Raw genomic sequence first — 94,488 nt, 5'->3', positions numbered from 1 at the left:
CTACTCGCTACTTCTGGTGGTGGCTGGACCGGTGTCGGCGGGTGAGGTAGATGAAGCTGGCACCGGCGAGGATGAGCAGGGTGGCGGTGGTGAGCAGGCTGGGCAGGCTGGCCCCGGTGATGGGTAGGTCGGGGTCGGTCGGGTCTGTGGGGTCGGTCGGCTCAGTGACGGCGACGGTGACGGGTTCGGACTGACTGTTGGGGCAGAGGCTGGTGGTGCTGGTGTAGTGGGCGGTGATGGTGTGGGTGCCGGCGGGGAGCCGGGTGGTGTAGGTGGCGGTGCTGTTGCTGTCCAGGCGCACGGTGGCGAGGTCGGTGTTGTTGTTGCGGAAGGTGATGCTGCCGGTCGCGGGCCCGGGGTCGCAGGTGACGGTGGCGGTGAGGGTGACGTCCTGATCCGTGGTCGGGTCCGGCGGCGAGACCTGCAGGCCCGTGGTGGAGGTCGCCTGGAGCGTGGGCAGGGCCAGGCTGTGGTTGCTGCCGACGGCGGCGGTGGTCAGGGTGCTGCCGGTGGGCAGGTTGACCGCGATGGGGGTGTTGCTGCTGCTGGCGATGCTGGGGTCGGGGGTGTCGTCGGTCTCGGCACCGAGCTGACCGAAGGAGTTGTCGCCCCAGGCGAGGGCGGTTTCGGCGTTGGTTGTCGCCACGGTGTGGTTGCTGTTGCTGGCGGCGATGGCGGTGAGTGTGGTGTCGGTGGGCAGGGTGACCTCGACCGGGGTGCCGCTGCTGGTGTTGTTCCCGTTGCCCAGCTGCCCCTGGGAGTTGTTCCCCCAGGCGGCGGCGGTGCCGTTGCCGAGTAACGCCACACTGTGGCGGTTGCCGGCGGCGACGGCGGTGACCTCGGTGCCTGGTATCAGGGCGACGTTGACCGGCGCCAGGGCGTCGTCGTTGGTCCCGTCCCCGAGCTGGCCCTGGGAGTTGTCTCCCCAGGCGAGGGCGGCGTTGTCGGAGGTTAACGCAAGGCTGTGGGCGGCGCCGCCGGCGATCGCGGTGAGCGTGGTGCCCGATGCCAGGGCGACGTTGCTCGGTTTGTTGGTGCTGTTGGTGCTCTCGTCCCCGAGCTGGCCCTGGGAGTTGTCCCCCCAGGCGAAGGCGCTGCCAGTGTCGGTCAGCGACAGGCTGTGGCTGTCGCCGGCGGCGATGGCGGTGGCCGTGGTGTCCGCGGGCAGGCCGACGGTGACGGGTGTGCTGGTGCTGTCGGTGCTCCCGTCGCCGAGCTGGCCGGAGGAGTTGCCGCCCCAGGCGAAGACGGTGCCACTGGAGGTCAACGCCAGACTGTGGACGTTGCCGGCGGCGATGGCGGTAACGTCGGTTCCGGCGGGTAGGGCTACCGCGACGGGGGTGTTGCTGCTGTTCGTGGTGCCGTCGCCGAGCTGGCCGGAGGAGTTCTCGCCCCAGGCGAGCAGGGTGCCGGTGTTGGTCAACGCCAGGCTGTGGGCGCCGCCGCCGGCGATGGCGGTGACCAGGGTGCCCGCGGGGAGGCTGACCTCGACCGGGACGGTGCTGTTGTCGTTGGTCCCGTTACCCAACTGTCCCTTGTCGCCCTCGCCCCAGGACAGGGCGGTGTCCGTCACGGCAGCGGCCGTCGGTGGCTTGTTCTGCGCGAACGCGGATGACACGACGACCGCCTGGGTGACCGTCACGGCCAGCGCGAGGGAGAGCCAGCCGGCGGCGGTGCGTCCCGTCTGTTGCCCTTCAACGCCTCGGCCGAGCCGTTGACCGATTCCTTGCATCGTGCATACCTCCAGCCGACGAATGACTGCTAATAGGGCAGAAGCCGCCATTAGCCACCCATACCCTGTGTAGGTAGAGATGCCTCTACCGCCAGGATCAACGCGTACCGGGCGTTAAGGGTGTCGGTCTGGGTAAAAGGACGATTGACGCGGCTTCCGCGCCGTGGGTCAGCGCTGGCGGCGGTGGCCGGAAAACGGCGGCACCCCGGAGGGGCCGCGCTCAGCGGCGGGCTCAGAAGAGCGTCAGTGGCTGCGCCGGAGCCGGTCGGGGTAGCGGCTCGAGCGCGGGGACGCGGGTGCGCACCTCGTCGTGGAAGCGGCGGGCGAGCACCGGGGCGTCGGCGTTGTCTGGGGTGTGGACGAAGAAGGTGGGCGAGCGGCCCTCGTGGAGCCAGTCGGCGACGGTGTCGACCCAGTGCTGCCAGCCCGCACCGGTCTGGTCGGGATCGTCCCGGCCGAGGTAACGGACGATCGGCCGGTCGGTCAGCGCCGCCGTGCGGAGTGGCATCCGTGGCTTCTTCGTCCAGGCATCCCGCTCCGCGTCGCTGGTTGGTGGGTAGGCAAAGAATGTGGTGGTGTCGAAGGGAATCCACTCGGTGTCGGTGGCGGCAAGCGTTCGCACCAACCTCTGGGTCGCGTGGGAGTCGACGAAGAACGCGGGATGGCGCACCTCGACCGCGTACCGGTGGGTCGGGGGAAGACGCTGCAGGAAGCGGGCGAGGGCAGCCACGTCGCCAGGGGTGAAAGAACCCGGCAGCTGGATCCAGAGGGCCTGCGCCCGGGGACCCAAGGGTTCGATCGCGTCGAGGAAGGCATGCAGCGGTGCGTCGACATCATCGAGCCGGCGCTCGTGCGTGACAACTCGGGGTAGCTTGAGCACGAACCCGAAACTCGGGTCGGTCTGCTGTGCCCAGGAGGAGACTGTCTCCCGGGAGGGGGTCGCGTAGAAGGTGGTGTTCCCTTCCACGGCCGTGCACCATCCGGCGTAGTGCCGCAGGCGTTCGGGTGCGGGTAGGGGGTGGGCCACCAGGCGCCCCTGCCACGCCTTGTGCGTCCACATCGCGCATCCCACCTGGAGTCGCACGCGGTATCCCTTTCGCCGAAACGCCGACAGCTGGGCTCGGCCCCGCTGGGCCCACGAGGCTGACGTACCGGCACCGGTCGCTGCGTCACGCGGGGCGGGCGGTGGGGTCGGGGCGACGCTCGCCGCCCGCGACCCCACCAGCCGGAGGCGAGCTGGTCAGTCTGGGGTGGGGAAGCCGTACCGGGCGGCGTGCTCCGGATCGGCCGGGTCGATCTGACGGACGCCGGAGTCGGCGAGGCGCTTGTTGACCTCGTCCAGCCGCTCCCGCACGAGCCGGGCCTCCTCCTCGGTGACCCGACCCCGGTGCGGTCGACCCGCGTGCTCGATCGTGCTGTAGTCGACCTTCTCGGCGGCGCGGCGTGTCTTCGGCGGACGAACCCGCTCGGCGGTCCGCAGTAGCTGCGCCATCGGTGTGTCGGTGGCCATCGCATCGAACTCGCTGGCGGTCAGGACGACCCGGCGTGGCTCGCCCCCGCCGTGGCTGTCGTGGATCTCAACGATCGCGACATCCAGGGCCGCGTCGTCGATGTTCTCCACCTCGGCGGGGGTGGCGTCCAACTGTACGGGCCCGGCAACCAGGTCCGGGTGCTCCAGGATGACCACCCGGGTGGCCTCGTCGTCGGGCTGGAGCACCCGGCCGCTGAAGTCAGAGACGCGGATCGTCTTCTTGCCCATGCGCGGAACTTCTCCTGTCGTAGGCCGGTCTGGAGGACCAGCAGACGTTACCCGACAGGTGTGCGAATGCCGGCGTCGGCTCGCCGGTGGTGCGTTGCTCCCCCGCGACGCCCTGGGTGGACCCGAGGGCTGGTCAGTGGGGGTTGGAGTAGCGGGTGGGTCGGCGGTTCAGCTCAACCCAGGTGAGCAGCGGCGAGGCGCGGTTGCCGCGGTGCGGTGGCTGGGCCGGGAAATGCTCCGCGGCAACCCAGGCGGTCGGCCAGAGTGCGCTGGAGTCATAGTGGCGGCGGTTCTGCGGCTGGTTCGGCATGACCCCACCATTTCAGGTAATGGTGTACGTCTATTGAATAAAGTGGTAACAATCGATGGGCTTAGGCGGTTCCCGGAAGGGGTAGCCGGACCTCGAACCGACACCCACCGGTGGTGTTGCGGACCTGTACCCGGCCGCCGTGCGCCTCGACCAATCCGCGTACGATCGCCAGTCCCAGCCCCCCGGAGCTGGTTGGTTCCCCAGCGCTGGTCGATCCCCCGGTGCTGGGGCAGGGGGTGCGGGCCCGCTCGCCGCGGAAGGCGACCTCGAAGACGCGGGGCAAGTCCTCCTCCGGGATGCCGCCGCAGGTGTCCGCGACCGCCAGCCAGGCGCAGTCGGTATCCGCCCCGGCCTCGACCCGGACGGTCCCCTCCGACGGCGTGTAGCGGACGGCATTGAGCAGGAGGTTCCCCACCACCCGGGCCAGCTCGGGCTCACTGGCCAGTACGGTGGGCCAGCCCGAGTCGGGTGCCAGCAGGCGCACCCGGCAGGCGGCCGCCAGCGGTGCGGCGCTGGCGACGGCGTCCGACACGACATCGCCCAGGGGTACCGCCGACAGGGTTAGGCGCAGGGCGCCGGCGTTGATCCGGGAGAGCTCGAAGAGATCGTCCACCAGCCGGGTCATCCGATCGGTCTCCACCCGGATCCGGCGGTGGTACTCGCTCACCGACGCGGGATCGTTGACCACCCGGTCCTCCAGCGCCTCCGCCATCGCCCGCAGCCCGGCCAACGGGGTTCGCAGGTCGTGCGAAACCCAGGCGACGAGGTCCCGCCGACCCTGTTCGATCTGGCGTTCACGCTGCCGGGCCTGGTCCGCCCAGACCGCGGCGGCGGCCAGGCGGCGCCCGAAGAGCCAGCCGACCGTGAGGCTCACCAGAGCCGCCGCCGCCACCGTGATCAGCACCACGTTCCGGTCATGCGGGGAGAGGAACATCTGGTCGGCGACCACGGCCACCGCGGCCACCATCGCGGTCACCGTGACGACCAGCAGGGTGACGATGTGTACTGTCACCGAGCGTTCGCGCAGCAGGCGCAGGGTGAGCGCGCCGGCCGCGCCGACGCAGAGCGCTGGACCGAGCGCGAACGCGAAGATCAGCGCCAGGTCACCCATCGGTCGGCTCATATCGGTAGCCGACGCCCCAGACCGTTACGATTCGGCGGGGGTTGGCCGGATCGGCCTCCACCTTTTCCCGTAGCCGGCGAACATGGACGGTCACCGTCGACTGGTCGCCGAAGTTCCAGCCCCACACCCGCTCCAGCAGCTCGGCCCGGCCCAACGCCCGGGCGGGGTGTCGCATCAGGTACGCCAGCAGGTCGAACTCGCGCACGGTGAGGGTGAGTTCGTGGCCGTGCAGCCGGGCCACGCGGGGGCCGGTCTCGACCACGAGCGCGTCGTCGCGGAGCACGGTGGCCGGTGCTGTCCGCGGCGCATCGCTGCGCCGCAGCACCGACCCGACGCGTAGCACCAACTCCCGGGGCGAGAACGGCTTGCCGAGGTAGTCATCCGCACCAAGCTGCAGGCCGAGGACACGGTCAGCCTCGTCGCCGCGCGCGGTGAGCATGATGATCGGCACCCCGCCCGGCTTGGCCCGCAGCCGCCGGCACACCTCCAAGCCGTCGAGCCCGGGCAGCATCAGATCCAGCACCACCAGGTCCGGCGGTTCGGCGGCGACCGCGGCAAGCGCCGAGTCGCCATCGCCGACGTGCCGCACCTGGTAGCCGGCGTGTACCAGGTAGCGACAGACCACGTCACTGACTGTTCGGTCGTCGTCCACGACCAGTACCCGTTGTGTCACCGGGCCTCCCTCGTCGTGCCCAGCGTAGCCGTGACGATCAGCTTAAGATCTTGCGAGGCGGTTACAGTCGTCGCCAGCGACGGTGGCCCGTGACCCGTGGGGCACCCCAGACGCTGTGCGTACGGCGCGCGACGCGCAGACCTCGGAGGAGGGTGATGGGCAGCCGGCGGCTCCACCTGCACCTGACCACCTGGCTGGGGCAGTGGCCGGCTGGTCCGGGTCGGCACGTGGTCGCCGCCCGGCGTCGGGCCCAGCCCGCCTGGGACGGTCGGCTCCGGCCGGCGATCGCCGTCTCCGCCGGGGAGCACCAGGTGCTCTCCGTGGCGCCGGAGCGGGTCGCCGCCGTCCGGGAACTGGCCCAGGGCTCGTCCCGGCGGCTCCTCGCCGGCCTGCCGGCGGCTGTCGGTCACCCCGACTGGGTGGTGCACGACGACGTGTTTCGGTGGACCGAGGACCCCGCACCGCTGCCGGAGGTCGGTGAGTGGATCCCGCCGACCTCGCCCGGCCTGCCGCCCTGGCTCCGGCTGTTCGACCGGCCGGTGCTGGTGGTACGCGATGCCCGCGGCCGCTACCAGGCCGGGGTCGGCGTCAAGTGGCATGACGCGTACGGCGGGGAGCTGGCGGTGGGCACCGTCCCGGCAGCCCGGGGGCGGGGGTTGGCCCGTCGGCTCGTCGCCCAGGCGGCGCGCAGTGTCCTCGCCGGGGGGGCGGTACCGACGTACCTGCACAGCCGGCGAAACGCGGCGTCGGCCCGGGTGGCCGAGGCGGCCGGGTTCCCCGACCGGGGCTGGCGGTCGTTCGGGGTCTACCCGGGCTGAATTTCGCGCGCGACCGCACCAGGACAGAGACGAGGCGGCGGCCGGCTCGTGCCGCCGCGAGTGGGGAGGGCGCGGACCGGAGCTCCCGGGCCGGAACCCCGGTCCGCGTCCTTCCCCCAGGCCCCCGCTGGCCGCCCGAGGGCGGATCGCCGGATGCAGCTGTAACGCTACGTATTTGGCGGCGGGTAGGCAAGGGCGATCCGAGGTGTTGGTGTGTCGAAAACTGGACTTTGACCTGCGGTAAGAGGTGCACGACCGGCTGTAGCGGGCGGTAACGGAGCGTACTAGGTGTGTTCGGTGGGTCAGCCCGAGGAACTCGGCGGCGGCGCGGCCGTTGGCGTGGCTGGCGCCGTACGTGGTGACGAAGGCGCGTACCCCCGATGGCCGCCACGACCCGGGCCAGCTATCTCGACCACCACCACCGGGTGCCGGCGGCGACCACCGCCGCGAACGGCGGTAGGTCCCGCCGGCGGAGGAGCGTCAGCGGGGCATCGATCGTGGGTGGTTCGTGGTGGGAGTCCACGACCGTGGCGCCGTGGCCGGGGAAGTGCGTGGCGCAGGCGGCCATCCGGTCCGGGTCGCGACCGAAGGAGCGGGTGCCGATCACCGGGTTCTCGTCGGCGCTGTTCACATCAACGGCCGGGGCGAGGTTGACGGTGATGCCGAGGGTGGCCAACTCCGTCCCGATGGCCTCGTGGGCACGTCGGGTCAGCGCCCCGTCGCCGATCGCCCCGAGTGCGGCGTTGCCGGGGTACGGGCTTGCGGTCGTGTGCGCGAGGCGGGTGACGTCTCCGCTCTCCCCACTGTGGTGGGACCGGGCCCGGATAGGCGGCGAGCAGGGTGCCCAGCGCGAGGCGGCGAACACCTGGCCGACCCCATGTGCTCTCCTGTCTCCCTGTCGATACGGTCGATTACCCGCTCCGTTGGTGGTCGTTACGCTACGGTTACCTCTTTCGTCGTTGCGTGTGGCTGGTTATGAAATCTCGAGGACTGGCATGACTATGACCCGGCTCCCCGGCACCCCCCGCCTGTTACGAGCGCTCAATGACCGCGCGGCGCTGGAGCTGCTGCTGGAGCAGGGCCCGCTGACCCGAGCGCGGCTGGGCGAACTGACCGGTCTGTCCAAGGTGACCGCATCCCAGTTGGTCGAGCGGCTCGAGGAGCGGGGGCTGGTCGCCCGGGTCGGTGAGCAGGCGGGCGGGCGGGGTCCGAACGCCCAGCTGTACGCCGTCCGGCCGGGCAGCGCCCACGTGGTGGGGGTGGACTTCGGGGCCGCGCGGGTGGTCGCCGCCTGTGCGGACATCACCGGGACGGTGGTCGGCCGCTCGGTGCAGTCAACCGTCGATACCGACGACCCGGTCAGCGTGGTGCACAACGCGGTCGTAACGGCCGCGAACAGCGCCGAGGCGCCGCTGTCGACCGTACGCCGGGTCGTCCTGGGCGCCCCCGGTCTCGTCGACCCGACCAGTGGTGACATCACCTTCGCGTTCAATCTGCCGCGGTGGCACGCCGGCGTGCTCGGCGCGCTTCGGGACGACCTGCGCACCCCCGTGGTCTTCGAGAACGACGTCAACCTGGTGGCGATGGCCGAGGCACGGTCGGGAGCGGCGCAGGGCGTGGCGGACTTCGTCCTGGCCTGGGTGGATGCCGGAATCGGTCTGGCGATCGTCATCGGCGGGCGGCTGCACCACGGCAGCACCGGTGCCGCCGGGGAGATCGGCTGGCTGCCGGTGCCCGGGGTGCCGATCCCGCGTGCCGCTGCCCTTCGCACGGAGCCCGCGTTCCAGCAGCTCGTCGGCGGGGAGGCGGTTCGCGCGCTCGCCCGGGAGCACGGGTATCCCGACGATACGGCGGCCGGTGGGGTCTCCGCCGCGGTCGCTGCCGGCGCGACAGGTGCCCCGATGCTGGACGAGCTGGCCCGCCGGCTCGCGCTCGGCGTGACGAGTACCTGTGTGGTGTTGGATCCGCCGCTGGTGGTCCTGGCTGGTGCGGTCGGCCGGGCCGGCGGGGCGGCGTTGGCCGAGAGAGTGCAGCGGGAGGTGGCGGCGATCGCTCTGGTGCGGCCGCGGGTGGTGTCGACCGGGCTGACCGAGGAGCCGATTCTGCGCGGCGCGCTGCACACCGCCCTGGAGGCGGCTCGGGACGAGGTGTTCGGTTCGACGACGAGCTGAGCGGCGGGACGGTGGGGTTGGCCGACGCTTCGACGGTGACCGCGCTTCGCTCCGGTAGCTCCTTCGGGGGCCCGGGTGTGGCTCACCGGTGCGTGGTTGGATGGAGCCGTGACTGGTGCCCTGATCCCCGGCCCCTCCGGTGCCGCCGCCGCCCCCGCCTCCGTGGACGCGGATCTGGTGGTCAGCCTCGACGGTGTGACCGTGCGCCGCGCCGGTGCGGCCCTGCTGCACGACCTTGACTGGCAGGTCGAGTTGGACGAGCGCTGGGTGGTGCTCGGTCCCAACGGTGCCGGCAAGACCACATTGCTCAACCTGGCCGGCGCTCGACTGCACCCGAGCGCCGGGCTCGCCCATGTGTTGGGCGAGCAGCTCGGTCGTACCGACCTGACCGAGCTGCGGACGCGGATCGGGCTCTCCACCGCAGCCCTCGCTGAGCGCATCCCCACCGAGGAACGGGTCGTGGACGTGGTGGTGACCGCGTCCTGGTCCGTGGTGGGTCGTTGGCGAGAGGAGTACGACAGCGGCGACGAGTCCCGGGCCCGAGCCCTGCTCGGCCAGCTCGGCGTCGGAGACCTCGCCGACCGCCGGTACGGCAGCCTCTCCGAGGGTGAGCGTAAGCGGGTACAGATCGCCCGGGCGCTGATGACCGACCCGGAGCTGTTGCTGCTCGACGAGCCCGCCGCCGGGCTTGACCTGGGGGGCCGCGAAGGGCTGGTGGCCCGGCTCGCGGAGTTGGCGTCGGACCCGGATGCCCCGGCGTTGGTGCTGGTCACCCACCATGTGGAGGAGATCCCGCCCGGCTTCACCCACGCGCTGCTGCTGCGCGACGGGGACGTGGTGGCGCAGGGCCTGCTGACTGATGTCCTCACCGGGGACAATCTCAGCAAGACGTTCGGGCTGCACCTGGTGGTGGAGCGACACGGCGACCGCTACACCGCCCGTGCCGGTTGAGGCGCGGCGTGGCTCGCGTCAGGCCGTGACCGGGTAGGGAATCCACAGCCCCAACCCGTACCATCGGAGGTGCTCAATGCCACAGACCCGGGTGGTCGTCCTGGGTAGCGCCAACATGGACCTCGTGGCGACCGCTGCGGCGCTGCCTCGACCGGGGGAGACGCTGCTCGGCGCGGACTTCGTCATGGTTCCGGGTGGCAAGGGCGCCAACCAGGCCATCGCGGCAGCGCGGGCCGGCGCGGCCTGCACGTTCCTCGGCGCCATCGGCTCCGACGCTTTCGGCGTCACCCTGCGTGCGCGCATCACCGCGGCGGGAGTGGACACCGGTCAGCTGCGGGTCATGTACGGCGCCTCCGGGGTCGCCCTGGTGATGGTGAACGTCGAGGGAGAGAACGCCATCGTGGTCAGTCCCGGCGCCAATGCCACGATGACTGGGCTGACCGAGCCGGAACTGACCGCCGTACGGGAAGCGGATGTGCTGGTCGCCCAGTTGGAGATCCCGGTGGAGACCGTTACCGAGGCGGCGGTGGCGGCGCGTGCGGCCGGGACTCGCGTGGTGCTCAACGCCGCGCCCGCCCGGACCGTGCCGCCGGAGCTCTTCGCCGCCACCGACGTGTTGGTGGTCAATGAGAGCGAGGCGCAGACGTTCACCGGCCACGGTCGGGACAAGCCAGAGGCCCTGCTGGAGCTGACGCCCCGGGCGGTGCTCACCCTCGGCGTCTCCGGCGCCTGGTACGGCGACCGGGATGGCGGTCGGGCGTACGTGCCGGCGGTGCCGGTCGAGACCGTTGACTCGACGGCGGCCGGGGACGCGTTCTCGGCCGCGCTCGCGGTTGGCTGGGGGGAGGGGCGCGACCTGGTGGACGCGGCGCGGTGGGCGACGGGCGCCGGCGCCGCGTGTGTTCGGCGGCTCGGCGCTTCGGTGGCGTTGCCCCGCCGGGACGAGATCGACGAGCTGTACCGGCCGGGCTGACTCTTGCGCACCGCGGCCCAGGGCGGGTGGTGGCGGTGGCAGCCTGGGCGGGATGCTCTGGTCGCCAGGTCACCGGTCGTAGGTCTGCTGTTCGACAGCGCGCTGCACGGCGCGGTAGATCTGGCCGAACCGGAGGGCGTCCGGCGTGCGCAGGAGCAGTAGCTCGCGGCCCTGTGCCTGCACCCACAGCTCGTGTACGCGGTTTCCCCGCTCGTAGGAGCGGTCGAGCCAGCCGAGCGGGATCTCCAGGAAGGGCGCCACGGCCAGCGCGAGTAGCAGGCACCCGGCGAGGGTGAGCAGCACCGGCAGCCAGCCTCGCTCCGGCGCCGACCAGACCAGCGAGAGTGCGCAGACCACCGCCGCCAGGGGCGGCAACGACAACAGCAGCACCAGGACACTGCGGCTGAGTAGCCGCCCGCGGACGGCGAGGGTGGTTCGCCCCTTCGTGTGCCAGACGTACCTGATCTCGGCTATCGGCACCCGGAGCCCGCCCGACCGGATCGCCTCGGAGGTCACCTGCACCGCGTCGTCCCGGTAATAGAGGGTCATCATTAACTCTAACCGGGGGGTCGGTGGGTGCGGGTCGGTCCGATCGGGCCGGCGTCCGGCGCTACTCCGGCACCGGGGCCGCTATGGGCTGGTGGCGCGGGAGCGGTCCGATCTCGCCGCCGGGTGCGGTGGTCGGGGAGCTGGCTGGCTGGCTTCGATGGCGCGCTGCAGGGCTCGGTAGATCTGCCCGAACCGCAGCGCGTCCGCGGTCGCCAGCAGCAGCATCGGCCGGCCCTGCCACCGGATCCAGATCTCCCGCCGGCGGCTGCCCCGGGCGTACGAGCGGTCCAGGTGTTCGAAGAGGAAGTCGGCGACCGGCCCGACCGCGAGCCCGACCAGCACCGAGGCGCCGATGATGGCGATGGTGATGGTGGGGGAGCGGCCGAGCCAGAGCGCCAGCACGATGCCCGCCACCGCCGCGACCAGCGGAACGGCCAGGGCCGCGCCGATCGCGCCGCGGCCGGCCAACACGCGCCAGGAGCGGCTGCCGCGGTGGTGCCACGCGGCGCTGATCTCGGCCAGGGGGAAGGTCTGGTCCATCACCTGCACAGTTGTGGAGGTGATCCGTATCGATTTGTCGTCGTAATGCGTGACCATCTCGGAACTCCCGGTGCCAGGGCTGGCGCCAGACTACGGCCCCAGCGGCGGGGCCGTAAGGTTGGCACGCTACTTCGACGAGGAAGTGAGGGACAGCGTGGGCGAGTTCGTGCGGCTGGAGATCAAGGACGGGATCGGCACCATTCGACTGGAGCGGCCGCCGATGAATGCGCTGAACACCCAGGTGCAGGAGGAGTTGCGCGCCGCGGCGACCCAGGCGGGTGGCGACCCGGCCGTCCGCGCGGTCATCGTGTACGGCGGGGATCGGGTCTTCGCCGCCGGCGCGGACATCAAGGAGATGGCCGATATGTCCTACGTGGACATGGCCGAGCGGGCGGTCGCGCTCTCCAGCGCGCTGGGGGCGATCGCCCAGATCCCCAAGCCGGTGGTCGCCGCGATCACCGGGTACGCCCTCGGCGGCGGCTGCGAGCTGGCCCTCGCCTGTGACTGGCGGGTGGTGGCCGAGGACGCCAAGCTCGGCCAGCCGGAGATCAAGCTCGGCGTCATTCCCGGCGCCGGTGGCACCCAGCGCCTGGCCCGCCTGGTCGGCCCGGCCCGTGCCAAGGATCTGATCATGTCGGGCCGGATGGTGGACGCGCCGGAGGCGCTCCGGATTGGGCTGGCCGACCGGGTGGCCCCCGCCGCCGGGGTCTACGCGGCTGCGGTGGCCCTGGTGCAGCCGTACCTGACCGGGCCGGTGCAGGCCCTGCGCGCGGCGAAGCTGGCGGTCGACGGTGGCCTGGAGATGGATCTGACCTCCGGTCTGGCCTGGGAGAGCCAGCTCTTCGCGGCGCTGTTCGCCACCGACGACCGGCGGGAGGGCATGGCGGCCTTCGTGGCGAAGCGCAAGCCGGACTTCACCGGACGTTGATCCGAGGCGTTCCCATTCCGGCTACCGCTGGGTAGCGTATGCCCGGACCTTCCGCGGGCAGGGGAGCTGGTCATGTCGGAGCGGATCGAGGGGCACGGCGGGGCGCTCGCGCTGGCGGCGCTGCGGGCACACGGGGTGCGGGAGATGTTCACCCTCTCCGGTGGGCACGTCTTCCCGCTCTACGACGCCGCGCACCAGCTCGGGTTTCCGATCTATGACGTCCGGCACGAGCAGTCGGCGGTCTTCGCCGCCGAGGCGGTCGCGAAGCTGCAGCGCCGCCCCGGCCTCGCCGTACTGACTGCCGGACCGGGCGTCACCAACGGCATCTCCGGGCTGACCAGCTCCTTGTTCAACGCATCACCGATCCTGGTGCTCGGTGGGCGAGCACCACAGTTTCGGTGGGGGGCGGGTAGCCTTCAGGAGCTGGATCACCTGCCGTTGGTCACCCCGGTGACGAAGCACGCCGAGACGGTGTGGCGCCCCGAGGACATCCCGCACGTGGTGAGTGGCGCGTTGACCACGGCGCTCACCCCGCATCGTGGCCCGGTCTTTGTGGACCTCCCCCTGGAGGTGGCCTTCGCGGTGGCCGACGCCGAGCTGCCCGCCGTCGCTCCGATCGCCCCGATCGAGGCGGACCCGGCGGAGGTGGCGAAGGCCGCCGACCTGATCGCCCACGGTCAGCGCCCCGTGCTCATCGCCGGCTCCGACGTCTACGCCGGCGCTGCTGTTGACGCGCTGCGCGCGGCGGCCGAGGCCCTCTCGGTGCCGGTCTTCGCCAACGGCATGGGCCGGGGCGCGCTACCGCCGGAGCACCCGCTCGCCTTTGCCAAGTCTCGCCGGGTGGCGTTGCAGCAGGCCGACGTGGTGGTCGTCGTCGGCACACCGCTGGACTTCCGGCTCAACTTCGGCGACTTCGGCGCCGCGGCGGTGGTGCACGTCGTGGACGCGCCGGGTCAGCGTGCCGGGCACCGCCAGCCGGCCGCCGCACCCGCCGGCGACCTGCGACTGATCCTGTCCGCCTTCGCCGACCACCCCGGCGACCGCACCGACCACACGGAGTGGGTCGCCGAGTTGCGTGCCGCCGAGGATGCTGCCCGTACCCGTGACGCCGCGGAGATGGCCGCGGAGACCGACCCGATCCGGCCCGCCCGGGTCTACGGCGAGCTGCGCCGGGTACTGGCCCGGGACGCGATCACCATTGGCGACGGTGGCGACTTCGTCTCGTACGCGGGTCGGTACCTGGAGCCCGCCCAGCCCGGTACCTGGCTCGACCCCGGTCCGTACGGCTGCCTCGGCACCGGGATGGGCTACGCCATGGGTGCTCGGGTTACCCACCCCGACCGGCAGATCTGCGTACTGATGGGGGACGGTGCGGCCGGCTTCTCCCTGCTGGACGTGGAGTCGTTGGTCCGCCAGCGATTGCCGGTGGTGATCGTCGTCGGTAACAACGGCATCTGGGGGCTGGAGAAGCATCCGATGCGGGCACTGTACGGCTACGACGTGGCCGCCGACCTCCAGCCGGAGCTCCGTTACGACCAGGTGGTCCAGGCGTTGGGTGGTGCGGGCGAGACCGTGACGAAGGCCGCCGACCTGGGGGCGGCGCTGCGGCGGGCCTTCGCGGCCGGGGTGCCGTATCTGGTCAACGTGGTGACCGACCCGGGGGACGCGTATCCCCGGTCGTCGAGTCTCGCCTGAGGCGGGTCAGGCGTCCGGTCGCTTCTGCTCGCCGTCCCGGCGACGAAGATCGTCCTCGCGGCGGCGCAGGTCCTCCTCCCAACGGCGGAAGAGCTCCCGGTCGGCCTGGCTCTGGGTGCGTTCCTCGACCGAGCGGAGAAACTCGGGGTCGTCGTCCGGGGCGATCGGGCGGCGCCGGCGCCCGGCGAGACCGTTGCCGACCGGCCGTCCGGCCCCGGGCTGACCGACTCTGGACTCGCGGCCGGCGACGAACCAGGCGATCGAGCCGACCAGCGGGAAGAAGAGGATGACCAGCACCCAGGCGATCCGGGGCAGGGCGCGGATGTCGCCCTCCTCGGCCGAGAGGCAGCTGATCAACGCGACGACGGCGAGGACGACCTGAGCGAGGAAGAGGAGAACGTACAGCCGAGCCATGACACCATCATGACGTACCCGTGGTTGTTGCCACACCCCACGGCGGGCGCGACATTTACACTCCGTGATCATGGAGCAGCGGTTGACGGCCGAGGAGCGGCTGACCCTCAAGACGGGCGCCTTCGGCGCGGTCGTCCTCGTGTCAAATGTGGAGCCCGGTGTGCTGGCACTGGTCCGGGAGAGCTTCGCCGCCTCCGCCGCGCTGGCTGACTCCAGTGGGGTGGTCAAGGCGGTGCTGACCAGTGGTCCCCTGCCCCGGCTGCCGCGCGATTCGGAGCTCGAGATCGAGTCTGTGGTGCTTCCGGCGTTGACCCGGGCGGTGGCGATCCTGCGGGAGAAGTCTCCGCAGGACGTGCGGACCTACCGGGAGGTGGTGTTGGCCGCCGCCGACCAGGCGGCCGGGGCGCACCGGGGGGTCACCCCGCAGGAGACAGCGATGATCGAGCGCATCCGGGGTGCGTTGGTGGAGCCGGCCTGAGCCACGCTCGGTGAGCTGTGTCACCATACGGGCTCCAGAGCTGGAAGCTACTTGTGGGTAACATGGTGTCGTGGGCAACCGCACAGCGTCCGCGGTTGACCGCGCGTTGAGTTACGCGGGAGGCTGCGCCCCAGACCGGGCGAGCGAATCGCACCACATACAGGAGGGTCGTCGAAGCGCGATGAATATCGTCGTACTCGTCAAGCAGGTGCCCGATTCGGGCGCGGACCGCAACCTGCGTACTGACGACAACACCGTCGACCGCGGTTCGGCGAACAACGTCATCAACGAGATGGACGAGTACGCCATCGAGGAGGCGTTGAAGATCAAGGAGGCGCACGGCGGCGAGGTCACCATCCTGACCATGGGGCCCGACCAGGCGACCGAGTCGATCCGCAAGGCGCTCTCCATGGGGCCGGACAAGGCCGTACACGTCCTGGACGACGCCCTGGCCGGGTCCTGCGCGGTGGCCACCTCCAAGGTGCTCGGCGCCGCGCTCGGGCAGCTGAACGCCGATCTGGTGCTCTGCGGTGCCGAGTCCACCGACGGCCGGGTCCAGGTCCTGCCGCACATGATCGCCGAGCGGCTCGGCATCGCCGCGCTGACCGGCGCTCGGAAGCTCACCGTTGACGGCGGCACGCTCACCATCGAGCGGCAGACCGAGGAGGGCTACGAGGTGGTCACCGCCGAAACCCCCGCGGTGGTCTCCGTCTGGGACACCATCAACGAGCCGCGCTACCCCTCCTTCAAGGGCATCATGGCCGCCAAGAAGAAGCCGGTGCAGACCCTGCCCCTGGGTGACCTCGGTGTCGCCCCGGCCGAGGTGGGCCACGCCGGCGCGACCAGCGCCGTGCTGGAGCACAGCAAGCGACCGCCGCGCTCCAGCGGCACGAAGGTCACCGACGAGGGCGCCGGCGGCACGCAGCTGGTCGAGTTCCTCGCCACCGAGAAGTTCGTGTGAGAGCAGGTCTGGACATGTCTGAGGTTCTCGTCGTCGTCGAAGCCACCCGGGAGTTCGGCGTCAAGAAGGTCACCCTGGAGATGCTCACCCTCGCCCGTGGCCTGGGTACGCCGAGCGCGGTCGTGCTCGGCGGCCCCGGCGCAGCCGAGGCGCTGAGCGCGAAGCTGGGTGAGTACGGGGCAGCGAAGATCTACGCCGCCGAGAGTGCGGAGATCGACGGCCACCTGGTCTCGCCCAAGGCCACCGTCCTGGCCGAGTTGGTGACGCGGGTACAGCCCGCCGCGGTGCTGCTCGCCTCCGCTCAGGAGGGCAAGGAGATCGCCGCTCGCCTCGCGGTGAAGCTCGATAACGGCATCCTGACCGACGTGGTCGGGCTGGACGCCGACGGCACCGCGACGCAGGTTGTCTTCGCCGGCTCCACCATCGTGAAGTCCAAGGTCACCCGTGGCCTGCCGCTGGTTACCGTTCGGCCGAACTCGATCACCCCGGAACCGGCCGCGGCCACCCCGGCCGTCGAGCAGCTCACCGTCTCGGTTTCGGCCGCCGACAAACTGGCCCGGGTCGTCAACCGGGTCGCCGAGCAGAAGGGCAGCCGTCCGGAGCTGACCGAGGCGTCGGTCGTCGTCTCCGGTGGCCGTGGGGTCGGCACCGCCGACAACTTCAAGCTCGTCGAGGAGTTGGCGGACCTGCTCGGTGGCGCCGTCGGCGCTTCCCGCGCCGCCGTTGACTCGGGCTACTACCCGCACCAGTTCCAGGTGGGCCAGACCGGCAAGACGGTCTCCCCGCAGCTCTACATCGCGCTCGGAATCTCCGGCGCGATCCAGCACCGGGCCGGCATGCAGACCTCAAAGACGATCGTCGCGGTCAACAAGGACGGTGAGGCGCCGATCTTTGAGCTCGCCGACTTCGGCGTGGTGGGTGACCTGTTCAAGGTCGTACCGCAGACCGCCGAGGAGATTCGCAAGCGCCGGTGAGCTGACTCGCCAGACCCGACCACAACCGTACGGTCGCCGCGTCAACCTGCGAGGATGGCCTGCGTGCCCCGCACGCACCCCGCCGAGGCAGGGAACGAGGAGCGCGGATGCCGAGGACGCCCGACCGGGGCCACCACGCGTTGGCCCTGCACGAGGTCGTGCTGCTGCTCGAGACCGACACCGAGCGCGGCCTGGGGGACGCGGCAGCGGCCGACCGTCGGGAGCGCTTCGGGGCCAACGTCCTGCCGGCCGCCACCCGCGGCGGCCTGCTCCGCCGGCTGCTCCGCCAGTTCCAGAACCCCCTCGTATACGTGTTGGTGGGCGCCGGCCTGGTCACCCTGCTGCTCGCCGAGTACGTCGACTCGGTCGTGATCTTCGGTGTGGTCCTGGTCAACGCCCTGGTCGGGTTCCTGCAGGAGTCCAAGGCCGAGGCCGCGCTGGACGCGTTGCGGTCGATGGTGCGGACCGAGACCCGGGTGGTCCGGGATGGTCAACCACGTCGGGTGCCGTCGGCGGAGGTCGTCCCCGGCGACCTGGTGCTGGTCGAGGCGGGGGAGAAGGTCCCCGCCGATCTGCGCCTGGCCCGCGCCGACGAGGTCAGGGTCGACGAGTCGACCCTGACCGGTGAGTCGCAGCCCGTCCGCAAGGACGAGGTCGCCGTCGCGGACGAGACTCCGGTGGCCGACCGCCGGAACATGCTCTACTCCGGCACGCTCGTCACCGGCGGCTCGGCGGCCGGACTGGTCATGGCCACCGGGGCCGAGACGGAGCTGGGTCGGATCCACCGCCTGGTCGGTAGCGCCCAGGTGCTGGACACCCCGCTGACGGCCAAGCTGGCCCGCTTCAGCCGGCTGCTCACCGTCGTGATTCTCGTGCTCGCCGGGGTGGCCTTCGGGGTCGGCATCCTGCGGGGGGAGAGCGGCAGCGAGATGTTCACCGCCGCCGTGGCGTTGGCGGTCGGGGCCATCCCCGAGGGGCTGCCCGCGGCGGTGACGATCACACTGGCGATCGGGGTTGGGCGGATGGCCCGCCGGCAGGCGGTGATCCGGCGGCTGCCGGCGGTGGAGACGCTGGGCAGCACGACGGTGATCTGCACCGACAAGACCGGCACCCTGACCGAGAACCAGATGACGGTGCGGATGCTCTGGACGGTCGCCGGCCGGCACGAGGTCACCGGCAGCGGATACCAACCAGCCGGTGAGATCCGGGGTCCCGACGGCGAGCCCGTCCGGATCTCCGGTGACGGGGCGCTGCGCTGGTCGCTGCTCGCCGGGGTGGCCTGCAACGACGCCCGGTTGGTCGAGCGGGACGAGGGGTACGTGGTGCTCGGCGACCCGACCGAGGGCGCGATGTTGGTGGTGGCGGCCAAGGCCGACCTGTGGGCTGCGGCTGTGGCCGACGAGCTACCCCGGGTCGCGTCGGTTCCGTTCACCTCGGAGCGGCAGTTCATGGCGACCCTGCACGACACCCGCGACGGCGGACGGGTGGTGCTGGTCAAGGGCGCGGTCGAGCGGCTGGTGGAGTGGAGCGTCGCGGCGCTGGACGAGCAGGGGCGATCGGTGCCGCTGGACCGGGACGAGGTGCTGGGCGCCGCCGGCGCGCTCGCCGGCGAGGGGCTACGGGTGCTGGCCACGGCGCAGCTGCGGATGGCCGGTGACGCCGAGTTGGCAGTGCAGGAGTTGCCCGGCAACCTGGTCTTCACCGGCCTGCACGCCATGTTTGATCCGCCCCGGGCCGCGGTCGCTGACGCGATCTCCGCCAGCCAGCGAGCCGGCATCGCGGTGAAGATGATCACCGGTGATCATCGGAGCACCGCGTGCGCCATCGCCGGTCGCCTCGGGCTACTGGCCGCGGAGCCGGGGTCCGGCGCGGTGCTCTCCGGCGCCGACCTCGCGCGGCTCTCGCCCGCCGACGGCCCGGCAGCGGTGGACCGGGCGGCAGTCTTCGCCCGGGTGTCGCCGGAGCAGAAGCTGCGGCTGGTGGAGGCGTTGCAGGCCGATGGACAGGTGGTCGCCATGACCGGGGACGGCGTCAACGACGCGCCGGCCCTGCGGCAGGCCGACATCGGGGTGGCGATGGGACGCAGCGGCACCGAGGTGGCCAAGGAGGCGTCGGACATCATCCTCACCGACGACGACTTCACCACGATCGAGGCGGCCGTCGAGGAGGGGCGGGGCGTCTTCGCCAACCTCACCAAGTTCATCACCTGGACGTTGCCCACCAACGCGGCGGAGGGAATGCTGGTCCTCGTCGCCATCGTGCTCGGCACCGCGCTGCCCATCCTGCCCAGCCAGATCCTCTGGATCAACATGACCTCGGCGGTGCTGCTCGGCCTGACGCTCGCGTTCGAGCCGAAGGAGGAGGGGATCATGTCCCGGCCGCCTCGGGATCCGGCCCAGCCGCTGCTGACCAGCGCTTTGGTGATGCGGATTCTGCTCGTTTCCGCCCTGGTCGTGGCGGGCGCCTGGTGGGTGTTCGAGTGGGAGTTGAGCGGCGGCGCGGAGCTGGCGCAGGCCCGTACCGCGGCGGTGAACCTCGTCGTCGCCGTGCAGATCTTCTATCTGTTCAGCTGTCGATCGTTGCGCCACTCGGCGTGGCGGCTGGGGCTGTTCACCAATCGCTGGCTGATCGGTGGGGTCCTGCTCCAGGCGCTCGGCCAAGTGGCGCTCACCTACCTGCCGGTGTTTAACACACTGTTCCGGACGGCGCCCATCGGCCCCGGGACATGGCTGCGGATCCTGGGGGTCGCCCTCGTGGCCGGTGCCGTCGTGGCGCTCGACAAGCGGTTCGGCTGGTTCGGCCGCCGGCTCGGTTGAGCTGCCGCGGCTCGCCCACCCGGTGCGGCGCGGTTCTTCCCGGAGGCCCTCCGGCTTCCGGTTGACCCCGATCCGGTCGTTAGGCTGAACCTGATGGCTTATTTGGATCATGCGGCGACCACTCCGATGCTCGACGTGGCGTTGGAGGCGTACGTCGCCACCGCGCGCGAGGTCGGCAACGCCTCCGCCCTGCACGGGGCGGGCCGGCAGGCCCGCCGCCGGGTGGAGGAGTCGCGCGAGCGGGTGGCCGCCGCGCTGGGTGCTCGCCCCGCCGAAGTGATCTTCACGGGGGGTGGCACCGAGAGCGACAACCTCGCGGTCAAGGGCATCTTCTGGGCCCGCCGGTCCACCGATCCCCGGCGGACGCGGGTGGTGTCCAGTGCGGTCGAGCACCACGCGGTGCTCGACGCCGTCGACTGGCTGGCCGCGCAGGAGGGCGCCGAGGTGAGCTGGCTTCCGGTCGACGCCCTCGGCCGGGTCACCCCGCAGCGGCTGCGCGCCGAGTTGGCCGCCGCCGCCGACCAGGTGGCGATGATCACGACGATGTGGGCCAGCAACGAGGTGGGTACGGTCCAGCCGGTTGCCGAGTTGGCCGCGGTGGCCGCCGAGCACGGGGTGCCGCTGCACACCGACGCGATCCAGGCCGTCGGTCAGGTGGCGGTGGACTTCGCCGCCAGTGGCGTCTCGGCGCTCACCGTGACGGGGCACAAGCTCGGCGGGCCGGCCGGGGTGGGTGCCCTGGTGCTCGCCCGGGACGTCGCGGTGACCCCGCTGCTGCACGGCGGCGGCCAGGAGCGGGACGTCCGCTCGGGGACCTTGGACACGGCCGGAATCGTCGCGTTCGCGGTCGCCCTGGAGACGGCGGTCCGGCACCAGCAGGAGTGCGCGGCCCGGCTCGCCGCCCTCCGGGACGACCTCGTGGCGCGGGTGCGGCAGGCGGTGCCGGAGGCGGTGCTCAACGGCGACCCGAACGATCGCCTGCCCGGCAACGCCCACTTCTCCTTTCCGGGCTGTGAGGGCGATGCGCTGCTGCTCCTGCTCGACGCGCAGGGCATCGCCTGCTCCACCGGCTCGGCGTGCTCGGCGGGGGTTGCCCAGCCGAGCCATGTGCTGCTTGCGATGGGCGCCGACAGCGCCCGTGCCCGCTCCTCGCTGCGCTTCACGCTCGGCCACACCAGTACGCCGGAGGAGGTTGACGCGCTGATCGCAGCTCTGCCGGAGGCGGTCGACCGGGCCCGGCGTGCCGGTAGCCTCCGCGCTACGCGCTGATTCCGTCGTCGCACGGCGGCAGCGGTTCGCTCGGTAGGCATCGCCCCGGGAGAGCGGGGCGCGCTGGGTTTGGGGGCGGCGGCTGGGGTGGTTACGCTCGTCCGGGCACCACCGCGGTGCCCGACGGTGTTGTGGGAAGGTGGTCGGGGTGCGGGTGCTGGCGGCGATGTCGGGCGGCGTGGACTCCGCGGTCGCGGCGGCGCGGGCCGCCGAGGCCGGGCATGACGTGACCGGGGTGCATCTGGCGTTGGCCCGCAACCCGCAGACCTATCGCACCGGCGCCCGGGGCTGCTGCACGCTGGAGGACTCCCGGGACGCCCGGCGGGCCGCCGATGTGCTCGGCATCCCGTTCTATGTGTGGGACATGGCCGAGCGGTTCCAGGCTGACGTGGTGGACGACTTCGTCGCCGAGTACGCGGCCGGCCGTACCCCGAATCCCTGCCTTCGCTGCAACGAGAAGATCAAGTTTGCCGCGGTGCTGGACCGGGCCGTGGCCCTGGGTTTCGACGCCGTGGTCACCGGCCACCACGCGCGGCTCGGCGCCGACGGTTTGCTACGCCGAAGCGTCGATCTCGCCAAGGACCAGTCCTACGTGCTCGGCGTGCTCACCCGCGAGCAGCTAAGCCGGTCGATGTTCCCGCTGGGGGATTCGACGAAGACGCAGGTCCGAGCGGAGGCAACCCGGCGCGGTCTGGCGGTGGCCGACAAGCCGGACTCGCACGACATCTGCTTCGTCGCCGACGGGGACACCCGTGGTTTCCTCGCCCAGCGGCTCGGTGCGACGCCCGGCGATGTCGTCGACGCCGCCACCGGCGAGGTGGTGGGCCAGCACACCGGGGCGTACGCCTACACCGTCGGGCAGCGGCGTGGGCTGCACCTGGACCGCCCGGCCGCGGACGGTCGTCCCCGCTACGTCCTGTCGATCACCCCGAAGACCAACACGGTGACGGTGGGCCCGGCCGAGGCGTTGGCGGTGTCCCAGGTGCAGGCGGCGCGTCCGGTGTGGATCGCCGGGCCCCGGCCGGCTGCTCCGGTCGAGTGCGAGGTGCAGCTGCGTGCGCACGGCAACGTGGTGCCCGCGACCGTGGCGGTGACCGGCGACGGGCTGCGGGCCGAGCTGCATCAGCCGGTCCGCGGGGTGGCGGCCGGCCAGGCGATCGTGGCCTACCGTCCGGACCCGGCGGGCGACATCGTGCTCGGCTCCGCCACCATCGCGGCCTGACCGACCGGGTGGCCCGGCGGGTGGTGGTCCGTGAATCGGATAGTCTTCGACCGTGAGTGATCAGCCGTGGCCGTGGCCCGCGGGTGCGGCGACCGGTGTCGGGTCGCTCCCCGGCACCGACATCGCGGAGGCCCAGCGGATCGCCCTCGGTGAGCTGCCCCTCCTTCCCCACCTGCCCGAGTTGCCCGCCCGTGGCCCGGGCGCGGAGCTGATCGGCCGGACCGCCGGGCTACTGGTGGAGCTACCGGTTGAGCTCTACGCCGCCCGGTGGCGCGTCGCCCCCCGCCCCGGTCGGGACCGACGCCGGGCCCGGGACCTGATGGAGCGGGATCTGGACCAACTCGCCGCGCAGGCCGAGGCGTACGCCGGGCCGGTCAAGGTCCAGGTCGCTGGGCCGCTGACGCTCGCCGCGGCGGTGGAGCTGCCGCTGGGCGGCCGGTTGGTACGCGATCCCGGCGCGATGCGGGACCTGGCCGGCTCCCTGGCCGAGGGGGTGCGGGAGCATGTCGCTGCCGTCGCGCGTCGGCTACCGCGGGCCTCGGTGCTGCTGCAGCTCGATGAGCCGTCGTTGCCGGCGGTGCTCGCCGGGCGGGTGCCGACCGAGAGCGGGTTCGGGGCGTACCAGCCGGTGGAACCGGGCCGAGCCCGCAGCCTGCTGCGCGAGGTCATCGCCGCCGCCGGCGTACCGGTCGTGGTGCACTGCTGCGCACCGGACGTGCCGCTGGAGCTGATTCGGGAGGTCGGCGCGGTCGGTGTGGCCCTCGATCTCGACCTGGTCACCGACCTGGATCCGGTGGGCGAGGCGATCGACGCCGGGCTGGGCCTCCTGGCCGGTGCCGTGCCCACCCGACCGTCCGCAGCCGGCGACGCACCGACCTCGGCGCAGGTCGCCGAGCGGGTCCGCCGGCTCTGGGACCGCCTCGGGTTCCCCCGTCGGCAGCTCGCGCCGCAGGTTGTCATCACGCCGGCCTGTGGGTTGGCGAACGCCACCGGGGGGCACACTCGAGCGGTCCTCGCCGCCTGCCAGGACGCGGGACGGCGGTTGAGCGAGCAGGGGTGAGCGCGCGGGCCGCGGGTGCTGCCCGCGTCGGGTGACCGCGCCCGCCGGTAGCTCGGCGGCCGTCGTGGCCGGGGCTACGGCCAGCACGGCCTCGTCATTGCTGGCGCGGGCCGGTGTCCGGCGTAATGTCTCACCGCCCCGATACGGTTTCCCGGGGTAGTGGGAAGAATGGGAGGTCAGGGCGATGTCCGAGGATGCCATCGGCCAGCAGGTTCCTGCGGAGCAGGAGGCGGCGGCCGGCGCGGAGCCGACCTCGGCGGCGCGCGAGCGGCATGCGACGCTCAGCCGGGAGCTGACCGAGCACCAATACCGCTACTACGTGCTCGACGCGCCGACCATCTCCGACGCGGCCTTCGACGAGCAGCTGCGGGAGCTGGCGGCACTGGAGGCGGAGTTCCCGGCCCTGCGCACGCCGGACTCGCCGACGCAGCGGGTGGGGGGCGCCTTCTCCACCGACTTCACCCCGGTGGCGCACGCCGAGCGGATGATGTCGCTCGACAACGCCTTCTCCGACGAGGAGCTGGCGGCCTGGGCCGAGCGGGTCGAGCGGGATGCCGGTGGGCCGGTTCCCTACCTCTGCGAGCTGAAGGTGGACGGCCTCGCCATCAATCTGACCTACGAGCAGGGGCGCCTGGTCCGGGCGGCCACCCGGGGGGACGGCCGCACCGGCGAGGACGTGACGGCGAATGTTCGCAGCATTCGGGACGTGCCGGGGGAGCTGACGCCGTCCGCCGAGTTTCCGGAATTCCCCGCTCTCCTCGAGGTCCGCGGTGAGATCTACTTCCCGGTCGCCGGCTTCGCGGATCTGAACGCCGGGCTGGTCGAGCAGGGGCGGGCGCCCTTCGCCAACCCGCGCAACGCAGCCGCCGGCAGCCTGCGGCAGAAGGATCCACGGGTCACCGCGTCCCGGCCGCTGCGGCTGGTCGTGCACGGCTTCGGGGCCCGCCGGGACTGGGCGCCGAGCACCCAGTCCGAGTCGTACGCGGCGTTGCGGGCCTGGGGCCTGCCCACCAGCGATCGGTGGCGGGTGGTGCCGGGGCTGGCCGGTGTCGCGGAGTACATCGCGCACTACGCCGCGCACCGGCACGACGTCGAGCACGAGATTGATGGCGTGGTGGTGAAGGTTGACCCGGTGGCGATTCAGGGCCGGTTGGGTTCGACAAGCCGGGCGCCGCGTTGGGCCATCGCCTTCAAATACCCGCCGGAGGAGGTCAACACCCGGCTGCTCGACATCGACGTGAACGTCGGGCGCACCGGCCGGGTCACTCCCTTCGCGGTCCTGGAGCCGGTCCGGGTGGCCGGGTCGACGGTGGCGCTGGCCACCCTGCACAACGCCCGCGAGGTGGAGCGCAAGGGGGTGCTGATCGGCGACACGGTGGTGATCCGTAAGGCCGGGGACGTGATCCCCGAGGTGCTCGGCCCGGTGGTCGAGCTGCGCCCACCGCAGGCTCGGCCGTTCGTGATGCCGAGCAGGTGCCCGTGCTGCGACACTCCGCTGGCTCCGGCGAAGGAGGGCGACATCGACATCCGTTGCCCCAACACGCGTAGCTGTCCGGCCCAGCTTCGAGAGCGGGTCTTCCACCTCGCTGGGCGGGGGGCCTTCGACATCGAGGTCCTGGGCTACAAGGGGGCCGCCGCGTTGCTCGACGCCCAGATCATCACCGACGAGGGCGATCTGTTCACCCTCGACACCGCGCAGTTGGCGCAGTCCCCGTTCTTCGTCAACAAGGACGGCAGCCTCGGCAGTAACGCGGTCAAGCTGCTGGAGAACCTGACCGTGGCCAAGGAGCGCGAGCTCTGGCGGGTGCTGGTGGCGCTCTCCATCCGGCACGTCGGTCCCACCGCGGCGCAGGCCCTGGCCCGGCACTTCCGCTCGGTCGAGGCGATTGACCAGGCCGGGGAGGAGGAGCTGTCGGCGGTTGACGGAGTCGGGCCGACCATCGCGGCGAGCGTTCGGGAGTGGTTCGCCGTGGGCTGGCACCGCGAGGTGGTGCGCAAGTGGGCCGAGGCCGGAGTGCGGATGGCGGAGGAGGCCGTCGAGCAGGGGCCGCGCCCGCTGGAGGGGGTGACCGTGGTGGTGACCGGGACCCTCGCCGGCTTCTCCCGGGATCAGGCGGCCGAGGCGATCAAGTCGCGTGGCGGCAAGGTCACCGGCTCGGTCTCGAAGAAGACGGCCTTTGTGGTGGTCGGTGACAACCCTGGGACAAAGGCGGAGAAGGCGGCGAGCCTGAAGGTGCCGGTGCTGGACGAGGAGGGCTTCCAGGTGTTGCTCGACGCCGGCCCCGAGGCTGCTCAGGCGGTGGCCCGGATCGAGGGCTGACCGGCGGTAGTGGCGCGTATACCAACTTAATTACGACTACGACCGATTCGTGACTGTCGTACGGGGAATTCTGGCTCCTGGGGCGTTTCATGGGGGACACGGCGTACGCATGGGTGCGCCGACCCTGACCCGCGGGAGGTGTGATGGCGACGGCCGACCCGCGCAACTTCGTCCCACCGGGACGGAGCGCGCCGTTCTTCGCCTTCGTGGCGGTGGTCCTCGCCGTGGCCACGCTGACGTCGGCGGGTCCCTTGCTGGCCCTTCCCGACCAGGTGCTCGGGCTTCCCGCGGCGTTCTGGACCATGGCGGTGCTGGCGGTCGCCGGGGACGCCCGCCCGTTCGACCCGCCGGGGCGGCGGCAGTCGTCGGCGGTCTTCGCGTCCACCTGCTTCACCTTCGCCATCCTGCTCGGCTGGGGGCTGGGCCCGGCGGTCGCCGTGCAGGCGGTGGCGGTCGTGGTGTCCGGGGTCCGGATGGGGCACGCCAGCTGGCGAATCGCCTTCAACGCCGGCCAGTGCGCCTGTGCCCTCGCCGCCGCCCATGTTCTCATCGGCCTCGGCCCGGGCGACCTCTTCGGCGGCGGACAGCTGAGCTGGACCGACGTGGCCGCGATCGGCGGCGCGACGCTCGCCTGGTTCGTGGTCAACCACGGGCTGGTCAACTCGGCGGTGTGGCTGCGCTTCGGGGCGCGTTGGCGGCAGGGGATGGGTTTCGAGCTGCTCTCCACCGGGTCGCTGCTGCTGCTTGCGCCGGTGGTGGTCACCGCGGCCCAGGCGAGTGCAGCGCTGGTCCCGCTGGTGTTGGCGCCGCTGTTCGCGGTCTACCAGATGGCCCGGCTCAGCAGTGAGCAGCAGCAGCTGGCCGCCCTCGACCCCCTCACCGGCCTGGCCAACCGGAAGGCGCTGGTGGCCGAGGTCGGCGAGCAACTCCACCGGCACGCGGAGCGGGCCGCGGATGGTGCGGCGCCGGCCCGACTGGCGCTGCTGCTGCTCGATCTGGACCGGTTCAAGCACGTCAACGACGCCCTTGGGCACGCTGTCGGCGATCGCCTGCTGGTCGAGGTGAGTGCCCGGCTGACCGAGGTCGCCGGCGGGGATCTGGTGGCCCGGCTCGGCGGGGACGAGTTCGCCATCGTGCTGACCGGGCTGACCGATGTCGCCGAGGCACGCGATCGGGCCGACCGGGTGGTGGCCGCGTTGGCCGAGCCGGTCACCCTGGACGGGCTGCCGCTGGATGTCGGCGGGTCGATCGGGGTCGCGCTCTTCCCCGACCACGGCGAGGACTTCACCACCCTGATGCGCCACGCCGACGTGGCGATGTACGACGCGAAGCAGCGCAACGACACGGTCGCCGTCTACGTGGCCGAGTCCGACCACAACACGGCCGAGCGACTGGGTCTCCTCGCCGACCTGCGTCGGGTTCTCGCCTCCGGTCTGCTCCCGGAGGCGGAGGGCGGCGGGGCGGACCCGGGGCGTAACGGTTCGGCCTTCCCGGTGCTCGGCGGTGACGGCGCGGTGTCGCCCCGCACGGGCGGGCCGAACCCGGGCCGGTGGCAGTGGTGGGGCCGACGGCAGGGCGTACACCTGGTCCACTCCGACGAGCTGATCCAGCGGATCGTCACCGCGGCCGACCCGATTCGCCGCCGTACCACCGTCGGCCCGGCCGGTCCGCCGGCCCCCGCTGGGACCGTTGATCCGCTCGCCGCGGCCACCGACGGAGCCGGGGGGCCGCCTCGGGCAGCGGTGGTGCATGGAGGCGGGCTGGCTGACCCGGGCGGTGCGGGTGAGATCACCATGTACTACCAGCCGCAGGTCGCCATCGCGACCGGGGAGGTGGTCGGGGTCGAGGCGCTGCTGCGCTGGCGCCACCCCCGGCGCGGGATGGTCGACCCGGAGGAGCTGATCCGGGTGGCCGAGCAGAGCGCGGTGATGCGCCTGCTCACCTTCCGGGTCATCGACGACGTGGTGACACAGTTGGCGCGGTGGCAGGCGGCGGGGGTGGTCCTCCGGGCCGCCCTGAACGTCAGCGTCCGGGACCTGCACACCGGGGAGATCGCCGACCGGATCGCAGAGCGGCTCGCCCGGCACGGCGTACCGCCGCAGCGCCTCCAGTTGGAGATCACCGAGGGGGCGCTGATGGCCGACCCGCGGCGGGTGCTCGCCACCATCACCCGGCTGCACCGACTCGGCGTGGGGATCGCCCTGGACGACTTCGGCACCGGCTTCTCCTCCCTGCAACACCTGCGGCGGCTACCGCTGTCCGAGGTGAAGGTGGATCGCTCCTTCGTGCTCGGGATGACCGAGGACGCCGACGACGCGGCGATCGTTACCTCGGTGGTCGAGTTGGCCCGGGCGCTCGGGCTACGGGCGGTGGCCGAGGGGGTGGAGGACGAGCGGACCTGGCGGATGTTGCACGCGATTGGCTGCGACGCCGCACAGGGCTGGTTCTATGCCCGGCCGATGCCGGCGGAGGAGCTTGTCGCCTGGCTGGCCCGGCATCGTCCGGTCCGCCCGACGGCGGCCCCGGAGGCCGCCGTCCGGCAGCACCCGGCCCGTTGACCCTCAACCCACCTGCCGGCCGTGCCGTCGAGGGGGGAGTCGAGGCAGCGGCGCCGGAAGGGAGCAATAGACTCGCTGCGGTCACCGCGGGTAGCGCAGCACACCCGCGGTGGGCGCGGACAGATCAGCAGGACAGCCACGAAGGGGGCACCGATGGCCGCCATCTCCCGCGAGGAGGTCGCGCACCTGGCGCGACTGTCGCGGCTCGCCGTGACCGAGGAGGAGCTGGCTACCCTCGCCGGCCAACTCGACGTGATCCTCCAGGCAGTTGCCCAGGTCGGTGAGGTCACCGCGGCGGACATCCCGCCGACGTCGCACTCCGTGCCGCTGACCAACGTGCTGCGCGACGACGTGGTGGCGTCGTGCCTGACGCCCCAGGAGGCGCTGTCGGGCGCGCCCGACGCCGCTGAGCAGCGGTTCCGCGTACCGCGGATTCTGGACGAGGATGTGGCTTCATGACCGACCTGACCAGCTTCTCCGCCGCTGAACTCGCCGGCCTGGTGGCGCGGGGCGAGTCCTCGGCGGTCGAGGTCACCCAGGCGCACCTGGACCGGATCTCGGCCGTTGACGACCGGGTGCACGCCTTCCTGCACGTCGACACGGAGGGCGCCCTCGACGCGGCCCGCGACGTGGATTCGCGCCGCGCCGCCGGCGAGCCGCTCGGCCCGCTGGCCGGTGTGCCGGTGGCGGTCAAGGATGTGCTCACCACGAAGGGCGTACCGACCACGGCCGGGTCGAAGATCCTGGCCGACTGGCGCCCGCCCTACGACTCCACGATCGTGCGCCGGCTGCGGGCGGCCGGTACGGTGATGTTGGGCAAGACCAACATGGACGAGTTCGCGATGGGCTCCTCCACCGAGTACTCGGCCTTCGGGCCGACCCACAATCCGTGGGACCTGAGCCGGATCCCGGGCGGCTCCGGCGGCGGCAGCTCGGCCGCGCTGGCCGCGTACGAGACACCGCTGTCGATCGGGTCGGACACCGGCGGCTCGATCCGTCAGCCCGGGGCGGTCACCGGCACCGTCGGCGTCAAGCCCACCTACGGGGGGACCTCCCGGTACGGCCTGGTGGCCTTCTCGTCCTCGCTGGACACCCCCGGCCCCTGTGCCCGAACGGTGCTGGATGCCGCGCTGCTGCACGAGGCGATCGGTGGCCACGACCCGCTCGACTCGACCTCCATCCCCGCGCCGGTGCCGGACGTGGTGGCCGCCGCCCGGCTCGGTGCCAGCGGCGACCTGACCGGGGTTCGGCTGGGCGTGGTCCGGGAGTTCGCCGGGGAGGGAGCCGAGCCGGGCGTGCTGGCGGCCTTCCGGGCGGCGGTGGAGACGCTCACCAAACTGGGTGCCGAGGTCGTGGAGGTCTCCTGCCCGCACTTCCAGTACGCGCTGCCGGCCTACTACCTGATCGCCCCGAGCGAGTGCTCGTCGAACCTGGCGCGCTTCGACGGTGTCCGGTTCGGTCTGCGGGTCGGTGACGACGGTACCCGGTCGCTCGAGGAGGTCATGTCGGCGACCCGGGAGGCCGGTTTCGGCCCGGAGGTCAAGCGCCGGGTCATGCTCGGCACGTATGCCCTCTCGTCGGGCTACTACGACGCGTACTACGGTCAGGCGCAGAAGGTGCGCACCCTGATCAGCCGGGACTTCACCACCGCCTTCGACCAGGTCGACGCCCTGATCTCGCCGACGACGCCGTTCGTCGCGTTCCCGGTCGGGGCCCGCACCGCCGACCCGTACCAGATGTACCTGGCCGACCTGTTCACCATTCCGAGCAACCTGTACGGCGGGCCGGGCATCTCGGTGCCCTGTGGCCTCGCCGACGGGCTCCCGGTCGGCCTGCAGGTCATGGCACCGACGATGGCTGACGACCGGATGTACCGGGTCGCGGCCGCGCTGGAGAGCGCCGTCGGCCCGTTCACCCCACCGGCACTGTGAGGCAGGAGCACCGATGACGACGACACTGCCCGCGTACGACGAGGTCGTCGCGCGCTACGAACCGGTGATCGGCCTGGAGACCCACGTCGAGTTGGGCACGAACACCAAGATGTTCTGTGGCTGCCCGACCGACTTCGGCGGGGCACCGAACACCCGGGTCTGCCCGGTCTGCCTGGGGCTGCCCGGCTCGCTTCCGGTGGCCAACCGGGCGGCCGTGGAGGCGACCATCCGGATCGGGCTCGCGCTGAACTGCTCGATCGCGCAGTGGTGCCGGTTTGCCCGGAAGAACTACTACTACCCGGACATGCCGAAGAACTACCAGATCAGCCAGTACGACGAGCCGCTCTGCGTGGACGGCTACCTGGATGTCGAGGTGAACGGCGAACCGGTGCGGATCAGCATCGAACGGGTGCACATGGAGGAGGACACCGGCAAGACCCTGCACGTGGGCGGGGCCACCGGCCGCATCCACGGTGCGACCGAGTCGCTGGTCGACTACAACCGCGCCGGTATCCCGCTGGTCGAGATCGTCACCAAGCCGATCCCCGGCGCCGGCGCGATGGCGCCGGAGGTGGCCCGGGCGTACGTCACCGAGCTGCGCGACGTCCTCCGGTCGCTCGGCGTCTCCGACGTACGGATGGAGGAGGGGTCGCTGCGCTGCGACGTCAACACCTCCCTGAACCTTCCGGGTGAGCAGTGGGGCACCCGTACCGAGACAAAGAACGTCAACTCGCTGCGGTCGGTGGAGCGCGCGGTGCGCTCCGAGATCATCCGGCAGGCGTCGGTGCTTACCGCGGGCGGCCGGATCACCCAGGAGACCCGGCACTTCCACGAGGACACCGGGGACACCACCTCCGGCCGTTCCAAGGAGACCGCGACCGACTACCGGTACTTCCCGGAGCCGGACCTGGTGCCGGTCGCGCCAGATCCGGCCTGGGTGGCCGAGTTGAAGGCCGCGTTGCCGGAGTTGCCGCGGGTGCACCGGCGTCGGCTGCAGCAGGAGTGGGGCCTGTCCGACCTGGACATGCAGTCGATCCTGAACGCTGGCGCGGTCGAGCTGATCGAGGCGACCATCGCGGCGGGCGCCACCCCGACCGCCGCTCGCAAGTGGTGGCTGGGCGAGCTGTCCCGCCGGGCCAACGAGACCGGGGTGGAGCTGGCCGACATCGGCGCCACCCCGAAGCAGGTCGCCGAGTTGCAGGGCCTGGTTGACGCCGGCAAGCTCACCGACAAGCTGGCCCGTACGGTGCTGGAGCACGTGGTCGCGGGCGAGGGTTCGCCGGCCAAGATCATGGCTGACCGCAAGCTGGAGGTGGTCTCCGACACCGGCGCGCTGACGGCGGCGGTGGACGAGGCGATCAGCGCCAACCCCGCCATCGCCGACAAGGTCCGCGGCGGCAAGGTGGCCGCGGCCGGTGCCCTGGTCGGCGCGGTGATGAAGACCACCCGTGGCCAGGCTGACGCCAAGACCGTGCGTGAACTGATCCTGGAGCGCCTCGGCGTCCAGGGCTGACGTGCGAGGAAGGGCCCGCCGGCTGGGTGCCGGCGGGCCCTTCCTGCCCACCCCTCGGAGGGCGCCAACGGCGGCGCCCGGATGGAGTCCCCCCGTGAACCAGCACGACCTCGAGGTCCTCGACGAGATCCAACGCCGGGTGTTGTGGCTCGCCACCCGGATCGTGGACGCGGCCAACCACGACCGGGACACCGGCGACGGCGTGAAGGTCGGCGGGCACCAGGCGTCCAGCGCATCGCTGGTCACCGCGATGACGGCGCTGTGGTTCGCGCACCTCGACGCCGAGGACCGGGTCGCGGTGAAGCCGCACGCCTCCCCGGTGTTCCACGCCATCCAGTACCTGCTCGGCAACCTGGACCGGTCGTACCTGACCCGGCTGCGTGCCCGCGGTGGCCTCCAGTCGTACCCGTCCCGGACGAAGGACCCGGACGAGGTCGACTTCTCCACCGGCTCGGTGGGCCTGGGTGCGGCGGCGCCGCTCTTCGCGGCAGTTACCCGCCGCTACGTGGACGCGCACTTCGGTGCCCGTCCCCGGTCCCGGTTCGTCGCCCTCATCGGCGACGCCGAACTGGACGAGGGCAACATCTGGGAGGCGGTCGCCGATCCGGCCACCACCGGACTGGGCAACGTGATGTGGCTGGTCGACTTCAACCGCCAGTCGCTGGATCGGGTCGTACCGGGCATCCGGATCGACCAGTGGCGGGGCCAGTTCGAGGCGGCGGGCTGGCACGTCGTGGAGGTCAAGTACGGTCGCCGGCTCGCTGCCGCGTACGCCCGTCCGGGTGGGGCGGAGTTGCGGGACTGGATCGACCGGATGCCGAACGAGCAGTACCAGTCGCTCTTCGGCCTCGTCGGGCCGCTGCTGCGCAAGCAGTTCCTCGACGGCGCGCCGGCGGGAATCGCGGAGTTCATCGCCGACATCCCCGACGACGAGCTGGGTCCGCTCGTCACCGACCTCGGCGGGCACGACCTGGCGGCGATGCTGGAGGCCTACGCCCAGTGCGACGCGGTCACCGACCGGCCCAGCGTGGTCTTCGCGTACACGGTGAAGGGCTGGGGGCTGCCGATCGCCGGCAACCCCCGGAACCACTCGGCGCTGCTCACCACGGCGCAGGTGGACGCGTTGCGGGCCGCGCACGGCCGCACCCGGGACACCGAGTGGGACCGCCTCGACCCGGCGTCGCCGGCCGGTGTCCGGGCCGGTGCGCGGCGGGAGGCGCTGTCCCGGGCACCACGCACGCGGGAGCTGGGCGTCAGCGTTCCGGAGACGACCCGGGTACGCGCGAACAAGCCGGTCTCCACCCAGGAGGTCTTCGGTCGGGTCCTGGTTGACCTGGCCCGTGACCCGCAGGTCGGGCGTTATCTCGTCACCACCGCACCGGATGTGGCCACCTCGACCAACCTGGCCGGGTTCATCAACCGGGCCGGTGTCTTCGCGCCCACCTCGCAGCGCGAATGGTCCGAGGACCGGTTGCTGCGGTGGACGGAGAGCCCGGCCGGCCAGCACATCGAGCTGGGTATCTCGGAGATGAACCTGTTCCTGCTGCTCGGCCAGCTCGGCCTGGCCTGGGACCACTCCGGGCAGCCGCTGCTGCCGGTCGGGACCGTCTACGACCCGTTCGTGCTGCGGGGCCTGGACGCCTTCCTCCACGGCACCTACTCCGGCGCCCGGTTCGTGGTCGCGGGCACCCCCTCGGGAGTCACCCTGGCGCCGGAGGGGGGCGCACACCAGTCGACGCTCACCGCCAGCGTCGGATTGGAGCTGCCCGGGGTCACCTTCGTCGAGCCCGCCTACGCCACCACCCTGGACTGGCTGCTCTGTGACGCGTTGGGGCAGATCGCCGGGGGTACGGCGCCGGCCACGACCGCCGCGCCCGAGGAGGACGGCGGATACTACTTCCGACTCAGTACCCGCCCGGTTGACCAGGCTCCGTTCGCGGCTGCCCGGAGCCGGATCGGCGACGCGGTGCTGCGTCGGCAGGTGCTCGCCGGCGCCTACCGGCTGGTTGACGCCCACCAGGCGTACCCGCAGCTCGCCGACGCCCCGGTCGTGCAGCTCGCCGCCTCCGGTGCGGTCCTGCCCGAGGTGCTCGCCGCCGCGGCCGAGCTGGCCGAGGAGGGGATCGCCGCGCACGTCGTGGACGTCACCAGCCTGGACCGCCTCTACCGGGCCTGGCAGCGCACCCTGCGCCAGGGGGTCCGTACCGCCACCGTGCCGAGCGTTCCGGGCGCGCTCCGGTCGGCCTTCGTCGACCGGGTGCCGGTGGTCACCGTGCACGACGCGGCGTCGCACGCGATGGCGTGGCTCGGCTCGGCGGTCGGGGCCCCGGCGGTGCCTCTCGGCGTGGACGAGTTCGGTCAGTCCGGCAGCGTCGCCGAGCTGTACGAGCTTCACGACCTGCTGCCGGGCAGCATCGTGAACGCCGCCCTCGCCGCGCTCTCCCTGCGCTGACCGATCGCTGACCGTCGGCTCGTCCGGCGGCTCGGTCAGCGGGTCGGAGTGGGGGTGACCGGGGCGGGGGCCCCGGCCTTCGGGTCCTCCACGATGTGCCGTTCGAGGTTCACCTGGGCTTGGCCGGTGCCGCCGACAGTGATGTCGTCGTACGCCTGGAGCAGCTTCTCCTCGTCGAAGTAGAGGACGGTCATCGACAGCGGGGTGGGCTCCTCGCCCTCCAGACCGCGCAGTCCGGCGCCACCGGTCGAGCCCTGCACCATCAGCAGGGTGGGGGTGTGGTCCGGCTGTTGGGGCAGCCGGTACACCTCGCGGTTGTGGGTGTGTCCGGCGAGTACCAGCGGCGTGGTGCCGGAGAGGGGGCCCGCCGAGGCGGGGTCGTGCACCAGCGCCAGGTCCACCGGCTGCGGTGCGCTACGAGCGGTGGCCGCCAACTGGTCACCGACGCCGATGAGCTGGTCGGCTGTCTCCCCGGTCAGGTTGCTGCCCGCCGGTGAGGTGCTCTTGTCCGGCGTGAAGCGCGGGTCCCCGATGCCGGCGATGGTCAGCCCGGCGACGACGGTGGTCGCGTTGTCCAACACGATGGCGTTGCGCTGCTGGGCCACCGCTGCGGTCGTACCCCCCGAGTCGTGGTTGCCGCGGATGTAGACGTAGGGCTTGCGGAGGAGGCCGATCGAGTCGACGTAGTTCGCCTCCGGCTCGCTGCCCCAGTCGGTGATGTCACCGGTGTCGACCACGACGTCGATCCCGAACTGCTCCACCACGGTCTGGATGACCTGCCAGGCGGCCGGGTTCAGGTGCAGGTCGGAGATGTGCAGCACCCGCGTGGTCCCGGGCTGCGGCTCGAACACCGGCAGCTCCGAGACGGTGGCGTAGAGCTGGCTGACGTTGCCGACCAGGCGCTGGAGCTGCTCGGCGTAGCGGGTGTAGTCGCTGGCGATCCGGCGGGCGTCACCGACGAGTGCCGGCGCGTTGACCAGCAGCCCCTCGTAGCGGGGCTCTTCGATCGACTGCGGGCGCAGGGTGGCCGCCGCGGTGCCCAGGCTGCCGGTGACGATCACGAGCGCAAGCGCTCCCGCCCAGGCCGTACGGCGGGTGTCGCGAAACACCAGGAGAGCCAGCAGCAGGGTGACCAGCACCGTCGCGGCGACGGTACGGACACCGAGGCGCAGGATGCCCTCACGGACGTCGTCCACGGCGGTCTGGCTCGCCCGGTCGAGGCTCTCCGGGTCGTGCAGCAGTGCCTCGGTGCGGTCCTGGTCGAGAGCGCCGAACTGCACGGTCAGCTTGGCCGGGCCGTCGTGGCTGTCGAGCAGCAGCGCGCCGAGCGGCGGTATGTCGATGGTGGTGCCGCCGTGCAGCGTCGGGGTTACCGTCAGATCCGCCTGAAACGGTCCGACCTCGGTGCTGACCCGGCCGCCGGCCAGGGTGCCGATCAACACCCCGGTCACGGCTATGGCGAGCACGGCCAGGGTCATCCCGATGGCGCGCAGCGCCCGCCAGCGGGTCGAACGGCCGTCGGCTGGCCGGTGCCGCAGCCGGAACCGTCGGCTCCAGCCCGTCCCTGGCGGCTGGCCGCCTCGGCTGTCCTGCTGCTCGTTCTCCTGACCGTCCATGCTGAAATTCTGACTCGCTCAGTCGAAAGGCTCGGGAAATCTGGGCCGGGTGTTGCCAGATGCCCCACTTATCTGACCTAGCTACCAGCTCGACCCGAGCTTGCTGTCGGATTTGTCCGGATTTGTCGTCGGCTCACCGGCGACATCGCGGTGAACTTTGTCCCGTTCTTGCGGTCAGCTTCGTCCGGCTTCGCCGTCCGCGAACACCAGGCGCAGGAGGCGATCGTCCTCCGCCACCGGAGCTCCGCGCCCGTCGTGGTTCGAGGTGCTCACCCAGAGCGAGCCGTCCGGTGCCGCGGCCACTGCCCGCAATCGGCCGTACCGGTTGGTGAGCAGGTCACGCGGTTGGCCGAGGAGCGTTCCGGTAGCGGTCAACTCGATCAGCCAGACTCGCTGTCCGCGGAGGCAGGCCGTCGCGAGGAACTGCTCGGTCCGAGCCAGCCCGGAACAGGAGGCGTCCGCTGGCGGCCACCAGACGATCGGGTCGACGTATCGGCTGTCGTCGGAGCGACCCTCGACCTCCGGCCAGCCGTAGTTGCCTCCCCGCTCGATCTCGTTGATCTCGTCCCAGGTGTTCTGGCCGAACTCGACGGCGTACATCCGGCCGTCGGCGGCCCAGGTGAAGCCCTGCACGTTGCGGTGGCCCAGCGACCAGACGGGCGAGTCGGGAAAGGGGTTGTCCGGTGCGGGCTCGCCGTCGGTGGTGATCCGCAATATTTTTCCACCGAGCCGGTTGCCATCCTGCGCCTGCTCCCGGTCGCCGGCGTCGCCGGTGCTGGCGTAGAGCTGCCCGTCCGGGCCGAAGGCGAGGCCACCGCCGTTGTGGGTGCGCGCCTTCGGGATGCCGGTCAGGATCGGGTGCGGCGGCTCCCCGAGGGTGAGCCGGGCGATGCGGTTGTCCTGTTCGGCGGTGTAGTAGACGAAGACCGTCTGGTCCCGTTGGTAGTCCGGGGAGACGGCGATCCCCATCAGCCCACCCTCGCCACCCGCCGTCACCTCGGCAAGGGTCTGGACCACGGTCACCCGCAGCCCGCCGGGGTCGGACTCGGGCCCGACCTGGAGGATCCGGCCGGAGTCCCGCTCGGTCACCAGCGCGCCCCCGTCCGGGAGGAAGGCGATGCCCCACGGGACCCGTAGGCCCTTCGCCAACACGGTGGCCACCACCTCCGGCCCGGTGCTCCCCAGGCCGGTGCTGGTCGGGGTGGGGAAAGTGGGGGGTTCGCCGGCCGGATCGGGCCCGGGCTCGCCGAAGCTGCAGCCGGTGGTGATCAGCAGCGCCACGCACGACGCCGCGAGGGTAGCCCGAAAGCGGCGGCTGCGCAGGTGCACGGGACGGGCGCTCACCGGGACCAGGGTAGCGGCCGGTGGGCCGGCGTGGGCCCCGGAAAAGGACGGGCCGGCCCGAGGCTCTATCGTCGGCGGGTGTGAAGGTGTGGATCCCCCATGAGCACGGCACGTCCCTCCTCGGTGACCTGCCGGCGGGTGTCACGGTGGAGGTGGCGGAGCCGGGCCGGCTCCCGTCCCCGGTGACCGACGTCCGGTTCTGGGTCCCACCGTTCCTGGCCGAGGCGGAGACCGCCGACCTGTTGCGGGAGCTGCCGGATCTGGAAGTGGTGCAGCTGTTGACCGCCGGTGCGGACGCGTGGGTCGGCCGGATGCCGCCGGGCGTGACGCTCTGTGATGCGCGGGGAGTGCACGACCAAGCCACCTCGGAGTGGGTCGTCGCCGCGATCCTGGCGCACCTGCGCTCCTTTCCCGCGCTGGTCCGGGCACAGAGCCGTCGGGAGTGGGCATACCGCGAGGTGGCACCGACCGACGAACTGGCCGGCAAGCGGGTGCTGATCGTCGGCGCCGGCTCGATCGGCACGGCGGTCCAGGCACGCCTCGCCCCATTCGAGGTGGGCCTCACCCTGGTGGCCCGAACCGCGCGGTCCGGCGTGCACGCCGTCGCGGAACTGCCCCGGCTGCTGCCGGAGGCGGATGTGGTGGTGCTGCTGGTGCCGCTGACCGAGCAGACCCGCGGGCTGGTTGACGAGGGCTTTCTCGCGGCGATGCGCGACGGTGCCCTGTTGGTCAACGCGGCGCGGGGGCCGGTGGCGCAGACCGAGGCACTCGTCGCCGAGTTGGGCACCGGCCGGATCTCGGCCGTGCTGGACGTCACCGACCCGGAGCCGCTGCCCGCCGACAATCCGTTGTGGGCGATGCCGAACGTGCTGCTCACCCCGCATGTCGCGGGCTCGGTTCAGGGCCTGCTCCCGCGGGCGTACGAGCTGGTGGGCGAGCAGATTCGCCGCTTCGCCGCGGGCGAGTCGCCCACCAACGTGGTGGTGGAGGGCTACTGAGTCGACCGGCCGGCCGGGCCGGGTGCGGGCCGCTCGGTGACCGCGACGAGCCGGGGCAGGTCGTCCCGGCGGATGGCGGTCAGCGTGACCGCCCGGCCGTCGGTGAGCCGAGCGACCGCCCGGCCAGCTGGGTCCGCGCCCAACTCGACGATCTGGTCCCAGCGGATTCGGTACTGGCCGGCGAGCGCCCGCAGGCACAGCCCCTGTGCGGTGACGTCGGTGCCGGCCCGCCAGGCCCATCCGCCGAGGAGGAGCGGTACGAGGAGCACCGGCAACAGGTACCACCGGGCGGCGGCCAGGGGCAGGGCGCCGAGGAAGGCGACCACCGCGGCTACCAGCAGGGCCTGGTTGTGCCGGAATCGGAGGGTGTCGGAGCTGCTCACCCTGTGATGATCCCACCTGTTCCCCAGCGGTGTCGGGACGGGGCGGTCCCGTGCGCCGCGGTGGTGGCACGGTTGATCACCGCAGGAGTGCGGGGCTCCGACCCGCCGCGGAGGCGGCGGGTCGGAGCCCCGCGTGGGTGCCGGTTCAGGCTGGGCAGTCGGGAACGTTGCCGACGCAGTTGTTGGGCCGGTTCTTGATGACGATGGTGCCGGTGGCGGTGTTCAGGTCAACGGTCCCACCGTCGTTGACGATGCCGCCGCCGTCGACCGTGGCGATGTTCTTCACCACCTGCGTGTTGAACAGCGTCACCATGCCCCCGGAGTTGTAGATGCCGCCGCCCTCCTCGGCCTGGTTGCCGATGACCTTCGTGTTGCGCATCACCAGCACGCTGAAGTTGTACACGCCGCCGCCGAAGTTCGAGAGGGCGGTGTTGCCCTGGATGAGGCCATCCTCGACCACAGCGGTGGAGTCGGGGCCGACGAACAGGCCGCCGGCAAACCCGGAGGAAGCGGTATTATTGGTAATTTTCACCCGCTTCAAGGTGAGTTGTCCGTCAACCTGGATCCCCGCGAAATTGCTCGAGCGGTTGCCGGTGATCGTGCTGTCGACGACTGTGCCGATCCCGTCGTTGAGGATCAGCAGGCCGCCGGCTCCCCCGGAGTTGTTGTCGGCGATCAGGCTGTGCCGGATCGTCACGACGGCGGAGGAACCGATGCTCAACACACCGCCCACGGCGCCTGCGGTATTTGCCTTCACCGCTGCTTTCTCCAGAGTCACCTGCCCCCCGGAGTTGGCGATACCGCCCCCGGTGGCGATGGCGGTATTACGACTCACGGTGGTGTGTCGCACGGTGGTGACGCCGGCGCTGTAAATACCGCCGCCGTCTCCGTTGGCGATATTGCGGGTGATGGTGCTGTGGTTGGTGGTGAGCGCCCCGCCGGTGTTGACGAGGATTGCGCCGCCGTCGCTGTCGGTGTGTCCGCCGGTGATGGTGAGGTGGTTGAGGGTGAGGTCGCCGCCGACGTCGACGGTGAGGATTCTGAACTGTTCGACCGCTGCGGCGCGTTCGATGACGGTGTGCTTGCCGCCGTTGAGGGTGATGGGGGCGGTGATGGCGGGGAGGCCGGCATCGTCGATGAGGGCGGTGAGTAGGTAGGTGCACGTGCTGGCGAGGTCGAGGGTGGCGCCGCCGCGGGCGTTGGCGAGGGTGATCGCGGCGATTAGCTTGTCGGTGTCGCAGGGGACCGGGACGCCCTTCGTGTCCTTACCTCTGCCGTCGTGGGCGCCCCTGTCGCCCTTGGCTCGTTCGTCGTGGTTGTCGCTTCCGGTGGAGGGGGCGTCCGGGTGTTTCCCGGGGCGGTCGTCGCTACTGCTGATGGCGCGGCTGACCGCGTCCCCGATCGGGGTGACGGTGATGCCGGCGGTGGTGAGGGTCAGGCCGGTCACCCCGGCCAGCCCGACGGCCCACCAGCGCCGCCGTGACCTCGCCCGGTGCCCGCCAGGGCGGTCCGGTTCGGGTATCTGGATGTGTTCCTGCTGGTTCATCGCGGTGTCGGTGTCCTTCCCCCGTGAACGACGAGGAGTCATCACCCGGTGGTGGCTGACCGGGTGGGTTCCCTCGGCTACCGAGCGGGCGGTAGCAGCCACCCGGACAGTAAACCGACAAACAGAGCAAGCGAACATGAACCCGAAAAACATGCCCAAAACAGATAAAGCTCCACAGCGTCGGGGCGGGTGGCTGAGGCCGGCGGTGTGCCGGGGTAGCCGCTGTCGCTCCCCGGGGCGGTCGACCGCCCCGGTCGGTCCTGCCGGTCTCATCCAGGTCTGGTCGATGCGGCGGGCGCGACCCGCCCGGCGCGGGCCTGGGAGAGGTCTCGGGCTGTTGGCGTCGAACGTGGCGTGGGGTGTGACGTTGGGTTTGCGCCTGTGTGCGGTGTGAAGCCAGTCAAGAAAGGGTGTTACGTAAAGTGTTTGATCGGCTGCTGAGTGGTTCAGCTTAAGGCTAATTAAGGTAATTCTAGGGCAGGTCTATAGGTAGATTTGGGTGAATGTTGGTGAGTGGGCGGTAGAGTCAACTATCGGTGCGGCGGAGGTGAGTTCCGGCTTTTCCGCCGCGGCATTGCCAACCGGCAGACGAGGAGGACGACGTGACGATTCAGAGGGTCGTAAGACTGGTCGCTGTTGTTGTAATCGCCGTGACGGGGTTCGCGAATCCAACCGATCCAGGGGTGGAGCGGCAAGACAAGACCTCCGCCACCAACGGTGAATCGCGGGTTTCGCCCGCCGAACCGTGTCGATGTCCGTAAGGGCGTCCGGGTCGACAACCAGGTCAGCCCCGTCCGCCCGGTAGGCGGAGGGTCGGCTGACGTTCCCGGGCCGGCTTGGGGCGGTCCGCGAGGCCGCGCCCCGAATTCCGGCTACTCGGGGACGCGGCGGTAGGCGCCGTCGCTGGCGGAGGTCGCCATGACGGCGTACGCGCGCAGCGCCGCCGAGACGGGGCGCTGCCGCTCCGCCGGCGTGTACGGCCGGTCTCGTTTCTCCTGCGCGACCCGGCGGGCGTCCAACACCTCGGCCGGTACGGTGAGCTCGACTGTGCGGTTCGGGATGTCGATGACGATCTCGTCGCCCGATTCGACCAGGGCGATCAGCCCGCCGGCGGCCGCCTCCGGGGAGACGTGGCCGACCGACAACCCGGAGGTGCCGCCGGAGAACCGGCCGTCGGTGAGCAGCGCGCAGGCCCGCCCCAGCCCCCGGCCCTTGAGGAACGAGGTGGGGTAGAGCATCTCCTGCATACCGGGTCCGCCCCGGGGGCCCTCGTAGCGGATCACCACCACGTCCCCTGCGGTGATCTCCTTGGCCAGGATGGCGGTGACCGCGTCGTCCTGGGACTCGTAGACCCGGGCCGGGCCGCGGAAGGTGAGGCACTCCTCGGGCACCCCGGCGGTCTTCACCACGCAGCCCTCTGGTGCCAGGTTGCCGTGCAGGATGGCCAGTCCCCCGTCCGCGGTGTAGGCGTGGGCCCGGTCCCGGACGCACCCGCTGACCGCATCGGTATCCAACGTGGACCAGCGGTTGGTGGTGGAGAACGGCTCGGTGGTGCGCACCCCGCCCGGCGCGGCGTGGAACAGCTCGATCGCCTTCGGTGTCGCGGCGCCGCCGCGAATGTCCCAGTCGGCGAGCCAGCGCTCCAGCGAGGGGGAGTGCACCGCGTGGACCTCCCGGTGGAGTAGACCGGCCCGGTCCAGCTCGCCGAGGATAGCCGGGATTCCGCCGGCCCGGTGGACGTCCTCCATGTGGTAGTTGGGGGAGTTCGGTGCGACCTTGGCCAGGCAGGGCACCCGCCGGGAGATGGCGTCGATGTCCCGCACCCCGAAGTCCAGCTCGGCCTCGCGGGCGGCGGCGAGTAGGTGCAGGATGGTGTTCGTCGAACCACCCATCGCGACGTCGAGAGCGACCGCGTTGTCGAAGGCGGCACGGTTGGCGACCGCGCGGGGCAGCACCGTGGCGTCGTCTCCGTCGTACCAGCGCTTGGCGATCTCGACGACGGTACGGCCGGCCTCGACGAAGAGGGACCGGCGGGCGGCGTGGGTCGCGAGTGTTGACCCGTTGCCGGGCAGGGCCAGGCCGATCGCCTCGGTGAGGCAGTTCATCGAGTTGGCGGTGAACATTCCGGAGCAGGAGCCGCAGGTGGGGCAGGCCGAGCGTTCGATCTGGTCGAGTTGGTCGTCGGTGACCGCCTCGTTGGATGCGGCGACCATGGCGTCGACCAGGTCGATCTTGGAGTGCACGACCCCTTCGATCGCGACTGTCTTACCGGCCTCCATCGGACCGCCGGAGACGAAGACGGTCGGGATGTTCAGCCGCAGGGCGGCCAGCAGCATCCCGGGAGTGATCTTGTCGCAGTTGGAGATGCAGACCAGGGCGTCGGCGCAGTGCGCGTTGACCATGTACTCCACGGCGTCGGCGATCAACTCCCGGCTGGGCAGCGAGTAGAGCATGCCGCCATGGCCCATCGCGATGCCGTCGTCCACGGCGATGGTGTTGAACTCCCGGCCCACCCCGCCCGCCTCGGCTACCGCGTCGGCCACCAGGCCACCGAGCTCCTTGAGGTGGACATGACCCGGTACGAACTGGGTGAAGCTGTTGGCGATGGCGACGATCGGTTTGCCGAAGTCGTCGTCGGTCATCCCGGTGGCCCGCCACAGGGCTCGGGCGCCGGCCATCGTCCGACCGTGGGTGGAGGTCCTCGACCGCAGCTCAGGCATGCGTACCAGTCTGACACCGTCTCGGTTCGGTCGGCACCCGCGCGGGACGTGTCCCAACAGATGCACACCCGGCCCCCCGCTCCGGGCGTGGATCCGGCAGAGTTGGGCTGTGCTGACACCCCCGGGCCAGCTTCGCACCGCCGTGCTGAGCGGGCTCATCCACAAGCCGGCCGTCACCCGGGTGGTGGGCGCTGCCCGTCGGCTATCGGCGCCCCGGGCCGCGGCGTTCCTCCTCCTCGCCGTGGCCGCCGTCATCGGCCTGGTCGCGGTCACGGCCGGGGCGTTGGTGGGGCTGACGGCGGCTGGGCAGCCCGAGCCGAGCCCCTCGACCGGCTGGGCCGAGCTGGTCGCCCTGGCCACGGTGACCAGTGGGCTGCTCTTCGGGGCCGGGCTGCTCCGGCTGCCGGGCATGGCCCCCAGCATCGGGGTCGCCACCCGGCTGTCGTTGGACGGGTTGATCATCGCCACCGCGCTCTGGTTCGTGGGCTGGGTGCTCCTCGCTGAGCCGACCCGCCTGCTCGGATCGGCCCCGGTGGTCGGTGTGCCGATCCTGCTCGCCACAGTCAGCGCAGCGTTGATCGTGGGCCTCGCCACCGTCGTGGTGTTCCGGGTCTCGTCTCCGCGACGGCGGCTCGCCGCGCTCGCCAGCGGTTCCGCCGCGACGACCCTCGGTGGGCTCGGCATCGCCACCGGGTTGTCCCGGGCGGAGGTGGGGTGGGCGCTCGGTGGCGCGACGGTGGCCGTGGCCGGCCTGCTGACCGTGGCGCTGGTGCTGCGCGGGTTCGATCGCCCCTGCGAGTCGGACATCGACCCGACCCGGCGCGAGGGTGAGCATGCTGTCCTGCCGATCCTGGTGATGGCGGGCGCGGCGACGTACCACTTCCTCCAGGACGGCCGTTTCGACCCGAGCGGCGTGGCCGCCATCAGTGTCGCGGGCTTCGTCCTGGTTGCCCGGCAGTCCCTGACCCTGCACGATGTCCGTCGGTACGCCCGCCGGCTGGTCGAGGGGGAGGCGCACTTCCGGGAGTTGGCCCACACCGACGCCCTGACCGGCCTGGCGAACCGGCGGGGGCTGCTGCGGGCTCTGCACCGCTGCGCGGAGCGGGGCACCCAGTGCGACCTGCTCCTGCTCGACCTGGATGGGTTCAAGAACGTCAACGATGTGCGCGGTCACGACGCGGGGGACGCCGTCCTGGCCGAGGTGGGCCGGCGGCTGCGCGGCCCCCTGCGCCCCGGCGATCTGGCGGCCCGGCTCGGCGGGGACGAGTTCGCTGTCCTGCTGCCCGGCCCGCCGGCCGCCACCGACCCGATCGGGGAGCGGCTGCTCGGGGCGTTGGCGGCCGCGTACGAGCTGCCCGAGGGGCCGGTCTTCCTCTCGGCGAGCATCGGCATCGCCGGTTGGGCCCGCCAAACCGATGTCGAGCTGCTGCTGCGCCACGCCGACCTGGCCCTGCGTTACGCCAAGCAGCGCGGCAAGAATCGGATCGAGCGGTACGACGTCGCCTACGACCGGCTGTTGAGCCGGCGGACCACGCTCGAGCACGAGCTGCGGGGCGCGATCGAACGCGACGAGCTACGACTGGTGTTCCAGCCGGTGGCGTCGCTGCCGTCGGTACGTCCAGTCGGCGCCGAGGCCCTGCTCCGGTGGCGCCATCCGGAGTTGGGTGCGGTCCGGCCGGATGAGTTCATCCCGCTCGCCGAGGAGTGCGGCATGATTGCCAAGCTGGGGGCGTGGGTGCTGGACCAGGCCTGCTACCAGCTCTCCCGTTGGCTCGCCGACGGGCACGACGTCTGGGTGTCGGTCAACGTCTCGCCTCGAGAGCTACACGCCCCGGCCTACGTCGGTCAGGTCGCCGACGCGCTGCGCGTACACCGGGTTCCGCCGCAGCGTCTGGTGCTGGAGGTCACCGAGCACGCCGTCGCCACCGACGTGGACGAGCTGATTCGGCGGTTGACCGCGTTGCGTCGTACCGGGGTTCGGATCGCGTTGGACGATTTCGGTGCCGGCTACTCCTCCCTCGGCCAGCTTCGTCGGCTGCCGCTCGACATCCTCAAGATCGACCACAGTCTTGTCGCCGGACATAAGCCGGTTCGTCCGGTTGACGCCGACGGCCCGGCGTTCGCCCCGATGGTCGACATCGTCATGCGCCTGGGGCATCAGCTGGGTCTTGGGGTTATCGCCGAGGGTGTGACGACGCCGACCGAGTTGGCCGAAGTGGTTGCCGCAGGCTGCCACTTCGGTCAGGGCGCTCTTCTCGGCTGGGGGGTGCCGGCCGAGCACCTGGAGGCGATGTTGGAGGCCGCCACCTCGTCGCACGCCCCACCGATCGCCGGTTCGGTGCCGCCCGTGCCGGCCTCCGGTCCACCGCCGCCCCGGCGGCTGCCGCCCCTGCCCGTGCCCGGGCAACCGGTGCCGGAGTAGCCCGGGTCGGAGCGGGACGGGTCGGAGCGGGACCGCGTCGGGGTGCCAGTGTCTCGGGCGACAGATTCGGCAGGTCCGTTAACCAAAATATGGGACTTGTTGACTCATTGCTTGAGAGGCGTCATGCTGGTTCGCATGTCGTCGTACCGGTCGCTGCGAGTACTTACCTGAGCGCACTCTCCCACTGAGAGTGCGCTGGCCCCGTGCATCCCGCACGCGGGCTTTTTTGTTGCCGTCAGATCCGCCGGGCGCTCCGCCGGCGTTCCACCGCAGAACCCACCGCACCCTCCAGCCGAAGGCCTGAACCGCCATGACGAGACCCACACCCGAGACCCTCGCCAACTCCGCCCGGCGGGCCCGCGCGGCCGTTGAGCCGCCCCGCGACGTTGACCGGCCCCGCCCGGCGGCCACCCCGACCGTCCCGGCGGTACGCACCCCCGTCCCCGCCCCCGCCCCCGCCCAGGTCTCCGGTGCCGGCTCCCTCGTGCGATCCCTCGAAGCGCTTGGCGTCGAGGTCATCTTCGGTATTCCCGGTGGCGCGATCCTGCCGGCGTACGACCCGTTGTACGACTCCACGGTCCGGCACATTCTGGTCCGGCACGAGCAGGGCGCCGGGCACGCGGCCGCCGGGTACGCGCAGGCGACCGGGCGGGTCGGCGTCTGCGTCGCCACCTCCGGGCCCGGTGCGACCAATCTGGTGACGCCGATCGCCGACGCGTACATGGATTCGGTGCCGCTGGTGGCGATCACCGGCCAGGTCGCCCGGCCGTCGATCGGGACGGATGCCTTCCAGGAGGCGGACATCCAGGGCATCACGCTGCCGATCACCAAGCACAACTTCCTGGTCCAGAACGCCGAGGAGCTGCCCCGGGTGCTCGCCGAGGCGTTCCACCTCGCCGCGACCGGCCGGCCCGGCCCGGTTCTGGTCGACATCCCCAAGGATGTCCTCCAGGCATCAACCGTCTTCGCCTGGCCGCCGACGCTCGACCTGCCCGGCTATCGGCCGACGCTGCATCCGCATGGAAAGCAGATCCGGGAGGCGGCCCGGCTGATGGCCATCGCCCGCCGGCCGGTGCTCTACGTCGGTGGCGGGGTGCTCAAGGCCGGCGCGACCGACGGGCTGCGCCAGCTCGCCGAGCTGACCGGGATTCCGGTGGTCACCACTCTGATGGCGCTCGGTGCCTTCCCCGACTCACACCCGCAGCACCTGGGCATGCCCGGTATGCACGGGACGGTCGCCGCGGTCTACGGGCTGCAGAAGGCGGATCTGATCATCGCGCTGGGGGCGAGATTCGACGACCGGGTGACCGGCCAGCTGGACTCGTTCGCTCCCGACGCGGCCGTGGTGCACGCCGACATCGACCCGGCCGAGATCGGCAAGAACCGGCACGCGGACGTGCCGATTGTGGGCGATGCCCGACACGTCATCGACGAACTGGTCGGCGCGGTCACCGTCGAGCAGTCGGCCGGTCAGCGGCCTGACCTCGACGACTGGTGGTCCCAGCTGCAGGAGCTGCGCACGCGTTACCCGCTGGGGTACGACGACCCGGCCGACGGCACGCTCTCTCCGCAGTACGTGCTCCGCCGGCTCGGCGAGATCGTCGGCCCGGAGGCGGTGTACGTGGCAGGCGTGGGCCAGCACCAGATGTGGGCTTCCCAGTTCATTTCGTATGAGAAGCCACGTACCTGGTTGAATTCCGGCGGCCTCGGCACCATGGGGTACGCGGTGCCGGCGGCGATGGGGGCCAAGGTTGGTCGGCCGGAGACGGTGGTCTGGGGGATTGACGGCGACGGTTGCTTCCAGATGACCAGTCAGGAGCTGGCGACCTGTGCGCTGGAGGGTATTCCGGTCAAGATCGCTGTGATCAACAACGGTAATCTCGGCATGGTGCGGCAGTGGCAGGCCCTCTTCTACGGGGAGCGCTACTCCAACACCGAACTCGGTACCCACAAGCATCGCATTCCGGACTTCGTCAAGCTCGCCGAGGCGCTCGGCTGCGTCGGGCTGCGCTGTGAGACAGCGGAGGACGTCGACCAGACGATCGAGACCGCGATGTCCATCAACGACGCCCCGGTGGTCATCGACTTCGTGGTCGGCAAGGACGCCATGGTGTGGCCGATGGTCGCCGCCGGCACCAGCAACGACGAGATCATGTTCGCCCGCGGTGTCCGGCCGGTCTTCGACGAGGACGAGGTGTAGTCATGGCCCACCACACCGGGCGCCGTGGGGGTCGGGAGAACCAGACGAGGAAGGCACGACTGTGACCATGCATACGCTCTCCGTGCTCGTGGAGAACAAGCCCGGCGTCCTGGCCCGGGTCTCCGGGCTCTTCTCCCGGCGCGGCTTCAACATCGGCAGTCTGGCCGTCGGGGAGACCGAGAATCCGGACGTCTCCCGGATCACCATCGTGGTCAACGCCGACTCCTCTCCGCTGGAGCAGGTCACCAAGCAGCTCAACAAGCTGGTGAACATAATCAAGATCGTTGAGCTGGACCCCCAGGTGTCGGTGGCCCGGGAGCTGCTGCTGGTCAAGGTCCGCGCGGACCGCAGCGCCCGTGGGCAGGTACTGGAGACGGTGAACCTGTTCCGCGCCCGGGTCGTTGACGTCGCCCCGGAAACGCTGACCATCGAAGCGACCGGCACCCCGGACAAGCTGGCCGCACTGCTCCGGGACCTCGAGGCCTTCGGCATCAAGGAGATGGTGCAGTCCGGCACGGTCGCCATCGGCCGCGGGTCCCGCTCCATCACCGCCGGCCCGGCGCTTCGGGCCGCCTGATCCGTACCCACCAGATCTCCGATCGGCCGCCGGGCGCGGCCGCACGAAAGGAAAAACCATGAGCGTTGAGGTGTTCTACGACGACGACGCCGACCTGGGTCTGATTCAGGGCCGTACGGTCGCCGTGATCGGGTACGGCAGCCAGGGCCACGCCCACGCGCTGTCGCTGCGTGACTCCGGTGTTGCGGTGGTGATCGGTCTGCCCGCCGAATCGAAGAGCCGCCCGAAGGCGGAGGAGCAGGGACTGCGGGTGCAGACTCCGGCCGAGGCGGCGGCCGAGGCCGACATCATCATGATTCTCGCGCCGGACACCGCCCAGCGTGCCCTCTACACCGACTCGATCGCGCCGCACCTTACCGCCGGCAAGGCGCTCCTGTTCGGGCACGGATTCAACATCCGGTACGGGCTGATCACGCCGCCGGCCGATGTGGACGTGGCGATGATCGCCCCGAAGGGCCCCGGCCACCTGGTCCGCCGGCAGTACGTCGACGGCAAGGGCGTTCCCTGCCTGGTCGCCGTCGAGCAGGACGCCAGCGGCAGCGCGTTCGGTCTGGCCCTGGCGTACGCCAAGGCCATTGGTGGCACCCGGGCCGGCGCGATCAAAACCACCTTCACCGAGGAGACCGAGACCGACCTCTTCGGCGAGCAGGCGGTGCTCTGCGGCGGTGCCGCGGCGCTGGTGCAGACCGGCTTCGAGGTGCTCACCGAGGCCGGCTACGCCCCCGAGGTGGCCTACTTCGAGTGCCTGCACGAGCTGAAGCTCATCGTGGACCTCATGTACGAGGGCGGCATCGCTCGGATGCGGTACAGCATCTCGGACACGGCCGAGTACGGCGACCTCTCCCGTGGCCCCCGCGTCATTGACTCCCGGGTCAAGGAGCGGATGCGCGCGATCCTGGGTGAGATTCAGTCCGGTGAGTTCGCCCGGGAGTGGGTTGCCGAGGACGAGGCCGGCCGCCCCAACTTCGCCAAGTGGCGGGCGGAGGGCGCCGCACATCCGATTGAGGAGACCGGCGGCAAGCTGCGCGCCATGATGAGCTGGGTTGACCGGCCCATCACCGAGACCGCCTGATCCAGCGGCTCCCGGACACCCTGGCGCGAGGGTTTCCGGGGACCGCGGACGCCCGTGACCTGACGCTCTCCCTCCCCGGCGTGGGGTCACGGGCGTCCGGCGGTTGCGCTTGCGGCGCCGCCGGTGGAGGCGTACCCCGGCCGTGCCGGGCGGTCGCTGTGAGGGCACTCACCCTGATCGCCGGAGCGCCGATTAGCCCCCTACGATCCCTGTTGGGTGCGCAGCCGCACCTGACGGCCATGGCCGGACTGCCGGCGGGGTGCAGTGCTGCTCCCGCCGCCCGGCCGACCGCTATAGACGACATTTAGAGGACCAATGAATCCTGTCGTACTGATCGCCGAAGAACTCGCCCCCGCCGCCATCGAGGTGCTCGCCCACGACTTCGATGTCCGGCACGTGGATGGCACCGACCGCCCGGCCCTGCTCTCGGCGCTCTCCGAGGCTGACGCGGTCCTTGTCCGCAGTGCGACCCGTATCGACGCCGAGGCGATTGCCGCGGCACCACGACTCAAGGTGATCGCCCGGGCGGGTGTCGGCTTGGACAACGTCGAGGTGCCGGCGGCCACCAGCCGCGGCGTCATGGTCGTCAACGCCCCGACCTCCAACATCGTCTCCGCGGCGGAGCAGGCGGTCGCCCTCCTGCTCGCAGTCGCGCGGAACACCGCCAGCGCCAGCACGGCGCTGAAGGTGGGGGAGTGGAAGCGGTCGAAGTACACCGGGGTGGAGGTACAGGGCAAGACCGTCGGGGTGGTCGGGCTCGGACGCATTGGTGTCCTCTTCGCGCAGCGGATCGCTGCATTCGGCACTCGGCTGATCGCCTACGACCCCTACATCCAGCCGGCGCGGGCGGCGCAGCTCGGCGTCCGCCTCGTCGGCCTGGATGAGCTGCTGCGCCAGAGCGACTTCATCTCCATCCACCTGCCGAAGACGTCGGAGACAGTGGGCCTGATCGGGGAGAAGGAGCTGGCGATCGTCAAGCCCGGGGTGCGCATCGTCAACGCCGCCCGGGGTGGCCTCGTGGACGAGCAGGCTCTCGCGGACGCCATCGCGGAGGGACGGGTGGCCGGGGCCGGCGTTGACGTGTACGCCAAGGAGCCCTGCACCTCGTCACCGCTGTTCGCCTTCGACAACGTGGTGGCGACCCCGCACCTGGGCGCCTCCACGCACGAGGCGCAGGACAAGGCGGGCCTCGCCGTGGCCCGGAGCGTGAAGCTGGCGTTGCAGGGTGAGTTCGTGCCGGATGCGGTGAACGTGCAGACCGGCGGCGTGGTCGCCGAGGATGTCCGGCCGCTGCTGCCGCTGGTCGAGAAGCTCGGCCGGGCCTTCACCGCGGTCGCCGGCGGTATCGCCGCGAGCGTGACCGTTGACGTGCGGGGCGAGGTGGTCAGCAACGACGTCTCGGTGCTCAAGCTCGCGGCGACCAAGGGGCTCTTCAGCTCGGTGGTGGAGGAGCAGGTCACCTACGTCAACGCCCCGCACCTGGCGGCCGAGCGAGGGGTCGAGGTGTCGCTGGTGACCAGGCCCGAGACGGCCGAGGAGGCGCTGCTGGTCACGATCCGTGGCGCCCTGCCGGACGGCCGGACGGTGAGTGTCTCCGGCACCAGCGTCGCCGGCGTCCGGGACGTCAACAAGCTGACCGAGGTGGACGGCTTCGACGTGGAGATCGGGGCGGAGGGCATTCTCGTCTTCCTCCGTTACGTTGACCGGCCCGGGGTGGTCGGTGCGGTCGGCACGCTCCTCGGCGAGGCCGGTGTCAACATCGCCGCGATGCAGGTGGCCCGTCGGGAGGCCGGCGGGGAGACGTTGATGACCCTCACCGTTGACCAGGCGCTCGGCGCCGATCTGCTCACCTCGGTCGCCGAATCGGTCGGTGCGACCGCGGCCAGCGCTGCCGACCTGCGGGAGGAGTGACCGCGAGCCACGGAGGGCTCGGCCCGCCCCGGTGCGGGCCCTTCGTGGCGTAGGCGGTCCTGGGGCGGTCAGCCGTCGGTGTGGTGAGGCGGTGGATAGACCGAGCCGTCCTGGACATCAAAGAGCATCAGCTGATGTTCGCCGGCCAGCCGTTCGATGTCCAGCAGTACCTGGTCCGCGCAGGTGGGATGTAGGTTCAGCTCGACGTGGTCGCCGGCGGTGTGTAGGGGCGTCCTCGCCCAGGGGGTCTCCGCCCGGCCTGCCTGCTCCGGGTACGCGGCGGTGATCGCCCGATAGAATCTGACGACCCGGGGGTCGGGCTGGCGATCGGTGTGCCGGCCTGCTCGGCACCGCCGGACGGCGGTACGTACGTCCTCGGGCGTCGCCCCGGGTGGCAGAGCCCACACGCTCAGATCGAAACTCACGGCGGACAGCGTGCCAGTTGTCGTTCGCCATGTCGAAGTCGCCCTACCCAGCCAGCTCACACTCCTGTCAGGAGGGTCTGCAGTGGATCCTCTTGCGTGGAGTTATGTCAATTCGCTAGCGTACCGATGCGGTTACTGGCTGAGTCCGTGATGTGGGCCCGTCTTCGGGTGGCGAGGTTGACGTCCGGCCCTGGCTGGTCCGCACCCCTCGGATGCGCGAGCCACGCGCAATCGTCGCTGACCGGCCCTCACGGTAGTTGCCGAGACTGTGGGGGCCGATCGTGAGCCCCAGCGGGGCGGTGTCGCGACGGGCGCCGGTCAGCGGCGGTGGGCGTGGAGGACTCGGTAGTCCGTCTCACTGTGGAACCAGGACAATCCGGCTGGCCCCGCCGCGTAGAGCGCGGTGGCGTAGGCGTCGGCGATGGCGAGGTCCGGCCCGACGACGGTGGCGGCGATGAACTGGTCGGCGGGCTCCCCGGTGTGCGGATCCACCACGTGCCCCCGTCGTCCGGTGACCCCGGAGGTACCGATCCCCCCGGCGGTCATCTCCAACACCAGCGGTGCTTGGCGTCGGTTGGTGGGGTGGTGTACGGCGACCCGCCACGGTCCCCCGTGCGCGGCGTGCCCACGTACGACGAGGTCAGCGCCGGTGAGTACGGCGTAGTCGTGGACGCCCGCGGCTCGTAGCCGGGCGGCGGCCTGTTCTACCGCCCACCCGCCGAGGAGTCCTCCGGGGTCGAAGCCGCCGGGCACTGCCCAGGCGTCGAACCAACCGTCGGTCGCGGCCCGCATCGCGGTGCAACGGTTGACCAGGTCGGTCAGCGGCGGGTAGGACTCGGGGCTGATCTCCCCCCGCCGTAACCGTGATACCAGGCTTTCCGGTCGGTTTGGTCCGTAGGCCAGGTCGATTGCGCGTAGCTCCGCGACCGCGTCCCGGAGTGCCGCGCCGACGCCCCGGCGGCCAAGCCAGTCGGGTGCGTTGAACAGCAACGTGTACTCGGCGGTGGTGGTCCGGACGGTGTGCGTGACAGCGATTCGTTCCCCGGTCGCCGGACCCGCTCCGCCGACCCGTCGTTGCTGCCCACCGAGGCGAAGGTCCGGACGTGGCTGCGGGCGGAGTCGCGACGAGCCGCTCCAGCGGCTGCGTTGCTGTTCATCGATCCTCATTCTCATCCCGCCTCCCGGCCGACGGCTTCGTTGCGTCGCGGCGTTGGTTGGTCCCTGGCCTGTGGCCCGTGCCCCCGCTGTCGACCAGGATAGGCAGCGGAGATCACCGCTGAATGAATGTCACCTGGAAGCCTCCTGTACATCCGATTTCCCGAATGGTGGAAGGTGTGTACCGTTTTTCGGGACTGGGCGTACCCTCGGAGCCGAGCGAGCGAGGCAAGGGAGTCGACGTGGCACGAATCGCGGTGGTCGCTGGGGACGGAATCGGTCCCGAGGTGGTCGCGCAGGCCCGCAAGGTCATCGATGCGGTGGTCCCGAACGTGCAGGCCACCGAGTACGACCTGGGTGCCGCGCGTTACCACCGCACCGGCGAGGTGCTGCCCGACTCGGTCCTTGCGGAACTGGCTGGGCACGACGCCATCCTGCTGGGTGCGGTCGGTGACCCGAGCGTCCCGCCCGGCGTGCTGGAGCGGGGTCTGCTGCTGCGGCTGCGGTTCGCCTTCGACCAGTACGTCAACCTGCGCCCGGCCCGGCTCTGGGCCGGCACGAGCGGTCCCCTCGGTGGCATCAAGCCCGGCGAGGTCGACCTGGTGGTGGTTCGCGAAGGCACCGAAGGGCTGTACGCCGGCGCCGGCGGCGCACTGCACCGCGGTACCGCGGCCGAGATCGCCACCGAGGAGAGCCTGAACACCCGGCACGGGGTCGAGCGGGTGATCCGAGACGCGTTCCACCGGGCGGAACGGCGGGAGCGGCGCAAGGTCACCCTTGTGCACAAGACCAACGTGCTCACCCACGCCGGCTCGCTCTGGGCCCGTGCCTTCGCGGACGTCGCCGCCGAGCACCCGGACGTGACCACCGAATACCAGCATGTTGACGCCGCCGCGATGTTCCTGGTGACCCAGCCCCAGCGGTACGACGTGCTGGTCACCGACAACCTCTTCGGTGACATCCTCACCGACATCGCCGCCGCCGTCACCGGCGGAATCGGGCTCGCGGCCAGCGGCAGTATCAACCCGGATCGCGCGTACCCGTCGATGTTCGAGCCGGTGCACGGCTCCGCGCCGGACATCGCCGGTCGCGGTCTGGCCGACCCGGTGGCAGCGGTACTCTCCGCCGCGCTCCTGCTCGACCAACTCGGGCACGCCGAGCCGGCGTCCCGGATCACCGCCGCCGTGGCGGCAGAGCTGGCCGGGCGGGTGCCGGGCGTGCCGGTCCGCACCGCGGAGGTCGGCGACCGGCTGGCCGGCCACGCGGCCGGCTGAACCGTGAGCCGCCGCCGCGGCCCGCAGGACCGTGAGCCGCCGGGGTGGCCCGCAGTCAGTCACGCTGGGTAGGCGGTCAACAACCCGGTTAACACCCGTGGGTAGCCGGGGGCGAGCCATCCGTGCGGCGGTCCCTGCGGCCCGGGTGCCAGTCGGAGCGGGCCGCGCCGGATGCCGCTACCCGCTGAACGACCGTTCGGGGTAAGTTTGCTCGCACCAGCTCGGCACGCGGGTCCGCATGCCGTCATCATCCATTCCAGGGAGGCCAGTGCGATGAGCGGTGGTGACAAGCTCGAGTTCGAGATCCGTCCGAATTCTGCGCCGGTATCCGCGGCGGACCGGGGCGCGCTGCTGGCCAACCCCGGCTTCGGGCGGGTCTTCACCGACCACATGGTTACTATCCGCTACGCCGCCGGGAAGGGCTGGTACGACGCCCGGGTCGAGGCACGGGCACCGATCCCGATGGACCCGGCCGCCGCGGTCCTGCACTACGCCCAGGAAATCTTCGAGGGCATGAAGGCGTACCGCACCGCCAGCGGCGGCGTGACGATGTTCCGGCCGTACGCCAACGCCGCCCGGTTCGCCGCGTCCGCCCGGCGGATGGCGATGCCCGCCCTCCCCGAGCAGGCCTTCGTCGACTCGCTGCACCGGCTGATCGAGGTGGACCGGGACTGGATACCCGAGGGGGAGGACGGCAGCCTCTACCTGCGGCCGTTCATGTTCGCCAGCGAGGTCTTCCTCGGTGTGCGGCCCGCCAACGAATACCTCTACGCGGTGATCGCGTCCCCGGTCGGTGCGTACTTCTCCGGTGGGGTCAAGCCGGTGACCGTCTGGGCCTCGCCGGACTACACCCGGGCCGCGCCCGGGGGCACCGGCGCGGCCAAGTGTGGCGGCAACTACGCCAGCTCGTTGGTGGCCCAGGCAGAGGCGATCGAGCACGGCTGCGACCAGGTCGTCTTCCTGGACGCGGTGGAGCGCCGTTTCGTTGAGGAACTGGGCGGGATGAACCTGTTCTTCGTCTATGACGACGGCTCTCTGGTCACCCCACCGTTGACCGGGACCATCCTGCCCGGCATCACCCGGGAGTCGGTGCTCGCGCTCGCTGCCGCCGCCGGTCACCGGGTGGCGGAGCAGCCGATTGCTTTCGCCGACTGGCAGGCCGACGCGGCGAGCGGTCGACTGCGCGAGGTCTTCGCCTGCGGCACGGCTGCGGTGATCAATCCGGTCGGCGTGGTCCGCTCTCCCGATGGTGAGTTCCGGATCGGTGGCGGTGAACCCGGACCGGTCACCATGGCTCTGCGCCAGCAACTCGTCGACATCCAGCGGGGCAAGGCCACGGATCCGCAGAACTGGGTCCACCACGTGCTGTGAGAGTTGCGGCTACTCCAGCAGGTGGTTGCGGAGCGCGGCCACCTGGGCGTCGGTGACGCCCGCGTGGCGCAGGTAGCCCTCGACCGTGCCGTAGCGGTCGCGCAGCTCGGCGAGGAACAGCAACATCGCCTCCTCGGGGCAGCGCAGCGGCGGCAGCGACGGGTGCAACGTCTTGCCCGTCGTGGCGAACCAGGCCTGGAAACGCTCGCCGCCTGCGGTGCTCAACGCGTAGTCGGCGGCGATGTCAGCGTCGGAGACGCCCAGTACGGCCAGGGTGAGACCGCAGACGATGCCGGTTCGGTCCTTACCGGCGACGCAGTGCACCAGGAGTGGGGCGTTGGTCTCGTCCGCGATCAGCCCGATCGCGGCGGCCAGGCCGGCGGTGCCGGTCGAGGCCAGGTCGGCGTACCGGTCGGCGAGGTAGCGGGCGAGGTCGGCACCGGGTTGGTACGGGTTTTCGGCCCAGTCGGCGTGCTCCGGGTGGATGTGCCGCCAGGTCAGCCCCGCGAAGTCCGGGATCCGGCCATCCCGGTCCACCTCGTACGGCCGGCGTAGGTCGAGCACGGTGCGGACGCCGAACGCGGCGAACGCCGTCCGGTCGGCGCCGGCCAGCCGGTGCGGGGTGTCCGAGCGGAAGAGCCGGCCACTTCGGACAACGCGCCCGTCGTGGCCGGCGGGCCCGCCGACATCGCGAAAGTTGAACAGACTGTCGAATCGAGTTACGTCAAGGGGATCCACGCTGACACGGTAGCGGTATGACCCGGCGCCGGTGGTCCTACCGATCATCGTTCGCGCGCGGTGCCCGGTGGGATGGCGGCGTACGTGTCGCCGTAGTAGCCACCGAGCCGGTCCCGGTAGGCCGGATCGGTGTCCGCGGTCTCGTCGTACTCCGGCGCGGCCCTGATCTGGTCTTTGCTCCGGTCAATATGGACCTTCCGGGTGTTGTGGTCAACGTGGTTGACGGTGCCGGCGGGGAGCATGACCCGGCGACCGAAGAACCACGGGCCGGTGTCCACCACGAGGTAGCTGGAGTTGACCGCGGAGCTGGCCTGGTCCACCTTCCCGATTCCACCGTCGCTCGCCTCGACGTGGTAGCCCGCCAGGTCGATGTCGGTGGGCGTTTCGGCGCGGTATCGCCACGGGTCGAAAGCGCTGCCGGGCGGGCCGTCGGGGGTGCTGCTCGGACCGCCGGTGCCGAGCGGGCTCGGCGTCGGGCGGGCCGGATGTGGGTCGCGCCGTGCCATGGCGTCTCCTTCCACCCCTGGGCGGTCCGGTCGGCGTCGGGCCTTCGCGGGGTGGTACCCGGTGTCGAGCCGGGTACACCGCCACCACCGCCGCCACGCTGACCGGGGCGGGGGAGGGCTGCCCCGCGGAACCAGCTGGGGAAGGCCGTTCGTGCGCGGTGTGTCGTTCGTGTGGGTCGACATCGACGATCTCCGAAAGTCGTCCCGGAATGCGGATTCGGCCGGCCCGACGGGCCCACGGCTGGCAGAGTGAGGTTCGTGAACCGTACCGTCCGCATTATTGGCAACTAGCGCGCCGGCCTCCCGTCCGCCGAGCGCGCAGACCTCCCACGTTCGTGGGGGGTCTTTTTGTTGCCGCAGAGAGGATTCCTCATGACCTTCCAGGTCTACGACACGACCTTGCGCGACGGCGCCCAGCGCGAGGGGCTCAGCTATTCGGTGGCCGACAAACTCGCGGTGGCCCGGCTCCTCGACGAGTTCGGGGTGGGCTTCATCGAGGGCGGGTGGCCGGGCGCGGTACCGAAGGACACCGAGTTCTTCCGCCGGGCCCGTACCGAACTCGACCTGCGTCACGCGGTGCTGGTGGCGTTCGGCGCCACCCGGCGCGCCGGCCGGCAGGTTGACGACGACCCGCAGGTGCGCAACCTGCTCGCCGCCGAGACCCCCGCGGTCACGCTGGTCGCCAAGGCCGATCTGCGGCACGTGCAGCGGGCACTGCGTACCTCTGCCGACGAGAACCTGGCGATGGTCCACGACACCGTGACGCACCTGGTGGCGCAGGGGCGGCGGGTCTTCGTCGACGGGGAGCACTTCTTCGACGGCTACCGCGACGACCCCGGGTTCACCTCGTCGGTGGTGGAGGCCGCACTCGGCGCCGGCGCCGAGCGGTTCGTGCTCTGTGACACCAACGGTGGCATGCTCCCCTCCCAGGTCACCGCCGTGATCGTCGACCTCACCGCCCGGCTCGGGGTGGCGGCCGAGCAGCTCGGCATCCACACCCAGGACGACACCGCCTGCGCGGTCGCCAACACCATCGCCGCGGTGGAGGCGGGCGTGCGGCACGTGCAGGGCACCGCCAACGGGTACGGCGAGCGACCCGGCAACGCCGACCTCTTCGCCGTGGTGGCGAACCTGCAACTCAAGCTCGGTCTGCCGGTCCTACCCGAGGGCTGTCTGGAGCAGATGGTGCGGGTGTCCCGCGGCATCGCCGAACTCGCCACCATCGTCCCCGACGACCATCAGGCGTACGTCGGGGCGGCGGCCTTCGCCCACAAGGCGGGGCTGCACGCGAGTGCGATCAAGGTGGATCCGTTGTTCTACAACCACGTGGACCCGCAGCTGGTGGGGAACGGGATGCGCATCCTCGTCACCGAGATGGCCGGCCGGGCCAGCATCGAACTCAAGAGCCGGGAGTTGGGCCTCGAGCTGGCCGACCACCCGGAGACGCTGGACCGGGTCGCCAAGCGGGTCAAGGAACTGGAGGCCGAGGGCTGGTCGTTCGAGGCCGCCGACGCCTCGTTCGAGCTGCTGGTCCGCTCCGAGCTGCCGGACGCGGCGCCGCCCCGACCATTCACGCTTGAGTCCTACCGGATTCTGGTCGAGCACCGTGAGGACGGCGCGGTGGTCTCCGAGGCGACCGTCAAGGTCCGGGTACGCGGCGAGCGGGTGATCGCCACCGCGGAGGGCAACGGCCCGGTCAACGCGCTCGACGAGGCGCTGCGCACTGGTCTGGTCACGCACTACCCCGAGCTGCGCGACTTTGAGTTGGCCGACTACAAGGTGGGGATTCTGGCGGGCAGTCACGGCACCGGGGCGGTGACCCGGGTGCTGGTGGAGACGTCGGACCGTGCCGGTCGGGACTGGACCACGGTGGGCGTGCACCCCAACGTGGTGGAGGCGAGCTGGGACGCGCTGGTCGACTCCCTGACCTACGGGCTGGACCAGGCCCGGGGCGGACGGTCCGGGTTCAACCGGCCGGCGGGAGACGAAGGTCGGTGAAGACCGCGCGGTGGTCGCTGCCCGGGATCCCGTACACCGTGGTGGACCGGACCGCGATCCGCCGGTCCACCAGTACGTGGTCGATGGTGACCGGTGGAATCAGGTCCCCGTCGTACGGCCCCCACGTGCCGGTGAGCCCGGTCCCGGCAGCGTCCGCCGCGTCCACGTACCCGGTGTCCAGCAGGGCGCGCAGCGGGGCGTGGTCGAGGGTGGCGTTGAAGTCCCCGGCGAGGATGCGGAGCTGTCCGTCCGGGGTGGCGGGGGGCTGGGCGGCGAGGTCCCGGCGCCAGTTTCCGACCTGGTCGAGCGCGTACGGGGCGGAGGGGTGCACCGACTCGACCTGGACCGGCGGTGCCGCCGGGACGAGGACGGTTCCGTAGGCCTGGCGGAAGCCCCAGCCGTTGCTGCTGTGCCGGACGCCGCCCGCGCGGATCGGGTAGCGCGCGTACAGCCCGGAGCCGGGGGTCCCCTCAATGGGGTGTAGTTCCCGGTATGGCAGGAGCTGGTCGAGCCCGAGGCGGTCCAACTCGGCCGCGATCGTCGGGGTGAACTCCTGCACGGCCAAGACCTCCACCGAGTGCCGTCGGACGAGGTCAACCAGCGCCTCGGCGTCGGCGGAGCCGGCCAGCAGGTTGGCGGTCAGTAGCCGTACCGGCGGGCCGGTGACGGCTGGCGGGGTGGACGGGAACGTCCGCGGTGCCACCACGGCGACCAGCGCCACGGTCGTCACCGCCGCCACCACCGCCGGCCGCCAGCGGCGCAACGCGAGGAGCAGGATCAGGGGCAGCAGGCTGGCCGCGGCGGCGTACGGGGTGAAGGCCAGTAGCTGGACGAGGGGCCCGTGGTCGAGGCCGAGCAGGCGGACGGCCGCCCAGGCGACACCCGGTGTTACGGCCAGCCAACTGGCCACGGTCAAAGCTGTCGGCCGCCGAAAGGGGGTACCTGTTTCCGCCACGACCGCAGCCTAGGGCACGCCGGCCCGCCCAACCCGGCGCCGAAGCTGCCGAAGGCCTTCAGCGTTCCATTGGTTTTTGTCCAGTATCGAGGGGAATCGTCGCTAGTGGGATATCCAGTGCGGTAAGTCCGACGTTTGCTGACGGTTGGCGCGGGAAGCAAGCACCGTGACGGACATCTCGGACACCCTGGCCCCCGAGCCCAGCTCGGTCGATCCCGACACAGCTGGCACCGAGCTACGACAGACTCTCGCCGAGGTCCGGCGCGTGATCGTTGGGCAGGACCAGCTCGTGGAACGCCTACTCACCGCGCTCGTCGCCGACGGACACTGCCTCCTGGAAGGGGTACCCGGCGTCGCGAAAACACTTGCCGCGCAGACCCTCGCCACCGTCGTCGGCGGCAGCTTCTCCCGCATTCAGTTCACTCCCGACCTGGTTCCCTCCGACATCGTCGGCACCCGCGTCTACCGGGCATCCCGGGAGACGTTCGATGTCGAGCTGGGTCCGGTCATGGCCAACCTGGTCCTCGCCGACGAGATCAATCGCGCTCCGGCGAAGGTGCAGTCCGCGCTGCTGGAGGCGATGGCCGAACGCCAGGTCTCGATCGGCGGGCGGAGCTGGGAGGTCCCGGCGCCGTTTCTGGTGTTGGCCACCCAGAACCCGATCGAGTCCGAGGGGGTGTACCAGCTGCCGGAGGCGCAGCGAGACCGGTTCCTGATGAAGGTGACGGTGGACTACCCGAGCGACGCCGACGAACTCGCCATCCTCTACCGGATGAGCAGCGACCGGCCGACGCCCCAGCCGGTACTCGACCCGCAACGGCTGCTCGACCTCCAGGCCCGGGCGAGCCGGGTCTTCGTGCACCACGCGCTTGCCGAGTACGTGGTCCGGCTGATCCTGGCCACCCGGGACCCGGTCCGGTTCGGCCTGCCCGACGTCGCCCCGCTGCTCGCCTACGGGGCGAGTCCCCGCGCCACCCTTGGCCTGGTCGCCGCCGCCCGAGCCCAGGCCCTGCTGCGCGGCCGGGAGTACGTGCTGCCCGAAGACGTCCGCGAGTTGGCGCCCGATGTGCTCGCCCACCGGCTGGTCCTCTCCTTCGACGCGGTCGCCGACGGGGTGTCGGCCGAGTCGGTCATCCGGCGGCTGGTCAACGCGGTACCGCCGCCTCGGGTCGCCGGGGTGACCGAGGCCGCGCCCCACCTGGCGGCGGCGTGAGGTGGCGCGGGCGGCCCGCTGGCCCGGTGCCGCCGGACCCCGGCCTGGCCGACCTGGCCGGGGACCGGCGGCTCCGCCGGCTCGAGCTGGCGGTGACCCGGCGGCTCGACGGCCTGCTGCACGGCCAGTACCAGGGACTGCTCCCCGGGCCGGGCAGCGAACCGGCCGGCAGTCGGGAGTACCGGCCCGGTGAGGACGAGGTCCGCCGGATGGACTGGGCGGTGACCGCGCGGACCACCGTGCCGCACGTGCGTCAGCTCGACGCCGACCGGGAACTCACCACCTGGCTCCTGGTAGACGCCAGCGTCAGCATGGAGTACGGCACGGCCGAGTTGGACAAGCGGGAACTCGCGGTAGCCGCCGTCGCGGCGGTGGGCTTCCTCACCGCCGGGGTGGGTAACCGGCTCGGCGCGTCGGTGCTCACCCCGACCGGGCTCCGCCGCCACGCCCCCGGCAGCGGCCGTACCCATCTCTTCGGGCTGCTTCGCACGTTGTTGGCTGCTCCCCGGCACGGCGGGTACGACCAGGACACCGCGCCGCTCGCGCCCCCCGACCTGGCCACCGCGCTGGACGGTGTCCGCCGGGTAGCCACCCGGCGCGGGCTCGTGGTGGTGATCTCGGACTTCCTGGACGGCCTGCCCGAATCGCCCGGGCAGCCCGCTCCCTGGGAACAGCTCCTGCGGCGGCTCGCCGTTCGGCACCAGGTGCTCGCGGTGGAGGTGACCGACCCGCGGGAGTGGGAGCTGCCCGACGTTGGCCTGGTCACCCTGGTTGACCCGGAGAGCGGCCGGCGGCGTGAGATCTGGACCGGCGACCCTCGGCTGCGCCAGCGGTACGCCGCGGCGGCCGCCGCCCAGCGCGATCAGGTACGCCAGGCGCTCCGCCGGTGCGGTGCGGCGCACCTGCCGCTACGGACCGACCGGGACTGGGTCGCCGACATCGTGCGGCACGTGCACCAACAACGCCGGCTGGCGACCGTCCCGGTCCCGGCCGGGAGGGGAGGTCGCGGGTGATCTGGCTCTCGCCGACCCGGCTGTGGCTGCTGCTCGCCGTGCTCGGACTGGCCGCCGGCTACGCCCTGCTACAGCGCCGCCGAAGCCGGTACGCGGTGCGGTTCACGAACCTGCGGCTGTTGGACCGGGTGGCACCACAGCGACCGGCCTGGCGCCGGCACGTGCCAGCCGGGCTCTTCCTGGCGATGCTGGCGTTGCTGGTGGTCGGCTTCGCTCGGCCCACCGCCGAGGTGCGGGTTCCCCGGGAACGGGCGACCGTGATGGTGGCGGTGGATGTCTCCACCTCCATGCTCGCCGGGGACGTGGAGCCGGACCGGCTCACCGCCGCCAAGGAGTCGGCCCGTCGCTTCGTGGACGGTCTCCCCGACGAGTTCAACGTGGGTCTGGTCGCCTTCGCTGGCAGCGCCGCTGTCCTGGTGCCGCCCGACACCGACCGGGAGGCGCTGGACGAGGGGATCGATCGGCTGGTCGAGGGGGCGACGGGGGTGCAGGGCACCGCGATCGGAGAAGCGATCAACACCTCGCTCGGAGCGGTGAAGGCGCTGGACGGTGAGGCGGCGACGGACCCGCCGCCGGCTCGAGTCGTGCTGCTCTCCGACGGGGCCAACACCTCCGGGATGGACCCGATGGAGGCGGCGGCCGACGCGGTGGAGATGGAGGTGCCCGTGCACACCATCGCCTTCGGCACCGCCTCCGGCTATGTGGACCGGGGCGGTCGGCCGATCCAGGTACCGGTGGACGGGCAGACCCTCGACGCCGTCGCCCGGGAGACCGGCGGACAGTTCCACGAGGCGGTCAGCGTCGAGGAGTTGCGCGCGGTATACGACGACATCGGCAGTTCGGTGGGGTACCGCACCAAGCGACAGGACGTCTCAGCCCGGTTCATCGGGCTCAGCCTGGTCTTCGCGCTGGGAGCGGCGGCCGGCTCAATGCGTTGGTTCTCCCGCCTGCCCTGAGCCCGCGGGTGGCTGGGTGCAGGTGGCCGATCGACACGAGGAGCGTACGTATGGCAGTGCAGAGCGGGCTGGGCGAACCGCGTGGCCCCTGGTTCATCTCGCCCGAGCTGGGCCCGGACGGGCGGCCGCGGCCAGGCGAGTCCGGATTGGCCCGGGCGGGCGGGGTGCGTCGCTGGCAGCACCGACTGCTGCTCGGGTTGGCGCTGGTGGCCATCTCCAGTGTCTCCGGCGCCGCGGCCGGTGGTTTGGTGGCGAGCCAGGACGGGCCGCCCGGGGCAGCTTCCGCCTCGGCTGCGCCGGTGCCGGCGGAGCTGGTGACCGCCGCCGAGCAGACCGTCCCGGGGGTGGTCTCGGTGCTGGCCGCTGGCGCCGATGGCGCCTCCGCGACCGGCTCCGGTTTCGCGGTTGACGACCAGCAGCACATCATCACCAACGATCACATCCTGGCGAAGGGGGGAAGCGGTTCGGTGACGGTGGAGTTGCCGGACGGGCGACGGTTCGCCGCCGAGGTGGCGGGCCGGGAGCCCCGCAGTGACCTCGCGGTGCTGCGGATACCGTCGTCCGCGGGGCTGACGGCGTTGCCGCTGGCCAAGCCGGGGACGACCCGGGTCGGTGAGCCGGTGCTGGCAGTGGGCTCGCCCCTCGGCCTCGCCGGCACGGTGACCGCCGGCATCGTGAGCGCCGTGGACCGGCAGGTGCGCCTCGGCGACAACCGGCACACGGCGGTGCAGACCGATGCCTCGATCAACCCGGGGAACTCCGGCGGGCCGCTGGTGAACGCGCGCGGTGAGGTGGTCGGAGTGAACACGGCGATCGCCACGATCGACGGCAACGGCTCGATCGGGATCGGTTTCGCCATCCCCATCGATCAGGTTCAGCAGACCGCCGACACGATCATCGGTAAGGGGGGCTGAGGTCTGCGGGGCCGGCCCGGAACGACTCCGCCTGCCCCGGGTACCCGCCTGCCCGGTGCGCCCCGGGGCCCAGGCGCTAGCCTCGGAGCGTGGACAGTGGGCTGCGGGTGCACGATCGGTGGGTAGTGCCTGAGGCCGAGCTGCGGGAACGCTTCTCCCGGTCGTCCGGGCCCGGTGGTCAGGGGGTCAACACGACCGACTCGCGGGTGGAGCTGAGCTTCGATCTGGCCGCCTCACCGGGGCTACCGGAGCCGCTGCGCGCCCGGGCCCTCGACCGCCTCGCCGGGCGACTCGTCAACGGCGTCCTCACCGTGACCGCCAGCGAGCACCGCGCCCAACTCGCCAACCGGGAGGCCGCCCGGGAACGGATGGCCGCGCTGCTCCGCGCGGCGATCGCACCGCCGCCGAAGCGTCGTCGCCCGACCCGGCCCTCCCGCGCCGCCAAGGAGCGGCGCCTGGCCGAGAAGAAGCGGCGGTCCCAGCGCAAGCGGGACCGCCGCGTCGACGGCGACTGATCGGATCAGTCTGATCGGCCAGCGGGTGGCAATGATTCGGCGGCGCCGGTCACCGGCGCCGTCAGGTGCCGGGTGAAGAACCGGACCGCGCTGTCCAACTCGTGTGCGGGGAGCCGGTCACCGTGCCGGCCCGGATTGGCATGCAGGGTCTTCTCGGCGGAGCCGAACGCGTCGAAGAGGGCCACACTCTGCTCGCGAGACACCAGCTCGTCGTCCCACTGGACCAGAAACTCGATCGGTACGGTGATCTGTGCGGCGGCTTCGCGGAGCGCCGGGGCCGTGGCTCCACCCAGGCCGAGGACCGCCGCGCGGACCCGGGGCTCGGCGGCGACGAACGGCACGCCGAGCCCGCAGCCCAGCGAGATGCCCCAGTAGCCGACGGGTCCGCATTCGAGTGGTCCAGCACGGCCTGCCACTCCCCGACGGTCTGGTTGGCGACCCGGGCATGGAAGGCGGTGAGCAGTGGGGCCAGCTCTGCCCCGGACTCGGCGCGGGTCCGGATCTCGGTGGCCATGCGCTGGCGGTTAAGTTAGGACATCTGTCACTACGTGTCGCACCGGTCAATCGCGTCCAGTAGCCGGGTGCGCAGCCGGGCGGCCCGTTCGGCGAAACCCCGCTGGGCGGCCGCGTACTCCACCCGCCCCGGTGGCGTCTCGACCTCGACCGGGGGGTAGCCCAGGGCAGCCAGGTCGTACGGCGAGGCGCGCATGTCGAGGGTGCGGATCTGTCCCGCCAGCGCGAAGCACTCCGCCACCAACTCGGACGGCACCAGCGGGGAGAGTTTGTACGCCCACTTGTAGAGATCCATGTTGGCGTGCAGACAGCCGGGCTGCTCCAGGTCGTGCTGGCTGTCCCGGGTCGGCTGGAGGAGGTTCAGCGGCCGGGCCGGCGCGGTGAAGAAGCGGTACGCGTCGAAGTGGCTGCACCGCACTCCCCGCTCCTCGACGACCGTGGCGACCTGCGCCGGGCTCATCCGCAGTGGCCAGGCGTTGTGCCGGACCTCGTCCTGGGTCTGCCGGTAGACCATCGCCCACTCGTGCATGCCGAAGCAGCCGAACTGCGCCGGTCGGCCGGCCGTGGCCGCCAACAGGGTCCGGATCCAGGTGATCGAATCGGCCCGTCGGGCGCGTACCGCCGGGGTGTCGAGGGTGGCACCGGCGGCGCTGGCGCGGTAGTCCGGCCCGAAGTCGGCCGGGTCCGCGTCGCGCAGCACCACCCCCGCGCCGGGATGCCAGCGGCGGAGCCGGGCCGGTCGGTACGAGTAGTAGGTGAAGAGGAAGTCCTGCACCGGATGCTTCTCGCCCCGGCGGCGGCGGGCCAGGTGGGGGGCCAGCCACCCGTCGATCCGTTCCTGGTGCGCCCGGCGTCGGGCCTGCCAGGTCGCCGGGTCGAGCACGGTGCCGGTTGCGGGGAGGGCGGCTGTCACCTGCCCAGGGTACGACCGTCCCCGCTGTTGGGCCCGGGTGTGTCTCCCGCGGTGCGGCCGCACTGCACGCTGCTGCTACCGGGCCGGGCTGCGCTTACGAAGCCGGATGCTGGGGCGGCGAGGTTGCTGCTGCCGCGCGCCACGGATAGTGTTTGGTCAAACGTCCAAGGCGATCGCCCAAGGGGGTCATCGTGGGTGAGACCAACATCGAACGGGGCCGGAACGCGCGAGCACGCCTGTTGGCGGCCGCCCGGGAGCTGATCGGCGAGCTCGGTTGGAACGCCGTCAGTACCCGGACGCTGGCCGAGCGGGCTGGCGTCCGTTCCGGGCTGGTGCACTACCACTTCGACTCGCTCCAGGCGCTGCTGCGTCACGCCGCTCTGGCTGAGGTCCGGCGGATGCTCGACGACACCAGGGCGCTCCTTGCCGGGACCGCGAGCCCGAGCGACGGCATCGAGCGGATGCTGCTCGACCTCGACCAGTACAACGGTGCTGATTCGGCCTCGCTGCTGTTCGTCGAGACCTACCTCGCCGCCACCCGCGACCCCGAACTGCGCCAGGGGATGAGTGCCCTGGTCGCCGATTTTCGTAGCTCGCTGTCCGAAGAGCTCACCCGCTGCGGACACCCCAGGCCGCGCGCCGCCGCGAGCATGGTATTGGCGCTCTTCGACGGTTTCGTCCTGCACAAGGGCCTCGACCCGGGCCTGTCCGCGGAGCATGTCGCTCCGCTTCTGCGCCGAATCACCAACACCGAAGAGAATGGAGAACAGCGATGAAAGCCCTCATCTGCGGTGCCGGTATCGCCGGGCTGGCCCTCGCCCACCGGCTGCACCACCACGGTGGGGAGGTTCAGATCGTCGACCATGCTCCGGGGCCGCGCGAACAGGGTTATATGATCGACTTCTTTGGCCCGGGGCACGAGGCGCTGACGGCGATGGGTCTGCGGCCGAACCTTCGACGGGTCGCCAGTTCGGTCGAATCCTTCCGCTACATCGACTCCCGTGGCCGGACGACTGTCCGCGTCGACCACACGTTCTTCGCCCGGGCTCTGGACGGCAAATACGCCAGCATCATGCGGCCTGCCCTCGAACGCATGCTCCGTGAATCGCTCAACGACCAGGTCGACATCCGCTATGGCGTCACGATCGACCGGATCAGCGGTGACCGGGCAGAGCTCTCCGACGGCACTGCTGTCGAGGCGGACGTGATCGTGGGCGCCGACGGCATCCACTCCCACGTCCGCTCGCTCGTCTTCGGCCCCGAGCGCAACTGTCTTCGTTACCTCGGCATGCACACTGCGGCGTACGTCTTCGAGGACCCCGTGGTGTTCGCACAGGTTCGGGGCCAGTTCGTGATCACCGAGACCCTCAACCGTCAGCTGGGCCTCTACGGGCTCGATGACGGGCGGGTCGCGGTGTTCACCGTGCACCGTACGGACGACGCCCGTCTACCCGAGGACCCGCGTGCGACGCTCCGTCGTACCTACACCGGCATGGGCGACCTGGTGGAGCGGGCCGTAGCCAACTGTCCTCCGCCGGATGCGGTCTACTACGACCAGGTCGCCCAGGTCGACGCCGCGCGTTGGGTCGATGGGCGGGTCGCGCTGGTCGGTGACGCCGCGTACGCGGTGTCCCTGGTCGCCGGGCAGGGTGCCTCACTGGGGATCGCCGGGGCGTACCTGCTGGCCGAACGGCTGCATGCCGCCGGGTCTGTCCAGGAGGGACTGGCCGACTACGAGCGTCGCTGGCGGCCGGTCATCCGCACCACGCAGCAGGCGGCCCGAGATCGGGTCACCGAGTGGTTCCTGCCGACGTCGTCGGTCAAGCTGCTGGCTCGGCGCTGGGGATTCCGGGCGATGCGCGTGCCGGGCCTCGATCGACTTTTGGCCGGCAGGCTGTTCCCGAAAGATCACCGGAACATTGCCGAACTCGCGAGGTAGGAACTGCGGGTTCCGAAGTGAGGCGGATATCGGTCCTCCGGGTGCCAACCTTCTATGCTCGGTCGGTGGTGCGGAACGAGGGGGAACGAAAATGGTAGCGCCAGCAGACTACGTGGAAATAATTCGGCAACGGCTGGTGGTCGACGGGTGTGCGGTGACTGATGAGCGCCTGGGTGCTGACTCCGTGATGGTGGGCTACCGGGCTCAGTTTCGGGCCTTGACCCGGATTCACTTTTTCACGGTCGTCACGAGGAGGGGGCAGGTTGTCGAGGGAGATCTGCGGTCCTTCGTCAACAACGCGGTAGGGCTGGGACTGGAACGAAAAGGCCGCTGGCTCGGTGTGCAGACAGGCGTCATTGTGCTGCCTGTGCTCGTGACCGAGGCGGCGGATCCCGCCGCGACAGCGCTGACCCAGAAGGCATACCGGCTCAAGCGGTCCGGCTTCGCGGTCATGACCCAGCCCACCATCGTGGACGTCAAGGCGGGCAGGGTCTGGACCTTCCGGGGTACCCGGATCTGGGGTTTCGTCTACAACTCGTTGATCCAAAAGAAATACGAGGCGTACCTGCCGGAGCCGTCGGCCGCGGCCAACTGACGACTTCGAGGGTCGATGGAAGTCACCCTCACGATAGATCGAATTTGATCATGGAAGACGTCTACGGTGGTTCCGTGGCACGTCCCCGCACGCCGACGACAAGACCCGATGCGGGTCGGGGCGAGGCGAAGGCGTGCCGATCGCGGTCTGGGAGGTCGGAGGCGACCTTCCTCCGGACAGATCTCGGGGACCGTTATGACCAGATCCTCGCTCTGCTGCGTGCCCGCGGGCTGCGGTTCCGTGCCGGCTCGCGATGGCGGGAGGCGACGAAGACCCAGGTCCATCGCATCGGCGAGGCGACCGTCGCCTGACTGGCGAGACGCCTCGACGATCCGTCACTCCCGCGAAAGGCCCATCGTCATGACCGCTGCACGGATGCTCACCGGAGACCGCCCCACCGGAAAACTGCACCTCGGCCACTACGTCGGCAGCATCGCCAACCGAGTGCAGCTGCACCGGCGCTACGAGAGCTTCTTCATCATCGCCGATCTGCACATGCTGACCACCAAGAACACCCGGGACGACATCGCGCGGGCCACCCAGAACGCCCGGGACATGGTCCTCGACTCCCTCGCCGCCGGGATCGACCCCGACCTCGCCACGTTCTACCTCCAGTCGGCGATCCAGGAGGTCGGAGACCTCAACACTCTCTTCCAGAACCTGGTCAGCGTGCCGCGCCTGGAACGAGTGCCCTCCCTCAAGGAGATGGCCCGTGACGCCGGGAAGGACGAGATGCCGTACGGCCTGCTCGGCTACCCGGTGCTGCAGGCCGCCGACATCCTTTGCGTCAAGGCGAACGTGGTGCCCGTCGGCAAGGACAACGCCGCGCACGTCGAGGTCACCAGGGAGATCGCCCGCCGCTTCAACCATCTCTACGGCGAGGTCTTCCCCGTCCCCGACCTGGTCAGCGCCGAGACGCCCACCCTGGTCGGCACCGACGGCCGGGCCAAGATGAGCAAGAGCCGCGGCAACGCCATCGCCCTCTCCGACGAGCCGGCCGAGGTTCGCCGCAAGGTCATGGGCATGTATACCGACCCGAACCGGGTACGCGCGGACGTGCCGGGCACGGTCGAGGGGAACCCGGTGTTCCAGTACCACGACGTTTTCAATCCGAACCGGGCGGAGGTCGATGACCTCAAGGGCCGGTATCGCGGAGGCACGGTCGGCGATGTCGAGGTCAAGGAGAAGCTGGCGACCGCGTTGAACGCCTTCCTCGACCCCATGCGCGAGCGGCGCGCCCGCTACGAGGCGGACCGGGGTCGAGTCGACGAACTGATCGTGGAGGGCACGGAACGCGCCCGGCAGGCGGTGCAGCAGACCGTCTTCGAGGCGCGCAAGGCGATGGGCCTCACCGGCGTCTACACCCAGCTGCGCCGTAAGGCCGAGCGGTCCCGTAAACCCGCGGCCACGGTCGCGTAGCAGGTCAGGGCACGTCCACCCGAACTCCGGCGGAGAACACCCCACTGCGTAGCTCGAGTTGGGTCGGCGGCTGCTGGCCGTGCACGCTGAAGATCAGCGGGAGGACCATTCGGCTGCCGGCGGCCAGTGGCTTGGCGAACACGTCCCGGCCCTGGTTCGCCCGGCGGGTCGCCTGCTCGTCGGTACCGACGAAATTGCCGTTGGCGAGGTACGCCCGCTGGAGGGGGCCGTACCAGGTCTGCTGTTCCGGGGTGCGGTTCTGGACCCCGACCGTCGCCGCGCAGGTGTGCCTCGTCGAGGTTGGTTGGCAGCTGATCCGGTAGACGGTGAACTCGAACGCCGCCTCGCGGAGCGGCTCCCCGATCGCCCCGGCGGCTCCGGTGCCGAGCCAGGCGCCGCTGGTGGGATGGGAGTCGGTGTCGACGGCAGTAGCCTTCCGGGTGGCCGTCCAGGTCGCCGCGCCCACGGTGGAAGCCAGCAACACCGCGGCGACCGGGACGAGCAGCCAGGTCGAGGGCCGGCGGCGGCGCGCCGGAGTGGTCGGTGCCGCCGGTCGCGGATAGACGGTCCCGCGTCCCCTTTGGTGTGGCGGTGGGAGCTGGGTTCGGTGTCGCCGTCGCTGCCAGGCCCACCAGCCGCCGACAGCGAACGCGGCGAGTCCACCGAGGCCGGTGAGGAGGGCCGCCGGCCGCTGCCACACCGGTGGTTCCGGTTCGGCCGCCGCCGGCGTTGAGGCGGACTGCCAGGTCGCGGTCGCACAGTCGTACGGGCGCTCGCCGCCAGCGGCGAACGCGCAGGCGGGCGCGGTCAGGGGCGTATCCGGTGGCGCGGAGAGCTTGGTGTTGAGCGTGGTGGTGCTCCGGGCGGGCAGCCGCAGGTCCCAGGTGACCTCTGTTCCGGCGGTGCCGCCGTGGTGGCTGGGTCGGCCGCCGTCGGTGATCGAGGTCGCCGAGGTGCCCGGCGGAAGCTCCTGCCGGACGGTGGTGGTGATCGGCCGGTCTCCGTCGTTGCGGATCTGGATCCGGTAGCTCGGCGCGGCGGTATTCTCCGATGCGACCTCTACGGTGACCGGCGGTTTCGGTGGTGGGGCCGCGGCCTGGGTAGGGCTCGGCAGCGCCGGCGGCGCAGACGGTCGGCCCGGCTCCGCGGAGGCCTCGGCGGACGGCTGGCCGGCGGGCGCCGTGGCTGCCGCGGGTGGGGCCGGCGGTCGGGTGGCCGGCGGCTGTGCGGCGGCCGGGCCGGGTAGAGCCGGCACGGCGGCGAGGATGCCGAGGCAGTAGACGAACACTGCGAGGGCCCCGTGGTGTCGTGTCGATGCAGGCATACGAACGAACCTCCGGAGCCGACGTTAGGGCGGTGTCACGCCGGGCGGTAGGAAGTGGCGAAGCCGGCCCCGGTCGGGTGGTGATGGCGTAGGCTGCGCGGCGCGCCACGCGGCATCCGACCTGCGGCTGCACCCCCGCACCTGGCCGGGGATAGATTGGCCCGGTGCGTATCGCTCGTTTCGCTCATACCAAGGGAATGTCGTTCGGAGTCGTCGAGGGGGAGCCGGAGGCGGGTCCGCAGGGGCTGACCGTCGCTGAGGTCGAGGGCCATCCGTTCGGACGGATCACCTTCTCCGGTGCCCGGTGGGCTCTCTCCGATGTCCGTCTGCTCTCGCCGATCCTGCCGAGCAAGGTTGTCTGCGTCGGCCGTAACTACGCCGAGCACGCGGCGGAGCACGGCGCCGAGGTGCCCCAGGAGCCGTTGCTCTTTCTCAAGCCGTCCACCTCGGTGATCGGGCCGCGGGACGCGATCCGGCTGCCGGCGCTGTCGAAGCAGGTCGAGCATGAGGCCGAGTTGGCCGTGGTGATTGGGGCGCCCGGAGCCCGGCGGGCCGACCGGGCCGCCGCTGCCCGTGCGGTCTTCGGCTACACCTGCGCCAACGATGTCACGGCGCGGGACCTGCAGCGGGCGGACGGGCAGTGGACCCGGGCCAAGGGCTTCGACTCGTTCTGCCCGATCGGTCCCTGGATCACCACCGGTCTCGACGTCGCCGACCTGGAAATCCGGTGTGAGGTGGGTCGCGATCCGGAGGAGATGGAGGTCCGCCAGCTGGGCCGGACCCGGGACATGGTCTTCGACGTGCCGGCCCTGGTGTCGTACGTCTCACATGTGATGACGTTGCTTCCCGGTGACGTGATCCTGACCGGCACACCGGCCGGGGTTAGTCCGCTCGTGGATGGGGATACGGTCACCGTGCGGATCGAGGGGGTCGGTGAGCTGACCAACCCGGTGCTGCCCGCCAGCTGATCCGATGCGAGGTTTCCGCTGCTCAAGGGCGTTCTGTCGGGGGCGATTTGGCCCCACGGCGGGAGGAGGGTAATGTTTGTGCCCGGCGCTGCGAGGCGCCGATGGGGTATGGGGTAATTGGCAGCCCGACTGATTCTGGTTCAGTTAGTCTAGGTTCGAGTCCTGGTACCCCAGCGCTGTCTCGGCTCGGTTGAGTCGTGACCGCTGGATTCCAGCGGAGGTTCCGCCTCCGGTGGAATGCTTCCCACCCGTTGGGTGGGAAGCATGAGGTTCTGGCCCCGTCGTCTAGCGGCCCAGGACGCCGCCCTCTCAAGGCGGTAGCGCCGGTTCGAATCCGGTCGGGGCTACAGAAGCGGTGTGAGCCCGTCCCGTTGTCGGGGCGGGCTTTTCCGTTCTCCGGACCGGGTCCCCCGTTCACTCCCGGACGGGGTGTGCCCCCAGACCGGGTCAGCCCCGCATCGGGGTGGTGACCGCCGTCGGTGGGCTGCCCGCCCGAGGTGACTGCCCCCGGCGAGAGTGGTTCGGCCGGTGCCGGTAGACTATCTTCGTACCGCTCAGCTGAGTGGTCGTTGGGGAAATTTCCTGGCCCCGTCGTCTAGCGGCCCAGGACGCCGCCCTCTCAAGGCGGTAGCGCCGGTTCGAATCCGGTCGGGGCTACTCATCTCCAACAGGCCCGTCTCGCCCTGGCGAGACGGGCCTGTTGGGTTCGGTCACCAGGGCGGTGGGCTACAGGCCGGAGAGCCGCTGGCCGGCTCGGACGACCGCCATCGCATGACGTTCGCCGGGACGGCGGCCGAGCCGTTCGATGGGACCGCTGACGCTGACGGCGGCGATGACCCGTCCGGTGCGATCCCGGATCGGAGCGGAGACGCTCGCCACCCCCGCTTCCCGTTCCGCCACGCTCTGCGCCCAGCCGCGGCGCCGGACCTCGGCGAGCGCTCGGCCGGTGAACTTCGAGCGCGGCAGGAGCGGCATGACCGCCTCCGGTGGCTCCCAGGCCAGCAGGATCTGCGCCGCGGAGCCGGCGATCATGGGTAGCACCGAGCCGACCGGCACGGTGTCCCGTAGGCCGCTGGCCCGCTCGGCGGCGGCTACGCAGACCCGCTCGTCGGCCCGGCGCAGGTAGAGCTGCGCGCTCTCCCCGGTGGCGTCCCGGAGCGCGCAGAGCAGGGGCTCGGCCGCGGTCAGCAGCACGTCGGGCGCGGCGTTGGCCAGCTCCCCCAGGCGAGGACCGGGGCGCCACCGTCCCTGTGTGTCGCGTACCAGCATTCGGTGGATCTCCAATGCCTGGGCCAACCGGTGTGCTGTTGCCCGGGGCAGCTTCGTGCGTTCAACGAGTTCGGCCAGGCTGGCGCCGTCCACGCAGGCGGCCAGGATGACCACCGCCTTGTCGAGAACGCCGACACCGCTCATACTGTGTCCCACAAACCGAAACCTACCTCCCAGAATTTAGGATGTCCAGATGGTGGGAGTCACTCCTGAGCCGAGGACCCTGGCCGAGAAGGTCTGGGCCTCGCACGTCGTCCGATCCGCCGAGGGCGAGCCCGACCTGCTCTTCATCGACCTGCACCTGCTCCACGAGGTGACCAGCCCGCAAGCCTTCGACGGGCTGCGCCTCGCCGGCCGCCAAGTCCGGCGCACTGACCTGACGATCGCGACCGAGGATCACAACACCCCCACCGGGTACGCCGACCCGTCGTACCGGTTCCGGCGCGGTGACCTGTTGACGATCGCCGACGCCACCTCTCGGACGCAGATCGAGACGCTGCGCCGCAACTGTGCCGAGTTCGGTGTGCGGCTGCATCCGTTGGGTGATCAGAATCAGGGGATCGTCCACGTCATCGGCCCGCAGCTGGGCCTGACCCAACCCGGGATGACGATCGTCTGCGGTGACTCGCACACCGCCACCCACGGCGCCTTCGGCGCGTTGGCCTTCGGTATCGGCACCAGCGAGGTCGAGCACGTGCTCGCCACCCAGACGCTGCCGCAGGCCCGACCGAAGACGATGGCGGTGAACGTCGTCGGTGAACTCGGGCCGGGTGTTACCGCGAAGGACCTGGTGCTCGCACTGATCGCCCAGGTCGGTACGGGCGGTGGCCGCGGGCATGTCGTGGAGTACCGGGGCGAGGCGATCCGGAAGCTGTCCATGGAGGGGCGGATGACCGTCGCCAACATGTCGATCGAGTGGGGTGCCAAGGCCGGGTTGATCGCCCCGGACGAGACGACGTTCGACTACCTCAGGGGGCGGCCGAACGCCCCCTCCGGCGCTGACTGGGAGGCGGCGGTCGCGTACTGGCGGACGCTACCCACCGACGCGGGCGCGACGTTTGACTCCGAGGTAACCCTGGATGCGAGCCGAGTCACGCCGTTCGTGACCTGGGGCACCAACCCGGGACAGGGCGCGTCGCTGGACGCGCGGGTGCCGAATCCGGAGGAGTTCGCCACCGAGCCGGAGCGGGCCGCCGCTCGTCGAGCCCTGGAGTACATGGACCTCGCTGTGGGCACTCCGCTGCGGGACCTCACCGTTGACGTGGTCTTCGTCGGCTCCTGCACCAACGGCCGGATTGAGGACCTGCGGGTGGCTGCCGACGTGCTGCGCGGGCGCCGGGTGGCCCCGGGTGTGCGGATGCTCGTCGTACCGGGCTCCGCCGCGGTACGGGCGGGTGCCGAGGCGGAAGGGCTGGACAAGGTCTTCACCGAGGCAGGTGCTGAGTGGCGCTTCGCGGGCTGCTCGATGTGTCTGGGGATGAACCCGGACACGCTCCGCCCGGGCCAGCGCGCCGCCTCCACCTCGAACCGTAACTTCGAGGGCCGCCAGGGCCGGGGTGGACGTACCCACCTGGTCTCCCCGCCGGTCGCCGCCGCCACCGCGGTGGCGGGCCGGCTGGCGGCTCCCGCCGATCTGTAGCAAGGGATACCGCTGATGGAGAAGTTCACCATCCACACCGGCACTGCCGTGCCACTGCGTTTCTCTAATGTGGATACCGATCAGATTATCCCCGCCGTGCACCTGAAGCGGGTAACGCGAACGGGTTTCGCGGATGCGTTGTTCAGTGCCTGGCGGGAGGATCAGGCGTTCGTCCTCAACAATGAATCATATTCTGGTGCCTCGATTCTCGTTGCTGGCCCCGAGTTCGGCACCGGCTCTTCCCGCGAACATGCCGTCTGGGCCTTGCGGGACTGGGGGTTCCGGGCCGTGCTGTCCCCGCGCTTCGGGGACATCTTCCGGGGTAACGCGCTCAAGGGAGGGCTGCTGCCGGTTGAGTTGGAATTGGACGTGGTCGAAGAGATCTGGGGTCGCGTCGAGGCTGATCCCAGCACGCCGATCACCGTCGACCTCGCTGCCCGCCAGGTCCAGGTCGCGGATGCGACCTGGGCGTTCCCGCTGGACGAGTTCAGCCGCTGGCGGCTGATGGAGGGCTTGGACGACATTGGACTCACGCTTCGGCACGAACCCCTGATCGGTGCCTTCGAGGCAGCGCGGCGGCCGTTCCTACCGACCATCACATAGCTGCCCGTCCCGCCCCGCGAGGGAAAAGTCGCCCCCACCGGCGTCGCTGGTGGGGGCGAATCTGTTGCGACACAAGGGCCTTTTTCTGTCGAATGTTTGTGTAGCGCCAGCGCAGGGCATAACGTGCGCGCAGAATGGCTCGCGTCGAGTCAGTTGCACAATCGGGAGGAAGTCGTGAACAAGGCCGAGCTTATCGAGACGCTCGCCGTTCGCCTGGGGGACCGGAAGACGGCGACGGCCGCGCTCGACGCGGTCCTCACTGAGGTCCAGGCGGCGGTTACCAAGGGTGAGAAGGTATCGATCACCGGCTTCGGAGCGTTCGAGAAGCGTGTCCGGGGAGCCCGAACAGCGCGCAATCCACGGACCGGCGAGGCGGTGAAGGTCAAGAAGACCTCCGTCCCGACGTTCCGCCCGGGTACCGGGTTCAAGGAGATGGTGGCCAGCGGCAAGGTGCCGAAGGCCACAGCGGCGAAGAAGAGCACCGCCGCCAAGGCGGCCGGGGCCAGGACCACTGGTGCCGCGGCCAAGAAGACCACCGCGGCGAAGGCCACCGCCGCCAAGAAGACGACCGCCGCGAAGGCCACCGTGGCCAAGAAGACCACCGCGGCGAAGAAGACGACCGCGGCCAAGGCCACCGGGGCGAAGAAGACCGCGGCGAAGAAGACCACCGCGGCCAAGGCCGCTCCGGCGAAGCGCACCACCGCGACGAAGGCCACCACGGCGCGGAAGTCCGCGACGAAGAAGGCGGTGCCGGCCACGAAGGCCACGGCGGCCCGGAAGAGTGCGGCGGCCACGAAGGCCACCGCGCGGAAGGCACCGGCGAAGCGGGCGACCACGCGCTGATCCGGCACCGTCGGGGGCGGCCACCAGCACGGTGGGCGCCCCCGACGCGCTACAGGGGGTCGGGGGCGAGGAGAGTCGCGCCGGAGAAGGCGAGCAGCCAGCCGCCCCCGGGCTGGGTGGTGAAGTCCGCACGGCGGCCGGAGAGGCGCTCCAGCGCCCCCGAAACCATCGAGCCCTGGCAACACACCACGGCCGGCGTACCGGCCGTGCCGAAGGCGGCCAGGCAGGCGGCAGCGGCCAACGCGCACTCGTCCTGGCGCTGGCCCGCCCGCGGCGCGTCCAGATCTCTGGTGACCGCAATGGGCAGGTCCAAGAAATCCGCCACCGGGCTGAGGGTCTGGACGCAGCGCCGGGCCGACGCGGCGAGCAGGTGTACCGGCGCAACCACGGCCACCAGCGGCACCAGCCGTCGTGCCTGGGCCCAGCCGGCGACAGAGAGCGGTCGGCCGCTCCGGGACCCGGCCCAACTGCTCCACCCACCCGCGTCCGCGTGCCGCACCAGCATGACCGTCGCGGTCACCGGTGGCAGGGCCGCGAACGCGCGGACCACCGCCGCGTCGTGCGGGTGACTGACCAACCGCACCGCCCTGTCCACCGCGAGCCAGCGCACCTCGTCAACCTCGGTGTCGGGCGGAAATCCATTGGTCGCGACCGCCCGCATCGACCAGTAGTCGACCACCTTCGGCCGGTTCTGACTGCGGTAGCGCACGCTCGGCAGCCGGGCCTGCGGCACCGCCCGCACGCCGGTCTCCTCGGCGACCTCCCGGAGGGCGGCGCGGAGCGGGTGCTCGCCCGGCTCGAGCTTTCCCTTCGGCAGCGACCAGTCGCCGTAGCGGGGGCGGTGCACCAGGCAGACCTCGACACCGCCCTTGCCGGGCCGCCAGAGGACACCGCCGGCTGACCGGATCCCGCTCGCCATCTGGTCAGCGTACGGCTGTGCCGCCAACTCGGCGTAGCAGCAACTCCTGCAGGTGCGCCCGAGGGTCGTCCCCGGTGCCGGAGCGCCGGTGCCAGCTGCCCTCCGCGTCCAGCTCGAACGCCTCCACGTCGGCGCTGAACGCGGCGATCAGCACGTGATCCAGCTCCGCTCGGGCTACCGGGTCGGTGACCCGTACCAGCGCTTCGACCCGCCGGTCCAGGTTGCGGTGCATCAGGTCGGCCGAGCCCATCCAGAACTCGGCGTCACCGTCGTTGCCGAACCGGAAGATCCGCGAATGCTCCAGGAACCGGCCGAGGACCGAGCGGACCCGGATGTTCTCCGACAGGCCCGCGACCCCGGGACGGAGCGTGCACATCCCCCGAATCAGCAGGTCCACGTGGACGCCGGCCCGGGAGGCCCGGTAGAGCGCATCGGTGATCTCCTCGTCAACCAGCGAGTTCACCTTGAACTGGACCAGCCCCGACCGGCCGAGCCGGACATTCGAGATCTCCCGCTCGATCCGCTCGATCAGGCCGCTGCGGATTCCCTGCGGCGCCACGAGTAGTTGCCGGTACGCCGTCTGCCGGCTGTAGCCGGTCAGCACGTTGAACAGGTCGGTCAGGTCGGCACCGATCTCCGGATCGGCGGTGAGGAGGCCGAAGTCCTCGTAGAGCCGGGCGGTCTTGGGGTGGTAGTTGCCGGTGCCGATATGGCAGTAGCGGCGGATCTGACTGCCTTCCTGCCGGACCACCAACGCCGTCTTGCAGTGCGTCTTGAGCCCCACCAGGCCGTAGACGACGTGGCACCCGGCGCGTTCGAGCGTCCGCGCCCAGCCGATGTTGGCGATCTCGTCGAACCGGGCCTTCAACTCGACCAGCACCACCACCTGCTTGCCAGCCTCCGCCGCGTCTACCAGGGCGTCCACGATGGGGGAGTCGCCGCTGGTGCGGTAGAGGGTCTGCTTGATGGCCAGCACGTTCGGGTCCGCGGCGGCCTGCTCGATGAAGCGCTGCACGCTGGTGGCGAAGGAGCGGTACGGGTGGTGCACCAGCACGTCACCGTCGCGCAGGGTGGCGAAGACGCTGCGCGGCACCTCGCCCTCGGCGAGCCGCGGGTGGGTGGCCGGCACGAACGGCGGATCCTTCAGGTCCGGCCGATCCGCCTCGCCGTAGAGCTGCCAGAGTGCCGACAGGTCGAGTAGGCCATTGACCCGCTGGACGTCCTGGGGGTCCATGTCCAGTTCGCGGACGAGGAGCTCCAGCATGTGTTCGGAGATTGAGGCGGCCACCTCCAGCCGAACCGACGGGCCGAATCGACGGCGGGCGAGTTCCCGTTCGAGGGCCTGCAGCAGGTCCTCGTCCCGGTCCTCGTCGACCTCCACCTCGGCGTTGCGGGTCACCCGGAAGAGGTGGCACTCCACCACCCGCATCCCGGAGAAGAGCTGACCCAGGTGCACCGAGATCAGATCCTCCACCGGCAGTACCTGAACGCCGGGCTGGTCACGGTGGACGCGGACGAACCGGGGCACGTTGTTGGGCACCTTGACCCGGGCGAACAGCTCCGATCCGCTGTCCGGGGCGCAGACGGAGACCGCCAGGTTGAGGGAGCGCCCGGAGATGTACGGGAACGGGTGCGCCGGGTCGACCGCGAGGGGGGTGAGCACGGGGAAGATGTGCTCACCGAAGTAGGTGCGCAACCGGGTGTGCTCGGCGTCGGTCAGGTCACCCCAGCGGAGGATGCGCAGACCCGCGGCGGCCAGCTTCGGCAGGAGGTCGTCGACGAAGCAGGCGGCCTGCCGGGAAACCAGGGTGGCGGTCTTCTCCGCGATCAGCTCCAGCTGGGTGCGCAGCGGCATCCGGTCGCCACCGCGGACCGGCAGCCCGGCGGAGAGCCGTCGCTTCAGCCCGGCGACCCGCACCATGTAGAACTCGTCGAGGTTGCTGGCGAAGATGGCGAGAAACTTCGCCCGTTCCAGCAGCGGGGTGCGGGGGTCCTCGGCGAGTGCGAGGACGCGGGCGTTGAAGTCCAGCCAGGAGAGCTCCCGGTTGAGGAACCGGTCGTCCGGCAGCGGTTGCGTGGCGGGCGGTTCGTCGGGCGGCGCCGGCTGGTCCGGCACCGGGTCGAGCACCTCCGCCAAGCCAGCCGCGTCGTCGGCTGGGTTAACGCTGGTCGGGTCGGTCGGGTCGACGCTGGTCGGGTCGGCCGGGGAGTCGGCGGTGTCGGTGCCCCGGGCGGACAGGAAGCGACCGTTGGCCCCGCGGGGGCGGGAGCCGTTGTGGGGTGGAACCGCCGGTCGTCCGGCGACGGAGTCAGCGGGGTGCTCGCCAGGGGTGCTCACCCGCCCATCTTGACCGGAGCCCGGTTAACGCCAGATGAACTTGGCCGGGTTGCTCAGCTCATCGTCGGCAACGTCACGCGAATCACCGTTCCCGCCCCGTCGGTCTCCACCCGCAGCCGTTGGCCGAGGCGGAGCAGCCGTAGGCCGGAGGCGTCGAAGGCCGGAGCCGGAAACGCCAGTTCGGTGCCGTCGTCGAGGAGGAGCACGCCGCTGCGGGTCGTCGCGTCATAGGTGGCCACCGTGCCCTGCATGACCGGCACGCTACACCGACCGGCTGCCGGTGGGGGTGGCCGCCGCGCCACACAGCGATGCGGTGCGCGTCCCCAGCCCGAGTTGGGTGGCCGCGGCCAGATCGGCGGCGGTGTCGACATCCCGACGCAGGCTCGGCCAGTCACCGAGCAGGGGGAGCGCACCACTGGCCGCGTGGGCGGCCGCGGAGCTGCCACCGAAGCGGGGATCCAGGGGCACGCCGGGCGGCGCGGCCAGCAGCACGGTGCCGGTGCCGGGGGCATCGGGGACAAACCGGCGGGTCGAGGGACCGGACCGCGCCGCCGACAGGGCGGCCGCCAGCTCGACCGGGCGTAGCGCGGGCAGGTCCGCGGTGAGGCCCGCCACCCAGCCGGCCCCGGCGACGGACGCGCCGTACCGGAAGGCGGGGTTGAGTCCCGCGGCGGGGCGGTCCGGCACCACCCGCGCACCGATCGCCGCCGTCACGGCCGGGTCGTCCGTTACCACCAGCACCTCGGCAACCACCGGACAGGCCCGCACCGCCTCGACCGTGTCGACCGCCAACGCCAGCGCCAACGCCGCGTGGGGCTGGCCGGGCAGCGCGCCGCGGAGCCGGCTCTTCGCCGCGTCCAGCCGCTTCACCGGCACCACTACGGTCCACACCTGGGTCACCCCGCCATCCTGCCAGCCCGGTGCCGGTACCCTCACTGGCCGGACCCGGGGGGAGCAGGCATGATTTCACCTCGCGGGCGTTGAACCGGGTGGGGCGTACCGGCGGGCCGGTCGGTGGCGGTAGAAGGAGGCGCGGGTGGCGCGGCGCAGGATCGGGTTCTGGCCACGGTTCGCCGTGGTGCTGGTCAAGTCCGTGATGACGATCTGGACACGGCGGAGTTGGCGGGGCATGGAACACCTCCGTCGTTCCGGCGGGGTGATCATCGTGCCGAACCACATCTCGCACGCCGATCCGCTGGTCGCCGCGCACTTCGTTTACGATTCCGGGCGTTGGCCGCGGTTTCTCGGCAAGGCCAGCTTGTTCCGCATTCCGCTGGTCGGCCTGATCCTGCGCCGCTGCTGGCAGATCCCGGTCGAGCGCGGCACCGCGGCCGCGGTCCAGTCGTTGGACCGCCTGGTCGAGGTGGTGAACAGCGGCGGTGCGGTGGTGATCTACCCGGAGGGGACCACGACCCGGGAACCCGAGCTGTGGCCGATGAAGGCCAAGACCGGTGCCGCGCGGCTCGCCCTGGCCACTGGCGCCCCGGTAATTCCGGTGGCGATGTGGGGGCCCGAGCGGATGTTCGATCCCCGGACCTCCCGGCTGAACCCGCGTCCCCGAATTCCGGTGACCGTCGTCGCCGGGCCCCCGGTCGACCTGGACCGGTGGGCCGGCGTCCCTCCGACGAAGGCGGTGCTTGAGGAGATGACCGAGGTCATCATGCTGCGTCTGCGCGATCTGCTGGCCGAGATCCGGCAGGCCGAGCCGCCGGCGCTCTGGGAACGCCCCCGCCGCACCGAACGCCCGGGAGCGGCGGCGTGAGCGGGCACGTGGCCGTGTTGGGGGCCGGGTCCTGGGGGACGGCCTTCGCCAAGATCCTCGGGGACGCGGGCCGGGAGGTCCGGCTCTGGGCCCGGCGACAGTCGGTCGTGGCGGCCCTGCAGGCCGAGCGGAGCAATCCGGAGTACCTGCCGGGCCTGGTCCTGCCGGAGCGGGTGACGGCCACCGCTGACGCCGGGGAGGCGATCACGGGTGCCGAGCTGGTGGTGCTGGCGGTCCCGTCGCAGACCCTGCGGGGCAATCTCGCCGAGTGGCTCCCGTACCTGCATCGCGACGCCACGCTGGTCTCCCTGATGAAGGGGATCGAACTCGGCACCACCAAGCGGATGAGCGAGGTGGTCATGGAGACCGCCCGCGTCCCCGCCGACCGGGTGGTCGTGGTCTCCGGGCCGAACCTGGCCCCCGAGATCGTCGCCGAGCAGCCCGCCGCCACCGTGGTCGCCTGCCCCGACGTTGACCGGGCCACCCTCGTGCAGCGGTCGATCACCACCCCGTACTTCCGCCCATACACCAACGACGACGTGATCGGCTGTGAACTGGGGGGCGCGGTCAAGAACGTCATCGCCCTGGCGTACGGCATCGCCACCGCGATGGGCTTCGGCCACAACACCCGGGCGATGCTGGTCACCCGCGGGCTGGCCGAGACCGCCCGGCTCGGGGTGGCGCTCGGCGCCGACCCGCTCACCTTCGCCGGCCTCGCCGGCATGGGGGATCTGGTGGCGTCCTGCTCCTCCCCGTCGGCCCGCAACCGTACCTTCGGCGAGCACCTCGGCCGGGGGGCGACCCTGGAGGAGGCCCGGATCGCCACCCGGCAGACCGCCGAGGGGGTCAAGAGCGCGCTGGCCGTCCGGGATCTGGCCCGGGCACACGAGATCGAGATGCCGATCACCGAGCAGGTCGAGCTGGTCTGCCACGAGGGCGGGGACCCGCGGCGTGCGGTCGCGGCGCTGATGAGCCGTACGACGAAGCCGGAGTGAGGCGGTGCTAGCCGACCGCGACGGAACCCGCTGTGTCCGCGCCGGGCTGCCGGAGCCCGTACCCGGGGAACCCTTCCTACCCGGTCCGGTCTTCGCCGCGCCATACCACCTCGATCCGTGGGCCGGGCCGGCGGGCACGCCAAACGGCTACGGTCGGCCGGACAACCCGACCCGGCGGCGGTTGGAGGCGGCGATCGGCGAGCTGGAGGGGGGCGACTGTCGAGTCTTTGCCAGTGGTCAGGCGGCGATCACCGGGCTGCTGTTGAGTGTGCTGCGCTCCGGCGACACGGTGCTGCTCCCCGCCGACGGCTACTTTCCGGTGCGGGCGTTCGCCACCGAGACCCTGGCCGGGATCGGGGTACGGGTGCTCCTCGCACCGACCGCCGGTCCCTATCCGGATCTCGCCGGCGTACGTCTGGTGTTGGTGGAGACCCCGGCGAACCCGGGCCTCGACGTCGTTGACCTGCCCGCGTTGGCGGCGCGGGCGCGAGCGGCGGGGGCCTTGCTGGCGGTGGACAACACCACCGCGACCCCGCTCGGGCAGCGTCCGTTGGAACTCGGCGCCGACCTGGTGGTGGCCTCCGGCACCAAGGCGCTCACCGGCCACTCGGACCTGCTGCTCGGCTATGTCGGCACCCGGTCGGCCGAGTTGCTCGCGGCGGTGACCCGGTGGCGGGACCACACCGGGGCGGTCCCGGGCGCCTTCGACGCCTGGCTGGCGCACCGATCCCTGGCCACTCTCGACCTGCGGCTGGCCCGGCAGACCGCGAACGCCGCGGCCCTCGCCGGGTTGCTGGCGGAGCAACCGGCAGTGACCGGGCTGCGCTGGCCGGGCCGGCCGGAGGATCCGGCCTACCCGGTGGCCGTGGCGCAGCTGCGCCGGATGCCGGGGGTGCTCTCGTTTGATCTCGGCGACGCCGACCGTGTCGCCCGCTTCGTCGCCGCCTCCCGGCTGGTGTCGGCGGCCACCTCGTTCGGTGGGCTGCACACCACGGCCGACCGGCGGGCGCAGTGGGGTGACGACACGCCGCCCGGCTTTGTCCGGCTCTCCTGCGGGGTCGAGGACACCGCCGACCTGGTCGCCGACGTGGCTGCCGCGCTGCGGGTCGTTGCCGGCTGACTGCTGACTGCTGACTGCTGACTGCTGACTGCTGACTGCTGACGGTTTGCCGATGGCGGGTCATCGGCGCGGGAACTAGCCTCACGTCATCGTCTCCGGAGTGGGAGGGCCGAACGTGGGCAGCGCGGCAACGCCCGTGGTCGTTGGTCTGGACAACGGCGGCACCAGCAACAACGCCACTGTTCTGACGGTGGATGGGCGCTTCCTCGTGGACGGGTTGCTCGAGAGCCCGAGCGAGGTCCAGGCCGGTCCGCAGGCAGCGATTGAGGCCCTCGCGGGTGCCTTTACCGGGGCATTGGCGTCGGTCGGTGTAACTCGGGATCTGGTCCGGGCGGTGGGGCTGGACACCCCCGGTCCGGCCAGCGCCGCCGGGGTGATCTCCGCGCGTGGTTCGACCAACTTCTCCCAGCCGCAGTGGCGGGGTTACGACGTGCGGGGTGCGCTTGCGCGGCGGCTCGACCTGCCGGTGGTGTATCTCAACGATGGCAACGCCGCCGCTCTGTACGCGCACCAGTCGCACTTTGGCGTGGATGCGGCGCGTCGCTCGTCGGTCTCCGTGGTGGTGGGTACGGGTCTCGGTGGCGGTCTGGTCGAAGGCGGACGGGTGATCGCCGGTGCGGCCGGCATGGCGGGGGAGTTGGGGCACGTGCAGCTTCCGCTGACCGGCCTGCTTGGCCCCGGCCAGCCGGAGCCGGTCTGTGGCTGTGGCTTCGTCGGGGACGCGGAGAGCGTCGCGTCGCTGACCGGGATCGCCCGCAACCTGCTGCCGTACTGGCTGACCCGGTTTCCCGGGCATCCGCTGGCCGCTGAGCCGTTGGTGCGGGCGGCGAGGCTGGTCCGTGGGCTTGGCGAGCGAGGTGACCCGCTGGCCCGGGAGATCTTCACCCAGCAGGCGAAGGCGATCGGCCGGCTGTTCACCCTCGTGGCGAATCTCGCTGATCCGCATGCCTACTTCGTCGGTGGGGGCGTGGTGGAGGCTGCTCCGGAGTTCCGCGACTGGTTCCTGGACACCGTCCGCGAGCACACGGTGCTGCGGAAGGAACAGGCGGCGGTGGCGACGTTTGCGCTGGTGCCGGAGCGGGACATGGCCGGGGCGCGCGGGGTGGCCCTCGCGGCGCTGCGGGTGTCGTCGCCACCGGGGCGATGAGGGGTGGCCGGAGCTGGCTTCCGGTGGTGGTCGGGCGACGGTGGGACCGGTACCGCCGCCCGACCGGTCAGCGGCGTGGTGGCGCGGCGGTGAAGGTCGTCCAGGCCGCGGGGGTGAAGAGCAGCGTCGGGCCGCTTCGGTCCTTCGAGTCGCGCACGCCCACCGCCTGTGGCAGCGTCGCGATCTCGACGCACGCCCCCTCGTCTCCGCTGTGGCTGCTGGTGCGCCAGTGGGCCCGGGGCAGCTGTGGGCCGATCGTCGGTGTCATGGTCCTACCGTCCCTCCATGAGGTGTCGAAGCTGGTCCCGGCTGTCTGCCGGGCTGAGGGCCACGCTCCGCAGGTGCTCCATGATCTTGGTGCAGGTGCGGAGGTCGCCGGGGCGGTCGAGGACCATCTGGCCGGCGACGGTCTCCACCGAGGCGATGAAGGGGTCTTCGGGGTCCGCGAACTCCAGGATGTGCAGCGAGCCGCGGGTGCCGCGGTGGTAGCCGGCGGCCAGTGGGATCACCTGGACGGTGACGTTGGGCAGGTCACTTGCCTTCAGGAGGTGGCTCAGCTGCGCCGCCATCACTGTCCGGTCGCCCACCGGTCGGAGTAGGGCGCCTTCGTCGATGATGGCATCGAGGATCGGCGGGTGCGGCGCGGTGAGCCGCTGCTGCCGGTCGAGCCGGAGCTGGACCCGCTGCTCGACCTCGTCATCAGTCAGGGTGTGCGGGCCTCCTCGCATCACGCCGCGGATGTAGTCGGCGGTCTGGAGCAGGCCGGGCACCACGGAGGGCTCGAAGTTGGCGATCGCGGTGGCCTCGGCCTCCAGCGCGATGAAGTCGATGGTGCGCCGGTCGAGCAGGTATGAGTAGGAGACCCACCAGCCGGGCTTGCGTGCGTCCTTGGCGAGCTGTGTCGCTGCCGCGATCTCGTCTGGTGCGACACCGTAGAGGGTCAGGAGCGCGCGGACGACCGCCGGGCTCACCAGCGTCTGCGCATTCTCGTAGCGGGACAGGGTGCTGCGGGTGCTGCTGATTTCGTCCGCCGCGGACTCCAGGGTGAGGCCGGCGGCCTCCCGGTGCGTGCGCAGGGCGATGCCCAGGCGACGGGCGCGGGCGGTTTTCGGGGCCATGTATCGATCCTTGCACATCTTTGGGAGGCGGTAAATGAGAGAACGCAGGTGAGAGTTGCATTTACGGCCATCGCAGTGTCACGCTGTCATCAGGTCCTCGCTGACGGTTGTCGTGGCGACGGCGGCGGCGAGCGACTCGGAGGGATGAGGCGCGCGGCGGTCGGGTTACCTCCCCCGGGCCCGGTTGTCGCGTGCCGCCCCAATGGCTCGCCGTCCGGAGGGACTCGACATGCGAACTGCCCAGCTGCCCCGACAGCGCCGTGGCGCCACCGAGTCCGGCCAGGTGGCGTTGACCCGGTTCTTGGTGGTGCTCACCGATGTGCGCGCCCAGGACTGTGGTCGGGACGAGCGGGCCAGCCCGGAGCGGCGTCGGCAGGTGGTGGGCGCGAGTAGCCGTGCGGCCGCCGAGCGGATCGCCGGAGCGTTCATGGCGCTGGGCATGGTGCGGGCGGGTCGGCAGCGGGTCAAGCTGATCGCGATCGGCCGGTGGCGTAGTCGCCGATAGTCGACGCTCGGCGGGCTGCCGGGAATCGGCGGGCCGTCTGTTTCCTGCCGAGCTAAACCGATACATCCACAAAATCCGGTTACCCACCGTATTGTGGCCCGGCTAGTTGTTAGGCCCTCGCGCTCTCCACGGGGTATCGCACGCCGACGTTCACCACGCACAGTAAGGTCACCAAGGTGAGCGCCCCGGCAGATGCGACGAGCCGACGAAGAGGTGAGGGCCAGTGACCACCCCAGGCAAGACCCGCGTGGCGGTCGTGTTCGGCGGACGTAGCCCGGAGCACGGCATTTCCTGTGTCAGCGCCGGCAGCGTGCTGGCGGCGCTCGACCCCGACGAATACGAGGTCGTGCCGGTGGGGATCAGCCGCGCCGGCCAGTGGGTGCTGACCGGAGGCGATCCGGATCAGCTCGCGATCAACGCCCGGCGGTTGCCGGAGATCACCGCGGAGTCCGGGGACGCCGTCATGCTGAACGCTGACCCGAGCAGCAGCGGGCTGCTGGTACTCGACGCGACCGCGGGGCCCCGGGCCCTCGCCGACGTGGATGTGGTGTTTCCGGTTCTGCACGGAGCGTACGGGGAGGACGGCACTATCCAGGGGATGCTGGAGATGGCCGGCATCCCGTACGTCGGGGCGAACGTCTTCGCCTCCGCCGCTGCCATGGACAAGGAGTTCACCAAGAAACTCTGCGCCGCCGAGGGGATTCCGGTTGGCCCGTACACGGTGCTGCGCAGCGGCATGACCTTGACCGAGCAGGACAAGCAGCGCCTCGGCCTGCCGGTCTTCGTCAAGCCCTCCCGGGCCGGCTCCTCCTTCGGGATCACCAAGATCAGTGACTGGGCGGACCTGGATGACGCGGTCGCCACCGCCCGGGAGATCGACTCCAAGGTCCTCGTCGAGGGCGCGGTCGTCGGCCGTGAGATCGAATGCGGGGTGCTGGAGGGCGAGGCCGGTGGGGCGCCGGAAGCGTCCTCGCTCGCCGAGATCCGGGTGGTCGGGGAGCAGGACTTCTACGACTTCGAGGCGAAGTATATCGATGCCGATCTCGCCTCCGAGTACGACATCCCCGCCGAGCTGCCGGAGCGGGTGACCCGTCAGGTCCGGGAGTACGCGGTCCGCGCCTTCACCGCGCTCGACTGCTCCGGGCTGGCTCGGGCTGACTTCTTCGTCACCCCCGAGCTGGATGTTTACCTCAACGAGGTGAACACGATGCCCGGCTTCACCCCGTCGTCGATGTTCCCGCGGATGTGGGCGGCCGCCGGTCTGGAGTACCCAAAGTTGATCAACCGCCTCATCCGGACCGCCCTGCACCGTAGGAGCGGCTCGCGGTGAGCGGCCTCGCCGCCGTGCTCCGGACTGCCGGTGCGGCAGGTCCGGTCGCAGCGGCGGCGGCCCGTTGGCGGGGGCTACTCGGGGCGGCAGCCGGTCGGGGCGTCGTCAACGGAGGGAACCGTGGCGATGATCGTTTCCGAGATGGGGGAGACCCACTGGAGCGGCTGGTCGTAACCGTCGGGCACCCGGACCGTGACGGTCGTCTCCCGGTCAACGGTGCTCAGCACAGTGCTGTCCGCCGTTTCGTTGCCGTACCAGCAGACCCGGTTGACCAACCAGAGCTTGTCGGTGTCGGCGAAGGTTGGCGCCGTGCCGCCGCAGGCCACGGTGAGGGCGGGGTCACCGTACGCGGCGTTCTGCTCGGGGCCGGCGGTGACCGGACGCTGCGGCAGCTCCCGGATCGCCGGCGGAAGCTGGGAGAGCAGGGCGCGGCAGACGGTGGCGGGGCGCTCGGCCAGGGCCGGAGCGGCCATCTCCACGGGAGCGGTCGACAGCGGCGTGGGGGTCGTCACCGAATTCGGCTCGGTTTCCGGCTGGTCCGGGGCGAACTGGTGGAATGCCAGGACACCGGCCAGCACGGTCGCCGGGAGCGCGACTGCCGTCGCGATCAGGGCCGCGCCGCGGTTGGAGCGGTTCCGGCCGGCCGCCGGGGACCCGTCGGCGCCGTCGGGAGCGGTGTCGTTCCCGGGGCCGGGTGCGTCGTGGCGGGCAGTGGTGGTGTCGGATGAGTCGGGCAGCCTGCTCACTTAGAGACGCACCACCGAACAGGTGAGGGTGCGGGTGATTCCGGGCACCATCTGCACCTTGCTGACGATGAGGTCGCCGAGCTCATCCACGGTCGGCGCTTCGCAGAGCAGCACCACGTCGTAGGGCCCGGTGACGGCGTCAACGCGGACAACGCCGGTAATCTTCGCGATCTGACCGGCCACGTCACGCGCCTGGCCGACCTCTGTCTGGATGAGTATGTACGCCTGTACCACGTTCGACCTCCCTCCGTCGCCGCTGGATGAGCGGCCCGAAGGGAGAAAATACCCTACCGACCAGGCCGGATTCCGATCGGCGGAGAAGGAGAAGCGGTGAGCGAACGCGGCAACGGCGTCGTGGGGCCGGGCGAGTTCGGTCTGATCGACCGGGTCACCGCTCGGTTGTCCTACGGACCGACCGTCCTGCTCGGCCCCGGGGACGACGCGGCGGTGGTGGCCGCCGCGGACGCTCGGGTTGTCGCCTCCACCGACGTACTGGTGGAGGGGCGGCACTTCCGCCGGGACTGGTCCGCAGCGCAGGAGATCGGCCATCGGGCAGCCGCGGCGAATCTCGCCGACATCGCGGCGATGGGTGCGCGCAGCACCGCCCTGCTGGTCGCCCTCTGCATGCCACCGGAGCTGCCGCCCGAGTGGGCGGAGGAGCTGGCCGATGGCCTGGCGGCGGAGGCTGCCATCGTGGGGGCCAGCGTGGTGGGCGGGGACATGTCGACGAGTCCCACCCTGACCATCGCGGTGACCGCACTCGGTGATCTCGGCGGCCGGACACCGGTGACCCGGGCCGGGGCCCAGCCCGGTGACGTCGTGGCTCTCGCCGGTCGGACCGGGTACGCGGCGGCCGGCCTCACCATCCTGTCCCGGGGCTTCCGGACCCCGCGGCTGCTGGTCGAGGCGTACCGACGGCCCGAGGTGCCGTACCAGGCCGGACCGGCGGCGGCCGGAGCTGGGGCGACCGCGATGATCGATGTTTCGGATGGGCTCCTCGCCGACCTGGGGCATGTGGCCCAGGCGAGCGGGGTGGCGGTGGATGTGCGGCGGGACGCCTTCGCGGTGCCCCGGCAGATGCGCGACGCGGCCCAGGCGCTCGGCGTTGACCCGTACACCTGGCTGTTGACCGGCGGGGACGACCACGCCCTCGCGGCGACCTTCCCCCCGACGGCGGTGTTGCCGGCGGGCTGGCAGCCGATCGGTGCGGTCACCGCGGGTTCCGGGGTGACCGTGGACCGCCGGCAGTGGGAGGGCCCCGGCGGTTGGGACCACTTCCGGTAGGCGCACCGGACGGTCGTACCCTGCACTGGTGCATAACCTGCAGATTCACCCCACCCGATTCGACTCGCCGGCGGCGCAGCAATTGATCAAGGCGGCCCTCGCCGACCTGGGCGTGCGATACGGCGGCAGCGGCGACGAGACCCCGGTGGATGCGACCGAGTTCGAGCCGCCCGCCGGGACCTTCCTCATCGCCGAGCTCGACGGCGAATCCGTGGCCTGTGGCGGCTGGCGCAGCCACGGTGGTTCGGTCGAGACAGCCGAGCTGAAGCGGATGTACGTGGCACCGCACGTCCGGGGGCGGGGCGTGGCCCGTGCCGTCCTGGCGGCGGTGGAACGGTCCGCACGCGAGCGGGGCCGACAGCGGATCGTCCTGGAGTGCGGCGATCGGCAACCCGAGGCGCTCGCGCTGTACCGTTCATCCGGCTACGCGCAGATCCCGAACTTTGGCTTCTACAAGGATGACCCGGCCTGCGTCTCGTTCGGCCGCATGCTCTGAATCCGCGCCGCTCGGGAGACGTCCGGTCCAGGCCGAGTTCGGGAGGGTTCGGCCCGGCCCGGCCTACGCGGAAACCGGCCCGGCATACGCGAAACCGGCGGACCCGTCGGGTCCGCCGGCGCGATCTGGCTGGGTTGCCGCGTCAGGCGCGGGTGACCTTGCCAGCCTTGATGCAGGACGTGCAGACCTTCAGCTTCTTGGTGTTGCCACCACCGGCCGGGGTGCGCACGGACTGGATGTTCGGGTTCCAGCGGCGGTTGGTCCGCCGGTGCGAGTGGGACACGTTGTGGCCGAAGCCCGGCCCCTTGCCACAGACGTCGCACACGCTAGCCACGGGATACTCCTGGGATTGATCCGTTCATGAGGTCGTCACCAGGCGCTGCCCGGGCAACCCGGTCAGGTTACCCGATGCCTGCTCGCGATGCCCAACCCCCCTCCGACCCGCCCGGCCCCGCGCGGACCGCCCCGGCCCTGCACGGACGCGTTCGGCCTTGGGCGGACACGCCCGGCGCGCGTTGCCGGGCCCGGCGCGGGTCGGAGCGCGCCAGTAGGCTACCTACCGTGCTGGACACCCTCGATGCCGCCGCGGTCCGCCGTTGGTGCGCGGGTGGACTGGTCGCGTTGAAACGCCACCAGGGCGAGATCGACCACCTCAATGTCTACCCGGTACCCGACGGTGATACCGGCACCAACCTGGTCCTCACCCTCACCTCGGCGCAGCAGGCGTTGGCGATGGAGCGGGACAAGCTGCCCGACGACGGGCCCACCCCGCACGGGCGGGCGCTCCGGCTGATGGCCCGGGGCGCGTTGCTCGGTGCCCGCGGCAACTCGGGAGTGATCCTGGCGCAGATCCTGCGCGGCTTTGCGGACACGCTGGCCGCGGTCCCGGTCGTGCGGGGCCGGGCGCTGGCCGCCGCCCTGCGTGCCGCCGCCACCGCCGCCTACGCCGCCGTCGCCGCTCCGGTCGAGGGGACGCTGCTCAGCGTGGCCGCCGCCGCGGCACGCGCCGCCGAGCGGGCCGGCCGGGACGAGCTGGGCACCGTGGCCCGGGCCGCGGCCGACGAGGCCGCGCAAGCCCTCGGCCGAACACCCCAGCAGCTACCGGCCCTGGCCCGCGCCAGTGTGGTTGACGCAGGTGGGCGGGGCCTCTGTCTGCTCCTCGACGCCCTGGTCGAGGTGGTCACCGGGGAGCGTCCGGCGCGTCCGGAGCTCACCGGCAGGTCGTGCCACCTGCCGGTCGACGAATCCCGCGAGAACAACCAGTCAACGTACGCCTACGAGGTGCAGTACCTGCTCGACGCCGAACCGGCGGCGGTGGCCCGGCTGCGCGAGGAGCTCGGCGCCCTGGGCGACTCGCTGGCGGTCGTCGGCGACGGCGCGGCCGGCACCTGGAACGTGCACGTGCACGTTGACGATGTCGGGGCGGCGATCGAGGCGGGAGTGATCGCCGGCCGCCCGCATCGGATCGGGGTGACCCGCTTCGCTGACCTGCCCCGGCCGCCCGCCTCCCCGGTCCCGGCCCCGGACCGCCGGGCGGCGGTGGTGGTGGCCACCGGGGTTGGCATCGTCGAGCTCTGCACCGCGGCGGAGGCGACGGTGCTGGAGGGCGTCTCCTCCGCCAGCGAGCTGTTGACCGCCGTTCGCGCCACTCGCGCTGCCCACGTCGTGGTGCTGCCCGACGATCCGGACACCCGGGCGATGGCGGACGACGCGGCCCGGGCGGCGTCGCGGCTCGGCCTCCAGGTCAGCGTGGTCCCGACCCGGTCGCCGGTGCAGGCGCTCGCCGCCCTCGCCGTCCGGGACCCGGGGCGGCGCTTCGAGGACGACGTGATCGCGATGGCGGAGGCCGCCGGCGCCTGTCGGTACGCGGAGGTCTGTTACGCCAGCCGGACGGCCCTGACCGTCGCCGGGCCCTGCCGGCCCGGGGACGTGCTCGCCCTGGTTGACGGCGAGGTGCACCTCATCGGAGCGGACCTGCTCGACACCTGCACCGCCGTCGTCGACCGGATGCTCGGCGGCGGTGGCGAGCTGGTGACCCTGCTGATCGGGGCGGACGCCCCCGCCGGCCTGACTGAGGCGGTCCGCGAGCACGTGGTCCGCTCCTGGCCGTTCGTCGAGGTGCAGGTGTACCTGGGTGGGCAGCCGCACCACCCGCTCCTGGTGGGGGTCGAATGACCTCCGACCAGGCCACCGTCGACACTCCGCTGGGCAAGCTGGTCGGGGCGAAGACGGCCAAGGCGCTCGCCACCCACCTCGACCTGCACACCGCGGGCGACCTGCTCTACCACGTTCCCCGCCGGTACGACGAGCGCGGTGAGCACACCGACATCCGGTCGCTTGATGTCGGTGAGCAGGTCACCGTCCTGGCCCAGGTGCAGCGCACCGCCGTACGTCCGATGCGCCAACGCCGCGGAAATCTGTTGGAGGTGACGGTCGGTGACGGCTCGGGGGGTGCGTTGACCCTGACCTTCTTCGGCAACCAGGTCTGGCGCGAGCGGGACCTGCGCCCCGGCCGGTGGGGGCTGTTCGCCGGCAAGGTCACCGAGTTTCGGGGCCGCCGGCAGCTCAACGGCCCGGAGTACGTGCTCCTCGGCGCCGGTGATGAGGGTGAGGTGGCGGCCAGCGAGGAGGTCGAGGAGTTCGCGGGTGCGTTGATCCCGGTCTACCCGGCCGCCGCGGCGGTGCCGACCTGGGTGATCGCCCGGTGTGTGCGGGTCGTACTGGACACTGTCGACCCCCCGGCGGATCCGGTACCGGCTACCGTGCGGAGCAGCCGCAACCTGGTCGGTCTCGGCGCCGCCCTGCGCGAGGTGCACCGGCCCGCCAGTAAGGAGGCGCTCTACCGGGCCCGTCGCCGGCTCAAGTGGGACGAGGCCTTCGCGGTGCAGCTCACCCTGGTGCGACGCAAGCGGCAGGCCGCCGACCGTCCAGCCCGACCACGACCCGGGGTGGACGGTGGCCTGCGAGACGCCTTCGACGCCCGCCTGCCGTACCAGCTGACGGTTGGTCAACGGGAGGTCGGCACCGAGATCGCCACGGACCTGGCCACCGCCCACCCGATGCACCGGCTGCTCCAGGGTGAGGTCGGTTCCGGTAAGACGGTGGTCGCGCTGCGCGCCATGCTGCAGGTGGTGGACGCCGGTGGGCAGGCCGCGCTGCTGGCCCCGACCGAGGTGCTCGCCGCCCAGCACCACCGCGGCATCCTCGACCTGCTCGGGTCGCTGGGGCGGGCGGGCGAGCTGGACTCCGCCGCGCACGCCACCCGGGTGGAGCTGGTCACCGGTTCGTTGGGTGCCGCGGCCCGCCGGCGGGCGTTGGGCGAGATTCGCAGCGGCGCCGCCGGCATCGTGCTGGGCACACACGCCCTGCTGTACGAGGGCGTCGACTTCGCCGACCTCGGTCTGGTGGTGGTGGACGAGCAGCACCGCTTCGGCGTCGAGCAGCGGGACGCGCTGCGGGCGAAGGCGGAGCAGCCGCCGCACGTGCTGGTCATGACGGCCACCCCGATTCCCCGTACGGTGGCCATGACCGTCTACGGAGACCTGGAGGTCTCCACCCTGTCGCAGCTGCCGCGGGGGCGCTCGCCGATCGCGTCGCACGTGGTTCCGGCCGCGGAGAAGCCGGCTTTTCTGGACCGGGCGTGGCGCCGGCTGCGGGAGGAGGTCACCGCCGGCCACCAGGCGTACGTGGTCTGCCCGCGAATCGGCGACGGCCCCACCTCCGACGAGGAGGCGGCGGCGGAGGACGACACCGCCCGTCGGCCCCCGCTCGCGGTGACCGAGGTGGCGCCGCTGCTCGCCGAGGGGCCGCTGCATGGACTGCGAATCGGGGTGCTGCACGGTCGGCTGCCCGCCGAGGAAAAGGACGCGGTGATGCGTTCGTTCGCCGCTGGTGACCTCGATGTGCTGGTGGCGACCACTGTGGTCGAGGTCGGGGTGGACGTGCCGAACGCCACCGTGATGATCGTGTTGGACGCCGACCGGTTCGGGGTGTCCCAGCTGCATCAGCTCCGGGGCCGGGTCGGTCGTGGCTCTGCGGCGGGGCTCTGCCTGCTGGTGACCGAGGCGATGGAGGGTAGCTCGGCGCGGGAGCGGCTGGACGCCGTGGGGTCGACAACGGATGGTTTCACGCTCGCCGAGCTCGATCTGGAGCAACGCCGCGAGGGCGATGTGCTCGGCGCCACCCAATCCGGTCGCCGCTCGCACCTGCGGCTGCTGTCGCTGCTGCGGGACGCGGACCTGATTCGCGACGCCCGGACCGAGGCGATCAACCTGGTCGAGGAGGATCCGGAGCTGGTGCGCCATCCGGCGTTGGCGGCGTCGGTGGCGGCCCTGGTGGACGCGGACCGCGCCGAGTACCTGGAGAAGGGGTAGCCGCGCCAGCGGCTGCGGCGCAGACCCGAGCGGGAGCCGGTCCGGTGTGGCCCTTGCCGCGGGATCGGCTCCGGCGAACGGCGAAGGGCGGGCCGACCAGCTGGTCGGCCCGCCCTCAGCGGTCAGTAACCCTCAGCTCAGGCGGTGAACCGGAGCTTGCGACGACGGGCCATGACGAACAGGCCGCCACCGACGGCCAGCAGCACGGCGGCGCCGGCGGCGATGCCGCCAGCCGCGGCACCGGTCACTGGCAGGCCGGGGTCGCCGCCGCCCTCACCGGGGGTGCAGTCCTCGGGCTTCTCCCAGGCGATCGGCTTG

At 71.3% G+C, this 94,488-nt stretch carries 84 protein-coding genes, 3 tRNA genes and 2 pseudogenes (1 of these 89 cut by a window edge); 55 read left to right on the top strand and 34 right to left on the bottom strand.

Features of this window, described 5'->3' with window-relative positions; all coding sequences use genetic code 11:
- Positions 1-7: 7 nt before the first annotated feature.
- From AC1UKG_RS11890 to AC1UKG_RS11865, 6 genes are all read right to left on the bottom strand, one after another.
- Positions 8-1,732: an RCC1 domain-containing protein gene (locus AC1UKG_RS11890; RefSeq protein ID WP_482641760.1), complete on the bottom strand. Its 1,725-nt coding sequence runs from the start codon at positions 1,730-1,732 to the stop codon at positions 8-10.
- 232 nt (positions 1,733-1,964) lie between these two features.
- Positions 1,965-2,792, bottom strand: coding sequence for a DUF72 domain-containing protein (locus AC1UKG_RS11885; RefSeq protein ID WP_482641916.1), 828 nt, complete (start codon positions 2,790-2,792; stop codon positions 1,965-1,967).
- A 180-nt stretch (positions 2,793-2,972) separates the two neighbouring features.
- Positions 2,973-3,491 carry a hypothetical protein gene (locus AC1UKG_RS11880; protein ID WP_018743008.1) on the bottom strand — a complete coding sequence of 173 codons (519 nt, stop codon included), beginning with the start codon at positions 3,489-3,491 and terminating at the stop codon, positions 2,973-2,975.
- A gap of 133 nt (positions 3,492-3,624) precedes the next feature.
- Positions 3,625-3,801 carry a hypothetical protein gene (locus AC1UKG_RS11875; RefSeq protein WP_018813577.1) on the bottom strand — a complete coding sequence of 59 codons (177 nt, stop codon included), beginning with the start codon at positions 3,799-3,801 and terminating at the stop codon, positions 3,625-3,627.
- Between the two features lie 61 nt (positions 3,802-3,862).
- The gene (locus AC1UKG_RS11870; RefSeq protein ID WP_018743010.1) at positions 3,863-4,912 is read right to left on the bottom strand and encodes a sensor histidine kinase; all 1,050 of its coding nucleotides are present in this window, start codon (positions 4,910-4,912) and stop codon (positions 3,863-3,865) included.
- The gene (locus tag AC1UKG_RS11865) at positions 4,905-5,597 is read right to left on the bottom strand and encodes a response regulator transcription factor (RefSeq protein ID WP_018743011.1); all 693 of its coding nucleotides are present in this window, start codon (positions 5,595-5,597) and stop codon (positions 4,905-4,907) included. Before AC1UKG_RS11865 ends, AC1UKG_RS11870 begins: the two co-directional genes overlap by 8 nt.
- 155 nt (positions 5,598-5,752) lie before the next feature.
- Between AC1UKG_RS11865 and AC1UKG_RS11860 the strand changes: the two genes are divergently transcribed.
- A complete protein-coding gene (locus tag AC1UKG_RS11860; RefSeq protein WP_482641759.1) occupies positions 5,753-6,415 on the top strand; it encodes a GNAT family N-acetyltransferase in 663 nt (220 codons plus the stop codon).
- A gap of 421 nt (positions 6,416-6,836) precedes the next feature.
- On the opposite strand, the pseudogene AC1UKG_RS11855 reads toward AC1UKG_RS11860, so the two are convergent.
- Positions 6,837-7,263 (bottom strand): annotated as a pseudogene (locus tag AC1UKG_RS11855) (glycoside hydrolase family 3 N-terminal domain-containing protein); the annotation flags it as partial.
- Positions 7,264-7,410: 147 nt separating this feature from the next.
- Between AC1UKG_RS11855 and AC1UKG_RS11850 the strand changes: the two are divergent.
- The 3 genes from AC1UKG_RS11850 to AC1UKG_RS11840 all read left to right on the top strand — a co-directional run bounded on the left by AC1UKG_RS11850 (position 7,411) and on the right by AC1UKG_RS11840 (position 10,510).
- On the top strand, positions 7,411-8,586 hold the full coding sequence (locus tag AC1UKG_RS11850) for an ROK family transcriptional regulator (protein WP_026271190.1): 1,176 nt from the start codon (positions 7,411-7,413) through the stop codon (positions 8,584-8,586).
- Between the two features lie 75 nt (positions 8,587-8,661).
- Positions 8,662-9,537 carry an ABC transporter ATP-binding protein gene (locus tag AC1UKG_RS11845; protein ID WP_018743014.1) on the top strand — a complete coding sequence of 292 codons (876 nt, stop codon included), beginning with the start codon at positions 8,662-8,664 and terminating at the stop codon, positions 9,535-9,537.
- A 76-nt stretch (positions 9,538-9,613) separates the two neighbouring features.
- A complete protein-coding gene (locus AC1UKG_RS11840; protein WP_482641758.1) occupies positions 9,614-10,510 on the top strand; it encodes a ribokinase in 897 nt (298 codons plus the stop codon).
- 69 nt (positions 10,511-10,579) lie between these two features.
- Here AC1UKG_RS11840 and AC1UKG_RS11835 read toward each other — a convergent pair whose 3' ends face one another.
- Entirely contained in the window at positions 10,580-11,059 is a 480-nt protein-coding gene (locus AC1UKG_RS11835) for a DUF6232 family protein (RefSeq protein WP_026271191.1), read from the bottom strand.
- Between the two features lie 81 nt (positions 11,060-11,140).
- Positions 11,141-11,656 (bottom strand): DUF6232 family protein, encoded by a 516-nt coding sequence (locus AC1UKG_RS11830; protein WP_018813582.1) that lies wholly within the window; start codon positions 11,654-11,656, stop codon positions 11,141-11,143.
- Positions 11,657-11,753: 97 nt separating this feature from the next.
- On the opposite strand from AC1UKG_RS11830, the gene AC1UKG_RS11825 reads away from it, so the two are divergent.
- Together AC1UKG_RS11825 and AC1UKG_RS11820 are read left to right on the top strand one after the other, a co-directional pair.
- The gene (locus tag AC1UKG_RS11825; RefSeq protein WP_482641757.1) at positions 11,754-12,527 is read left to right on the top strand and encodes an enoyl-CoA hydratase/isomerase family protein; all 774 of its coding nucleotides are present in this window, start codon (positions 11,754-11,756) and stop codon (positions 12,525-12,527) included.
- Between the two features lie 72 nt (positions 12,528-12,599).
- Entirely contained in the window at positions 12,600-14,222 is a 1,623-nt protein-coding gene (locus AC1UKG_RS11820; RefSeq protein ID WP_482641756.1) for an acetolactate synthase, read from the top strand.
- Positions 14,223-14,228: 6 nt separating this feature from the next.
- Here AC1UKG_RS11820 and AC1UKG_RS11815 read toward each other — a convergent pair whose 3' ends face one another.
- Entirely contained in the window at positions 14,229-14,636 is a 408-nt protein-coding gene (locus AC1UKG_RS11815) for a PLD nuclease N-terminal domain-containing protein (RefSeq protein ID WP_018743020.1), read from the bottom strand.
- A 64-nt stretch (positions 14,637-14,700) separates the two neighbouring features.
- On the opposite strand from AC1UKG_RS11815, the gene AC1UKG_RS11810 reads away from it, so the two are divergent.
- From AC1UKG_RS11810 to AC1UKG_RS11750, 13 genes are all read left to right on the top strand, one after another.
- Positions 14,701-15,114, top strand: coding sequence for a hypothetical protein (locus AC1UKG_RS11810; protein ID WP_018734223.1), 414 nt, complete (start codon positions 14,701-14,703; stop codon positions 15,112-15,114).
- 181 nt (positions 15,115-15,295) lie between these two features.
- Entirely contained in the window at positions 15,296-16,075 is a 780-nt protein-coding gene (locus AC1UKG_RS11805) for an electron transfer flavoprotein subunit beta/FixA family protein (RefSeq protein ID WP_018743021.1), read from the top strand.
- A 14-nt stretch (positions 16,076-16,089) separates the two neighbouring features.
- Entirely contained in the window at positions 16,090-17,049 is a 960-nt protein-coding gene (locus AC1UKG_RS11800) for an electron transfer flavoprotein subunit alpha/FixB family protein (RefSeq protein WP_018729833.1), read from the top strand.
- Between the two features lie 107 nt (positions 17,050-17,156).
- Entirely contained in the window at positions 17,157-19,865 is a 2,709-nt protein-coding gene (locus AC1UKG_RS11795) for an HAD-IC family P-type ATPase (RefSeq protein ID WP_018813585.1), read from the top strand.
- Between the two features lie 93 nt (positions 19,866-19,958).
- Complete coding sequence (locus AC1UKG_RS11790; RefSeq protein WP_026271192.1) at positions 19,959-21,134, top strand: cysteine desulfurase family protein; 1,176 nt, start codon at positions 19,959-19,961, stop codon at positions 21,132-21,134.
- Between the two features lie 148 nt (positions 21,135-21,282).
- Positions 21,283-22,356 (top strand): tRNA 2-thiouridine(34) synthase MnmA, encoded by a 1,074-nt coding sequence (gene mnmA / locus AC1UKG_RS11785; protein ID WP_018813586.1) that lies wholly within the window; start codon positions 21,283-21,285, stop codon positions 22,354-22,356.
- A 52-nt stretch (positions 22,357-22,408) separates the two neighbouring features.
- Positions 22,409-23,416: a methionine synthase gene (locus AC1UKG_RS11780; RefSeq protein WP_029123158.1), complete on the top strand. Its 1,008-nt coding sequence runs from the start codon at positions 22,409-22,411 to the stop codon at positions 23,414-23,416.
- Positions 23,417-23,600: 184 nt separating this feature from the next.
- Positions 23,601-25,736, top strand: a complete 2,136-nt coding sequence (gene ligA / locus AC1UKG_RS11775) for an NAD-dependent DNA ligase LigA (RefSeq protein ID WP_482641755.1) — start codon at positions 23,601-23,603, stop codon at positions 25,734-25,736.
- A 143-nt stretch (positions 25,737-25,879) separates the two neighbouring features.
- Positions 25,880-28,294, top strand: coding sequence for an EAL domain-containing protein (locus AC1UKG_RS11770; protein WP_475889243.1), 2,415 nt, complete (start codon positions 25,880-25,882; stop codon positions 28,292-28,294).
- 153 nt (positions 28,295-28,447) lie between these two features.
- Positions 28,448-28,753 carry an Asp-tRNA(Asn)/Glu-tRNA(Gln) amidotransferase subunit GatC gene (gene gatC, locus AC1UKG_RS11765; RefSeq protein ID WP_018220804.1) on the top strand — a complete coding sequence of 102 codons (306 nt, stop codon included), beginning with the start codon at positions 28,448-28,450 and terminating at the stop codon, positions 28,751-28,753.
- Entirely contained in the window at positions 28,750-30,225 is a 1,476-nt protein-coding gene (gatA, locus tag AC1UKG_RS11760; RefSeq protein ID WP_018743028.1) for an Asp-tRNA(Asn)/Glu-tRNA(Gln) amidotransferase subunit GatA, read from the top strand. Before gatC ends, gatA begins: the two co-directional genes overlap by 4 nt.
- A 13-nt stretch (positions 30,226-30,238) precedes the next feature.
- On the top strand, positions 30,239-31,738 hold the full coding sequence (gatB, locus tag AC1UKG_RS11755) for an Asp-tRNA(Asn)/Glu-tRNA(Gln) amidotransferase subunit GatB (RefSeq protein WP_018743029.1): 1,500 nt from the start codon (positions 30,239-30,241) through the stop codon (positions 31,736-31,738).
- A gap of 94 nt (positions 31,739-31,832) precedes the next feature.
- Complete coding sequence (locus AC1UKG_RS11750) at positions 31,833-34,190, top strand: transketolase-like TK C-terminal-containing protein (protein WP_482641754.1); 2,358 nt, start codon at positions 31,833-31,835, stop codon at positions 34,188-34,190.
- A 35-nt stretch (positions 34,191-34,225) separates the two neighbouring features.
- On the opposite strand, the gene AC1UKG_RS11745 is transcribed toward AC1UKG_RS11750, so the two are convergent.
- Both AC1UKG_RS11745 and AC1UKG_RS11740 read right to left on the bottom strand, forming a co-directional pair.
- Positions 34,226-35,806, bottom strand: a complete 1,581-nt coding sequence (locus AC1UKG_RS11745) for a metallophosphoesterase (protein ID WP_018743031.1) — start codon at positions 35,804-35,806, stop codon at positions 34,226-34,228.
- A 174-nt stretch (positions 35,807-35,980) separates the two neighbouring features.
- Positions 35,981-37,150, bottom strand: a complete 1,170-nt coding sequence (locus tag AC1UKG_RS11740) for a PQQ-dependent sugar dehydrogenase (RefSeq protein WP_482641753.1) — start codon at positions 37,148-37,150, stop codon at positions 35,981-35,983.
- Between the two features lie 80 nt (positions 37,151-37,230).
- On the opposite strand from AC1UKG_RS11740, the gene AC1UKG_RS11735 reads away from it, so the two are divergent.
- Positions 37,231-38,148, top strand: a complete 918-nt coding sequence (locus AC1UKG_RS11735) for a 2-hydroxyacid dehydrogenase (protein ID WP_018813588.1) — start codon at positions 37,231-37,233, stop codon at positions 38,146-38,148.
- Here AC1UKG_RS11735 and AC1UKG_RS11730 read toward each other — a convergent pair.
- From AC1UKG_RS11730 to ilvD, 3 genes are all read right to left on the bottom strand, one after another.
- The gene (locus AC1UKG_RS11730) at positions 38,142-38,531 is read right to left on the bottom strand and encodes a PH domain-containing protein (protein ID WP_482641752.1); all 390 of its coding nucleotides are present in this window, start codon (positions 38,529-38,531) and stop codon (positions 38,142-38,144) included. The genes AC1UKG_RS11735 and AC1UKG_RS11730 overlap by 7 nt on opposite strands.
- A 145-nt stretch (positions 38,532-38,676) precedes the next feature.
- Positions 38,677-40,077, bottom strand: a complete 1,401-nt coding sequence (locus AC1UKG_RS11725; protein ID WP_482641915.1) for a right-handed parallel beta-helix repeat-containing protein — start codon at positions 40,075-40,077, stop codon at positions 38,677-38,679.
- 872 nt (positions 40,078-40,949) lie between these two features.
- Entirely contained in the window at positions 40,950-42,797 is a 1,848-nt protein-coding gene (ilvD, locus tag AC1UKG_RS11720; protein WP_482641751.1) for a dihydroxy-acid dehydratase, read from the bottom strand.
- Between the two features lie 109 nt (positions 42,798-42,906).
- Between ilvD and AC1UKG_RS11715 the strand changes: the two genes are divergently transcribed.
- From AC1UKG_RS11715 to serA, 5 genes are all read left to right on the top strand, one after another.
- The gene (locus tag AC1UKG_RS11715; protein ID WP_026325177.1) at positions 42,907-45,219 is read left to right on the top strand and encodes a bifunctional diguanylate cyclase/phosphodiesterase; all 2,313 of its coding nucleotides are present in this window, start codon (positions 42,907-42,909) and stop codon (positions 45,217-45,219) included.
- Between the two features lie 310 nt (positions 45,220-45,529).
- Positions 45,530-47,419 (top strand): acetolactate synthase large subunit, encoded by a 1,890-nt coding sequence (locus tag AC1UKG_RS11710; protein ID WP_018813592.1) that lies wholly within the window; start codon positions 45,530-45,532, stop codon positions 47,417-47,419.
- A 61-nt stretch (positions 47,420-47,480) separates the two neighbouring features.
- Positions 47,481-47,996 (top strand): acetolactate synthase small subunit, encoded by a 516-nt coding sequence (gene ilvN / locus AC1UKG_RS11705; RefSeq protein ID WP_018743039.1) that lies wholly within the window; start codon positions 47,481-47,483, stop codon positions 47,994-47,996.
- A 58-nt stretch (positions 47,997-48,054) separates the two neighbouring features.
- Positions 48,055-49,068: a ketol-acid reductoisomerase gene (ilvC, locus tag AC1UKG_RS11700; RefSeq protein WP_018743040.1), complete on the top strand. Its 1,014-nt coding sequence runs from the start codon at positions 48,055-48,057 to the stop codon at positions 49,066-49,068.
- A gap of 315 nt (positions 49,069-49,383) precedes the next feature.
- Entirely contained in the window at positions 49,384-50,979 is a 1,596-nt protein-coding gene (serA, locus tag AC1UKG_RS11695; RefSeq protein WP_018743041.1) for a phosphoglycerate dehydrogenase, read from the top strand.
- Between the two features lie 68 nt (positions 50,980-51,047).
- Here serA and AC1UKG_RS11690 read toward each other — a convergent pair whose 3' ends face one another.
- A complete protein-coding gene (locus tag AC1UKG_RS11690) occupies positions 51,048-51,404 on the bottom strand; it encodes a hypothetical protein (RefSeq protein ID WP_018743042.1) in 357 nt (118 codons plus the stop codon).
- Positions 51,405-51,722: 318 nt separating this feature from the next.
- The gene (locus tag AC1UKG_RS11685) at positions 51,723-52,577 is read right to left on the bottom strand and encodes an FAD:protein FMN transferase (RefSeq protein WP_026271196.1); all 855 of its coding nucleotides are present in this window, start codon (positions 52,575-52,577) and stop codon (positions 51,723-51,725) included.
- A 224-nt stretch (positions 52,578-52,801) separates the two neighbouring features.
- Between AC1UKG_RS11685 and AC1UKG_RS11680 the strand changes: the two genes are divergently transcribed.
- Positions 52,802-53,833, top strand: coding sequence for a 3-isopropylmalate dehydrogenase (locus AC1UKG_RS11680; RefSeq protein WP_018743044.1), 1,032 nt, complete (start codon positions 52,802-52,804; stop codon positions 53,831-53,833).
- A gap of 273 nt (positions 53,834-54,106) precedes the next feature.
- Entirely contained in the window at positions 54,107-55,204 is a 1,098-nt protein-coding gene (locus AC1UKG_RS11675; protein ID WP_018743045.1) for a branched-chain amino acid aminotransferase, read from the top strand.
- Between the two features lie 9 nt (positions 55,205-55,213).
- Here the strand turns inward: AC1UKG_RS11675 and AC1UKG_RS11670 are convergent, their stop codons facing one another.
- Together AC1UKG_RS11670 and AC1UKG_RS11665 are read right to left on the bottom strand one after the other, a co-directional pair.
- The gene (locus AC1UKG_RS11670; RefSeq protein ID WP_482641750.1) at positions 55,214-55,990 is read right to left on the bottom strand and encodes a tyrosine-protein phosphatase; all 777 of its coding nucleotides are present in this window, start codon (positions 55,988-55,990) and stop codon (positions 55,214-55,216) included.
- The gene (locus AC1UKG_RS11665; RefSeq protein ID WP_018743047.1) at positions 55,987-56,448 is read right to left on the bottom strand and encodes a hypothetical protein; all 462 of its coding nucleotides are present in this window, start codon (positions 56,446-56,448) and stop codon (positions 55,987-55,989) included. The genes AC1UKG_RS11670 and AC1UKG_RS11665 overlap by 4 nt, the downstream gene beginning before the upstream one ends.
- A 372-nt stretch (positions 56,449-56,820) precedes the next feature.
- Here AC1UKG_RS11665 and cimA point away from each other — a divergent pair, with 372 nt between their 5' ends.
- Complete coding sequence (cimA, locus tag AC1UKG_RS11660) at positions 56,821-58,446, top strand: citramalate synthase (RefSeq protein ID WP_018743048.1); 1,626 nt, start codon at positions 56,821-56,823, stop codon at positions 58,444-58,446.
- Here the strand turns inward: cimA and AC1UKG_RS11655 are convergent.
- Positions 58,415-59,356 carry an endonuclease/exonuclease/phosphatase family protein gene (locus AC1UKG_RS11655; RefSeq protein ID WP_018743049.1) on the bottom strand — a complete coding sequence of 314 codons (942 nt, stop codon included), beginning with the start codon at positions 59,354-59,356 and terminating at the stop codon, positions 58,415-58,417. The genes cimA and AC1UKG_RS11655 overlap by 32 nt on opposite strands.
- A gap of 211 nt (positions 59,357-59,567) precedes the next feature.
- Here AC1UKG_RS11655 and AC1UKG_RS11650 point away from each other — a divergent pair, with 211 nt between their 5' ends.
- The 5 genes from AC1UKG_RS11650 (at position 59,568) to arfB (ending at position 64,012) form a co-directional block, all read left to right on the top strand.
- Positions 59,568-60,614: an AAA family ATPase gene (locus tag AC1UKG_RS11650; RefSeq protein ID WP_018743050.1), complete on the top strand. Its 1,047-nt coding sequence runs from the start codon at positions 59,568-59,570 to the stop codon at positions 60,612-60,614.
- Between the two features lie 26 nt (positions 60,615-60,640).
- Positions 60,641-61,627 carry a DUF58 domain-containing protein gene (locus tag AC1UKG_RS11645; RefSeq protein WP_018743051.1) on the top strand — a complete coding sequence of 329 codons (987 nt, stop codon included), beginning with the start codon at positions 60,641-60,643 and terminating at the stop codon, positions 61,625-61,627.
- Entirely contained in the window at positions 61,624-62,583 is a 960-nt protein-coding gene (locus tag AC1UKG_RS11640) for a VWA domain-containing protein (RefSeq protein ID WP_018743052.1), read from the top strand. The genes AC1UKG_RS11645 and AC1UKG_RS11640 overlap by 4 nt, the downstream gene beginning before the upstream one ends.
- 50 nt (positions 62,584-62,633) lie before the next feature.
- Positions 62,634-63,497, top strand: a complete 864-nt coding sequence (locus AC1UKG_RS11635; protein ID WP_018743053.1) for a trypsin-like peptidase domain-containing protein — start codon at positions 62,634-62,636, stop codon at positions 63,495-63,497.
- Positions 63,498-63,586: 89 nt separating this feature from the next.
- Positions 63,587-64,012: an alternative ribosome rescue aminoacyl-tRNA hydrolase ArfB gene (arfB, locus tag AC1UKG_RS11630; RefSeq protein ID WP_018220777.1), complete on the top strand. Its 426-nt coding sequence runs from the start codon at positions 63,587-63,589 to the stop codon at positions 64,010-64,012.
- A gap of 5 nt (positions 64,013-64,017) precedes the next feature.
- Here the strand turns inward: arfB and AC1UKG_RS11625 are convergent.
- A pseudogene (locus AC1UKG_RS11625) lies at positions 64,018-64,532 on the bottom strand (alpha/beta hydrolase); the annotation flags it as partial.
- 24 nt (positions 64,533-64,556) lie between these two features.
- Positions 64,557-65,438 (bottom strand): 3-methyladenine DNA glycosylase, encoded by an 882-nt coding sequence (locus AC1UKG_RS11620; protein WP_482641749.1) that lies wholly within the window; start codon positions 65,436-65,438, stop codon positions 64,557-64,559.
- A gap of 191 nt (positions 65,439-65,629) precedes the next feature.
- Here AC1UKG_RS11620 and AC1UKG_RS11615 point away from each other — a divergent pair, with 191 nt between their 5' ends.
- The 5 genes from AC1UKG_RS11615 to trpS all read left to right on the top strand — a co-directional run bounded on the left by AC1UKG_RS11615 (position 65,630) and on the right by trpS (position 69,391).
- Positions 65,630-66,214, top strand: coding sequence for a TetR/AcrR family transcriptional regulator (locus AC1UKG_RS11615; protein WP_018743057.1), 585 nt, complete (start codon positions 65,630-65,632; stop codon positions 66,212-66,214).
- Complete coding sequence (locus tag AC1UKG_RS11610) at positions 66,211-67,377, top strand: FAD-dependent monooxygenase (RefSeq protein ID WP_018743058.1); 1,167 nt, start codon at positions 66,211-66,213, stop codon at positions 67,375-67,377. Before AC1UKG_RS11615 ends, AC1UKG_RS11610 begins: the two co-directional genes overlap by 4 nt.
- Positions 67,378-67,468: 91 nt before the next feature.
- Entirely contained in the window at positions 67,469-67,972 is a 504-nt protein-coding gene (locus AC1UKG_RS11605) for a hypothetical protein (RefSeq protein ID WP_033662606.1), read from the top strand.
- 74 nt (positions 67,973-68,046) lie between these two features.
- Positions 68,047-68,283 (top strand): hypothetical protein, encoded by a 237-nt coding sequence (locus tag AC1UKG_RS11600; RefSeq protein WP_026325179.1) that lies wholly within the window; start codon positions 68,047-68,049, stop codon positions 68,281-68,283.
- A 49-nt stretch (positions 68,284-68,332) separates the two neighbouring features.
- Positions 68,333-69,391: a tryptophan--tRNA ligase gene (gene trpS / locus AC1UKG_RS11595; protein WP_482641748.1), complete on the top strand. Its 1,059-nt coding sequence runs from the start codon at positions 68,333-68,335 to the stop codon at positions 69,389-69,391.
- A 4-nt stretch (positions 69,392-69,395) separates the two neighbouring features.
- Here trpS and AC1UKG_RS11590 read toward each other — a convergent pair whose 3' ends face one another.
- Positions 69,396-70,715, bottom strand: a complete 1,320-nt coding sequence (locus tag AC1UKG_RS11590; RefSeq protein WP_026271201.1) for a hypothetical protein — start codon at positions 70,713-70,715, stop codon at positions 69,396-69,398.
- 164 nt (positions 70,716-70,879) lie between these two features.
- Between AC1UKG_RS11590 and AC1UKG_RS11585 the strand changes: the two genes are divergently transcribed.
- From AC1UKG_RS11585 to AC1UKG_RS11570, 4 genes are all read left to right on the top strand, one after another.
- On the top strand, positions 70,880-71,683 hold the full coding sequence (locus AC1UKG_RS11585) for a fumarylacetoacetate hydrolase family protein (RefSeq protein ID WP_080636036.1): 804 nt from the start codon (positions 70,880-70,882) through the stop codon (positions 71,681-71,683).
- A 102-nt stretch (positions 71,684-71,785) separates the two neighbouring features.
- Positions 71,786-71,857, top strand: a tRNA-Gln gene (locus AC1UKG_RS11580).
- Between the two features lie 100 nt (positions 71,858-71,957).
- Positions 71,958-72,030 (top strand) — tRNA-Glu (locus tag AC1UKG_RS11575).
- 237 nt (positions 72,031-72,267) lie between these two features.
- Positions 72,268-72,340: transfer RNA gene (locus AC1UKG_RS11570), tRNA-Glu, on the top strand.
- A 69-nt stretch (positions 72,341-72,409) separates the two neighbouring features.
- On the opposite strand, the gene AC1UKG_RS11565 is transcribed toward AC1UKG_RS11570, so the two are convergent.
- Positions 72,410-73,096, bottom strand: a complete 687-nt coding sequence (locus AC1UKG_RS11565; protein WP_018729874.1) for an IclR family transcriptional regulator — start codon at positions 73,094-73,096, stop codon at positions 72,410-72,412.
- A 49-nt stretch (positions 73,097-73,145) separates the two neighbouring features.
- On the opposite strand from AC1UKG_RS11565, the gene leuC reads away from it, so the two are divergent.
- The 3 genes from leuC to AC1UKG_RS11550 all read left to right on the top strand — a co-directional run bounded on the left by leuC (position 73,146) and on the right by AC1UKG_RS11550 (position 76,037).
- Positions 73,146-74,591 (top strand): 3-isopropylmalate dehydratase large subunit, encoded by a 1,446-nt coding sequence (gene leuC / locus AC1UKG_RS11560; protein WP_018743062.1) that lies wholly within the window; start codon positions 73,146-73,148, stop codon positions 74,589-74,591.
- A 15-nt stretch (positions 74,592-74,606) separates the two neighbouring features.
- On the top strand, positions 74,607-75,194 hold the full coding sequence (gene leuD, locus AC1UKG_RS11555) for a 3-isopropylmalate dehydratase small subunit (RefSeq protein ID WP_018743063.1): 588 nt from the start codon (positions 74,607-74,609) through the stop codon (positions 75,192-75,194).
- Positions 75,195-75,368: 174 nt separating this feature from the next.
- A complete protein-coding gene (locus AC1UKG_RS11550; RefSeq protein ID WP_482641747.1) occupies positions 75,369-76,037 on the top strand; it encodes an HU family DNA-binding protein in 669 nt (222 codons plus the stop codon).
- A 49-nt stretch (positions 76,038-76,086) separates the two neighbouring features.
- Here the strand turns inward: AC1UKG_RS11550 and AC1UKG_RS11545 are convergent, their stop codons facing one another.
- Genes AC1UKG_RS11545 through cofC form a run of 4 tightly spaced genes read right to left on the bottom strand, consistent with a single transcriptional unit; the run spans position 76,087 to position 80,194 of the window.
- Positions 76,087-76,956 carry an NUDIX hydrolase gene (locus tag AC1UKG_RS11545; protein WP_018743065.1) on the bottom strand — a complete coding sequence of 290 codons (870 nt, stop codon included), beginning with the start codon at positions 76,954-76,956 and terminating at the stop codon, positions 76,087-76,089.
- A 4-nt stretch (positions 76,957-76,960) separates the two neighbouring features.
- Positions 76,961-79,294 (bottom strand): RNA degradosome polyphosphate kinase, encoded by a 2,334-nt coding sequence (locus tag AC1UKG_RS11540; RefSeq protein ID WP_475889247.1) that lies wholly within the window; start codon positions 79,292-79,294, stop codon positions 76,961-76,963.
- Between the two features lie 53 nt (positions 79,295-79,347).
- Positions 79,348-79,545 (bottom strand): hypothetical protein, encoded by a 198-nt coding sequence (locus tag AC1UKG_RS11535; protein ID WP_018740399.1) that lies wholly within the window; start codon positions 79,543-79,545, stop codon positions 79,348-79,350.
- A 10-nt stretch (positions 79,546-79,555) separates the two neighbouring features.
- Entirely contained in the window at positions 79,556-80,194 is a 639-nt protein-coding gene (gene cofC / locus AC1UKG_RS11530) for a 2-phospho-L-lactate guanylyltransferase (protein ID WP_018743067.1), read from the bottom strand.
- A 136-nt stretch (positions 80,195-80,330) separates the two neighbouring features.
- Here cofC and AC1UKG_RS11525 point away from each other — a divergent pair, with 136 nt between their 5' ends.
- The 4 genes from AC1UKG_RS11525 to AC1UKG_RS11510 all read left to right on the top strand — a co-directional run bounded on the left by AC1UKG_RS11525 (position 80,331) and on the right by AC1UKG_RS11510 (position 84,318).
- Positions 80,331-81,056 (top strand): lysophospholipid acyltransferase family protein, encoded by a 726-nt coding sequence (locus AC1UKG_RS11525; RefSeq protein ID WP_018743068.1) that lies wholly within the window; start codon positions 80,331-80,333, stop codon positions 81,054-81,056.
- Positions 81,053-82,051, top strand: a complete 999-nt coding sequence (locus AC1UKG_RS11520) for an NAD(P)H-dependent glycerol-3-phosphate dehydrogenase (protein ID WP_018743069.1) — start codon at positions 81,053-81,055, stop codon at positions 82,049-82,051. The genes AC1UKG_RS11525 and AC1UKG_RS11520 overlap by 4 nt, the downstream gene beginning before the upstream one ends.
- 4 nt (positions 82,052-82,055) lie before the next feature.
- The gene (locus AC1UKG_RS11515; protein WP_018743070.1) at positions 82,056-83,171 is read left to right on the top strand and encodes a cystathionine gamma-lyase; all 1,116 of its coding nucleotides are present in this window, start codon (positions 82,056-82,058) and stop codon (positions 83,169-83,171) included.
- A 115-nt stretch (positions 83,172-83,286) separates the two neighbouring features.
- The gene (locus AC1UKG_RS11510) at positions 83,287-84,318 is read left to right on the top strand and encodes an ROK family protein (protein WP_482641914.1); all 1,032 of its coding nucleotides are present in this window, start codon (positions 83,287-83,289) and stop codon (positions 84,316-84,318) included.
- 67 nt (positions 84,319-84,385) lie between these two features.
- On the opposite strand, the gene AC1UKG_RS11505 is transcribed toward AC1UKG_RS11510, so the two are convergent.
- Positions 84,386-84,586 carry a DUF397 domain-containing protein gene (locus tag AC1UKG_RS11505; RefSeq protein ID WP_018743072.1) on the bottom strand — a complete coding sequence of 67 codons (201 nt, stop codon included), beginning with the start codon at positions 84,584-84,586 and terminating at the stop codon, positions 84,386-84,388.
- Positions 84,587-84,590: 4 nt separating this feature from the next.
- Positions 84,591-85,436, bottom strand: coding sequence for a helix-turn-helix domain-containing protein (locus tag AC1UKG_RS11500; RefSeq protein WP_018734237.1), 846 nt, complete (start codon positions 85,434-85,436; stop codon positions 84,591-84,593).
- Between the two features lie 229 nt (positions 85,437-85,665).
- Between AC1UKG_RS11500 and AC1UKG_RS11495 the strand changes: the two genes are divergently transcribed.
- Both AC1UKG_RS11495 and AC1UKG_RS11490 read left to right on the top strand, forming a co-directional pair.
- The gene (locus AC1UKG_RS11495) at positions 85,666-85,941 is read left to right on the top strand and encodes a hypothetical protein (RefSeq protein ID WP_018813604.1); all 276 of its coding nucleotides are present in this window, start codon (positions 85,666-85,668) and stop codon (positions 85,939-85,941) included.
- Between the two features lie 223 nt (positions 85,942-86,164).
- Entirely contained in the window at positions 86,165-87,271 is a 1,107-nt protein-coding gene (locus AC1UKG_RS11490; RefSeq protein ID WP_018743074.1) for a D-alanine--D-alanine ligase family protein, read from the top strand.
- Positions 87,272-87,345: 74 nt separating this feature from the next.
- Here the strand turns inward: AC1UKG_RS11490 and AC1UKG_RS11485 are convergent, their stop codons facing one another.
- Positions 87,346-88,017: a DUF3515 family protein gene (locus AC1UKG_RS11485; RefSeq protein WP_475889248.1), complete on the bottom strand. Its 672-nt coding sequence runs from the start codon at positions 88,015-88,017 to the stop codon at positions 87,346-87,348.
- Positions 88,018-88,251 (bottom strand): Lrp/AsnC ligand binding domain-containing protein, encoded by a 234-nt coding sequence (locus AC1UKG_RS11480; protein ID WP_018218919.1) that lies wholly within the window; start codon positions 88,249-88,251, stop codon positions 88,018-88,020.
- A 96-nt stretch (positions 88,252-88,347) separates the two neighbouring features.
- On the opposite strand from AC1UKG_RS11480, the gene AC1UKG_RS11475 reads away from it, so the two are divergent.
- Together AC1UKG_RS11475 and AC1UKG_RS11470 are read left to right on the top strand one after the other, a co-directional pair.
- Entirely contained in the window at positions 88,348-89,301 is a 954-nt protein-coding gene (locus AC1UKG_RS11475; RefSeq protein WP_018743076.1) for a thiamine-phosphate kinase, read from the top strand.
- Between the two features lie 28 nt (positions 89,302-89,329).
- On the top strand, positions 89,330-89,797 hold the full coding sequence (locus tag AC1UKG_RS11470; protein WP_018743077.1) for a GNAT family N-acetyltransferase: 468 nt from the start codon (positions 89,330-89,332) through the stop codon (positions 89,795-89,797).
- A 142-nt stretch (positions 89,798-89,939) separates the two neighbouring features.
- On the opposite strand, the gene rpmB is transcribed toward AC1UKG_RS11470, so the two are convergent.
- Positions 89,940-90,131: a 50S ribosomal protein L28 gene (gene rpmB / locus AC1UKG_RS11465; RefSeq protein ID WP_011905179.1), complete on the bottom strand. Its 192-nt coding sequence runs from the start codon at positions 90,129-90,131 to the stop codon at positions 89,940-89,942.
- A gap of 227 nt (positions 90,132-90,358) precedes the next feature.
- Between rpmB and AC1UKG_RS11460 the strand changes: the two genes are divergently transcribed.
- The gene (locus AC1UKG_RS11460; protein WP_482641746.1) at positions 90,359-91,972 is read left to right on the top strand and encodes a DAK2 domain-containing protein; all 1,614 of its coding nucleotides are present in this window, start codon (positions 90,359-90,361) and stop codon (positions 91,970-91,972) included.
- Positions 91,969-94,170, top strand: coding sequence for an ATP-dependent DNA helicase RecG (recG, locus tag AC1UKG_RS11455; protein ID WP_475889250.1), 2,202 nt, complete (start codon positions 91,969-91,971; stop codon positions 94,168-94,170). Before AC1UKG_RS11460 ends, recG begins: the two co-directional genes overlap by 4 nt.
- A gap of 137 nt (positions 94,171-94,307) precedes the next feature.
- On the opposite strand, the gene AC1UKG_RS11450 is transcribed toward recG, so the two are convergent.
- On the bottom strand, positions 94,308-94,488 hold the end of the coding sequence (locus AC1UKG_RS11450; RefSeq protein ID WP_029123184.1) for a hypothetical protein. The gene runs 1,013 nt beyond the window's last position; 181 of the gene's 1,194 nt are visible here — the last part of the coding sequence; the start codon falls outside the window, past its right edge; it ends in the stop codon at positions 94,308-94,310.

The organism is Salinispora sp. CH2A1_6, from assembly GCF_056820975.1.
Note: the sequence above shows the minus strand (reverse complement) of the source record. Positions and strands in the feature narration are given on the sequence as shown.

Excerpts from the sequence above, each read along its gene's own strand:
- AC1UKG_RS11860 (WP_482641759.1), top strand. The coding sequence starts at position 5,753 with ATGGGCAGCCGGCGGCTCCACCTGCACCTGACCACCTGGCTGGGGCAG.
- AC1UKG_RS11590 (WP_026271201.1), bottom strand. The coding sequence starts at position 70,715 with ATGCCTGCATCGACACGACACCACGGGGCCCTCGCAGTGTTCGTCTAC.
- AC1UKG_RS11535 (WP_018740399.1), bottom strand. The coding sequence starts at position 79,545 with ATGCAGGGCACGGTGGCCACCTATGACGCGACGACCCGCAGCGGCGTG.
- AC1UKG_RS11850 (WP_026271190.1), top strand. The coding sequence starts at position 7,411 with ATGACTATGACCCGGCTCCCCGGCACCCCCCGCCTGTTACGAGCGCTC.
- AC1UKG_RS11770 (WP_475889243.1), top strand. The coding sequence starts at position 25,880 with ATGGCGACGGCCGACCCGCGCAACTTCGTCCCACCGGGACGGAGCGCG.
- AC1UKG_RS11890 (WP_482641760.1), bottom strand. The coding sequence starts at position 1,732 with ATGCAAGGAATCGGTCAACGGCTCGGCCGAGGCGTTGAAGGGCAACAG.
- AC1UKG_RS11675 (WP_018743045.1), top strand. The coding sequence starts at position 54,107 with ATGAGCGGTGGTGACAAGCTCGAGTTCGAGATCCGTCCGAATTCTGCG.
- AC1UKG_RS11800 (WP_018729833.1), top strand. The coding sequence starts at position 16,090 with ATGTCTGAGGTTCTCGTCGTCGTCGAAGCCACCCGGGAGTTCGGCGTC.
- AC1UKG_RS11685 (WP_026271196.1), bottom strand. The coding sequence starts at position 52,577 with ATGAGAATGAGGATCGATGAACAGCAACGCAGCCGCTGGAGCGGCTCG.
- AC1UKG_RS11500 (WP_018734237.1), bottom strand. The coding sequence starts at position 85,436 with ATGGCCCCGAAAACCGCCCGCGCCCGTCGCCTGGGCATCGCCCTGCGC.
- AC1UKG_RS11815 (WP_018743020.1), bottom strand. The coding sequence starts at position 14,636 with ATGGCTCGGCTGTACGTTCTCCTCTTCCTCGCTCAGGTCGTCCTCGCC.
- AC1UKG_RS11830 (WP_018813582.1), bottom strand. The coding sequence starts at position 11,656 with ATGGTCACGCATTACGACGACAAATCGATACGGATCACCTCCACAACT.
- AC1UKG_RS11545 (WP_018743065.1), bottom strand. The coding sequence starts at position 76,956 with ATGGCGAGCGGGATCCGGTCAGCCGGCGGTGTCCTCTGGCGGCCCGGC.
- AC1UKG_RS11605 (WP_033662606.1), top strand. The coding sequence starts at position 67,469 with ATGGTAGCGCCAGCAGACTACGTGGAAATAATTCGGCAACGGCTGGTG.
- AC1UKG_RS11840 (WP_482641758.1), top strand. The coding sequence starts at position 9,614 with ATGCCACAGACCCGGGTGGTCGTCCTGGGTAGCGCCAACATGGACCTC.
- ligA (WP_482641755.1), top strand. The coding sequence starts at position 23,601 with ATGTCCGAGGATGCCATCGGCCAGCAGGTTCCTGCGGAGCAGGAGGCG.
- AC1UKG_RS11870 (WP_018743010.1), bottom strand. The coding sequence starts at position 4,912 with ATGGGTGACCTGGCGCTGATCTTCGCGTTCGCGCTCGGTCCAGCGCTC.
- AC1UKG_RS11820 (WP_482641756.1), top strand. The coding sequence starts at position 12,600 with ATGTCGGAGCGGATCGAGGGGCACGGCGGGGCGCTCGCGCTGGCGGCG.
- ilvC (WP_018743040.1), top strand. The coding sequence starts at position 48,055 with ATGAGCGTTGAGGTGTTCTACGACGACGACGCCGACCTGGGTCTGATT.
- AC1UKG_RS11505 (WP_018743072.1), bottom strand. The coding sequence starts at position 84,586 with ATGACACCGACGATCGGCCCACAGCTGCCCCGGGCCCACTGGCGCACC.
- leuD (WP_018743063.1), top strand. The coding sequence starts at position 74,607 with ATGGAGAAGTTCACCATCCACACCGGCACTGCCGTGCCACTGCGTTTC.
- AC1UKG_RS11795 (WP_018813585.1), top strand. The coding sequence starts at position 17,157 with ATGCCGAGGACGCCCGACCGGGGCCACCACGCGTTGGCCCTGCACGAG.
- leuC (WP_018743062.1), top strand. The coding sequence starts at position 73,146 with ATGGTGGGAGTCACTCCTGAGCCGAGGACCCTGGCCGAGAAGGTCTGG.
- AC1UKG_RS11635 (WP_018743053.1), top strand. The coding sequence starts at position 62,634 with ATGGCAGTGCAGAGCGGGCTGGGCGAACCGCGTGGCCCCTGGTTCATC.
- ilvD (WP_482641751.1), bottom strand. The coding sequence starts at position 42,797 with ATGCCTGAGCTGCGGTCGAGGACCTCCACCCACGGTCGGACGATGGCC.
- AC1UKG_RS11835 (WP_026271191.1), bottom strand. The coding sequence starts at position 11,059 with ATGACCCTCTATTACCGGGACGACGCGGTGCAGGTGACCTCCGAGGCG.
- AC1UKG_RS11610 (WP_018743058.1), top strand. The coding sequence starts at position 66,211 with ATGAAAGCCCTCATCTGCGGTGCCGGTATCGCCGGGCTGGCCCTCGCC.
- AC1UKG_RS11725 (WP_482641915.1), bottom strand. The coding sequence starts at position 40,077 with ATGAACCAGCAGGAACACATCCAGATACCCGAACCGGACCGCCCTGGC.
- AC1UKG_RS11495 (WP_018813604.1), top strand. The coding sequence starts at position 85,666 with ATGCGAACTGCCCAGCTGCCCCGACAGCGCCGTGGCGCCACCGAGTCC.
- serA (WP_018743041.1), top strand. The coding sequence starts at position 49,384 with ATGAATCCTGTCGTACTGATCGCCGAAGAACTCGCCCCCGCCGCCATC.
- gatA (WP_018743028.1), top strand. The coding sequence starts at position 28,750 with ATGACCGACCTGACCAGCTTCTCCGCCGCTGAACTCGCCGGCCTGGTG.
- AC1UKG_RS11565 (WP_018729874.1), bottom strand. The coding sequence starts at position 73,096 with ATGAGCGGTGTCGGCGTTCTCGACAAGGCGGTGGTCATCCTGGCCGCC.
- AC1UKG_RS11745 (WP_018743031.1), bottom strand. The coding sequence starts at position 35,806 with ATGGACGGTCAGGAGAACGAGCAGCAGGACAGCCGAGGCGGCCAGCCG.
- AC1UKG_RS11805 (WP_018743021.1), top strand. The coding sequence starts at position 15,296 with ATGAATATCGTCGTACTCGTCAAGCAGGTGCCCGATTCGGGCGCGGAC.
- AC1UKG_RS11790 (WP_026271192.1), top strand. The coding sequence starts at position 19,959 with ATGGCTTATTTGGATCATGCGGCGACCACTCCGATGCTCGACGTGGCG.
- AC1UKG_RS11880 (WP_018743008.1), bottom strand. The coding sequence starts at position 3,491 with ATGGGCAAGAAGACGATCCGCGTCTCTGACTTCAGCGGCCGGGTGCTC.
- AC1UKG_RS11875 (WP_018813577.1), bottom strand. The coding sequence starts at position 3,801 with ATGCCGAACCAGCCGCAGAACCGCCGCCACTATGACTCCAGCGCACTC.
- AC1UKG_RS11670 (WP_482641750.1), bottom strand. The coding sequence starts at position 55,990 with ATGATCGGTAGGACCACCGGCGCCGGGTCATACCGCTACCGTGTCAGC.
- gatC (WP_018220804.1), top strand. The coding sequence starts at position 28,448 with ATGGCCGCCATCTCCCGCGAGGAGGTCGCGCACCTGGCGCGACTGTCG.
- AC1UKG_RS11885 (WP_482641916.1), bottom strand. The coding sequence starts at position 2,792 with ATGTGGACGCACAAGGCGTGGCAGGGGCGCCTGGTGGCCCACCCCCTA.
- cimA (WP_018743048.1), top strand. The coding sequence starts at position 56,821 with ATGACCTTCCAGGTCTACGACACGACCTTGCGCGACGGCGCCCAGCGC.
- recG (WP_475889250.1), top strand. The coding sequence starts at position 91,969 with ATGACCTCCGACCAGGCCACCGTCGACACTCCGCTGGGCAAGCTGGTC.
- gatB (WP_018743029.1), top strand. The coding sequence starts at position 30,239 with ATGACGACGACACTGCCCGCGTACGACGAGGTCGTCGCGCGCTACGAA.
- AC1UKG_RS11710 (WP_018813592.1), top strand. The coding sequence starts at position 45,530 with ATGACGAGACCCACACCCGAGACCCTCGCCAACTCCGCCCGGCGGGCC.
- trpS (WP_482641748.1), top strand. The coding sequence starts at position 68,333 with ATGACCGCTGCACGGATGCTCACCGGAGACCGCCCCACCGGAAAACTG.
- AC1UKG_RS11665 (WP_018743047.1), bottom strand. The coding sequence starts at position 56,448 with ATGGCACGGCGCGACCCACATCCGGCCCGCCCGACGCCGAGCCCGCTC.